Source organism: Granulicella sibirica, assembly GCF_004115155.1.
In the GTDB taxonomy this organism is placed as follows: Bacteria; Acidobacteriota; Terriglobia; order Terriglobales; family Acidobacteriaceae; genus Edaphobacter; species Edaphobacter sibiricus.
Window position 1 is genome coordinate 2,015,683 of record NZ_RDSM01000001.1, and the last position, 113,902, is coordinate 2,129,584.

Genomic DNA, 113,902 nt, shown 5'->3' on the forward strand with positions numbered 1-113,902 from the left:
CGATGAGCACGCACTTCGTGAGCAGGAAGGCGTTGTACCGCCAACCGAAGATGGCAAACGAGAGCGCTACGCCGATCACATACAACTCACCGAATACTGCCTGCGTCCAGCGGGGACGGACCCCTGCCGCAGGGACACGAGGCCTGAGGGACGGCACCAGGCGGGGAGCCGCAGAAACGTATGCTGTATAGGCCGGTCCAAGTGAGGTGAAGAGGAAGGCCTCCTCTCCCGCGATCAGGCGAAGCTGCAACAAGGCAATCACAGGGATGGTGAACAACGCGCCGCTCGGTGGCATCAGCAGCCCGAGCGCGAGAGCGTGAATCAACGTTCCGAGGTAAAGAGGATTGCGCACGTGGCGATAGGGGCCATCGGCGACGATTGCTCCACCGTGCATGGCACCATCCTTGACGATGGATGCTCCCAGGTATGCGCTGCCCCAAGTCCGGAGAAATGCGGCGAGCGCCGAAAAGACGATTCCGAGAAGCAGAACGCCGATCGTGGAGGCATCAAAGGAGGCCCACCCGTTGCGGGCCGGGAGGGATGCTAGGGCGAGCCACGTCGACTCGTGAGAACCCAACATACCGTTGAACGGGAGGAAGCGGCTCCAGGGTGCCCAGAAGCCCAGGGCGAAGACTATGGCGTGCAGGAAGTACCGGAGGCGAAATTCGAGGGCTGATGCGCGCATGATTCTTATCCTTTATTCCAGGCTGTTCGGTCGCCTAGCCGTTTGTCTAGCCAAGCGCAGCGAGAATGGCGTCGAAGTCTTCCACGCCGGAGTATTCGATAATTACACGGCCCTTGCCGCGGTTGTCCTCGATCCTTACCTTAAGGCCAAGCGTGCGCTGGAGGTTCTGCTGTGCCTCCCGGACGTTTGGATCGGCCTGGTCTTGTTTCTTATCTTCTTTCTTTTGTTTTACTTCTGGGTTTATCAGGCTATGAATATAGGTTTCTGTCTGGCGCACCGACATTGAAAGTGCCATGACCTTCTGAGCGGCAGCTGCGATTGCTTCGGGCGAGTCGAGCGCAAGCAGAGTACGGGCGTGGCCGAAGCTGAGTTCGCCAGCTTCAACCTTCTCCTGGACAGGCACTGGGAGGCGCAAGAGACGCAGGAAGTTCGCAACGCTCGCACGCTCTTTGCCGGTACGCGTGGCCATCTGCTCCTGGGTCATTTTGAAGTCATGCGCGAGACGCTGGTATGCCCGAGCCTGCTCCATGGGGTTCAGGTCGGCACGCTGGAGATTCTCGACGATCGTCATTTCCATGGCCTGCTCATCCGAGACGACTCGCAGGATCGCCGGAATATGGGTCTTGGAGGCCTTGCGCGAGGCGAGCAGGCGGCGCTCACCGGTGATTAGCTGGTAGCGCCCGCTCGGAAGCGTGCGAACGACGATCGGCTGGACGACACCGGTGGCGGCGATGGAGCTTGCCAACTCATTCAACTGCGCCTCGTCGAAGCGCGTGCGCGTCTGGAACGGGTTGCGGTCGATCTGGTCTACCGGAATCTCAAGAGGCTGGCCGTTCGCGGGTGCCGAGGCGGCGAGGTTGACTACAGCTGGTGCTGGTGCGGGGCGGCTGGGCAGGAGCGACTCTAGACCTTTGCCGAGGGCGCGGCGCTTCGGGTTCGGAACAGGCGTGGGAGGCATCGTTTTCATGCTGCTTTCTGTGGTCAGGATGTGGGCCAATGTACGGCAAACGTGGACAGATTACTTGTTATACGGCCAGAAGCGGACCTTCTTTTCCGGGATTCGCTTCTTCTCTTCTTCCTGCTCGGCACGCCGCTCGAGCTCGCGGGGGCTGACAATACCATTCCGTGTGAGAAGCTCCTGGGCGAGGGCCATGTAGGCCTCTGAGCCGCGGGAGCGGGGGTCGTAGAGGTGAACTGGTTTCCCGAAGCTGGGAGCCTCGGCGAGGCGTATGTTCCGTGGGATGGTTGTCTTGAAGAGCTTATCTCCAAAGAAACCGCGAAGGTTCTCAGTTACCTGCTGCGAGAGGTTCGTGCGGTCGTCGTACATGGTCAGCACGACACCTTCAAGAGCAAGACCATCATTGAAGGCGGCGGCGACCCGGTCGAGGGTACTCATCAACTCCGAAATCCCCTCGAGCGCGAAGTATTCGGCTTGCATGGGCACGAGGAGTCCGTCAGAGGCAACGAGCGAATTCAGGGTGAGGAGGTCTAGTGCGGGCGGGCAGTCAAGGATGATGAAGGGATATTCGGCTCGGATGGGAGCGAGCGCGTCGCGCAGGCGAAACTCCCGGCGATCTTGGGTGACTAGCTCGAGGTTTGCGCCGATGAGATTCTTCGACCCGGGCACGAGGAAGAGGGTGGGGATCTCGGTGGGAAGGATCGCCTCTTTCGCGGTTGCGTGCCCGAGTAGAAGGTCATACACGCTGATCCTTGGCTCGGCTTCGGGAAGGTCGCGGGGAAAGCCGAGTCCGCCCGTAGTGTTTGCCTGGGGGTCACAGTCGATGAGAAGGGTCTGGAGACCTTCGAGTGCAATGGCGGCGGCGAGATTAATGGCCGTCGTTGTCTTACCGACGCCACCCTTCTGGTTGACGATGGCGATGACCCTGCCCCGAGCGCGAACAATGGAAGCTACCGGGTCGGGCGCTGCAGCGGTTGTTGCTTCCGGCAGGGTCTGGGCGAGCTGTTTGGAATGCGGGTGAATGGTGATCATCGCGGTAGGTCGAGGTTACCGGGATGTGGGCGTGGTTACAAATGCTCGCCGGTATTCGGTGGGTTTCCGGCAGGAGGAGGCGTTGTTCCACGTGGAACAACTTGATGGGCGGTGTTTCACGCCGAAATGTTCCACGTGGAACATAGGCTAAGTCCTGGCAAATATCGTGACAATGCGATCGCTGGATTCAGGTACGTGGATCGTTTCCTCTTCTTGAAACCCGGAGATCTCGATTTGCTGTGCCGCGCCTTGACTCGTCAAGAGCACGATCTTAGAGCGGGATCGGAGCGAAGCACCCCTTAGAGCTGCCTCCATGTCATCCACCGCCCGAAGAGTGACGCAGTCGAAGCGAAGATCGGAAGGCATCTCCTCAACGCGCTTGGGCCAGACATCGATCGAAACGCCCAGACTTCTCACAGCTTCACGCAGGAAAGAGACTTTCTTGTTTTGCGACTCTGCGAGAGTGACCCGCACCTCCGGGTGCATCAAGGCGATCGGAAGCCCTGGAAATCCGGCTCCTGTCCCGTAATCGAGGAGCGTCGCGGACTCAGGCAGATGCAGGCCTGCGAAGAGGCTTTCGCCGAAGTGGCGCTTCACGATCTCTTCCGGAGTCCGAATCGCTGTCAGATTCGTCCGGGCATTCCACTTAAGCAAGAGGTCCAGGTACGCGGAGAGGCTCGCAAGCAGCGATTCAGGAAGATCGGGGAGAAACGGTTCCAGGAGGTACCCAATCACGGCAGTTGTCAGGGTCGGCATTCTGCTGATGATAGCGGGTCGGAAACCCCGCGTAGGACCTAGTTTGAGGCTCGCGGCCAAGCTGCAACTTCCTTCATGAACCTGGCGAAGAGTGCACGGGACGACGGGCTCTGCTCATAGCTGCGCTCCGGATGCCACTGCACTCCCAGGATGTAGTGACCTGGAGCATCGCCTTCGACCGCCTCAATGACCGCGTCCTGTGGGCAGCGAGCCGAGACACGCAGCCCTTCACCAGGGACGGCAACCGACTGATGATGACTGGAGTTGATGGGAAGCCGCATGAATCCGTCCTGCTCCGGCGCCTCGCTCGCGGCTGTGCCTTCCTCCTGGAGGATCGTTCCGAGCAGAGACTCGGGGGCAATAGCCGCTGTATGTGCGATGGCAACCGAGCGTCCCGCACGATGATTCACCGGGAGGATAGAGAGGTCTTGGACGAGAGCCCCTCCGCGCCACACGTTTAACATCTGAGTTCCAAAACATATCCCGAAGACCGGCTTGCGCAGCTGATGTGCGTCCTCGAGAAGGAAGGTATCCACCCGTTCCCGCGCGGGGTCCGCCGGGGCACACTCCTGGATACGATCCTGCCCGTACCGGTCCGGATCGACGTCTGCTCCACTGCCAGGCAGAAGCACTCCCTGGCAGGTGCTCGCGAGCGCAGCTAAGTCGCCATGCGCGAGGGTGAGCGGCACTTCTACCGGTTCTCCTCCCGACTGGCGGATAGCCTCGGCGTACACGATCCACGACCTCCTGTTGTATTCGAGGTCGTCGAAGGTGGGTACGGGGATGGCGATGCGGAGCGGGTGTGAAGTCGGAACGGTCGTCATGGCTGTTCTCTGGATGATATAGGCGATGGCACTGGCGGAAGCTACTCGAGGTCGCGAAATCAGTGCGTGGAGGCCTTCGAGACGAGCCTCCAGGACACTTTCCAAGGTGTAGGAGGATCAAAAAGTTCCTTCGATCGCTTGTAGGGAATCCTGGTGCGATTTCACCTCTTCTGACCGTGATTTTCGGTGTTCATAGGGACGGGAGAGCGTGCTGCGCGTACATCTTCGCGATCGAATCACGAAGCTTCTCGGTCAGCGCCTCGGCGTCGCGTGTGCTGAGACCGAGGGTCGACAGCGGCTCACCGATCACGACTTTGAGCGGGCGCGGAGTCAGGTGGTAGGTATGAATCGGCAGAAGCTCGTAGGTTCCAATCAGCGCGACCGGCACGAGCGGCACCTGCGCCTTGATCGCCATGAAAGCGCATCCAGGAAGCATCGTCTGGAGTGTACCCTCCTCCGACCGGCCGCCCTCCGGAAAGAGGACGAGAGGCAGTCCTGCCTTGAGGGTCGCGACGCCGCGTAGTAGTCCGGCGATGGCGGAGCGGCCCGACTTCTGATCGACCGGAACCTGTCCAGAGCGATTGAGGTACCAACCGACAAATGGGAGCTTCCAGAGCGATTGTTTGGCAAGGATGCGGAATTGGAAGGGAAGTCTCGCGAACAGAACAGGTGTGTCCATGTAGCTGAGGTGGTTGGAAGCGTAGACGGCCACCGGATGCGCACGCAGATGGTGCTGGTCGATGAGCGTAACCGGTGAGAAGCTGATCCAGAGCAAAGAGCGGGCCCAGATCCTTGCGATCGCATGCTGCTGCCGGCCCGACTTGTCCCAAAGGCCACACACGAGCGAGATGCAACCGAAGAAGGCCGTTGAAGCCGCGATCAGGGGCATCAGCACAAGGTACGTCAGGGTGCGCAGAGCAATTGGAGCCGTCTTGCGCTTTGGAAGAGGAGGAGCCGTGGTGCTCATGCCTGCGTCGCCAGGTGGCGCAGTTCGCCGACTAGATAGACCGATCCGGTCGCAACGATCAGGCCACCTGTTGGGGTGATCGCGCGGGCCTGCGTCAGAGCGGCCTCAAGATGCGGCGAAGCATGTGCCGGGATGTCGAGCCTCTGCGCTGCTGCGAGCAGATCCTCAACCTCGGCAGCACGCGGGTTCGGGATCGGGGCAAGAATGATGTGGTCATGCGCACGCGCCAGGTCGCCCGATGTGGAGTCGAACAGGGGAAAGAGGATCTTGGTCATCTCGTCGAGATCCTTATCGCGAAGGCAACTGAAGATGAGGGTGCGTGGCTGAGAGTCGGGAAGCTGGGTGATCGCGGCTCGCAGCGTCCAGGCGCCTGCGGGGTTGTGCGCTACGTCGAGCAGGAGGTTCGGGGGGAGAAACTCAAGCCTGCCGGGCCACTGTGTCCCGCGTATACCCGCTTCAACACTGGCGATCGTGGTTTTGTTACTTATTTTGTTGCCTATTCCCTCCCTTTGCAGAAATAAGCTACCTTCTCTGTTACTTATTTCGGCGGCAGCGGCCAAGGCAAGGGCGATGTTCCTCTGCTGGTGCTGGCCAGGTAATGGGGAGTTCACCTCAAGCGCTTGTCCTGCGAACGAGACGACATAGTGGTTCCGCGGAATCGGCTGCATGCTTGTGCTCGGCTCGCGCACGATTGCCTCCGGAGTCGGGATGTAATTGGCAGCGCTAATGGCATTTAGCCGGAGCCCGGCGGCGGCCTCTCCGATCGCCTGGTTCGCCTCCGGATGCTGCGGCAAGGTGATGAGCGTGCCCGACGGGCGCAGGATGCCAGCCTTCTCGCGCGTGATGTCGGCGATCGTGGGTCCTAGATAGTCCTGGTGATCGAGCGCGATGTCAGTCAGGATCGAGAGCACCGGTTCGACGATATTGGTCGCATCGAGCCTTCCGCCAAGACCGACTTCAAGGACAGCGATGTCGACACGCTGCTCGGCAAAGGAGAGGAAGGCGAGCGCGGTCAGCACCTCAAAGAAGCTCGGCATGTGCGGAAGCTTCCCTGTAGCGACAAGGTTCCGAGCGACATCGCCCACATGAGCGTAGTGCCGGGCAAAGTCCTCGTCGGAGATCGCGGCGCTATCCACCTGGATGCGCTCGTTCACGTGATACAGGTGCGGCGACGTGTAAAGGGCGGTCCGATAGCCCGAGGCGCTGAGAATGGACGAAAGCGTCGCGGCAGTTGAGCCCTTCCCATTCGTCCCGCCAATCAGGACAGACGGAAAGCGAAGCTGCGGATCACCGAGGGCACGAGCGAGGACGCGCATGTGCTCGAGATCGAACTTTCGGCGGGGAGCGCCATCAACCGGCGGAGCGAGTTCCTGGCCGAGTGCGTAGAGGTGGTCGACGGCTTCGGCGTAGGTGAGCATTGCGGTCATTTTACGATGTCCTCTCCACGGAAGCAGTTGCCGGGAAATTGGCCCGACGCCCGGCAGATGGAGGCGGGCATCGATCTTTATCAGGCTCCGGAGTTGCAGGGAAGAATTCTTTCAGTGCAAGATAAATGCAGAAACGGGAATCGGCGAGATTAACCCCTCCCCTGCGGTGCGGCCCCGCACTCAATTCAGGGTAATCCCCGCCGATAATTGTCCGAGGCCGTGGCAGGCCAGAGCTTGCCGGACTACGGGAGAGACGATATGGTCCTTGCGATTCTGATCACGTTGGGCGGTTTCGGTTTGTTGCTTCTGGTCGACTACTGGCGGGCGTGGGCCTGGGCGGAGCGGCAGGTCTCCTCGGCGCGCAAACGAGCTGATATCGAGGCACGACGAAGTGCATGGAACCTCCTGCAGACAACCGTGCGCGTCGGTTCCGGCTGGCGGCCCACCTGGAGCCACGACGGCGAGTTGAGCGTGCGCGTCTCGGCTCATTTGTAGACGCAGCAGCGATCTTCTAAAATCTGTCGCTTGGCGACCTTTCGATCCTGCACGTGCTCCAACCCGCAACTCGTCCGATCCAGACAGCGTGGAATCCTCGACCGCGTCCTCGCGATTTTCGGTGCCTATCCCTGGGCCTGCAAACGATGCGCATGGCGACAGTACCGCTGGAAGCGGAGTCGAGACGCCTGAGCGGGATAGGCTCAGGGCGGGGTGAGCACATCCCGCCAGGCGTCGGACTCTGCCAGCCGCTTGAGAAGCGCGAATCGTTGACGAAGAAGCTTGCGAATGTGTGGGATCAGGATAAGCCGGGCGACCAGGCGTCCGAGCGGACCAAAAGGCAGGGCAAAACGGACTTCATCCTCAAGCAGTGTGCCCGACGGCGTTTCTGTCAGGTGATGGTCGTGCTGGAACCGGGCAAAGCGGCCGCGCTCCTGGGTGTCCTGAAAAAAAGTGGGGTAGCAGTACCCCGTGATGAGCGTGTGATGCACCTGAGGGAGCAGGAACTTCCAACCGCGCCAGGTTACCCGATCGCCCATGGCAACATGCCCGCTTGTCCGTCCTGCAACCGGTGTGAGAGCGAGGGTCTGGCGAACGGTATCGATGTGCGTCGAGAGCAGGAAGCAGCGGTCGATGGGGGCCGCGATGGTGGTGGAGTGGCGGAGGATGTGGTCATGTCGCGGCATGGCTTTCTCCATCTGATGACGCCGCAGTGCCAACAGACCGGTTTCCTCTAAACGCCAGAGCCTCTCTGCTTCCAATGGGTTCTAAGTTTTTTGACGAGCTAGCGGAGCGCCCGCAAGCGCCATCTGGTCCGGATGCCTGGCTCGCCACCACTCGAGAACCAACCGGCGCCCCGGACGCTCAACGCCAAGGTGAAGACCGATCGAAATCCCGATCACGATCACGAGCTTCCATAGCGCGGAGGGGATCGTCTCACCGACTCCGAACGCGTTCTTCATCCAGTCGTTGAACAGGAAGTGGATGAGATAGAGGGAAAAGCTCGCCTCGCCCAGAAGCATCAGGAAGGGGACACTAAGCAAGCTGGTGAACCAATTCGGCTCGCAGAGCCCAAGGATGAGCAGGGCGAACAGGGGAATCAGAAGTCCGTTGTGAAGAAAGATCAGCGGAAGATGAGTGCCGAATAGGAGCACGGCCAGGGTTCCAATCGCGCCTGTAACCGCAAACAAGGCGGATTTGCTCTTGCCGACGCCGAAGCGAAGGTAGAACCATCCTAGCGACACGCCAGCAAAGAACTCGGGAATCGCCAGGAGCGGAAGCTTCCGCACCATATAGACATATCGCGCACCTGGTGCGATGGAACCCTCGAACTCCTGCCAGGATGCGTCCGGAAAGAGCACAATGCACACCAGAGGAGCTGCCAGACCCAGCAGCCAGAAACCTGCAACGGAAAGAATGGACTTCGTGGCCGTACTGGGACGAAGTCGAAGGATGAGGTAGGGAAAAGCCAGGTAAAAGAACGCCTCGCAGGAAAGGCTCCACGCGGGAACATTGAAGAAGGCAGCCGTGCGGATCGACCAGGACTGCACCATCAAAAGGTCGGTAACATAAGCAAGGATGTGTATCTTCATGTGAAACTGGCTTCGGTTAACATAGGCGGCAAACAACATGCTGATCAGGTAAACCGGGTAAACGCGCGCGAATCGGGCGACCCAGAACTTTACCGCGTTGCCCTTTCCGCTCTCATACTCGCGCGCGTGGCTATAGGTCAGGATGAACCCGGAGAGCATGAAGAAGAAACTCACGCCCACATAGCCCGAAGCCATGAAACCGGCGAAGATACCCCAGAGGCTGAATGGCCGAACTAAGTGGTAGAGCGCGACGTATAGCGCCGCGAAAAAGCGGATCGAGGTTAGAGCTTTAAGGTTTGGTAGCCGTGAAACGCCGGGCGTGTAAGCGGGGCTGCGGGCATCGGTAACCTGGCTCAGCTCCATCCAATCTCTCCCTTAGAAGCAACCGTGGGTCCCTCGTCCGTCCGAGGCCGGCTTTCCTTCGGGAGGGTCGGTGTGACCGAGCGAACCACTACGCCGGCCGTCTCAAAGTGAGAGACGCTGTGATTGTTGCTGTGTCCAAGAAAAATAGCTTTCTGCAACAGTAGCATAAGGGGGCGCGAGTTCTCTGGGAAGAAGCGGCCAGTCGCCTGCTCGAAATCGACGACGAGGTTATAGGTCGCATCGCATTTGGGACAGGTGATCTGGTCTTCGAGCGTGCGGTGAAACGACCCTTGCGGCAGGGGGCCGCACGGGTCTGTGCCGGAACGGATAGCGGCGATCGTTAGGTTCATGCTGCTCTCAGCCTAAACGATGCGTCCTGACGGCGCGCAGGGACGAAGGATTACTCAGCTTTGATCCGGCTGGAGATGCGGTCATATTCGGCCCGAGTGAGGATGTGCCGCGAGACCAATTCATCCGTGCTCTTGTAGGGCCGGCCCACGATCATCCTGCCGGCCGCGGCATCCGTCATTCCAGGCAGCGAGGCGAGGTCCTGCTCCGAAGCGGTATTCAGGTTCAGCGGGGCCAGGTTGCGGAGACCATCCTGCACACCTTGCACGGCGGCCTTGGCATCCTGTGTGGCAATGGCAGCCCCTCGAGCTGCCGACGCAGTCGCGTCGGCCGCATCCTGACGAATATTGTCCGGAGTTTTGGCGTTCGGGGTGCAGCCACAGAGGGAGAGTAGGCAGACGGTTGTGACAATAACGTGCTTCATGCCTCTGTCAGATGCGAAACAAACAAAGGGTTTGGCCCGCCCGGAAACAATCTTTTGCCCCGGGCGTGGCCTCTACTCGACGGTCAGCGTGGCGGCGTTCGTCGCGATCAGCGTCGTCGCGCGCCTGATGAAGTCCGCGACCGGCGCATTGCCTTCATCGCCCTTGCCGCGCGTCCGCACGCTCACTGAGTCGCTTGCCGACTCCTTATCGCCCATGATGAGGACGAACGGCGTCTTCTGCAGCGTGAACTCACGGATCTTGGCATTCATCTTCTCGTTCCGCGCGTCGAGTTCCACCCGAAGACCAGCCGCTTCGAGCCTTGCCTTCACCTGCTGCGCGTACTCGAGATGCTTCTCGCTGATCGGCACAAGCCCAACCTGAACGGGAGCGAGCCACATCGGGAACGCGCCCGCGTAGTGCTCGATCAGCACGCCGAAGAAGCGCTCCACAGAGCCGAACAACGCACGGTGGACCATGACGGGTCTGTGCTTCTCGCCATCCTCCGCCGTGTACTCCAATTCGAAGCGCTCCGGAAGATTGAAGTCGAACTGCACTGTCGAAAGCTGCCACATGCGGCCGAGCACGTCGACCAGCTTGATATCGATCTTCGGTCCATAGAAGGCGGCCTCGCCGGGAATTTCGCGGAAGGGAATGCCCTTGCGATTGAGCGCCGACTTCAGCGAGTTGATCGCAAGATGCCAATGCTCCTCGGAGCCCGTATAGCTCTTGCGATCGTTCGGGTCCCACGTCGAAAGCTCCACCTTGAACTCGTCGAAGCCGAAGGTCTTCAGCGTCAACTGCGCAAAATCGATGCAGGCGACCACCTCGTCTTCGATCTGTCCCGGCGTGCAAAAGATGTGGGCATCGTCCTGCGTGAAGCCCCGCACGCGCAGAAGTCCATGCATCGTTCCGGAGCGCTCATACCGGTACACGTTGCCCAGCTCCGCATACCGCTGGGGAAGATCGCGATAGCTGCGAGGCGAGTTCTTGTAGATGAGGACGTGACCCGGGCAGTTCATCGGCTTCAGCCTGTACTCAGCGTCATCAAGCTCCATTGGCGGATACATATTCGCCGAGTAGAACCCCTCATGACCACTGATCTTCCAGAGCTCGCGGCGCATGATGTGCGGAGTGAAGACAAGATCATAGCCACGCTTGATACATGCTTCGCGCATCCAGTCTTCCATCGCGCGGCGAATGATTCCGCCCTTCGGATGCCAGAAGATCAGACCTGACCCGGCGACCTCCTGGATGGAGAAAAGGTCGAGTTGCTTGCCAAGCACGCGGTGATCGCGCGCCTTGATCTCTTCGAGCCTCTTGAAGTGCGCTTCGAGGTCCTTGCCATTAAAGAAGGCCGTCCCGTAGATGCGCTGGAGCTGCTGATTCTTCTCATCTCCGAGCCAGTACGCCCCGGCGACCGACGTCACCTTGAACGCCTTCACCCGTCCTGTCGAAGGAACATGCGGGCCGCGGCAGAAGTCACTGAAGCTGCCGTTCCGGTAGAGCGAAATCTCGTCACCCGGTTTCGTGAACTTCTCGATGAAGTGGACCTTCATGAACTCGCCTTCGGCGGCGTAGTCGGTCAACCCCTTCTCACGAGCCTCTTCCTCACGCACGAACGGCTCGTTGCGAGCGACGACCTCAGCCATTCGTGCCTCGATCGCTGCGAGATCGGCATCGGAAAATGGCGTCGGGCGATAGACGTCGTAGAAGAATCCCTGGTCCGTCGCCGGTCCGTGCCCGAGTTTCGTCTCGGGGAAGAGCTCGAGGATCGCGGTCGCCATCACGTGCGCGGCAGAGTGCCGCACCACCTTGAGCGAGGCCTCATCCTGCTCCTTGAGCAGCCATAGTTCCACCGGCTCCGTCAGTGGAGCGGTCAGGTCGACGAGCCGCGTCCCATCAAGGTCCGTGGCATCAGCCGCATACATTGACTCCTCGGAAGCGGGAGAGTCAGGCGCTTCGGGATCGCGCCGGCTCGCGGCAGGCCTCAGGGGACGAATGCGTGCAACTACAACCGCCGCGGCAAGGCGCGGCGAGATGGCGTTCGCGATATCGAGCGGTGTGGTTCCGGAGGCGACTTCGCGGATAGAACCATCGGGAAGTTTTACTTCGATCACTGCGGCGCTGGAGACGACTTCATTTGCGGACATTTGGGCTTCACTCACAAATATAAGCATAGAGCTTCGCCCGGGACGCGTCGATGCGCCTGGACGGCGATCGCCTCCGAACTCAAGGCCAAGCCCCGAAAGTGTTACCGCTTCCTCCCGACAGTGCCATTGTTGCGCCCCCGTAAACGCCGATAGAGTCAGCATCACCGGCGACCAACAGCCGGGTAGCTCTACCACTGAAACACGGAGGAACGGCGATGCAGGTTCTTTGTGAGCGTTCAAACACTGGAAGCGACGTACGTTGTACCATCTGCGGTCAGGGATTTCTCGTTTACTGGCAGAGGACTTCTCCTTCCGAGCGCGCCCTCGCCCGTCAAAAGGTCATCCTGACCCTCAAGGAACATCACGAGAACGAGATGTCCGGCCATCACGCGCATCCGAGCGAGCGCTTCTCCATCCCAAGCTGGGATACCGATGTGCGCTTTGCGGCGATCGCGGAGCACGAAGAGCATCATCTGCAGCGAGCCTAACCATCAGCAAACCCCAAACCGGCCGGCGGGCGTCCCCTTGAGTGGCCCGCCGCATCTGACCGGGTGAGGTGTTTCGCATGAAAGCTGTGGTGCTTCACGAATATGGCGGCCCGTCCAAGCTCAAATATGAGGACTTTCCCGACCCCGTAGCGGGTCCCGGCGAGATTCTCGTACGCGTCGCGGCTGCGAGCATCAATCCCGTCGACTACAAGATGCGCTCCGGTGCGGCGAAGGAACGCTTTCCTGTAGAGTTCCCCGGCATCCTCGGGCGCGACGTCTCCGGCACCGTCCGAACACTGGGCGAGGGAGTCACCGGCTTTGAGCCCGGCGACAAGGTGATGGCGTTCAGCCCCGGAACCTACGCCGAACTCGTCGCCGTAAAAGCGACAGACCTGGCTAAGGTCCCCGAAGGTCTCGACCTGGTAGAAGCAGCGGCCCTCCCGCTGGTCACACTCACCGGCGCGCAGTTGATCCTCAGAGGCACCGAGACCCACAGCGGCCAGACCGTCCTCGTGACCGGCGCGGCTGGTGCGGTCGGCCGCTCCGCTGTGTGGACCGCGAAGAAGCAGGGAGCCACAGTCATCGCCGGAGTCCGTAAGAAGCAGATCGAAGAGGCTGGCACGCTCGGAGCCGATCAGGTTCTGGCGCTCGATGACGACGATGCGATGGCAAAGCTCGGCTTCATCGATGCCATCGCCGATACTGTAGGTGGAAAAACAGCCGAGGCTCTCCTGGCCAAGGTCAAGCAGGGAGGCATCTTCGCCTCGGTCGTCAGTCCGCCCGTAAACGGCGCTCTCCATCCGACGATCAAGGTCGTTTCCGTCCGCGCTCAGCCTGATGCCGAGATGCTCCGCGGCCTTGCGGAGGACGTGGTCGCAGGCCACTTGAAGATCCCTATTGACCGGATGGTGCCGCTCGAAGACGCGGGAGAAGCACAGGCTGCGGTCGAAAAAGGCGGCCTCGGCAAAGTCCTTCTACTCGTCGGAACCGCTGCACCGGCCAACTAGACCTACTGCCTTCTACCGTCGTTGCGGGCCGACAAAGGAACACTCGAATCGGATCCCGGCGGGTAAAGCACCACCGCCCGTTGCGAGCCTTCACCGGTCGACGCCGTCCTCAGCCCCATGGTCGTGAAGGCCAAGTGCAACAGACGCCGCTCGTGCGAGGACATCGGTGCGAAGGTGAAAGGCCGGCTCGTCTCCTTCACCTTCTCCGCTGCCTCGCGCGCAAGTTCGCGCAGCGCGCGGTCCCGCTTCAGCTTGAACTGGTTCGCGTCGAAGGATAGAAGATCGTGCTGATCGGGTTCCAAGCCGATCATCTTCGACACCAGGTGTTCGAACGCCCGGAGGAGCTCGCCATTGCGCGTGGTCAGCAGGGAACTATCCGGACCAAAGAACTCCACCGTCAACTCAGGTACGGATCCAGCGTGATGAACGACTTTGAACGCCACCTCGAGGTGCGTCGCCGCGACGATATTGTCAAGAATCTCTGCAATCTCCGGCTCATGAAACATGAGGTCGTTCGTTTCTTCGCCCACGCCGTACTCTCCCCATCAAGCTTTTGTAAAGAAACGCTCACTCACTCTGCGGTAACGAGAGCAAGTCCCTCACTATACCCATGGCCTGATGCCAATTCAAACTACGCTGCGTTTGAGAAAGTCTTTCGACTAGCCCTGAAACGCTTGGATTTCCCATGTTTGTTATCGGCGGAAGTGTCGCGACACGATAGAACGTTCTACTTATACGCTCACCAACGTAATCAAAGCGACCTATATTTCATGCTGCCGCCCTTCATCGCGTTCCTTTTTGGAATGGGACGAAGAGCGGCTGCACCAGGCGGTCCCCGCCTCGAACTTCGGGTCAACAGCTTCCTCGAATTTCAGCCGGACCTACCGGCGAACGGCCTTTCCCTGGAGCGTCGGTGGCTGGCCCGACTTGCGCCGAGCGCGCTTCGCGGCAAGTTCGCGAGCTTCGCGTCCGAGGGAAGTGCGATTCATGATCGCTTGCTGCGCAATTCCGATCAGATTTCCGACAGCCCAGTAGAGCGCCAGGCCCGACGCATAATTCCAGGTGATATACCCCGAGAACGCCGGCATCATGAAAGCCATCATCTTCTGTTGCTGCGGATCGACACCCGGAGAAGGCGTGTAGAACTGCACCAGGAACTGGCTTACGATCATCAGAATCGGCAGAATGTGGTAGGGATCGGCGGCGGAAAGATCCGGCAGCCAGCCCCAGTGCGCCTGCCGCAGCTCGACTACCTTCGGCAGCATGCCGAGGAACGCGAAGAGGAGCGGAAGCTGGATCAGCGTCGGGATGCACCCGCCGAACATGTTCACTCCGTTGTCCTTCTGGAGCTGCATGATCTCGGCATTCATCTCATTGCGCTTCGGATCGGTGACCTTGAGGCTCTTGTACTTCGCCTTGATCGCGTCCATCTGCGGCTGAATTCGCTGCATCTTCAGGCCGGATTGCATCGTCTTCACGCGCAACGGCAGGATGATCGCGTTGATGGCAATCGTCAGGATCACGATCGCCCAGCCCCAGTTCGACACCACGTGTGCATGCACCCACTGCAGGGCGAGGAACAGAAGCTTGCCAATGATCCCGAAGAATCCGAAGTCAAGGAGAGGCTCGAGCGTCACATCCGGGTTTGCCGCGTGGACATTCTTGAGGATGTTCACTGCCTTGGGCCCTGCATAGATCCGGGTCATCGCCGGGCCGTTCACGTCACCAATGGCTGCGCCAAGCAGGGGCACCTGCACCGTTCCCTTGTTGTCCCCCGACACCTGCGAGCCCTGGCCCACGCCGTTCTTACGCGCGACCTTGTCCACCGTGATCTCGTTATGCAGCGTTGCGACCGTCGCGGTGCGTGGAGAATCCGGCAGGAAGATCGCCGCGAAGTACTGGTCGGAGACGCCGGCCCAATCGAACGGGCCATCGAGCGTCCCACCGCCCGAGACCTTCTTGCCTGCCAGATGGTCTTCCTTGCCCGAGCGGCTGACGTCGATCGTGGTCAGCGCGTAATCCTTGGCGTTCTCAATGTCGCCAAACCCGCCTGGCCAGGCCAGCAGCGCACGAATCGGCGCTCCGTTGCGCGTCACCTCCACTCCGGCATGCAGGACGTAGGTCTCGTCGAACGAGAAGGTCTTCTTCACGGCATAGTCGCCGTTCGAGAAGTTGAAGGTCAGCGATGTCGGACTCGAGATCGTCCCGGTGGCCGAGGGAACAAACATCGCCTGGCGAAGGCTGGCGGTCAGCCCGGAATCGTACGTGTAGATGGAAAGCGGATACCCGAACTCCTTTGCGGCCTGCTCATGCACGAGGTCGAGCGGCTTGCCGTAGTTGTCCTTATAAGCCTTCAGGATCCAGCTCGTCACCTGCGCGCCACGGTTGGAAAAGGTGATCCTGTAAAGCTCGTTCTCAACGACGGTGCTCGCCTCGGCGCTTGCTTGCACGGCGGCAATCGCCCCGGCATTCGCGGCAGCAGCAGCGGGTGTTCCGGGCTGGGGCGCATTGTTCGGCTGCACAAAGCCTGACGGGGAAGGAACGTTCTGCGGTGTGCCCTGAGACGCAGCGTTCGGGCTCGCGGTCTGCGGATTGTGCTTTGCCTTGTAGTACTGGGCTGCGAAGAAGACGGTGACCAGGACGACCATCATGACGAGGAGGGACTGATTTCCCTGCGGCGCGCCGGGCTGGTTTGGGTTCTTGAACTCTGCCACTGTGGAACTTCCTATCTGTCGAGCTGATTGCGGGGTTTGGGATAGCGGTGCGGGCAAGGAATGCCCTTAGGCGCGACATGCCCTCAGACGATGATAAATGGTGGCCTTTGCTTTTGCGTTACCGACTTCCCGGCTGCCTTGCCTCCGGTACCGGATCCAGCCCGCCCTCGGCAAACGGATGGCAACGCGCAATCCGCCGCACGGCAAGGACCGTCCCACGTACCATCCCATGCCGCGCCATCGCTGTATACGCGTACTCCGAGCACGTAGGAAGGAACTTGCACTGCGTGGGGCTGATCGCATGCAGGACGGGGGAAACGACCAGCTTATAGCCCGAAAACGCCGCTCGAAGCGGCCACCCTGGCGTCCGTTCCGTGTCGGCACTCATATACTCGGGGCTATCGAATCGCTCGGCGCGGGCGGAATCTGCTTCTCAGCCATCTTCTGTACCTGACGGAAGACCTGTGCGACCTCCCGCTCGAGCAAGGAGAAGTCAAGCTCGATCACCGACCGTCGCGGGTGAAGAATCACGTCCACCGGGAGCCGAAGCATAGGAAGGTTGCGCCGGACAGCCTCGCGCATCCTTCGCTTGATCCGATTGCGGTCGACGGCCTTGCCCATCACCTTGCCCACTGTCAGGCCTACACGCGGAGCCGACGCATCCATCGCCCGCTCATTGCTCTCGGGTGTCCGCAGGGTGAAGAAGAAGCTCATCTGCTTGGCGAACTGCTTCCGGCTCGCCTTGTACACGCGCTGATAGTCCGCATGCTTGCGCAGGCGGAAGACGATCGCGGGCTTGTTCAAAGGCATCGACATAGCGGGCTACAGTCCTTATCAAGCTTACTCTTCAGCCTTTACCCCGAGGAGCAGCCTCGACCATCTGTCCGATGACCCGGCTCTCCGGCGTCCCAAGCGACGCGAGCCCTTGAAGCACTCCCGCCCGGTCCCGCTCCGTCCGGTTCTGGCTCATTTTCCACTTGCCCTCGAGCCGGCGGATCGGCATCTCCAACCCGACGATCCCGTTCATCATCGTCCGGATGAAAGCCTCCGGAGCATCCGACACCTTCCAAGGCACGGGCAACGCCGCCTCATGCCTATCGGTCAGCGATTCGAGATGAGCCCGCATCCAGACCGCATCCTCAACGACACGCAGAGGACCATACGCGTGTACGACTGCATAGTTCCATGTGGGAACCTCTTCGCCGTTCTCGAGCTTTCCCGGATACCACGTCGCGGAGATGTAGTGCTGCGGCCCGGCAAAGATCGCCAGCGCATCGACATCCGCAACCAGGTCCTTCGCCTGCCTATTCGCCCGCGAGATATGCCCCTTGAGCACACCGAACTCCGACCCATCCTGCTCGATGACGACAGGCAGATGCGTCGCGAACAGCCCCGAAGATCCAAGCGTCACCAGCGAGGCCAGCGGATGCTCGGCCATCAGCCTGTGAATCACCGGCACACGCTTCTCTTCATTCGCTCTGGGAATGTACATCGGCGACACCCCTCATGAAAAAACAGCCAAGGGAGGAAAGAATCCTCGACCCTGGCTGTCTGGTGAAACGCGAAGCTTACGGTGCGAGGTAAGCGGAACGAGGACTAGTCGCGGAAGCCGGCGCTGACGGCGATCTTGTGACGGCCCTTGGCGCGGCGGCGGCTGAGCACGGCGGCTCCGGCCTTGGTCTTCATGCGGGTGAGGAAGCCATGGGTCTTGGCACGGTGGCGGCGGTTCGGCTGAAAGGTACGCTTGGGCATGGAACGACTCCTGAACTCTCTAGTTGGCCGCGTTGTCTGAGGGATCCGAAAGGCGAGCGGGTCATCAACCCATGCCCGAACCTGTAAGCGGATTCTTAGCGGTGCGACAGCAATTTCTGAGTATACGCGAGAGGTGGAAAAACGGCAACGAAACTCCGCTATTTTCCCTCCGCAGCCTCCCGATCCAGCGTCCCGTCCGCGCTCGAATTCATCGTATCCAACATCTTGTGGATGGTTCGCAGAGCGACATTCCCAATCTTCACCACTTCTGGTGCAACTCACGGGACTGTCACATTTTCTCGCCAAACCACGAGAAAAAGCCCCGGTTTTCCTGCTAGTATCAAACCCGTTCCGCAAGACGGCTTCACGCCTGTCCTGCTCGTTTCGCGGTTGTTCAGATTCACTTCTCTTCGCCCCAAACAGGTTTCCTGTCGCGAAGATTCTGGCCAAGTTGAGACAAACCACACTCGCCTCTTCCGGGGAGTAGGGAACTCGTTTGCCTTTTTCCATTCCGCCTCGGCGGATGGCTGTCGCGAATCACCGGATAGACGTGCGGCTTGTTGCTTCCCATCGCCCTCACCGGCGCATGGGTCAGCTCGGCTCCGTAGCGTAAGACATCGTTGAAAGAGAGAACACGAAGTATGTCATTTGTCCCGACGGCCGCAGCCGTGCTGAATTCCTGGGTAAGAATTCTTGGAGCGCTCGAGAAGAAGATCAACCGGCAGTCGTTTGAGACCTGGTTGAAGCCGACGCGCTTCTCGCACATCGCGGGACGGACGCTCTTCGTGCGGATCCCCTCCGTCGAATTTGAAAAGGTCGGAGAGAAGTACGCCGACCTCATCCAGGAGGCCATTGACAACCTCCAACTCGACATCGACGATGTCACCTTCCAGACTCCCCAGCAGGACCCCAGCGCGCCCCGCGTTCGGGAGGACGGAGGCTTCGCACCCCTTCCCAGCCACAGCCTTAACGCCCCGCGCCCAAGCCGTCCCGGAGCCCCTGCGCAGGCCGGCATTGCCGCACCTGAGCAGGCCCGCTTCGACTGGAACGCCGCCTCCCAGCTCAACCCGCGCTACCAGTTCGACGCCTTCGTCATCGGATCCGGAAACCAGTTCGCCATGGCCGCCTCGCAAGCTGTCGCCGAGCGCCCATCGAAGGCCTATAACCCGCTGTTCCTCTACGGTGGCGTCGGCATGGGCAAGACCCACCTGATGCATGCCATCGGCCACGACGTGAAGCGCCGTCAGCCGCACGCCTCTATCTGCTACGTCTCGGGCGAAAAGTTCACCAACGAGATGATCAACTCTGTCCGGTACGACAAGATGACCTCGTTCCGCGACAAGTTCCGCAACGTCGACGTCCTCCTCATCGACGACATCCAGTTCCTCGCCGGCAAGGAGCGCACGCAGGAAGAGTTCTTTCATACCTTCAACACGCTCCACGAGAGCATGAAGCAGATCGTCATCGCCTCCGACCGTCCCCCAAAAGAGCTCGCCGACTTTGAAGACCGCCTTCGCTCCCGCTTCGAGTGGGGTCTCATCGCCGACATCCAGCCACCCGATCTCGAAACCAAGGTTGCGATCCTCCAGAAGAAGGCCGAGAGCGAGCAGACGCAGCTCCCCACCGACGTCGCCCTCTTCATCGCTTCGAACGTGCGGACCAACGTCCGTGAGCTCGAAGGTGCTCTCGTCCGCCTCATCGCCTGGTGCAGCATGCATGGCGTCGAGATCACGATGGCCGTCACCCAGCAGTGCCTCAAACAGTTCATCGACACGCAGGTCCGAAAGATTACGATCGAGGCGATTCAGCGTGCCGTTGCGGAACACTTCGGCATGCGCGTCGCGGAACTGAAGCAGAAGAACAACTCCCGCCAAATCGTGGTTCCCCGGCAGATCGCGATGTACCTGGCCAAGCAGATGACCGAGGCGTCGTTGCCCGAAATCGGACGCCAGTTCGGCGGCAAACACCACACCACGGTCATGCATTCCATCGGCAAGATCGACGAGCAGCGCCGCACCGACAAGGATCTCAATCGCACCATCAACAAGCTGATGGAGACGCTCAACTAGCGCCCTCGCCGCAGGCCGGGCGAGGCTCAGGGCAGCGCCGGCCCGGTGCTATACTCACCCAACGATGGCGCACCTGGACCTCTCTCAGACCCCGGCCGGGACCAGCGGGAGAGTTCCTTTCTGGCGGCAGCCGACGGTTCAGATCTGGCTCGCGATCGGGGCCGTCGCGAGCCTCTGCGTCTTCATCCTCCCATTCGCTTTCCCTCCGACAACTCCGTCGCAGTCTGCGTCCTATGCCGTTGGCTTCGGCAACCGGGTGGCGATGCTCTCGACCGTCTTCGTGAGCGCGGCGGTCGCCATCCTCCTGTGGTGGAGGCGCATAGGAGCCCGCATCACGGACCCACCCGAGCAGGGAACGATGCCTCTCAGCTGGCTGGCCTGGGCGTCGGCAGCCGCCATCATCTTCCACGCCTTCCTCGGCTGGCGCGTCGCCATCGCCGACGTCTACTACTGTGACGCCAGCTACTTCCTCACCCAGGTCGGCCGTCACCTGCACGACCATGCCGTCCTCTACAAGGACATTGAGTTCGCCTACGGCCCGCTGCTCTTTTACTGGCCCGAACTCTTCATCCGCGTCCTCGCCCCTCTTGGTCTCAAGGCTCCCGGCGCCTATATGGTCTCGCTGACCGTCATGCAGTTAGCTGGGCTGGGAATCATCTTTTACGCCATCCAGAGCCTGCCCCTCACCCGCCGCCTCAAGGGTGTCGCCATGCTCACGATGGCGTTCGGCACTCTCACCCCGCTGCTCGGCCTCAACTACACTCTCCTCCGCTTCGCCCTGCCCTATGCCGGCATCCTCTGGATCACCGCCCAGGCCGGAGTTTGGCGCCAGTCAATCCTCTTCGGCCTGGCCCAGATCCTCATGCTCTCCATCTCCCCCGAGCTCGGCGTCGCCTTCGCTGGAGGAGCCGGAGCCTACGGCCTCTATCGCGCCGCCATGGACCGGGATTCTCGCTGGCTCGCCGCCTGTGCCGCTCCGCTCGTCGGCCTGGCCGTCGCCGCTGTCCTGCTTGGCCGCAACTACTTCGAGATGATGCTCCGCTTCGCCGGAGGCAACTTCGCCGGGGTCATCGAGGCCAAGCCGCACCTCGAGATCCTCCTCCTCGCCGCGATCGCCCTCAGCCCCTTCGCCATCGCCGGATACGTCCGCCGCTATGGGCGTGAAGCCGGCCCCATGATCGGCCTCTACATCGCGGCCCTCGGCATGGTCCCCGCGGGCCTCGGCCGCTGTGACGAGCTTCACACCTTCTTCGCCGGCATCGGCGTCCTCCTGCTCTCGCTGGTCGCTGTCAGCGCCTATCAGAACGTCTGGTCGACTGTCTGGGTGGCGCTCTTCATCGTCTCCGCCGTCTACAGCACAGCCAGCCAGGCCATCCTGTATAAACCCCTCGAGAAGCAGGTCATTTCCGGCAATATCTGGCCCGATAACGTCGACGTCGCCCACCTTGAGGCCGTTACCGGCGGAGCTAAGATCGCCGCCCCCTTCAAGCTTCCCATCCGCGTCATGGAGGCTCTGACGCAGAACGGCCAGTTTGCTCCCGGCTACTTCTGCTTCATGATCAACTCGCAGGATATCCCTGGCCAGGAGCGCAAGATCGCAGAGATGCGGCAGGTCCCCTACGTCCTCTTCCCCACCCAGGACTACCGCATCTTCGAGATGGGCGACAACCGACGCCGCTTCGTTATCATGCGTTTCGGCATCACCTACACCAAGAAGCACGTCTTCAACTCCGGCGAGCTCCTCGAACAGGAAGTCGCAAAGAACTGGCAGCGCGTCGAGGATTTCGGCGGCTACACCCTCTACCGCCAGAAGTAGCCGCTGCAGTTGTCGTTTCCGTTCGGGGTGTCATTCCCGTAGGGAATCTGCGTTTGCCGTGATCTTGGCAGCGCGGTTTTTACCACCCGATATAAACGCCCTTCCGCACCCACCGCACCTCGCCAAGCTGCGCCATCATGAAGTCCGCCACATCCGCCCGGGCAATCCTGCTCGAGTTTCGTGGCAGCGCCTCCCCATCGACCCTGTAACTCCCCCGCTCAGCCCCGTTCGTGAGCATCGGCGGCATCACCATGGTCCAATCGAGCCCCGAGTGCGACAGCGTTTGCCATTGCGAGATCTGGCTCGCCACCGGCCACTTCAGAAACGTGTTGTAGACGATGTTCTGCACGATCCACCGCCGCCACGCAGGCTGCTTATCGAGCGAACTCGGCAGCGCCCCAGCCGACCCTAGAGCGATCAGCCTCTTCGGCCCTCGCACCTCCATCGCCCGCACGATCAGCGGGACCGCACGCTCCAGCACATCCTCCCGCTTCAGCGACTTCGCCCCCAGAGCCGAAAACACCGCATCCGCCCCCACCAACGTCTCCTCGATGGCCACCGAATCGAACGCATTCCCCTCCACCACGCGCACCCTATCCCGGAACGGAAACGTCTCCGGCGTCCGCAGGAGCACCGTTACCTGCCTCCCCTGTGCGAGACACCGCTCCGTCAGCAGTCTTCCCGTACCCCCATTCGCCCCAAAGATCGCAATCCTGATCTGCGTTCCGGCCATCGCACTCACCTCGGTCTCACAACGGTTTTACCGCGTTTATCCTCCACCCGCCGTTTGGACTGTGAACAAATTGCACCCCGTAAAGCTTTCATTCCACGTTTGTTGAGGCGCATTCCCACCCTTTGCCCGCACTCTTCTCCAATCCCGCTTCGGCTGTGTGTGGAGATCGTGGATCGCCCGGGAGGTATCGAGAAGTTTTTACCCTGTCTTACCATCCCTCCGTTTCCTCCCAGAGGATTTTCTAAACCGGGGGTAAACCCTAACTCCTGTTCTCACAAGGACCTGGCGCTTAAATCCACATTTCAAGCGCAAACGGTTAAGGCTTCTAGCACTTTCTATCCTTTTTCCCTTATCTAGTAGGAGCAGTAGCACCCCACTAAAACCTGCCTCGCACCGGAGCTCGTCCAGTCTCCTCGCAACCCACACACCAGACACGGTTTCCCACAAAGAAAGCAGTCGCGTCCCGCCGCTCCGCGCCGCTAGAATCGGACCATGCCGGAGACCCGTCCCGCGCGAAGAATGCACCTTCCCGTGTACAGTTTCCGCAGGACCGATTTCATCCGCGTCCGCCCCGCAGCGCCTTTTTCGCCGCACTGGAGACCCTGACCGTGAGCACATCCACTCCGAACCTCGAAAGCACCGCCTCCTCCGCACACGCCACCGTGCTGGCCGGCAACCTGGAACTCACCGTCTCCCGTGCCGAGTTGCTTCGTGAGCTCACCGCCGCCCAGTCCGTCGTCGAGCGCAAAACGACCATTCCGATCCTCTCGAACTTCCTCTTCGAGGCCACCACCGACGGCGAAGTTGGCCGTCTCACCATCACCGCCACTGACCTCGACCAAAGCCTCCGCACAAGCTGCGCCGCCAAGGTCAAAAAAGCCGGAGCCTGCACCATCCCCGCCCGCAAGCTCTACGACTACATCAAGCTCCTGCCCGAAGGCGAGATCTCCATCAAGCTCATGGACAACCACTGGGTCCAGATCCGCGCTGGCCGGTCGAATACCAAAATGGTCGGCATGGCCCGCGCGAACTTCCCCCAGGTCCCCGAGTTCCCGACCAGCGGCAGCTTCCGCATCTCCGTCCCGTCGCTCAAGGGCATGATCTCGAAGACCATCTTTGCCATCTCGAACGAAGAGAGCCGCTACACCCTCAACGGCGCCCTGCTCGTCCTCAAGGCCGAGTCCATGGCCATGGTTGCCACCGACGGCCACCGCCTCGCACACGTCGAAAAGCTCGGTGAGACGCTCGAAGGCATCTCCGGCGAAAAGAAGACTCTCATCCCCCGCAAGGCGCTCAGCGAACTATCGAGCCTGCTCTCCAGCACCGAAGCTGACACCCTTGACTTCGCCGACGACGACCAGACCCTCTTCTTCAAGGTCGGCGGCCGAGTCCTGACCAGCCGCAAGCTCACCGGCCAGTTCCCCAACTACGAGGCCGTCCTCCCGCGCGACAACAACAAGTTCGTCATCGTTCGCTCGGAAGACCTTATGGGCTGCATCCAGCGCGTAGCTCAGTTCGCCGATGAGCGCTCCGGAGCCATCAAGATCCGCCTTGAGCAGAACGAGCTGAAGCTCTCCTCCTCCTCCACCGACGCCGGCGAATCCGAAGACACCATCGAAACCCCCTACAACTACGACCCCCTCGTCGTAGGCTTCAACTCCCAGTACCTCATCGACTTCCTCAAGGCTATCGGCACCCAGGGCGAAGTGAGGCTGGAGTTCAAGGACGCCCAATCGGCCGGCCAGATGCGGCCCGAAGACGGCAACGAAGACGTGAAGTACCGCTACATCCTCATGCCCATGCGCATCTGAGTCCTTCGCGAACGGCGAAAGGCGGCTTCGCCACAAGTGCAAACGAGAGGCCCGGAGAAAACGCCGGGCCTATTCTGTCTCTCGTCCCAAGCTTATGCTGGTGAAGAGCAAGGCTCGAATCCAAAGCCACTATGCCCATCCTTTCCAACGAGAACCGCGAAAAGGCCATAGCCCTCCTCACCACCCTGCGCGCCGAAATCGAAACCATAGCTGCCGGCGACGAACCGACACGCTTCCAGCTCCGCCGCTACATCGCCAAGCGCCTTGAGTTCGACGAACGTGGAACCCCCACCCAGCGCCGCAAGCTCAAAGACCAGAAAGCCAAATACCAGAAGGGCCTCTGCGCTCAGTGCAGCCAGAAGCTTCCCGCCAAGGGCTCCGAGCTCCACCGCATCAAGGCCATCGAAGGCTACACCCCCGGCAACACCATCCTCCTCTGTCGCCCCTGCCACCAGAAGGTCCAGCACTCCGACACCACCGGCATCCCCCTCCCGTAGCCGCTACGGCACCCGCTCCGCCGCCTTCTTCAAAGCCTCGAGCCACGCGGTATCCGCCTCGATCAGCTTCGCCGAGGAGTACATCTGCGCCATCAGCAGCCCCTCCATCGACTCATCCTCCGAAACATCCGTCCCACCACTCGCATTCGCCTCGAGCCTCCATACATGGACAGCCTTCCCCGTCAGCGCTCCCCCCGTCCAGGCCAAAGCTTTCCCCGCTACAACCATCCGCACCTGCGAGTGGATCGTCATCCCGCCGCTCTTCCAGGTAAATCTCCGTCCACTCACCAGCGGCCCATCGACGGTAATGCTATCAATCTGGTCCGCCCACTTCGGCCACCCCGCGGCATCGACCAGAAACCCCCAAACCCTCTCTTGGGGCGCCGCAATCGAGATCCGTACGTGCGCCACGATCGGCGCACTTTCATGCACTCGCCCCGCTTCCGCCATCCCATTCAACGTCTGCAGCGAATCCCCGCATCCGGCAAGTCCGAGCAAGCCAAACAGCCAGCCTATATACACAACTCTGCGCATCGAAGTACCCCCTCACAGCCTCCGATCGGGAGGCTCCACTCGTTAGCCCTTCGCCCGATCGATCGCCCCTTGGATCAGCTCTCGCCCGCCCTCTGACACCTTCCCATGCCCGCAAGCCACGCGCTGGACGGGATACGCAAGCAGCTTCTTCGCCGTCTCCCTCGCCTGATCGCGATTCGAAAACGCCTTCAACGGAATCCACCACGGCGTAAAACCCGTGACGGTCACCTTCCCCAGATAGCCAAACTCATCCCCCGCATAGAGCGTCCCGTCCCGCTCATCGAGAAACGCCTGGTGCCCGTGAATATGACCCGGTGTATCGATCGCCAGCAACGAACCCACGCGATCCCCCTCGGCAACCGTCCGCGTCAGCTTGCTGACGATCCCCGGCGTACCTCCACGAATCGGCCCGACTTCACCCCGTCTCAGCGAAAGATCAGGCGGGGACTGCAGAATCGGAATCGACCTCTCCGACGCCAGTAGCTCCAATCCCGGCACCTTGGCCATCAGCGCATCGACACTTCCCACATGATCCACATGCGCATGCGTCAGCAAAATACGCCTGATCGGCACATCCCCGGTAGCCCTGAGAGTGTCCTCCTCCGATCCCTTCAGATTCGCGTCGATCAGCGTAAAGCCATCCTCCTCACGCACGAGAAAGCAGTTGAAGAACCCAAGCCGCGTGAGCATTCTCCCGTATTTCCCAACTGCCGTGATCTTCATTCGCGAGCCGTCTCCCTGTGAGCTTCCGAAGGCGAAGTCCCCTCGTAAACCTCTTGAATCGAGGGCCTTGCACGAAAGCCCGGTGAAGGGTGCAATCTACAAAGCCCCCTAACTTCTCCAGTGCAACGTCACCGGACCCGACAACGGATGCGCCCCGCTCCCCGTCAACCGTGCCTGCTTCAACGCGAAATACCACTTCGCCGGTTTGTCCGCATCGTCGATCAGCATCAGCCCCGGATTGAACCGCAGACCCTGCGCCTGCTCGATCATCGTCTCCTGGTCCTGCCTCACAAACCGCGCGCCAAAGAATGTAGCGATCGAAGTCACAAACGGCACATGGTAGAAGATGTCCCAAGCCGCATACACATCGATCCGGCAGGTCGCCGCCGTAACCGGAGTCACTGTCGTCAAACTCGAAAACCAGCTCTCCTTACCCTTTGCCGAGACCGCTCGAATCGTTTCATACCGCCGATTCGGCAGCACAAAGTCGATCGTTGTCACCGGCTTCCCCAGCAGCCGGTACGGCGCCGAGTTACTCGAGGGCGCATGCGGAGACATCCGGAACCCCTCGGAAATCGGCTCGAACTTCTTCTCCTTCGCATGAATGCTGTTCCGGCTCCGCCACCACCACGCCTGATGCACGAACGGTCCGTGCGCTGGGTCCATCAGCCCGATAATCCCGTGATCCACATTGCACGGCAAATCCGCCACCAGATGCGCCGACCGATACCGCGTCCCGAACTTCGGCAGCTCAGGCACGGCCGGCAGCCGCGAAGCATCCACGCGGCCTGCCCCCGCGGGAGGCACATACACCCACGCATACCCATCCCTCTCCACGCAGGGATAACTCGTCGCATAGATCTTCGTCGCGTCCAACGTATCGATCTGCGTCAGCGACGGAATCTCCTGGCACTGTCCCCCGCACGGCTCGAACCGCCATCCGTGGTACTTGCACATCACCGTCTCGCCATCGAACCACCCCGCCGACAACGGAATCCCCCGATGCGGACACAGGTCCCGCATTGCGAAGATCGCCCCATCCTTCTTGCGCCCAAGCACGAGCGGAATCCCCAGCAGGATCGAGGTCGTCATCTTGCCCGGCTTCAGAACCTCGGCGCGCAGCGCCGGATACCAGTCTCCGAAGATCATCTCCGCCGCAGGCGCCGCCCCGCTGAACCCCGCGTCCGTCTCCGCTCGACCCATCCCTAAGCCAGCCTCATCTTCCCGATAATAACCTTCGGACGTTAGTTGAGTTCCGCTACCCTCGAAGCAGCCATGGCTACAACCCAGACCGCCCGCAACCGCCTCATCCTCATCGCCCTCTGGGTCGCCTTCTACGCCAGCTTCACCCTTTTTCTCCCACCCCTCCTCGACGACGCGGACTCTGTCCACGCCGAGGTCGCCCGCGAGATGCTGCTCCGCCACGACTGGGTCACCCTCTACGCCAACGGCATCCGTTACCTCGAAAAGGCTCCCATCCTCTACTGGTCGATGGCCCTGAGCTTCAGGCTCTTCGGAGTCTCTACTGCCTCTGCTCGCTTCCCGATCTCCCTCACCGTCCTCGCCCTGGCGCTCTTCCTCGAACGCTTCGCCCGCCTAGCCTTTCAGAGCACCCGCGCCGGTCTCTACGCCGGCCTGATGCTTCTCTCAAGCTTCGGCATCTTCATCTTCACCCGCATCACCATCCCCGACGCCGACGTCTGCCTCTGGCTCACCCTCGCCCTCTTAGCCTTCTGGACCAACGAACAACCAGCTACGGAACCAGGTGCCCCAGTAAAGATGGGTGCCCCACCTTCGGCGGCCTCATCGCCTAAGGTGGGTTGGACCACCAAAAACGCCTTCGTAAGCCGCACTGCCTGCTATCTCTTCGCCACCGTCTGTGCCCTCAACGTCCTCACCAAGGGCCTCATCGGCATCGTCTTCCCCATCGGAATCGTAGCCGTCTACCTCCTCATCACCCGAGGCATAAGAGGCGCAACAAGACGCATCAACCAACTCCACCCCTGGACCAGCATCCTCGTCTTCCTCGCCATCGCCGCCCCCTGGCACATCCTGATAGGCCTCGCCAATCCCACCCAGGGTCACCCCGCCCCCATCGCCTACTCCGGCGGGCACTGGCAGGTCCCGCTCCCCACCAACGGCAACGTCCACGGCTGGTTCTGGTTCTACTTCATGAACGAGCACCTCCTTCGCTACCTCAACCTCCGTGTCCCCCGCGACTACGACACCGTCCCCCTCGCCCTCTTCTGGGGCCTCCTCTTTATCTGGCTCATGCCGTGGAGCGCCTACCTCTACCAGGCCCTCAAAAGCGCTGGTGGAAAGTTGTGGAAGGAGCCGGGCGGCTCTCCCCCGGCACTGGCAGAAATCGCCAGGTCGACCAACCTACTCCTGCTGCTCTGGGCCGCCATCCCTCTCCTCTTTTTCTCCCTCTCCACTCGTCAGGAGTACTACGTCCTACCCGCGATTCCAGCCCTTATCCTCCTCCTTGCCGGCTGGCTCGCCGAAGACTCCGAGTCAAAAACCAGCAAGGCCCCCACCCGCATAGCCCTCGTGATGTTTATCCTGGGGACAGCAGCCTCCGCCGCAATCGTATTCTTCCTCTTCCACACCGCCAAACCCTCGCCCGACACCGACCTTGCCACCCTCCTCAAGCAGAACCCCGGCGACTACGCCCTCTCCTTCGGCCATTTCCTCGATTTGAACGCCCAGGCCATGGGCATGTTTCGCCTCCCCCTCGCCCTCACTGCCCTATGCCTCTTTTTCGGTGGATTCGCCAGCTGGCACTTCCGCCGCAACAGCAAACCCCACGCCGCAAACGTGTCCCTCGCTGCCGCCACCTTCGTCTTCCTCTTAGCCGCCCATTCAGGCCTCCAGATCTTCTCTCCCGTCCTTAGTTCGCAGAAGCTCGCCCAAGTCCTCGTGCCTCAACTCCAAGCCGAAGACCTCATCATCCTGCACGGCGAGTACGAGTCCGGATCCACCCTCGGCTTTTATCTCCACCGCAACGACCTCCACATCCTCGAAGGCCGCTCCTCGAATCTCTGGTATGGAAGCTTCTTCCCCGACGCCCCAAAGATCTTCGAAACTCGCGAGTCCGTGACGCGGAGGTGGTCCGGTCCCCAACGTGTTTTCCTGTGGCAGGACCCCTCCGACCCCGACCGCCCGGTCCTTACTCTCCCCGGGTCGACGTACCTGATTGTGCGCTCTGGAGGCAAAGAGATCCTCTCCAACCAACCGAATCGGTAAATTCACACGCCAGACACACCCCTGATGCGATACACAGGAACAGAGGAATCGCATGCCCTGTAAAGCCGAAGAACTCCGTCACATCCCCCTCTTCGCCCTGCTCGACGACGAGGAGTTAGCCGTCCTCGCCACCCAGGTCGAAGTCCGTAATTTCGCCGCCCGCCAGCGCATCTACAAGGCTGGCGAGCCCGGCGCCCGCGCCTATATCCTCATGTCCGGCTCGGTCCATGTCACCGCCATTGACGAAGACCAGCAGGAGGTGATCATCGACAATCCCGGCCAGGGCGACTTCTTCGGGTTCGCCTCCATGCTCGATAACACCGCCCATCAGACCAGCGCCATGACCCTCTCCGATACCACCCTCCTCGAGGTCGACCGGCACGATATCGAGGTCCTCATCCTCAAGAAGCCTCTCGCCGGCATGGATATGCTCACCGTCCTGGCCCGACAGTTCCACGCTGCTCAGAAGCTCGTCATCGACCGCGCCCACCGCAACCCCAACGACGTCATCGACGACAGCTTCACCTTCGGTGAGAGAATCGCCGACGCCGTCGCCCGCTTCGGTGGCTCCTGGACCTTCATCATCACCTTCGGCATCGTCCTCGCCGTCTACACCGCGGTCAACGTCATCCTGCGCGGCAAAGCATGGGATCCCTATCCATTCATCCTGCTCAATCTCTTCCTCTCCATGCTTGCCAGCATCCAGGCACCGGTCATCATGATGAGTCAGAACCGCCAGGACCAGAAGGACCGCGTCCGTGGCGAGCTCGACTACGAGGTCAACCGCCGCGCCGAGTCGGAGATCCAGAATCTCTCCCGCAAGCTCAACCTGCTCGCCGACAAAGTCAGTGACGTCGACGAACTCCTCCGCGAGCACCCTCGACCCTAAACCTTCTCCAGCCTTCCATCCTGCAGCCGGAACACCTCGCCGCGCCAAACCACGGTGTCTCCGGCAAAGCTCCACGCCCAGAACATCAGCCCCGTTAAGTCGCGCAACGGTAGCAGCCAAAGATCCCGCAGCACCTGCCCATCCCGCAGAAGCCCAACCCCGACCGACAGAGCGACAGCAACCCGCGCGAGAAGCACAAGGCTCAGCAGCGTAAAACTCCACAGCGCAAACCCGCTCGCCACCATCGTCGCCAGCGCCCACGGCACAGCATACGTCACCCCAAGCCCCAGATACCCAAGCTTCCGCGAGTCCCGCGTCGAGCGTGCCCAGCGTATCTGGTGAACGCAATACCCACGCAGGTCGTACCCCGGCACACTCGTCTCCACCACCTCGGGACACAGCTCGACCCGATACCCCGCCGCCGCAATCCTTGCCCCCATCTCGTAGTCGTCCGCCAGGTACTCGACCAGCGCCTCCATCCCGCCAGCCTTCTCGAGTGCCGTGCGTGTCATAGCAAGTGTCGACCCCAGTCCAAACCGCAACCCCCCCTCAAGCGTTCTGGCCGTCAGCACTCCAGGGAGAAAATCCGTCGAGATTCCCAGAGCCTCAAGCTTCGCCCAGACCGTCAGCCCGCGCCCACGCTCGGCTGTCTTCCCGAGATAGGGAGCGGTCACCAGCCCGACCGTCTCTTCCTCGAAACAGCCCATCACCGTGGCGAGGTAGCGAGGAGTCACCGCAATATCGCTGTCGTTGATCAGCACATGCTCAAACGTCCCCGCCGCGAGCATCTGAACCAGATTGCTGACCTTCCCCGAAGTCCCCAGTCGCTCCGTACATACCACCAGCCGGATCGCGACCGCGGGAAACTCCACCTTGAGCCGCTCAATCTCGCCGACGGCAGGATCGTCCAGCGAGCTCACCCCGAACAGGATCTCGAATCGCCCCGCATACACCTGCCGGCAGTGGCTCACGAACCCCGCATACATCCGCGGATCGACCCCCTTCACCGGCTTCAGAATCGTCACATCTGGCGCAAACTCCGAACTCACTCGCCCACGCCAGAAGTGAGCAAACGCGCGCGCCCCCCAAAGCGCAAGCAGCAGGTAGACCAGCCCGCCCAGCGTCAGCAGCGCTGTTATTACTTCAATTGCTGTTGCCATCCCTCTAGTCTATCGAAGCCACATCTGCCGAGCGCCGACGGTATTTCCTTTATCTTTCGCAGAATGAAAGACTTCTGCGTCACATCTCAATGTGAGTCCGGAGCCTGGACCTCAACAGTTCGATCAGATCTGGATCCATGAAATCGTAGTCATCCCGTATGTTGAGCACGATCGCCCGCTTTTGGCGCATCTGGACAGGGAATCGCCAGTTGAGCCGCCGAAGGTGTGCGCCCTCCATCGGGAAGACAATATCGGCCCATTCAATCAGATCTGCTGACACGGGCGTCACGGCATCGCGATCCGTGCCAGCCGACGAAGCGACGTGCGTCGTATGCCCTGAAAAGAGCGCTTCAGCGGTCGGACTTCTTAGCCGGTTCTGGCTACAAATGAACAACAGCTTCATCCCCGCCCCATCACACCGCTAGGTGCCTCTACTCGTAACGCAGCGCCTCGATCGGGTTCAAACTCGCAGCCTTCCAAGCTGGATAGATCCCAAACACCAGCCCGATCACGCACGAACTCCCAAATCCCACCATGATCCACACCGGCGAAATCAACGACCCGAACGGCGTGTACTTCAGCCCGAACGCAATCAAGCTCCCCAGCGCGACGCCCACCACGCCGCCCACCGCGCACAGCGTAATCGCCTCCAGCGTGAACTGCGTCAGGATCGTCTTCTTCGTCGCCCCAATGGCCTTTCGAATCCCGATTTCGCGCGTCCTCTCCGTCACGCTCACCAGCATGATGTTCATCACGCCCACTCCACCCACCAGCAGCGCTACGCTGGAAAGCGCGAACAACAGAAGAAACAGCCCACCCGAAACGTTGTTCCAGAGCCGCGTCAGCGTATCCGTTCCAAAGATTGCAAAGTTATCGGGCGCATCGTTATGCACCTTCCGCCGGCGCCGCAACAACTCCTGCAACTCGTCTTCGACAAGCGGGCGATTCTTCGGGTCGTCGTACTTCAGGGTGATCCAGTAGTCCAGTACCTCGGGATGCAGTTTATGGAACGTCGTGATGGGGAAGTAGGCAACGTTGTCCTGCGGATTCTTCCCCCCGCCAAACGCCTGCTTCTGCTTGTCCATCACCCCGACTACGGTAAACAGCATCCCGCCGACTTCGACCTCCTTCCCGATCGGCGATTCCACACCGAAGAGCTCCTCCGCCGTGTCATACCCAAGCACCGACACATTCGCTGCCCGCTCCTGGTCGCCCTCATTGAAGAACCGCCCCGACAATAGGTTGAGATCATGAACATCCTTGGTCGCCGGCGTCTCGCCCTGCAGGGTCGTGTTTTGCATCTTGTGCCCATTGCCCTTGATCGCGGTCGTCCCCGCACCGCCTCCAACCGAATGGTCGGCATACTGCAACGAAGGAGACACAGCCACCACGTGCGGAAGATCCCGCATCGCAATCGCATCGTCGTAGGTCATCTGCTTGCGCGTCAGCATCTCCGTCGTGGGTCGTGAGCCGAATACCGGAAACCGAAAGACGAACAGCACGTTCGACCCAAGCGACTCGACCAGTCCCTCGACGCTTGCGTTCAGCCCATTGATCACCGACGAGATCACGATCACCGTCAGCACACCGATCACGATGCCCAGCACCGTCAGGCTGCTCCGCATTTTGTTTCCGCGCAGCGTGTCCATCGACATCGCCATCGTCTCTTTGAAGTCGGCAAGGCGCATCAGCGTATCTCCCGTTCGAGCGTCATCAGTCCGCCCTCAGCGCAACAATCGGATCGAGCAGCGCGGCCTTGCGCGCCGGGTACACCCCGAAGAAAATGCCCGTCGCTGTCGCCACGATCAGTCCCATCACAACGCTCCATAGCGCTACCGTCGACGGAAAGCCCACGGCGATCGTCACCAGTTGCGCCACCCCCACGCCACCGATGACCCCGACCGCACCACCGACGAGCGCCATGAGGGCTGACTCCAGCAGGAACTGCATCAGGATGTCCTTCGGCCGCGCTCCCAGCGCCTTTCGAATTCCGATCTCGCGCGTTCGCTCCGTCACGCTCACCAGCATGATATTCATGATCACGATGCCGCCGACCACGAGCGACACCGCCGCGATGCCGCCCGCAACCGCTCCAAACGACTTCGTGATCCCGCTCGCGAACCCAACGAGTGTATTGTTCGTGTCGAGCTCAAAGGAGTTCTCGGCTCCCGGGGCGTCATGCCGACGCGAGCGCATCAGTACCCGCACCTCGTCTGCCGCCTCTTCCAGCGGAGCTCCTGCCGATCCAGCCTTAACGTAGATCGTCACCGACTTCGAGGTGCCATAGCTCTTCTGGTATGCCGTCAGCGGCACCCCAACCCAGTTGTCCTGGCTCGCCCCAAATGTGCTTCCTTGCTTCTCGCTCACTCCGACGATCGTGTACGGCGCCCCATCCACCCGAAGCTCCTGCCCGATCGGATCCGTTCCGGGAAACAGGTTGTCCTGGATGTCGGACCCGATGATGCACACATGCGAGGCATGCTCCTCGTCGGTCGCCGTAAAATCACGCCCGCTCACGATGTTCAGGTTCTGCAGCGACGCCATCTGCCACGTATAGCCGCGGATCGTTGAGTCGGTAACCGAGAGCGTCCCATGCACCACCTTGGCGACGGTAGCCTGCTGCGCTCCAAGCCCCACGCAGTGCTTGCAGTTCTGTTCTACATAGCGATAGTCGTCGAGCAGAATGTTCTTTCGCCTCTGAAGCCTCTCGTACTCTTCCGCACTGGTAATGAACTGCGGCAAGCGCGATACGGTAAAAACGTCAGCTCCATAGCTCGAGAACTTCGTCTCGATATAGGTATTCGCGCCATTCACCAGAGTGACGACGGCGATAACGCTCGCCACGCCGATCACGACGCCAAGCAGCGTCAACACGCTCCGCAGCTTATTTGCCCAGAGCGACTGCAACGCGAGCTTCAGTCCTTCCTTGAAATCCATAGCCCCTTCGCCATCTCTGACCGGTCCAGCCGTTGCTCTTGTTCTTGCCTTCTTCAGCCATTGCCATTGCCATTGCCATTGTTGTTGCCGCTGCGGTTGCTTTTCTGGTTGTCATTCCCGAAGGGAATCTGCGTCTGCAATTGCCGTTGTTCCGTCTCTTGCCGTCATCTCCCAGCCACCCGGCTCCAAGCCGTCTCCCGAGCGAAGCGAAGAACACCCTGCATCTCGGTGACTCGAATAGGCCTTGAGACTATCAGTCCCCTGCATCGTTAGCGAGACTCTTCTTCGTCTTGCATACGCTTCTCGTCCGGCTGCGGTTCCCCCACTGCTACACTTGTACCTGCAGGCGGCCGGACGATCGCTGCCCTCCGCACCGCAAGGCGTCGGAGGGGGGAGGAAAGTCCGAACTCCGCAGGGCAGTGTGCCGGATAACGTCCGGGACGGATGCTTCAAAGCATCTGGACGGCCAGTGCAACAGAAAATAGACCGCCAGCGGTCGCGCAAGCGGCCGAAGGTAAGGGTGAAACGGTGCGGTAAGAGCGCACCGGGCTCTGCGTAAGCAGAGTCGCATGGTAAACCCCACACGGAGCAAGACCAAATAGGCAGGGAATCGCAGCGCTCCTCTCCAGGCGGCGATCACGCATCGGCCCGATGCGACCAGGCGGAGAGACCCGGAGCGGCGCAAGCCAAAACGGGAGCCGGAACCTGCGGGTAGGTTGCTGGAGCGCCGCAGTAATGCGTCGCCTAGAGGAATGATCGTCTAAAACAAAATTCGGCTTACGGGCCGCCTGCAACGATTCCGTTTCACAAATCCCGAACGCGCTTCCACAACGCGTTCGGGCTACTTGCCCGGCACGCGCTTATGCTCTGCCTCTTGTAGCGCCTTTTGCTGAAATGCCGCAGAGAGCGTCCGAACGTCCGAACAGATGCCACCGAGTTGACTTGAGGTCGAAACAGCATCGTAGTCCCGACCGGACGAGTATGCCGGCACCTGCGGGAGTACTGCATCTCGGAACGAAATAAGTTTGGGCCTGAGCGTCTGGCTGTACTTCTCTGCTTCATCGGCATTCACCGAGCTCGTGGGGTCCGCAGGGTTCGTCGAATGGGTCGGCAGACGATCTGCCTGCCGTCCGCTGGTCAGCGAGTCCATCTTCGCCTGATTCCAATCTCGACAAAACCGATTCGCATCCGCGAATGCGTTCGTTATCTGATTTACGAGTTGACTGTTATAGGGTCTCCCGCTCTGGGCTTGATTCTCCTGATATCGCTTCGAGAGCATTTGAATGTCGAACGCATAATTGGCCGCTTGCTGGGCAGAAGCAGGAATGGAAATGTCGGCAATCGGAGCCGCATCTGGAACGAATCGATGCAAGGTCGCGTTGAATGCCGCGAGGCGGGGCGAGTAAATACGGGCAAATTCTTTGGCCTTCTCCTCATCGAGCGTCGCCGAAGAAGAGGAACTGACGCGGCCTTCCAGCGCGGCTCGCCGCTCTGCGGTTCTGGCCTGCATGGCCGCGTGGCTCGCATCGATGCTCAGGCGAGCCCAGTCGGACATCATGTTTGTACACTGAGTCGCCAGTACGTCGCCTTGGTTCAGCAACGCCAAAACTGGCTGAGGCAGGTTCGCCATTGGGTGCAGCGCAGCGTTCAATCCTCCGATATCCTCATGGAGTTGATCGAGCTTGCCATTCACCTCGCTCAGGTCCAGCCGCTCGGCAAGGATACGGTTCATCAGCACCACAAGCTGGTTCGCCTTGGCTGTGGACAGACCGTTGCAGTTGATTGTGACCTGGCTGCTTGTTCCCGTCACAACCGGGCTGCATGTGCCGGTCGTACTCGCCCTGATGTCCTTCTGGGCCACGTCTTTCTGCGCCATGTCCCTCTGCGCCAGGAGAGGATAACAAAGCAGAAGCAGAAGAGGGCCAGGCAGGGGCAAAACTCTGCTCATTTCCTCTTCTTCGCTCTCTGCGCACCCTGATCGTCGCTGTTCCCGATGATGACCACGGCATTGTCTCCTGTCACGACAGGCGAGTTCGCTCCAGTAGCCGAGTTCTTATAAGTGTTGTGGGAACTATTCTCGGTCGTTTGAGATGGGGCCACCGCCGGCGGCGGAGGAACCTGGGTTACCGGAGCCTTGGGAGCGGGATGTTCGTACGTGTACCACAAGAGCGCCGGAGACCCGAGCCCAGCGGCCACTACACCCATCAGCAAGCCAAGCTTGAAGTACCTCCCGCCGAGATGCATGCTGCGCAGAAGGGCAATCAGCGCCCACAGCACGAGGGAAGTTCCGGCCAGGAGATAACCCACCAGGCGGTTCTCGCTCATGAAGAACGTCACACCTCCCGACGTCATCGTCGCAAGCGCACCCACTGCTGTCACGTGATGCTCAAAAGGGAAGGACTTTGTATCTCCAGGCTGAATATCTGATCCCACCATCTGGCCCCTGTATCCGAGGATCGTGCTCCGAAGTTTCGGCTCTCTTCGTGCACTTTATTCCACAGGGATGGTATAACCGCGATCGGGGTTCGCTGGCAAGAAAATCTCCTCCGGCCACGCGGCGCCTCCGGCAGTCGACGGGCCTACGCTAGGTTGTCGCGATCATCCTTAGCGACAGAAGCGCAAATAAAATAGCGATCGCATCCTCGCCGAGCGCCACTGGAAGGTCATTCCCGTGATGATGCGCAAAGAACCGCCGAAACATGAATCCAACGAACGTCCCCGCGGCAGCGCCGATCAGGCTGAGCAGGATCCCCTCGAACTGCGATCCCGCCGCTCCCACGGCGGCAAGCCCTCCCACCAGGGCTCCGAAGAAGAGCCGAGCCAGCAAGGGAACCACGTCCGTCCGGTCCGGAGTCCGCGGAAGCTTATCCCCGATAAGCTCCCCTACGGCCAGCACAGTAAAGATGATCGCCGAGATCAGGTTCGCAGCCCAGAAACCCCAGGTTCCATCGAGCGGGAGTGCTTTGAAGTAGGCGAACCAGCACAGAATTGCCATCGGCGTCATCGTCCTTAGCCCAGTCGCAAAGCCGAGCACAGGAAACGCCAGAAGCCATGTCGTCAGGTTCATCGCCATCCGGGTAAAACTCCTCCGTGAGCCTGCCCCCAACGTTACACCGGGCATTCATCCAAACGCAGAATTTTCGAAAAGGTTGTTGCCGCACAAAACATGTGCGGCTGACCACGTCAGCCGCACATTCCACCACATCCTGCACCACGTTTTAGCGCAGAAATTCGTACAACGGGAAGCTCTCCGCCAGCTCCAGAACCTTCCCGCGCACCTCTTTCAGCTTCGCGGGGTCGTTCCGATGCTCGAGCGCTTCGACGATCCACCCAGCAATGACGCGCATTTCCGCTTCCTTCATCCCACGCGTCGTCAACGCCGGGGTCCCCAGCCGAATGCCGCTCGGCTTCATCGGAGGGTTCGTGTCATACGGAATCGCATTCTTATTCACAGTGATCCCCGCCTCCCCCAGCGCCACCTCCGCCTCGGAGCCCAGGATGCCCTTCGCAAATACGTCCATCAAAAGGAGATGCGTGTCCGTACCACCGGAGATGATGCGATAACCCTCGGCTCCAATCGCCTCCGCCAGCACCTTCGCATTCGCGACAACCTGATGCGCATACACCGAAAACTCAGGCTCCAACGCTTCACGAAAAGCAACGGCCTTCGCTGCGATCACGTGCATCAGGGGCCCCCCCTGCTGTCCGGGAAACACGCTGCGATCGATGCTTGCTGCAAATTCCTGCTTCGTCAGAATCATGCCGCTGCGTGGGCCGCGAAGAGTCTTATGCGTTGTGGTGGTCACAACGTGCGCATGCGGAATAGGCGAGGGGTGCGCTCCTCCAGCTACGAGTCCTGCAAAATGAGCCATGTCCACCATGAGGTAGGCTCCGACCTTCTCGGCAATCTCGCGCATGCGTGGAAAATCGAATTGCCGCGGATAAGCGCTTCCGCCACCGATGATCATCTTCGGCTTCTCGCGCAGCGCCGCCGCCTCAAGTTCATCGTAGTCAACGACTTCCGTGTCTCGACGCACCTGATAGCCCACTACGCGATAAAGCTTGCCAGAGAAGTTCAGCTTGTGGCCGTGGGTAAGGTGTCCGCCATGCGCCAGATCAAGCCCAAGGATCGTGTCGCCAGGTGTCAGGAAACTCATGCAGGCTGCGGCGTTTGCCTGAGATCCCGAGTGCGGCTGCACATTGACGTGCTCCGCTCCGAAGAGGCGCTTCGCACGGTCGCGGGCAAGGTTTTCGACGACATCGGCGAACTCACATCCACCGTAATACCGCTTCCCCGGATACCCCTCGGCGTACTTGTTGGTGAAGACAGTTCCAGCTGCTTCTAGGACGGCGCGGGAGACGAAGTTCTCCGACGCGATCATCTCGAGACCCTCATGCTGGCGGTCAACTTCGTTCGTAATCTGGGCAGCGATCTCCGGATCGGAGGCAGCAAGGGTCGCAGTGAGGTCAATCGGCATAGGGTCCATTTTATGCCGACGTACACGACCTTCCAGCCGTCGCTAAGCGGTTTGTAATGCCAACTTCTTAAAGCTTTGATAGACGAACGATCCGAGGTACCAGCCATCGATGTACTTGTATGGCGTCTCACCGGTTGTGTAGTGTCCGCAGGGAAGAACCTTGGAAATGTAATCAATGTGATATTTCTCGAAGTTTTTCAGGACATCCAGAGAGAATTCCTGAAGAAAAGTGAGATCGTATGTCGCATGCACGACAAGGACGCGCTTCGAAGTTGCGGCAAACTTCTCCATGAACGCCATGGGACTAACTCCTAGAAAGAGCTGCCGAACCTGCTGCTGCGTCAGTCCCGCCTGCTCAAAAGCCGCTCGAATGTGGCGTGTGCTCTGTCCCGTCCAGACAACATCCCCAAACCAGGTGGAAGCATGGTTGAACGCGCAGACTTCAATCCGAGGGTCATGGGCGGCAGCGATAAAGGCGTAGCAGGATCCCAGGCTCGTGCCCAGAACGCCGAACTGTTCGTAGCCCTGCTGCTCGAGCCAGTCGATGCAACTGCGAATGTCCACCACCGCTTGTCGACATGCTGAAAGAGTGCGGCCAATATTGGCCGAAACAGCGTAGTCGGAGCGCTCAAGCTCGGCCGGCCGGCGAATGTCATGATATGGCTTCGAAAGCCGCAAGCAGCTGATCCCAAACTTATTGAAGAGAGTGCAGAGTGCATTGTGAGAGAACGCGTCCGCATTCCACTGGGGCATGACAATCATGGCCTGCTTTGGTTTTCCTGCCTGCTTTTCAGCGGGGGCGGGATACCATCGGGCGTTGACTACGTCATTCTCCGGGTACGGCGTAGTAACGGGTGAGGTGAAGCGAAGGAAGGTGACGGGATCGAGTTCTCCTGCCTCTGCCCGGCGCTTGAAGTCAGCGTCCTGCGCGAGGGTTTCAGGACGAATGTTCGTCGGAAATAACTGGGGATGGCGGTCCTCGAGGCGGAAGTCGATAGGAGTTTCATAGCCGAAGAACTGGTCAGAGCGTGCGACAATCTCCTGATTCGCCACGATCATGCGATCGAGGTCAGCCTTCGTATCTGGAGCAGTGAATCCACTTAGCCAGTCAAATCCCCATTCGAGCGGGCGTACAATACGGTTTGTGTCGCGTGTGGTCAGGGCAGTCTCCCAGGAGACCATCCACTTTGCGTAAAGCTGGGAGAGCATTGGTTCAGTCTACCAAGGGTGAATACCGGGACCGGGTCCGCAGGCGGGTAGGCGAACATAAAGCGAATAATTGCAGCCTCCCTATGAATGACGCACTCGCTTGTAAACATAACCGAATAGGAAACTTAGCTCCTAGTCCCAAGACGGGAAAGAATCGCGCTGATACTGATTTTTCGCGGAGCTATAACCGACGGGCGTTTCCGGGTTCCCCGGGCGGCTTTCGTTTGAGTGTGCTTCCGGAGATCCGCCTGTTGGAAGAGCATGAACGCTGGGTGGATTTGGTGATCCCGAAGAACGTCTGAGCATTGAGAAAAACGAGTTCGGAGCGACATCGACAAGCCAGAAGAGCTTCGCGATGAAGGCGACGAATTCCATAGCAACCCGAGCGAGCCACTCCGACCGCAGAACACTACCGAGGCCCGCCGGGGGAGAACTTTGCCTGGAGAATGAAATGAACTACTTGCGAATCGATCTAAAAGTATGTGAAGGGTGTGGGGCTCTCTGGCTTCGCACGGGTGGAACGGACGGGATCTACTGCCGAGGATGTACGAAAAACATAGCCGAATTTCCTGAGCCAAGGAAGAAACACGCGGGAGGACGCAAGCGAGGGACGGGATGTGCCGGGCGACGTGGAGTTTCCGGACGTTTTGGGGCGAAGGGTGCCGGGTTCGGTGTGTTTGGAGGTGTTCGATGAGCGCGGCGATGGTGGTTCTGCCGCGGGTCTGGGCGTTGGCTAACCCGCTCCATGTCGTTGATAGGAAGGGACCTATCCGGCTCATTCCGGTTGGCGCTCCGGACCAAGAAACGGCAACGGACGATGTCGAGGTTCCGAAGCAGATGGCCTTTTACCGGAAGTACACGGAAGGCATGCTGCGGCGGTATGTGCGGCTCTCGATGGAGGCGGGCAGAGCCCCGTCTTTATTGGGCCGCGAGATGTTTCGCGGACGGGTGACGAACTACGAAGTGCATAGCTTCGAAGATGTCGTAATCTTCGTGCACGACGTGGGGCGTTGTCTGGCAATGATGGACAGCGGTCAGCAATATCTCGTGCGGCGAATCGCTTTGCAGGAGTACACGTTGCTTGAGACGGCTACGATGACAGGCCTCATCCTCAAGACGGTGGCGCGCCGATACACGCGCGCGATCGATCGCTTGACGGAGCTCTTTCTGGAGCGAGATCTTCTCGAGCCCCAAATAGCTTGTCAAGAGGCAGAAAGCGATAATTTCCTGTAAGTGATTCATTTCATGGCGAATATAAATGTTGTCGAGGTGTCCTTTTAGTTTCGGTCAGCTTGATATTCTGTAAAGGCAATAGAGAACTGACCGGAGCGCTGCCTTAGGCGGCTGCTCCCGTTTTTCTTTGCGCGGAGGTTGGATGGAGAAGAAACGGGTTGCGGGGCGGTTCGTGAAGGATGCGGTTGAGGAGAGGTCCGGGCCGGAAAAAAAGTCGGCGGCGGTGGGGGCTCCTCGGCCGCGGTACTGCAGGTCGTGTACGCGGAAGCGGATGGCGGAGGCGCTGCCGCAGATCGTGGAAGCTCTTGTCGACAAGGCGAAGGAGGGGAGCGTTCCGCATACCCAGGCGCTGGCGGAGTTGAGTGGGTTGACTCGGGCGGAGGCTGTGCCGCCGGTGAGGAAGCGGCGGGAGAAAAGCCTGGCTTCGGCATTGCTGGAACAGTTTGGGGAGTAGGCAACAGCAGACGGCTTTTGAGCGGTTTACGTTCCCACTCTCACCGACGGTGAGGCTGTCGGTGAGGATGGGGCACCCGGGCTTGATTCGTCGCGACAACCGCAGAGTGGTGGGTGGGTTGGTCTGCCGGAGGGATTGAGGGAAGGGCCGTTGCGGCTGAGCCGGTCGAACGTGGGCCAGATGGTGTTTGCGGAGCTGGATAGCGAGTTTCGGGTGGTGAGTGCGGCGGATGAGAATGCCGGGCGGGGGTTGACGATTCAGAACCTTCACTGCAGCGAGGTTAGCCGGTGGCCGGGCGACGCGGGGGCTACGCTGGCGGGGTTGCGGGCGGCTCTGGCTCCAGGCGGCGAGATGGTGATCGAGTCGACGCCGAACGGGGCGTATGGGTGCTTCTATGAGGAGTGGAGCCGGGCGGAAGAGTCGGGAATGGTGCGGCATTTTCTACCGTGGTGGTGGGAGAAGGCTTATGTTGCCGAGGAGGCCGGCGCAGGAGTTTGCCGAGGATGCGGAGAGCTGCTTCCGGGCTACGGGCGAGTGCTGCTTCGAGGTGGAGGCGATTGAAGAGAGGCTGGGGCGGATTGGCGATCCCGTCGCGATCAGGCGGGGTGGAGCGCTGCTCGTCTGGCTGCCTCCGGTTGCGGGGAAGGAATATCTGGTCGCGGTCGATACGGCGGGAGGCGGTGCGGGTGGGGACTTTGCGGCAGTGCAGGTGATCGAGATGCAGAGCGGGCTGCAGTGCGCGGAGCTGCGGGAGAGGATTGGAGCATTGGAGCTGGCGCGGGTTTCGGCGGCCCTGGCGCGGGAGTATGGCGGGGCGGTGGTCGCGGTCGAACGGAATAATCATGGGGCCGGGGTGTTGGCTTATCTTGATGCGACCGAGCGGTATGCGAGGGTCTGGGCTGGGCGGGATGGGGTGGCGGGATGGTTGACGACGGCTGGATCGAAGCCGGGAATGGTGAGCCGGATGGGGGCTCTGCTGGTCGAATCGCCGTGGCTGTTCTTCAGCAGGAGACTGCTTGGGGAGTGCAGGACGTTTGTGGCGTTTGAAGGCGGGAGGACGGGGGCGGCGGCGGGAGCGCATGACGACTGCCTGATGGCGATGGCGGTGGGGCAGGCAGCGAGGGCGGAGATGCTGGTTGGGCGCAAGCGATAGGGTTGTATATTTTGAGGCGAGGTGCGCGGCTTGGCGGTGCTTGCGGTGCAGGCGATCGGAAGGATGCGGGGCGGGGCGCAGAGCCAGTTGATGCTGGGGGCGGATGGGCAGTTGTGGGTGGTGAAGTTTCAGAATAATCCGCAGCATCTGCGGGTTCTGGCGAATGAGCTGATCGCGACTCGGATTGGGGCGGCGGCGGGGCTGACGGTGCCGGCGACGGATGTGGTCGAGGTCACGGAGTGGCTGGTGCGGAACTCGGTCGAGATGTATATCGAGTTGGGGAAGGGATTCCAAGAGAGATGCTCGGCGGGACTGCAGTTCGGGAGCCGATTTGTGGGCGGCCTGATGCCGGGGCAGGTGGTGGATTACCTTCCGGAGCCGCAGATGGAAGAGGTGCGGAACCTCGGGGAGTTTGCCGGGATCCTGTGTCTCGACAAGTGGGCTGGGAACTGCAATGGGCGGCAGGCGGTGTTTGAGCGGAAGGCGCGGGAGAAGAGGTATCGGGCTACCTTTGTTGATCAGGGCTTCTGTTTCAACGCGGGGGAGTGGACGTTTCCGGATTCGCCTCTGCGTGGAGTGTTCGCACGGAACACGGTGTACCGGAGCGTGACTGGTTGGGAGAGCTTCGAGCCGTGGCTGAGCCGGATCGAGGAGATGGGGCCGGAGGTGCTGTGGGAGATTGCGGAGGCCGTTCCGCCCGAGTGGTACGGAGGGAATCTCTCGACGATCGAGCGACTGATGGAGACGATGCTTGTTCGGCGTGGACGGGTGCGGGAGTTGATTGGGTCGTTTCGGGATTCAAATCGGGAGCCGTTCCCGCACTGGGCGAAGAACGGGCGGGTTCTGGTGCCGCGACAGTTCGAGGATGTGCCTGGATTGGGCAAGCTTGTGATGTAGGGCGATGGTGCGCGGATTGCAGTCGATTGGTTGAGAGGTGGATGTGGCGGAGAGGGTGCCGTGTGAGTTCTTCCTGATCCGGTATGTGCCGGATGTGGTGAAGGGCGAATTCGCGAATATCGGCGTGGTGCTGCGCGAGGCCGCGGGCGATGGCGGTGCCGTCGTGCGGTTTACGCGGGACTGGTCGCGGGTTCGGTGCATGGACGCGGACGCGGACATTGCGCTTCTGGAGGCTTTAGAGGGCGAGATTGGGGCGAGGCTGCGGATGGGTGTGAGTGCGCGGGACCCGAAGGCGGTGATGGATGTGCTTGAGGATTCGCTCTCGAACTCGGTGCAGATGAGTGCGGTGGGGGCTTGCCTGGCGGAGAACTTTGCGACTGAGATCGAGCTTCTGATGAAGATGTACGTCGAGCCGCTGAAGGCTCCGGCGCGGGTGAGGACGAAGACGGGGCGGGCGGCGATCGCCGGGGCTATGCGGACGGAGTTCGAGCGGGCAGGAGTCTGGGGGCTTATGCGGAAGCGGATCGCGGCGAGCATGTATACGGGGGCCGGGGATCCGATGAAGATCGATTGCGGGTATCGGCCGAACGGGGTTATCCGCATGTTTCAGGCGGTGTCGCTCGACGGAGATGTCGAAGGGGCGAAGGGGTTGGCTTATTCGGCGGCAGGACTGCGGGATGGGGTTACGCGGGTGGAAGGGGCAACGCTCGAGTTGACGGCTGTAGTCGAGCCTCTGCGGGAGGTCTCCGATCTGGAGGACGAGGCGATGGAGCGGTATCGGTTCGGCGTCGATGCGATGGAGCGCGAGGCGATTCGAGTGGTTACCTTGAACGACCTGGTGCGGGTGGCGCAGACGGCGCGGGTTGAGTTGAAGGTGTAAGGCGTTAGGCGGGTGGGTTTGGATGCGGGCGGAGCCACTGGCTCTGCCCTTTCTTTTTGTGGCGAGCGACGGCTTTAAGGGGGTGCGGTTTGGGTTTGAGGGATGCGGTTCAGGGTGTCTGGCAGAGGCTGGCCGGAGGGCGGACGGTGGAGACGATTCAAGGGGAGAGCGGGGCGAGGAAGACGGCGATGCTGCCCTCGATCCTCTCGCCCTACGGCGGGCGAACGGGACAGACGGTGATGAAGCCGACCCCGGCCAACCTCCGGCGGTTCGCGGAGACGCCGGTAGCGCGTCGGGCGATCAATGTGGTGAAGGACAAGATCGCGTGCATGGACTGGCAGGTGAGGGTTCGGCGCGGATACAACGGGACCAAGGTTCCGTATGCGGCGGCGAAGCTTGCGGCTCTGCGGCTTGCGCTCGAGGAACCGAACCAGGCAGACAGCTTCCGCACGCTCTTCGAGCAGGTGCTCGAGGATACGCTCGTGGGAGGCTTCGGCGCCGTCGAGATGGAGCTGACCGGGGACCGTTCCCGACCGTTCCGGCTTTGGGCAGTCGACGGAGCGACAATCCGGATCGATGAGACGTGGGACGGTGATCCGGCGAAGCCTCGGTATGGGCAGGCCACCGGCAAGCCGGGGAAAGACGCGCTTGTTCCCCTGCTCGACGACGAGTTGATGTATGTGCGTTTAAATCCTCGGTCGCATACGGCGTTTGGGTTGGGTCGTCTGGAGGTCGCGTTCGAGACGGTGAACCAGTTCCTGAGTGCGGGGCGCTACGCGGGGAGGCTGGCCTCGAACTCGGTGGTGCAGTATGCGCTTTGGCTGAACGAGACCACGCCGGAGCAGCACGAGAGGCTGATCCACTGGTGGCAGGACGAGATCGAAGGCACGGGCAAGGTGCCGATCCTGAGCTGCGAGCAGAAGCCCGAAGTGCTGCGGTTCGCGGGAGGTACGGATGCGGACCTGCATCTGCAGTGGCAGGAGTTTCTGCTGCGGATGATCGCCAACGCGTTCGAGCTTCCGCCGATGTTCCTCGGCTTGGAACTGGATGTGAACAAGGCGTCCGCCGGCGAGCTTGCGGATGAGGCATTTCAGAGTGCAGTGGTGCCGGTTGCGAAGCTTCTCGCCGAGCACATCACGCGGGATCTGTTTGCCAAGCGGCTTGGCTGGCGCGAGTTTGAGTTCGTCTTCAACGATCTCGAGGCGAGAGATCCGATGGAAGAACTTTCGGTGCAGACGCAGCTTCTGCAGGCCGGCGTGCTGACGGTGGCGGAAGTCCGAGCGATGCGTGGTTTGCCGCCCATGACCGAGGCGATGCATGGGGCAGGCGAGGGCACCGGAAGCGAGGTGACGCCTTGAAGGTCACGATCGACAACCTCGACGGGCGGGGACCGGTGGATTACAGCGGGGCGCTGTGGCCAGGAGCACCGTTGCGCGTGGACAGGACACTGAACGCGCCTTCCCGGTGTGTGGGGACGTTTATCCTTCCCGAGGGTCTGGCTGTTCCGATCCGGCGCGGTCGCGTGGTGGTTTCGAATGAAGCCGGCATGGTGCTGTTTACCGGCTACCTGGCGACCGAGCCGGTCGCGGTCTACGGAGGGATGGGAACGCAGGGAGCGGTCTATCGCTATATGGTCGACGCGGTCAGCGACGAGTGGCTTCTGGACAAGCTGACGGTTCCGGCGAGCGGGAGCGGCTTCGGGGTGGCCGGAGGCCTGGTATTGCGCGGGCTGACTCAGGGTGTCGGTGGGGGTGCCATCTCGACTGCGGGCGTCGCGGATGGGAGGAGCATCGGCGTGTTCCAACCGGTGTCCACGGCTGCCTGGTCGATCAACGCCGGGGCGCTGGCGGGAGCGGCTTATGGGGCGTACAGCGTTCTGGGCGGGGCACTCGCGTTCGCTCCGGTGGGCTCCGTCGTCCATGCGCTGGGCGACGGGGATGGCATGACTTCGCCGTCCGGTCTCTCGGCGGGTGCGGTGAAGGATCTAGCGAACGACGTAACGGTTTCGGGCGCGATGGAACCCACGACGTATGTGACGGAGATGTTTGCGGGTGATGGAACGACTGCCGTGTTTGTCCTTAGCGACGCCCCGCTTGGAGTCTCTTCGGCGCGAGCGAAACTGGTGACGGACAACTTCGAGGAGAGCGTCTTCGATCCGGCGGTTTGGCAGGTAAACGACCCGGGGTCGCACCTTAGCTTCGGCGCAGGCGGATTGACCATGACCGGCGGCAACGGGTTTGACGGGCAGACAACGCTGACCGCGGTCCAGGAGATCGAGATGGGTGGGTCGCTTCTGCTTGAGGCGGGAGCGGTTGTGCTGGCGACGGCGAGCGACGGCATTCTGTGCGGGCTGTACTCGGGAACCGTGGTTCAAGCGAACTGCTTTGTGGGATACAACGTGCGACAGAGCAGCGGGACGACGCTGGTGACTCCGCTGTTGAATGGGGTTGAGGCAGGCACGAGTTACACCGCATTGGATGGGCATCGTTACACGCTTCGCATTCGATTGCACTGCGCGGAGATGCAGCGGGTGAAGCAGACCTACTATGCGCGGGTCGAGGGCGTGGTGGAGGGCTTCGGCGGGGGTTACGTGGCCGCTCCCATGTCGGTGTGCTTCGAGGTCATTGATCTCGGGGCCAGCTCGAACACACCGGCGACGGTGCTATACGACACAGCTGTGGCGGGTGTCATTGCAAGTTCGCCGGTGCGCTGCATCTTCTGCGCGGTGGACTCTGTACAGATATTCGGGTCGATGGGGTACTGCCGGGTGACACAGACGGGGTCGGCGTGGGTGACGAGCACGCTGTCTTCCGGCGTGGCGTTCACGCGGCTGATCGGCGTAGCTGGCGAGGGTGTGGACTGCGAGGTGCAGAACGCGAACGGCACGGCCAAGGTGACGTTCTATGCAGGACGGATTCCGGTGGCCGGCGAGACGGTTGCGGTCAACTACAGGCGCAGCAACCGGGCGATCGCGAGGCTGGAAGATGCGGCCAGCGTTGCGGTCGAAGCGGCCGGAGGCGCGAACGGAACGGCACGGTGGCTTGGGCGTGTGGTGACGCCGGAGGCACGAAGTTCGGAGGACTGCGAGAGCGCGGCGATGGCGGTGCTGAGCTTTTCGACGGCGCGGTCCGCCGCACTGAGCGGGAGCTACGCGGCGGAGGTGTGCTCCGCATTTGGGGTAGAACCGTTCGCGAACAGCGATGTGTGGCCCGGAGACGTGCTTGCTCTTACGGCGAATGGAGCGGAGATGCAGGTGATCGTGCGTCAGGTCGGGATCGAGGATGGGGGCGCGGCTCCGGAGGTGCTGCGATACAAGATTGGCTTCGCGAACGACTGGGCAGAAGGGATGGGCATCAAGCTTTCCGAGGCGATCGCCGATGATGTCGCGCTGCCGGAGACGGCGGCGACAGGGCCGTCGCAGGTGCTGGGGAATCTATTGCAGATGACGGTGGTCTCGGCAACCGGGAGTGCGCTGCAAATCGACTCCGGAACGGTTGCGCCTGCCGGGGGCGGCTTCGAGGTGAGGCGGCGGGATGGTGGGTTCGGGCCCGGGCCGGGGCCGGACCTTGTGCTGCGAAGAACGGTGCGGAGCTTCTCGATCCCGCGCGTGTCCTCGGGCGAGCGGTACTTCGTACGAATGTACGACGCGAGTACACCGCCTCTTTACTCGCGGTGGTCGAGCGCGGTGTTCTGCAACCTGCCGGTGGATTAGGGAGAGATCATGACTGAATTTGAGGCAACGGTCTTAAGGGACCTGGGCGTCTTGAAGAGCCAGATGGAACAGGTGATGGGGATCGGCCAGCCGGGGAGGCTGAATCATCTCGAGGACCGCGTGGGGCAGCATGAGCAGAGTGTGCAGAGGCTGAAGGGTGTCGTTGGGGGATTCGGGGGCCTGTTGACAGCGGTACATGTGCTGATTGCCTACCTAGGGGAACGGCATAAGTAGGCGCCCTGCTGGCGGCCGGTTCTCGGGCTGAGCGCTCGTATAATCGGGGGATGAGCGCCGAGCCGTTAGTGGGTGTCGTGATGGGGAGTAAGAGTGATTACTCGGTAATGCGGGGTGCGGTGGAGATGCTGCGGGAGTTCGGCGTGCCCCACGAGGTGCGCGTGGTGAGCGCGCATCGGACGCCGGATCTTCTCTTCGAGTACGCCGAAGCCGCTGCCGGGCGTGGTTTGAGGGTGATCGTCGCAGGGGCGGGCGGCGCGGCGCATCTGCCGGGCATGATGGCGGCGAAGACAGTGGTTCCGGTGCTTGGCGTCCCGATCGCGGCAACGGCGCTGCAGGGATTTGATGCCATGCTCTCGATCGCGCAGATGCCCAAGGGCGTGCCGGTCGGGACGATGGCGATTGGCGCGGCGGGCGCAGCGAATGCCGGTCTGCTTGCGATTGCCATGCTTGGCACCACCGATGCCGCGTTGCAGGAGAAGCTCGTGGCCTGGCGGGCAGCGCGGCGGGACGAGGTGTTGGCGCAGGTTGTTGGCGATGAGGTTTCAGCGTGAGCACACGGTCTATAGAGGCTAGGCCGATCCTGCCGGGAGCAACGATCGGGATTCTTGGGGGCGGGCAGCTTGGGCGCATGATCGCCATGGCGGCACGGGGAATGGGATACAGGATTCTTGTGCTCGATCCGGATCCGGGGTGCCCGGCCCGGTTTGTGGTGGATGGATGCATTGAGGCGGGTTGGGATGACAGCCGAGGTGCGGCAAATCTTGCGCGTGGATGCGATGTCGTGACACTCGAGATCGAGCAAATTTCCGAACGCAGCATGGAAGCCGCGGCGAGCTTTTGCCCGGTGCGTCCGGGTGGGGCGATGCTTGCCGTGATCCAGGACCGCATCGAGCAGAAGGACTGGCTGCGAAAGCATGGTTTTCCGGTTGGACCGTACCGGGCGGTGCGGGCACTGGATGACGTGCGCTCAGCGATCAACGAGCTTGGTGGGAGATGCTTCTGCAAGAGCGCGCAAGGTGGATATGACGGGCGCGGGCAAGGGCGCGTCGGGTTTGGGCCGGAGGCTGGGACGGAAGCCGAAGTAAGAGGCGCGTGGGAGGCGCTTGGCGAAGGCGCAGGTGTGGTCGAGCAGGCGGTGGACCTTGAGCGTGAGATCAGCGTGATGGTGGCACGGAGTCCCAGAGGCGAAGTGAAGGTATACCCGGCGGCGTGGAATCATCATGAGCATCAGATTCTGAGCTGGAGCGTGATCCCGGCGGCTATTCCGGAATCGTTGGAATCGGAAGCGCGCAGGATCGCTGAGGAGATTGCCGATACGTTTCAACTCGAGGGTCTGCTCGCCGTCGAGATGTTCGTAACGACCGGGGGCAAGCTCCTGGTGAACGAGTTGGCGCCGCGTCCGCATAACAGCTACCACCAAAGCGAACGTGCGTGCGTGACGAGTCAGTTCGAGCAGGCGGTGAGGGCGGTCTGCGATCTTCCGCTTGGGGATGTCGATCTGGTGCAGCCGGCAGCGATCGCGAACCTGCTTGGGGACCACTGGATTGGCGAGGATGGCTCGGCGGTGGAACCGCGGTTCGACCGCGCGTTGGCAGTGCCCGGAGTGAGGCTGCATCTGTATGAGAAACTCAAGCCGCGCAAAGCTCGTAAGATGGGGCACCTAAGCGCCGTGGGGACGACGGTGAAGCAGGCGGTGGAGCGTGTCCTCGCGGCCAAGGCGGCCCTGTAGTTGGCGGCGGCGCATCCAACCTGCATGAATCAGACGGTGGCGCTCGACGCGCCGGTGAGATTGAAGTCCTACGAGGGTCCATGGAAGGGCCAGTTGCTGCTCGCCTGCGGGAAGTGTCAGCGGAAGCTGAAGAAGGACGAGTTCGGGGACGAGCATGGGCTCGGGAAGCTGAAGAAGGCGCTCAGGCAGAGATCGAGGCGGGATGAGGCCGGATTGCAGTTGCTGGTGATCAGGACCCAGTGTCTAAGTGTGTGTCCGAAGCGTGGGGTCGCGGTTTGCACCCAGGCGCAGGTCGGGACTGGGCGTTGTACGATCGTGCGAACTGGCGAGGATGTGGATGCGCTCTATGCGGAGTGCAAGGCGGATGAGAGGTCCGAGGCTCTCGCTCTCGCTGCCTTTGGCTCGCCCGGGCTTGGAGATCGCAAAAAGAAACGGCAGACTCGTTAGAGCCTGCCGCTGTTTTGTGCGATCAAAGGTTGGTTAGCCGATGTCTTCGGACCAGTTCTCGAGATAAGCCTTGAAATCCGACATAAATTTGCCGGCGTCCGCGCCATCGACGATGCGGTGATCGAAGCCGAGGGTGAAGCGCTGGACCGAGCGGATGGCGATGGTGTCCTGGCCATCCTTGTCGGTGAGGACGAGGGCTTCCTTGTTGAGTCCGCCTACGCCGAGAATTGCGGCCTGGGGCTGGTTGATGATCGGAGTGCCGAACTGCTCGCCGAAGATGCCGGCGTTGGTGATGGTGAAGGTTCCGCCGGAGACTTCGTCGGGCGCGAGCTTCTTCGAGCGGGCGCGGTCGGCGAGGTCGATGATCGAGCGCGTGATGCCAAGGAAGTTCTTCTCCTCGCAGCCCTTGATGACCGGGACGATGAGCCCCCAGTCAAGCGCTACGGCGATTCCGATGTTGATGTTCCGGTTGTAGAGGATGGCGTCGCCCTGGATTGCGGCGTTGACCACCGGGTGCTTGCGGAGTGCCTGCACGGCGGCGCGCGTGATGAACGGCATGTAGGTCAGCTTGGCACCGTTGCGCTGCTCGTACTTGTTCTTTTCGCGCTCCCGGAGCTTCACGATGCGGGTCATGTCCACCTTGAAGATGGTGTGGACGTGAGGGCTGGTCTGTTTGGACTCGACCATGCGCTTGGCGATGATGGAGCGCATCTTGGTCATCGGAACGAGTTCGCCGGGTTGCGGGGCTGGTGCGGCGGCCTTGACTGGGGCAGTGGTCGCCGGAGCGGACTGGACCGCCGAAACGCTTGGCTGGGCGTTCGGAGCAGGCTTCGCTCCGCCTTCGAGATGGCCGACGATGTCCGCCTTGGTGATGCGGCCGGAGGCTCCGGTTCCAGACAGTTGCGCGAGATTGACATTGTTGTCGCTGGCGATCTTGCGGACGAGCGGCGAGGATACGATGCGTCCCCCCTCGGAAGCCTGTGCGTTGGTCGGCGCAGCGGCGGGGGCAGCAGCCGGGGTTGCGGGCTTCGCGGGAGCAACGGCAGGCTTTGCGGCCCCTCCGCCGATCACAGCGACGACGGTGTTGATCTGGACCGTGGTGCCTTCGGCGACCTTGATCTCGGTGAGCTTGCCGGCAACGGGAGACGGGATCTCGGCGTCGACCTTATCGGTTGAGATCTCGAAGATGGGCTCGTCGCGCTGGACGGAGTCGCCGACCTTCTTCAGCCACTTGGTGATGGTGCCCTCGGTGATGGACTCGCCCATCTGGGGCATCAGGACCTCGGTTCCCGGAGCCTCGGTTGCCGAGGGCTGTACGGCGGAGTTCTCTGGCGGGTTCTCATTCGCCGAAGGGAGATCCACGGCGGCCGGGGTGGAAGAGTCGATCGCGGGGGTGGCGGCTGTCTCGGCGGATGCGGGCGGAGCGGACGCGGAACCGGCCTCGTCGATGCTGCAGACGACGGTGTTGATCGTGACGGTGGTGCCTTCGGTGATCTTGATCTCTTTCAGAACACCGGCGGCAGGAGACGGAATCTCGGCGTCAACCTTATCGGTCGAAATCTCGAACAGAGGTTCATCGCGCTGGACGGCTTCGCCGACCTTCTTCAGCCACTTGGTGATGGTGCCTTCGGTGATGGATTCGCCCATCTGGGGCATGACTACGTCGGTCGGCATCGGGATCCTTTGAGGTGCGTTTGGCGTCCGGGCGGTCATGCGACCGCTTGCGGCGCGACATGGAGATTATAGTGCTGGGGCGTAAGCGGTGTCGTGAGAACGGCCCTTGCGCGTTCTATTAGCGGACAGCTTGGATTAGCCCGTGGAGACGGGCGAGGCCAGGAGTTCTTCGAGAGAGTTGCACCAGAGGATCTGCCGTTCGAAGACGCGGCCGAAGTTTCTGGCAGCAGCATTGAGGGCGTTCTCCATCGTGACGGCGAGGCGCGTCGGATCGGCTTCCAGTTCGAGGCTGGTTACGGTGCGGTCGGTGATGCCGCAGGGGACGATCCATTCGAAGTCGCGCAGGTCGGTGGTGACGTTTAGCGCGAAGCCGTGCGAGGTGACGCCCTGGGAAACGTGAACGCCGATGGCAGCGATTTTCTTCTCGGGGATGCTACCACCGGCCAGCGTCCAGACACCGGTAAGCGTGCAAATGCGTCGAGCCATGACGCCAAACTCGCCGCAGGTACGGATGAGTGACTCTTCGAGCATACGGACGAAATCGACCGGACCGAGATGAGGACCTATTTTGCCCGGAAGGTCACCGCGCAGGTCGACGATAGGGTAGCCGATGAGCTGCCCGGGTCCGTGATAAGTAACGTCGCCGCCGCGGTTGACCTCATGGATCTCGACGCCTTTGCGGGCGAGGAGTTCGTCGCTAGCGAGGATGTTTCCGCGATGCGCTTTGCGGCCGAGAGTGAGGACCGGCGGGTGCTCGAGCATCAGGAGCGTATCGCCGATGGTGCCTGCCTTGCGGGCGGCGATGACCTTCTGCTGGATGGCGAGGGCCTCCGCGTAGGGGACGCGACCGAGATGAAGGAGGTGGATGAACATTACTTCTTGTCTAGCTTTGAGGTCCGGGCTTCGCAGATAGCCTCAAGCGATCGTGACCAACTCCCGGAGTGCTGTATCCGGCATCCGACGCAGGGCGTCTTGGCGGCGGTCATCGAGGACCAGCGCGATGGCGTCAGAGAGGCTTGCGCGGCATTCCTCGACATTGCTCCCCTGCCCCTTGGCTTCGGGGATCTCGGGGCACCAGCCCACAAACCAGGGACCGTCCTGCTCGATGATTGCGGTGAACTCATTACGCATGGTGCCCTCCCTTGATCCAGTTATACGTTGACCGCCATACCTTCCACGCTCGAGAAGCCGTCGAGAAGACTCTCGGCAAGCGTTGGATGCGCGTGGATGGTAAACATCATAGCCTCGACTGTTGCCTCGAGTTCAATGGCCGTTACGCACTCCGAGATGATCTCTGTCGCCTGCGGTCCAATGATGTGTACACCGAGAATCTCGCCATATTTGGCATCCGACACGACCTTGACGAAGCCGTCGTGCGAGTCGACGATTGTCGCCTTGGAGTTGCCGACGAAAGGGAACTTGCCGACCTTGACCTGGTAGCCCTGGGCCTTGGCCTGCGCCTCGGTCAAGCCAACCGACCCGATCTGCGGATCGCAGTAGGTGCAGCCAGGAATCCGGTTGCGGTGAACGGGACGTGCGTACTTGCCGGCGAGCTTGGCCGCGACGACCAGACCGGACATTCCGCCGACATGGGCAAGCTGCGGCAGGCCGGCGACAATATCGCCGATGGCGTAGACGCCGGGCTCTGTCGTCTCCATCCACTCGTTGGTGGGGATGAAGCCGCGATCGAGCGTGATGCCTACCTTGTCGATACCAGCGTCGTAGGTGCGCGGCGCACGGCCAACAGCAACCAGCACCTTTTGGGCGTTCTTTGTCTGCTGTTTGCCGTTCGAATCGGTAAACGTGACAACAGCCCCGTCGGCCGTCCTGTCGATCTTGTCCACCTTGGCCGAGACGAACATCTCGATGCCGCGCTTCTTGTAGGCGCGGGTGAGTTCCTTCGAGATGTCCTCGTCCTCGACGTTCACGATGCGCGGGAGGGCCTCGATGATCGTGACATCCGCGCCGAAGCTCTTGAACACCGAGGCAAACTCAACGCCAACCGCTCCGGCGCCAATGACAACGAGCGACTTCGGCATCGCCGGAAGCGCGAGGATCTCGATGTTCGTCAGGATCGTCTGGTCAGCCTTGTAACCCGGAAGCATGCGGGCATCGGAGCCGGTGGCGATGACGACCTTCTTTGCCTTGACCTGGGTGGTGGTCTGGAGGGACGAACCCTCACCAGCCTTCCCCTTGTCCTCAGCGGTGACGTCGACGGTATGAACGCCTTCCTTCGCCGACCCGGTCAGGCGACCGTGTCCGCGCACGACCGTGATCTTGTTCTTCTTCATCAGGAAGTCGAGACCCTTGGTGTGCTTGGTGATGATCTCGTTCTTGCGTCCGAGCAGATTCTGCCAGTTCAGCTTCGGTTGGTCGACCCCGTCGATGCCGTACTTTCCTGCGTGCTTCAGGTGGTCCCAGATCTCGGCCGAGAACAGCATCGCCTTGGTCGGAATGCAGCCCCAGTGGAGACAGGTGCCGCCGAGCAGATCCGTCTTTTCGATAAGAGCAACCTTCAAACCGTACTGCGCCGCGCGAATCGCGCACGTGTAGCCCGCGGGCCCGCCGCCCACGACTGCCAAATCGTAAATCGTCTCTGCCAAGGGAATACTCCGTTTCCAGACACACAAAGTGTCAACCAGCTAATTTTACGCTTCACGTCAAGTGACGATCAGGCGAGCGCGCGCGCGGCCTTTTGGGCAAAGTAGGTGACGATAAAGTCGGCCCCCGCGCGGCGGATGCCGAGCAGCGACTCCATCATCGTGCGCTCCGGCTCCAGCCAACCGCGCTCGAAGGCGGCGTGGAGCATCGAGTACTCCCCAGAGACCTGGTAGGCACCCATCGGCACGTCATACCGGTTGCGAGCCTCCCGGATCACGTCGAGGTACGGCATGGCGGGCTTCATGATGACCATGTCCGCGCCCTCGGCGATGTCCTGATCGATCTCGCGCATGGCCTCGCGGAGGTTCGCGCCATCCATCTGATAGCTGCGGCGGTCGCCGAACTGCGGCGCTGAATCCACCGCCTCCCGGAACGGTCCGTAAAAAGCCGAAGCGAACTTTGAGGCGTAGCTCAGAATCGGCGTGTCCTGATGACCAACTTGGTCGAGCGCCTCCCGGATGGCTCCGATTCGACCATCCATCATGTCCGAGGGAGCGATGACGTCGGCTCCTGCCTTCGCGAGAGAAGCCGCCGTCTTCGCCAGGAGAGTCACGGACGAGTCGTTCTCGATGCTGTAGTGATCGCCGTCCCGCGCCACAATGCCGCAGTGCCCGTGCGAGGTGTACTCGCAGAGACAGACATCGACCATTGTGACGAGAGAGTCGAGCTTGCGGTTCTGCTTGATTGCGCGAACGGCCTTCTGCACAATGCCGTCCTCCGCCCACGCGCCGCTTCCTTGCTCGTCCTTCGACTCCGGGAGACCGAAGAGCAGGAGGCCGCCGATCCCAAGGGCCGCGCACTGCTCCGCCTCCTTGAGCGCCTCGTCGACCGAAAGATTGAAGACACCGGGCATGGAGTTAATCGGCTTGCGTACACCCTCGCCGGGACAGATGAAGAGCGGGTAGATCAGTGCTTCGGGACGGAGGTGCGTTTCTCGCACGAGCGAACGCATCGCCTCGGTCCGGCGCAGGCGACGCATACGCGTTTGAGGAAAGTTCATTTCTCCAGTTTAGTCCGGCGCCCCTAAAAGCCGGGTCGTGAACGGTCCGCGATGGATTCATACTCCAGCGCGGAAGAGGCGGGTGCGAGCACCCAGAGGGTAAAGATTCCGAGCGCGGTGCCGATCGGGAAATGAATCATCGAGAGGATGCTCATCACGATCGCCGTCGTACGTCCCCAGGGACGCCGCTCAAACAAGCCGTAGCCGACAAGAACGGCCAAGCCGACGAACCCAAGCGTCGTCACGATGTTGAATGGCATCATGGCGGCCACCCAAGGTGCTCCGTCTGACCCGAACGGGAAATGATGGCCAAACATGCCGCGATGCGTAAACATGTGCAGGAAGAAAATGCTCACGATACCCGTCACCAGCCGGTACACGGCAAAGCAACCCCAGAGGATTGCGAGGAGTTGCAGGTTGCGTTGAACGCGCATTGTCTGGGGGATCGCATAAGCCGGAGGAGGGTAGCCCTGGACCGGGACGCCGTAACCGTAGCCCGGATACGGGGGCGGAGGGCTGGCGGGACCAGCCTGCTGTGTGACACGCGAGCCACAGTGAGGGCAGAAGTTGCCAACTCCATCGAACGAAGCACCACAGGTCGGGCAGACCATCGCAACACCTCCAGAAGCAGGGCGGGAGCGAATCCCGTCTGTTCAAGGTACGCGAAAGTTAGCGATCAAGTTCAACTTCGTTGCGGGGTCTATGCCGGAGCAGACGCATACGATAGGGGATGTGACTTCGTCGAACCTGCTTCCTCGCATTCCGTCTCCGCTGGCTCATTCGAGCTCCTCCGCGCTGCAGTGGCCTGCCCTGCGCGAGCACATCGCTGGACACACCTTTTCGCCGCTCGGACGTGCCTGGCTCCTCGCGCTCGAACCCTCGGCCGACCTTGGCTGGATCGAGGATCAGCAGAAGCGGACCGACGAGATGCGGCTGTTTCTGACACGCGGTGGGAGCTTCGACTTCCATGGACTCATGGATCCGACCGCGCTGCTGGAGAAGGCGCGCATCGATGGTTCGGCGCTCGAGGCGCTCGAGATTCGGGATCTACTGGAGGTCGTCGAGCGCGTCGCGGCCTGGCGCAACCTGCTTCACGACAGCCCGAGTGAGTCGCAGCGAAGCTGGCCGGGGATCGCCGCGCTGTCCGCGCCTTTGCTTCAGTACGATCTTTCGGGTCTGCTGCGCCTGCTGCGGGGCAAGATCGAGGCCGATGGAAGCCTCTCGGATGACGCCAGCCCGGAGCTTCGTCGCCTCCGGCGGGCCATGGAGCGGCAGCATCGCGCCATTGAGGAGAGCCTGCGTAAGGCCCTGCGCTCTTTCTCGGAGGGCGGAAGTACGCAGGATGAACTGATTACCGTGCGCGGCGAGCGTTTCGTCATTCCGGTCAAGGCCGAGTTCAAGCGGCGGGTTCCGGGCGTGATTCATGGGTCCTCTTCATCCGGGCAGACCGTCTTCGTCGAACCGCTCGAGACCATCGAGCAGAACAACGAGCTCGTCCGGTTGCTGGACGAGGAGCAATCGGAGATTCACCGCATCCTCGTCGCAATGACCCGCGCGCTTGCGGCGGAAGCGACGCCAATCCACCTCGGGACATGCATTCTCGCCGAGGTGGAAGCGCATTGGGCGCGGGCGCGCTTTGCACTCGACCTCGACTGCGTTCGTCCATCGTTCGACACTCCCGACGCGCGGAGCATTCCGTCGGGAATCGCCGGTGTGCTGGATGAGCCGGCAAAACAGGGGCTGAGCCTCAAGGGAGCGCGTCATCCCCTGCTCGAACTGCGGATGAGGCGCGATCATCGGGCGCGGCAGACCGAGGCAGGTGACGATCTGACTCCGGCTTCCGGGCCGACTCCGCTGACGCTTGCGCTGGAACCTGAGGCACGGCAACTTATCATCTCGGGGCCGAATACGGGCGGAAAGACCGTGGCGCTCAAGACGACTGGGCTGCTCGCGCTGATGGCTCAGGCTGGCGTTCCGGTTCCTGCGAGTGAGGCTGTGTTTCCCCTGTTTACCGGTATCTATGCCGACATCGGCGATGCGCAATCGATCGAATCCAACCTCTCGAGCTTCTCGGCGCACATCGTCAACGTAAACAGGATCGCTGCTGAAGCTACAGGCGATTCGCTTGTGCTGCTGGATGAGCTTGGATCGGCGACCGATCCGGAGGAGGGTGCGGCTCTTGCCGTCGCTATCGCGGGGCACTTCCTGCGGGTGCATGCGTGGTGCTGCATTACGACTCACCTCACGTCGCTGAAGGTCTATGCGGCCAATCATGCGGGTGTGTTGAACGCCGCGGTCGGCTTCAACCAGGAGACGCTGACACCGACGTACGAGCTTCGGCTTGGTGTTCCTGGCGCTTCGGCTGGACTCAACATCGCCTCGCGGCTTGGGCTCGCGCCGGAGATCCTGGCGGAGGCGCGGGCGCAGATGACGACGCAGACCGCGGACATCGGGGCGTTTCTCGACCAGCTTCACGAGCAGCTTGCAGCGGCTGGAACCGAACGTGAGGCGCTTCGGCGGAAGGAGCAGGAGGTTGCGCGGGAGAGGTCGCGGCTCGAGACGGAAGGACGCGCGGAGCAGAAGCAGAGGACGCGAGAGCTCGAGAAGAAGCTCAATACGCTCATCGATGACTTCACCTATCAGCTCAAAGAGACCGTGAAGGCGATCGACGATAAGAAGGTGGCGCAGAAGATTGCGCGCGATTCCGACCTGCGCATGTCGCGGTTGCGGCGCGAGTTCTCCGAGCAGTTCAACTCAACCGTTGTGGCTCACACGACTGGAGCAGATCGTAACGACCCGGCGGCTATGCCTCATCAGCCGAAGGGAATCAAGGTTGGGGATCTGGTCAAACTGAAGTCTCTTGGGAGACAGGCGCGTGTCGATCGGCTGGTTGATGGGAAGGTGTTCGAGGTATCCATCGGGCCGATGAAGATGAGGGCTTCGATCGAGGATATTGGTGAGGTCGAACACATCAAGGTTGTTACTCCGCTCGAGGCGGCCAGAAGGCGGGGTGGCGTGACTGTTTCGACTGTGAGCGGTGACGCGGACTATATGCCTTCGGAGATCAATGTCATTGGTCGTACGGCGGATGAAGCACAGCAGGAGGTTGAGCGCTTTGTCGATCGGGCGTTTCTGGCTGGTCTGCCGCGCATACGGATTGTGCACGGAACGGGAATGGGGATTCTGCGGCGTACTTTGCGAGAATTTCTGAAGGGACATCCGCATGTGACGACCGTGACGGAACCTCCGCAGAATCAAGGAGGTCAGGGCGCGACCGAGGTTGAGTTGCGGCAGTGATGTCGACAGCGTAACGCTCTGCGGTTAGAGTGATTCGCATGAATCGCCGCGACTTTTCCAGGTTTTCAGCCCTTGCCCTTGCGGGCTCGACTCTGCCTTCGTTTGCCCAGGGTGCCTCCTCCGATAAGCCGATTGGCTATGCGGCCATCGGGCTGGGGACGATTTCGGGGATGTTCATGCGAGCTTGCCAGGAGAGCCAGAAGGCGAAGATCACGGCCCTTGTGACGGGACACCCGGACACGAAAGGTAAGAAGTTCGCGGCGATGTACGGCATTCCCGAGACCTCGATCTACACCTATGAGCAGTTCGACCGGATCAAGGACAACAAGGCTGTCGATGCCGTTTACGTTGGGCTGCCGAATAGCATGCACTGCGAGTACACGGTAAGGGCGGCGAAGGCGGGCAAGAACGTGCTGTGCGAGAAGCCGATGGCGACCTCGAGCGTGGAATGCAGGCAGATGATCGATGCGTGCAAATCGGCGAATGTGAAGCTGATGATCGCTTACCGCTGCCAGTACGATCCGACTTATATCGAGGCGGAGCGGCTGGTGCAGTCCGGAGCGCTTGGAAATATCCAGGCGGTCGAAGGTGCATTTGGCTTCAACTTCGCGAGTCCCGATTTCTGGCGGCTGAAGAAGAAGCTCGCGGGAGGCGGATCTCTGATGGATGTTGGGATCTATCCGCTGAATACAGCGCGCTTTCTGCTGAAGGAAGATCCGACCGAGTTCACCGCGATGGTGTCGACGCGGGATAAGACCTCCGGGCGTTTTGCCGAGATGGAGCAGACGGTGACCTGGACGATGAAATTCCCGTCTGGAATCACGGGCACCGGGGCTTCCACTTATGGTGGGACGATGCCGGGGTTTCTGCGGATCAACGGCGATAAGGGGTCGATCGAGCTTTCGAATGCGTTTGGGTATACCGGGTCGCATCTGGTCAGCCTGTCGAAGGCAGTGACGGTGGATGTGACGAGCTCTACCGACGATGTGTCCGTCTTCCGGCTCGAGGCGGATCACATGGCGGAGTGCATCCGGACGAATACGCAGCCGAAGAGTGCAGGCGAAGAGGGGTTGAAAGACCTGATCGCGATAGAGTCGATTTACAAGGCTGCGGGAACGCCTATGGCGTAGGGGACCGTGGAGTACCCCCTTCCCTTAGGTAGCATTGCAGATCTTTTTCTCAATAAGATACAGGTTTTATTTCTCGCAAAGAGACGACTGCGGTGAAAGCGCAGACAGGAAGGTACAAATACGGGTCCTTCGCTTCGCTCAGGATGACGGCTTAAAGCGAGAGGCATCCCTCACGTGAGGCAGTTCCCGATTCCTTTAGCCTCTGTTGTCAACGAAGAATGGGTTATACCGTGGGGCTCCGCATGTGCCTTCTTCAGCTGTCTCAAGTGAAGAGCCAGCCTTTTTCTGGCTGGCTCTTATCGTGTTCATTGCATTGCATTTATTTCTTCTTTGATTTCTTAGATTTCTTTACGGGAGTCTCTGTTGTGGGCGAATCGAGGCTGGGGGCAGCTTCGGCTTCGTCCTTCTCACTCTTCGTCTTGGACACGGCTTCCTTAGTGTCCTTGGGCTTGTCGTCCTCTTCTTCCTGGCCGGCACCGGCTTCCGCGGAAGCGCCTTTGAGAGCGGGTTTCGATTCCATGAGGAGATTCTTTCCGGCGTTCTGCTCTTCCTTCAACGTTTCGTTGAGAAGAGCGGCGATTTCCTTCTCGCCGAGGGCCTTCGCGATCGCAATGGCGGCGGTGTATCCGGCGATCTCGTAATGCTCGGTCCGGAGGCCCGCGCCGATGAGCTCGACATCCTTGGTTGGGCCCTCTTCGTCGGACTCGATCGCTTCCTTGCCCTCTTTGATGACGCCTTCCATGCCGTTGCAGTGCTGGCCGGTCGGCTTTTTGCCAATGATCTGGAATGCCTGCTTTAGGCGTTTGACCTGAGCCTTGGTCTCTTCGAGGTGGGCGGTGAAGAGACTCTTCAGGGCGGGGGTTTTGGTTGCCTTGGCCATCTTGGGCAGGGCCTTCACGAGTTGGTTTTCGGCGCTATAGAGATCGCGCAGCTCTTCGATAAATACGTCCTTCAAACTCATGGGTTTCTCCCGACGGCAAAAGACGTCGCATGTGGTGAGAGGGGGAAAGAGGAGTTGCAGTTGGCCGGGAGGGAGTTATCTCGAATGGCCTGACGTGGGCCTCGACAAGGATGCCCTGAAGCAGGCCTCTCTTCGGTCACGCAGAAACAGACTCGTATGTTCCACGAACAGCTCTGGGTATTGGAAGAGCGAACCGTGAGCGGCGTCCGGATAGAGCATGAGTTGCGCGTTGGGCAAGTTCTGCTCGAGGTAGAAGGAGTTGATGGTGTAGAAGATGATGTCGGACTTCCCGCCGACGATCAGCACGGGCATCCTGATGTCCTTCAGGTAGGCGAAGCGTTCTCCGACCGGGTTGCCCCACTCCTGCAAGGCGGCAAACTGCGCGGGCTGCACCTTCTCATTGATCGGGGTGTCGCGATTGTCTACGCGGGCGTCACGGCGCTTGAGGAACGCCCGGCCGGCTGCCTGGCTTTCCGGCGACGCGGTGAAGAAGCCGTCGATCCAGAAGTCATCGAGGTTTCCGTACTTGTTGGTGAAGATTTTTTGCGATTCGGTGGTCAGCGGAATGCCGTCTCCGTTGCGCGGGCCGCTGCCGACGATGACGAGCTTGCGCACGAGGTCAGCCCGCTGCATGGCGACGTTCTGCGCGATCATGGAGCCGATGGAGAAGCCAAGAACGTCGACGGTGGTGAGGCCCGAGCGCGTCGATGAAGACGCCTGCGTTTGTGGCCATCTCAGCGAAGGTGGTGGGAACTTCGCCGGTAGAGCTGGCGATGCCGGCGTTGTTGAAGAGGATGACTTCGCGGTGCTGTGCAAGGCCGTCGGTTACGGACGGGTCCCAGCTATCCATATTGCCGAGGATGTGCGGGATGAAGACGAGAGGTGTGCCTTCCCGCTTGCCGAAGCGGCGATAGGCGAAGCGAATGCCGTTGGCTTCGACGAACTGGGTGGGTGCGGTGTGGTGGGTGTGATTGCTCATATCGTTCGTCCTGGGCGCTTCATGGCTCGGCAATCCGTGGAGGGAGCGTCTGGGACAACGTCCTCTTCGACTTGATTGACTGCGGGTTATAAGATACGAAACCCTGCGTATCGTTTGTAAACGCTGGTGATTGGATACGCTCCGTATCGTTTCGGACGCATAATAATAAGCAGAGGTATTTCAAAGCTTGTTGCAGAGGATGATATGAGGACAGTCGCCGCGCGTGCCCCAAAAGGGGGCAGACCCCGCAATGAACAACTCCATCAGGCCATGCTGAAGGCGGCACTGGACCTTGTGCTGGAGGTTGGATTTCGCGGTGTCAGTATCGAGGGGATTGCCGCGCGGACGGGGGTTGGCAAGACGACGCTCTATCGCAGATGGCCGAATAAAGCAGCTGTCGTGATGGAGGCGTTCCTCAGTCTGCTCGAACCTATATCCCTCTTCCCGGAGCATGAACGGGCGACGGAACGGCTGAGACTTCAGATGCAGACGACGGGAAAGGCGTTTCGGGGCAGGGTGGGTGCGCTGGTGAGGGCGCTGTGGGCGGAAGCCCAGTTCGACGCTGAACTGGCGAGGGCGTTCCGCGATAGCTGGACGCTTCCGAGGCGGAGGCTTGTCCACGCGGTGTTGGAGGAGGCGATCCGGCAGGGTGGGGTGCGGGTCGATATCGACCTCGAGGCGGCGATCGATGCGTTCTATGCCCCCCTCTACTACCGATTGCAGATGGGTACCGGGGTGATTTCGGAGGCGTATATCGATACGGTCTTCGAACAGGCCATGGAGGGGCAGAAAGGCTCGAAAGCAAGACGGCCATCTTCGCGAGGAGCGGCGTCACTCTAGACTTGCATTCCCGGTGACGCGGAAATGGAGAGCGGTTTTTCAGTCGGCCCGCGGGCCGGCGAAGAGGATGAGGTTCTCATCCGGATCCGAGACGATGAAGGTTGTGGCTCCCCATGGTTCCGTCTTTAGTCGCTGATGGAAGCAGACTTCGGCAACCTGATAACTCCGGAACAGATGTTGGAGTTCGCTTGCGGTGGCAACCGTGATGGAGGCGGAGAGCAGATGTTCGCGTCTGCGTACGCCGCCGGCGAAGACGGGTTCGCAGACCAATCTCAGGTTGATGCGGGCGTTGTCGCGGACGACCTGGCCGTAGTGCGGCGGATCGCCGTAGAGAAATGCGACCGAGAAACCGAGCTTGTGGGTGTAAAAGTCGCAGGAACGCTGGATGTTGGCGACGAAGAGCTGCGGTTCGATGGAGTGGAGGATTGGGACTGGTGTTGTCTGGGTGGTTTGGTCGCGCAGAGCTTTTGCTGTTGATTCCGAAGCTGACTGGCTGGGTTCAGCCGCTGCCTGGCCTGATTCAGTCGCTGCCTGGCCTACGGGTGCATCGTCATTGTGGAAGTAGAAGCGGTTTCCGTCCAGATCCTCGATGGTGAACTGGCGCAGGCCCCAGGGCTTTCGTTCGAGGGGATCGACGATGTTCGCGCCGGAGGAGATCAGCTCCTGGTAGGTTGCGTCGATGTGTTCGGCGTAGACCCAGTGGAGGGCGGGTTCGAATGGCGGCGTTCTCCTGCGAAAGAAGATTGCTACGGGTGGGCAGGAGACGGCCCCGATCTCTTGGCCTGGCTCGAGCCACGCGATGTCGAAGCCGAGGGTGTCGCGGTAGTGCTGCTGGGCGCGCTCGACGTCGGCGACGGGCAGCTCGGGGACTGGCTGGCCCGCGAAGGTTATCTTCCTGCTTACGCTCCTGCTGGTTGCGCTCATGGGGGACTCCGTTACGAGCGAAATCGACGGCGCTTCGATGGTACCCGGTCGTTGTGGCTTATGTCCTGTTTTCTGGATTAGGCTAGGGGCGGAGGCGCGTGATGCTTCTCGAACTCGGCAAGGCGGGGTCGTTCGTGGTGTGCATCCTGTCGCTGTACTCGGTGCTGATGAGCGGGTTCTTCGAGCCGAATACGACGTGGGAGCAGAGACTGATGCTTGGGCTTTCACGGCTGTTCGTGGCGGGGTGCGTCAGCTTCGCAAGCGGGCTGGTGTTCTCCTACCCAGTGAAGACGAATCCGGATGCGGGCGTCTCGGTCTGGAGAGCGCTTCCGGTGCAGATGTTTCTTTGGGCGGGTGGCCTGATGGGCACACTGTTCTTGATCGCGTGGTACCTGCGGTGTGGGGGCGTGAATAGCTTTGGGTTCAAGGTTGATTGTTTCTAGACGCTATTGCTTGCCTGGTTTGGTGGCAGCGTCCTGATATTGGAAGACCTGTTCGAGGGGCAGGCCGAAGACGGCGGCGATGCGGAAAGCCGTCTCGAGGGAGGGCGAGTACTTGTCGCCCTCGATGGCGATGACGGTCTGGCGGGTGAGCTCGATGCGGTCGGCGAGTTGCTGCTGAGTCATGTCGCGGGCGGCGCGGAGGTCGCGGATGCGGTTGCGGATGTTGCCCATCAGATCGTCCTCCGGTAGGCGATGAGCTGGGAGACGATCTTGATGAGCTCGGAGAGGACGACCATGCCCAGGAAGACGCTGAGGAAGTGAAGGCCCATGTGGTTGGGGTTGATGAGGCCGTGGACGGCGTGGAGCCAGAGCAGGCCCATGCCGAAGAGGATCATGCCGACCAGGGCGAAGTAGGCGTTGCGATATCCGAGGCCGGCGATGTGGCGGTCACGTTCGTCGGTGATGCGGTTGCGCGAGGCGATGGCGATGATCGATTGCAGAAGTATCTGCGCGACGATAAGCAGGAGGATGGTGCCGACGATATGCGTGAGGGTCGTGGGGTGGTGCAGCACGTAGACACAGTAGGGGATGTAGACGATGAGGTCCGCGGCGAGAGTGCCGTAGAGAGATTTTTCCTGGTAGGAGAGGGTGGACATCGGCGGGCTCCATGTAAGAAATCTTTGACACGAAGACGGTAGAATGTTTGGGCCAACATGTCAAATATTCTTTACATCGAAGACTGAGTTTTGGTGCAGGCGCGGGTTGGACGTGGTTAGATGTTTGGGATGGAGGTGCTGGAGATGTGCCGGAACATCAAGATGCTCTTCAACTTCGATCCGCCGGTGACGCCGGAGGAAGTGCGGGCCGCGTCGCTGCAGTTCGTGCGGAAGATCAGTGGCTTCAGTAAGCCGTCGAAGGCAAATGAGACGGCGTTCGCGGCAGCCGTGGATGGGATTGCGGCGGTTTCGATGCAGTTGATGGCGGCGCTTGAGACGAGTGCTCCGGCTAAGAACCGGGAGGAAGAGGCGGCGAAGCTGAAGGCTCTAAGCGCGAAGCGGTTCGCGAACTGAGCCTGAAGTACCGCGCGACCTAGAAGCGGGCCAACACCTGCTCAATGCGGTCGGCGGCCCACTCAAGGTCGGTCTGGTCGATGGTGAGGGGTGGGGCCAGGCGGATCACCGTTGTATGCGTCTCCTTGCAGAGGAGGCCGGCTTCCATGAGAGCTTCGCAGATGGGGCGGGCGGGCATGTTGAGCTCCATCGCGATCCACAGGCCGCGACCGCGGACGGAGGCGACCTGTGGGCTGCGGATCTGGCGGAGGCGCTCGATGAACCAGCCCCCGAGGATGGCGGAGCGCTCGGAGAGGTTTTCGTCGATGATGACGCGAAGGGCCGCGCGGGCGATGGCGCAGGCGAGGGGGTTGCCGCCGAAGGTGCTGCCGTGGTCGCCGGGGTGGAGGACGCCGAGGATCTCGCGGGAGGCGAGGACGGCTGATACGGGGTAGAAGCCGCCGGAGAGGGCCTTCCCGATAATGGCGACGTCAGGGCGGATGCCTTCGTGCTGGAAGGCGAAGAGCTTGCCGGTGCGACCGAGGCCGGACTGGATCTCGTCGGCGATGAAGAGGACGTTGTGGGCGCGGCAGATCTCGGAGGCGGCTTTGAGGAAGCCGTCAGGGGGGATCTGGACTCCTGCTTCGCCCTGGATGGGCTCGACGAGGAAGGCGCAGGTGTTGGGGGTGATGGCCTGCTCGAGGGCGGCGGCGTCGCCGAAGGCGATGACCTTGAAGCCGTCGAGGTAGGGGCCGAAGCCGTCTTTGTACTGGTCTTCGGAGGAGAAGCTGACGATCGAGATGGTGCGACCGTGGAAGTTGTTGGTGCAGACGATGATCTCGGCGCGGTTGGCGTGGATGCCTTTGACCTGGTAGCCCCACTTGCGGGCGACCTTGATGGCGGACTCGACGGCTTCGGTGCCGGAGTTCATGGGGAGGACCATCTCAAAGCCGGTGAGGGTGGTGAGCTCTTCGTAGAAGAGGGGGAGCTGATCGTTACGGAAGGCGCGGGAGGTGAGGGTGACCTTTTGGGCCTGCTCGACCATGGCCTGGAGGATGCGGGGGTGGCAGTGGCCCTGATTCACCGCCGAATACGCGGCTAGACAGTCGAGGTAACGCTTGCCTTCGACGTCGTAGACCCAGCTTCCGCTTGCCCGCTCGATGACGACGTTGAGGGGATGGTAGTTGTGGGCTCCGTACTGCTCCTCGAGTTCGATGAAGTCTTTCGTCAGGGCGGCCATACCTGATTTTGCCCTAGAAACCGGGTGGGCGGCTACCGTTGTCGCGTTACTGGCCCTGCGAGGAGCGGACGAGGCGGGCTGGAGAGGCGGCGCGCGTTGCCTCGAAGTAGGTTCCGCAGGCGCTGACGACGATGGTGTTGCGGTCTACGAGGAGGACAGAGTCGCCGGGGATTTCGGTGGTCGAGCCGGTGACGTCGGCGTCGTCGTGCTGCATGTCGACCTCGAGGACGCGGGGGGAGGTGATGTTGAGCTCACTGAGGCTTAGGGGTGTGCCCAGTGCGTGTCCGGTCTCCTGGGTGAAGGTGTCGGCGGTGACGGTGCGGGTAACGATGCCGGTGAGGGGCAACTCCCCCTCCCTGCCAGCGCATTTCGCGTTGGCGATAGGTGAGGGTGGTACCGACGAGATTCTTGGCGGCATCCCAGCAGCCGGTGTTCTTCGTCGGGAGCTGGCGGACGATCTTCCAGGTGCCGGCTATCTGAGGGGGGAGAGCTTCCTGGGACGGCGCCATGGTGCTTGTGGCGGCGGCGAGTATGGCAAGTGCGGCGAGGCTCCTCGCGAGATTCTTCGTCAGGTTAATTGTCGTCATCGTCTTGACCCGGATACGTTGGAATTCAGGTTTGCTTATCTCCTTAGAGCTCGGGGGCCGTCTTTGCGATGCCTGCGAGGCGGCTTTCGGGCTTCAGCGCCAGCCGAGCGCGGGGGCGACGGTCGTGAGGATCGCCTCGATCACATGCACGTTGTAGGCGACGCCGAGTTGATTGGGGACGGTGAGGAGGAGCGTGTCGGCCTCGGCGATTGCTTCGTCTTTTCGGAGTTGCTCGATGAGTACCTCGGGTTCGGCAGCGTAGCCACGGCCGAAGACCGCACGGGTCGATGCGTCTATAAAGCCGATCTGGTCCGTCTCCTGCTTGCTGTGTCCGAAGTAGGCACGATCCATGTCATTCATGAGAGCGAAGATGCTTCGGCTGACGGAGACGCGGGGAACCCGAGTGTGTCCAGCCTCGGCCCATGCGGCGCGGAATGCCCGAATCTGGGCTGCCTGCTGGATGTGCAGGGGCTCTCCAGTTTCATCGAATTTGAGGGTCGAGCTTTGCAGGTTCATGCCTTGGTTCGCAGCCCAAACCGCAGTGGCATTGGAGGCCGAGCCCCACCAGATCCGCTCGCGCAGGCCATCGGAAAAAGGCTCCAGGCGTAGAAGGCCCGGTGGGTTCGGGAACATCGGCCGCGGGGCGGGCTTCGCAAACCCTTGACCGTTCAAGAGGTCCAGATACTCCTCGGTATGGCGCCGGCCCATAGCGGCATCATCTTCGCCTGGAGCTGGGTTGTAGCCAAAATGACGCCAGCCTTCGATGACCTGCTCCGGCGATCCCCGGCTGATGCCAAGTTGCAGGCGTCCGCCGGAGATCAGATCGGCCGCAGAAGAATCCTCCGCCATGTAATGCGGGTTCTCATAGCGCATATCGATGACGCCTGTACCGATCTCGATGGTTCGGGTGCGTGCGCCAACGGCGGCGAGCAGAGGGAAGGGCGACGATAACTGACGCGCAAAGTGATGGACGCGGAAGTAAGCGCCGTCGGCTCCGAGGCGCTCCGCTTCGACAGCAAGATCAATCGACTGCAGGAGTACGTCGGCCGCCGAGCGTGTCTGCGATTGTGGGGAAGGCGTCCAGTGGCCGAAAGACAAAAAGCCAATCTTCTTCATAGAGATTAAGATTCTCGACATCCCCGAAAGATGCGGTAGCGATGTTTGAGACGTGTAACGCTGGATGATTCGAGAATGCCGCCATGAGAGAGCTTTGGCTACTGGCACGACAGATGTTCCGGGGGCGCTTTCTCGGGCTCCACGATCGGGTGTCGCCTGTACTCTGATCCACAGAGTCCTTTTAAAAGGTGGGAACGCCTTCTTCCACTACGAGCTGGTCTACGTCGATGTTGAGGGCGTAGCCGAGTTTGCGGAAGTCGTCTTTCCATTCTTTCGACCAGTATGTTGGGTCTGAGCGGCGGAGGAGGTCGTTCCAGATGTTCTGGGATTGCCAGAGGTTGATCTCCAGCGGCATCGCGCGGATGGAGTCGGCGATGAATAGGGTCTTCTGGAGGGCGATGCGGGCGGAGTGTTCGCCGGAGAGGGCGGCTTCGAGGTGGACCATGGCGCGCTTCATGCGCTGGCTGGCAGCGAAGTTGAGGGTGGGAAGGTCGAGGGTGACCTGGTCGGTGTGGGCGCGGGCGAAGAGGCTGTCGAACTCGACGGTGTCGAATTCGGGGGCTTCGAAGGCGCGGCGCATGCTGGCGTTGATGGCGAAGCTGGCCGCGAGGGCGAGAGCGGGCGGGGCGGTCATGCCGGATTCGGTGAGGAAGTGGAGGAGTGAGGCGTGGTCCTCGTAGATGGTGCGAAGGGAGTTCTCCATCTCCTCGAGGGTTTGGTCAAGGATGGTGCGGAGGATGCGGTTCTGCTCGTCGGCGAAGAGGCTGGTGAGCGAATAGGCTAGGTCGCCGAACTGACGGTCGATGAGGCGGATGATCTCGGGGAGGTTGGCGCGGCGGATGGCGGCGCGGACATCGTTGCAGAAGGCATCGAAGGCGGCAATGTCAGCGGGTTCTTCGGCGTTGTAGCGCTTGACGGCGGCGGAGAGGTTCTGGTCGCCGAGGTGAAGGACGGCGAAGCACATCTCTTCGGTCTCCTCGGTGACGCGGGAGCGGATGCGGGCGCGGCCGAGGGAGACTTTGCCGCGGCCTGAGGTGAAGTTCTCCTGGGCGTCGCGGTGGACGTCAAAACAGAAGAGCTCGCCGTCCTCAGGGTAGGCGCGGAAGACGGAGCTGATGGCGTAGTGGGCTCCGACCTGCTCGAGACCGATGCGCATGGGGGTGACGTGCTTGCGGTAGATCTGGGCTCCGTCGCCCTCCTCGGGGAGGTTGCTCTTGGCCAGTGCGAGCTTCTCGAGGAAGACGGCTTCGAGCGCGGCGCCGGGTTCGCCGAAGAGCTTGGCGGCGAGCTGAAGGACGCGGCCGGCGTAGGCGATGATCTGGACGGTTTCGATGCCGGAGATCTCGTCGAAGAACCATCCGCACGAGGTGTACATGAGCTGGGTGTGGCGTTCGAGTTCGAGGAGCTCGAAGACGACGACGCGCTCGTCGGGGTTGAGCTCGCGGATGGCGTGTTCTTTGAGGAAGGCATCGGTCGCGGCTGGAGAGCGGTCGAGAACGACATCGATGTAGGCGTCGCGGGCGGTCCAGAGATCCTTGAGGCAGGTTTCGGCGAACTTTTCGGCAAGGGGGGCGGAGGCATCGCGGAGGTAGTCGAGGGCGTCGCGGAGGGGGCCGCGCCAGAGCTGGTTCATGCCGGGCTTACCGCCATTGCATCCGCAGTTGGAGCGCCAGCGCTCGACGCCGTGGAAGCAGGACCAGCTTGTGTCTTCGGCGACCTCGGCCTCCCAGTGGGGCGGGAAGAGGTCGAGGAACTCGCCGTAGTTGGTGAGCTTGGCGTGGCCTTCGGACTCGATCCAGTGCATGGCGTAGGAGAGCGCCATCTCGCCGTGCTTGTGGTGGTGACCGTAGGATTCGCCGTCGGTGGCGACGTGGGAGAGCTGGGCCTTATCGGGATCGTTAGGATTGTCGGGATGGAAGCCGCCGAGAAGACGGCGGGCGAAGGTCTCGCCGGAGTTGAGCAAGCCCTCAAAGGCTATGGCGCGGGAACCGGGGCCGTCGTAGAAGAAGACGTTGATGCTGCGGCCCTCGTCGAGCTTGACGAGGTAGGCGTGGGTAGGGTCGACGGTGGCGTCTGGGGTGCCGATCCAGTCGTTTGGTTTCTTGATTGGGGTGGGCGCAGGTTTGCCGGGAACGAGGGAGATGGGAAGGTCCGGGGACTCTTCCTGGATCAGGGGGCGAATGCGGGCACACTGGTTGGGAGCGAGGATAGTGAACTTGATGCCTTCGCGGGCCATGAGGTCGAGCACGGCGCGGTTGACGGCGGTTTCGGCGAGCCACATGCCCTCGGGACGGCGATGGAAGCGATGGACGAAGTCGGCGATGCCCCAGCGGATCTGGGTGATGGCGTCACGCTCGCTGGCGAGGGGCATGATGATGTGGTTGTAGACCTGGGCCATGGCGGAGCCGTGTCCGCCGTAGCGGAGGATGCTGGCCTTATCGGCGTCGAGGATGGTGCGATAGGCGCGAGGGGCCTTGTCGTGGAGCCAGCTCAGGAGGGTGGGGCCAAAGTTGAAGCTCATCCGCGAATAGTTGTTGACGATACGGATGATCTGGTTTTCGAGGTTGGTGATGCGCGAGGCTCCGTTGGGGGCGTAACACTCGGCGGTGATGCGGTCGTTCCAGTCGTGGTAGGGGGCGGCGGAGTCCTGGACCTCGACGGTCTCGAGCCAGGGGTTTTCGCGCGGCGGCTGGTAGAAGTGTCCGTGGATGCAGACGTAGCGTGGGTGGGTCGCCTGGTCGTGGGGAGGAATGGGAGGTTGAGCCGCGGCCTTCTTCTGCTTCTGGCGTGCGTCGAAACTATAGAGGGTCAGTCGGTTTCTTCTCATGGTCGTTCTGATGCCTTTGGACGCTCCCGATTGTACGCGGGCGCTATGGGATTTCGGCTATGGCCCCAAGGTGGGATGCTATGGATCAGGGCTGGGCGGGGGCTTTCGGGTTGGCGAGATCGCAGGCGCGCCACATGTACCAGCTCGCGACCGACCGCCAGGGCTGCCACCGTTTGGCACGCTTTTCCATGTCGGCGGGGGTGGGGAGGTCCGCTGGCGTCACCTTCTTTGTCGGCTTGAGGCCCTGGAAAGTGAGAGCGAAGCCTTTGCGGACGCCGTAGTCGGTGACGGGGAGGACGTCCGGTCGCCCAAGGCGGAAGATGAGCATCATTTCGACGGTCCATTTACCGATGCCGCGCACCTGGGTGAGGTGCTCGATGATGTCGTCGTCGGACATGCGGCGGATGCGGGCGAGGGTGGGGACAGTCCCATCCAGTGTCTTGGCGGCGAGGTCGCGGAGGGCGAGGGCCTTGTTGTGGGAGAGGCCGGCGAGTCGGAGTTGCTCGTTGGGTGCGTCCAGGATGTGTTGAGGGTCCGGGTGGATGCCGATGCCGACGAGGTCTTCGAAGGAAGCGATAAGGCGAGCGTGGATGGCTGCGGCTGCCTTGCCATGGAGCTGCTGGTAGATGATGGATTGGACGAGGGATTCAAACGGGGAGAGGGTGCTGCCGATCTTGAGGGTGAAGGGTCCGGCGCGCTCGATCAGGCCGCCGAGTTTGGGGTCGGCCTTGGTGAGTTCGGCGAGGGCGCTCGCGATGTCGTAGCGTGGCGAGCGAGGGGCGGCGACGAGGCGGGGCATGGTCTTTCAAAGTATCAGCTACCTTGCGTTCAGGGAGGTCTGAGGGGTGACAGAGCCTCAGCCAGGCGGAGATTTACTCAGTCGCGAGCGGGAAGAGAAACTGGCCGAATTATGCGATGACTGAAGAGTCATCCCAGTTCAAGGCGTTCGAACATCGGCCGTCCAAAACTCGGCCCAAAGTGGTCGCATTTCCAATTCCGGACGATTCTTTTCGTGACTATATATAGTGGTTTTTTGGCGTGCCGCTGCCAGAACAGCACGAGATACTGGGGGTGGGTTTTCGCATCGATCCGATAATCGATGCCTCTTTTCGCCAAAAGTTAGAGTGCGTGTTCTGAAGCACTTGGCAAAGAAAATCTGACTGCTATACTCGGAACTTCTTAGGCTAGTTTTCCACGGTTGGTCTCGAACGTAACCATCCGAAGGTTCCGGAAGCCCGGAACAAAACGTCCGGGAACGGACAAAAACTTAAACTGCTGGCGCTTGTGGACGCGTTGAGCGACCGGCGTATGCGGCCCCGGACGAGCTTCAGGAACACAAGGATCACGCTCCATCGGCACCTTTGGATGGCCGCGAAACGGTAGAACGCAGAACTTCCAGATCTTCTTAGAAGACGCAGAGGAAGCAGGAAAGCACTCATGGCGCAAGTTTTTGACCGTAGTTCGAACGCGCTGGCCCGGATGAGCCTGGTCTTGACGGGCTTGATCGTCATCGCGCTCGGCGTTGCCCTGGACCAGTTGCAACGGTCGCCGTGGGTGACCAAGCAGGGGCAGAGGCCGGACCAGCCCATCCCGTTCAGCCACAAGCATCACGTCGAGGGTCTCGGCCTGCAGTGCCAGTACTGCCACACCTCGGTGGAGAAGTCGAGCTACGCGGGTATTCCACCAACCAAGACCTGTATCAACTGCCACTCGCAGATCTGGACGAACGCGGCGCTGCTTGAGCCGGTCCGGCAGAGCTGGGCGACGGGGGCATCGGTGCAGTGGATCAAGGTTCACGACCTTCCCGACTACGTCTATTTCAACCACTCGATCCACGTGAACAAGGGCATCGGATGCGCGAGCTGCCATGGCCGTGTCGACGAGATGCCGCTGATGTATCAGCAGAACACGCTACAGATGGAGTGGTGCCTGAACTGTCATCGCAACCCGGCTGTTAACCTCCGGCCGACGAGCGAGATCTACAACATGGCGTGGGCTGGTCCCTCAACCGACAAGCCGGTCTGGTGCGGTTCGACCGGCAAGGGCGGACCGACGGCGCAGAGCGTAGCCTGCACCACGGTGGATCCGAGTAAGGGTGGACCTGAGGTAGCCATGCTACAGGCGGGCACGAAGATTCAGCCGCACCCGATTTCGGGTGAAGGCCAGACGGTGACGGACGGACCTCCGGCGGGCACGATCGCGATGCCGATCAGCTACCAGAAGTTCACCAGCCAGATCGACCTCGGCCACTACCTGGTGGGTCAGTACCATATCCGCACGCCGAACGAGCTCGCGAGCTGCGAGGTGTGCCACCGATGAACACGAATCAGACGAATGTGACGGAAAGCAACCAGATGGCGTCAGCGATGGACAATTCGGGACGGGTAGAAGTGGTGGAGGCGATCGAAGCGGTCGCTCAGCCGGTTCAGAGCCCAACGGTCGTGACGGCGATTGCGCCGGCGAAGCTGACGCTTGCCCAGGTGCAGGCTAAGCTCGACGGCAAGACGGGCAAGCGATTCTGGAAGAATCTCGACGAACTGGCAGAGACACCGGCATTTCACGAGTTGATGGCCGAAGAGTTTCCGCGGCAGTCGATGGGTGGGACGAGCGAGTGGGTCGACGCTGTCAGCCGCCGCGGCTTCCTGAAGGTCATGGGCGCGTCGATGGCGTTGGCCGGGATCGCCGGTTGCACCAAGCAGCCTGACGAACCGATCTTTCCGTACGTGAAGCAGCCCGAGGATCTCGTTCTCGGCAAGCCGATGTACTTCTCGACCGCGTACCCCTTTCCGACCGGCGCGATTCCGGTGCTGGTGAAGACGGATGCGTTCCGCCCGATCAAGATCGAAGGCAACCCGGACCACCCGGCGTCGAAAGGTAAGAGCGATGCGTTTACGCAGGCGACACTTCTGGATCTGTACGATCCGGATCGGTCGCAGCATGCGCTCTATCGTGGCGCGGCCGATAGCTTTGGCCGGTTCCAACAAGTGTTTGCAACCGCTGCCAAGAAGAGTTCCGGTGGGCAGGGAATCTACTTCCTGAGTGAGACGATTACGTCCCCGACGCTGGCGGCGCAGTGGAAGCAGGTGCAGACGGCCTATCCGCAGGCGAAGCTGATCCAGTGGGAGCCGATCAATCGGGATGCGAGCCGCTCGGCCTCGAAGGCTGCTTTCGGAAGCTACACGGATGCTCAGTACAAGCTCGAAGATGCCGATGTCATTCTTTCGCTCGACGCGGATTTCCTCGGCGGAATTGCTCATCCCGGATTCCTGACGCTGGCGGCCACCTACGGCGAACGTCATCGTTACGAAGAAGACAAGCCGATGAACCGCCTGTACGTCGTCGAGAGCCTTCCGACGGTGACTGGCTTTAAGGCGGAACACAGGCTGGCGCTCAAGCCAAGCCAGATCGCGGGCTTTGCGACAGCGCTCGCGGGCGGTTCGACTCCGGCAGGGCTGACGCCGGAACAGCAAAAGTTCTTCAGTGCGCTGCAGGCTGACCTGAAGCAGAACGGCGGCAAGGCTGTTGTGATTCCCGGTGAGCAGGCTTCACCGGCCGTTCATGCCGCCGCTTACGCGCTGAACAATGCGATTGGCGCGGTAGGGAAGACTGTGGTTTACACCGAGACCGTAAACCCGATCCCGACGGAGCAGACGGCAGACCTGATGTCTCTGGTTGCGGATATGAGCGCGGGCCGCGTGCAGTGGCTGGTGATGCTTGGCGTCAACCCGATCTACTCGGCTCCGGCTGACCTTGGCTTCGCGGATGCCTTCAACAAGGTTCCGATGACGGTTCACCTCGGAAGCCATGTCGACGAGACAGGTACGATCTCGAACTGGCACATCAACAAGGCACACTACCTCGAGAGCTGGTCGGATGCGCGGGCATACGACGGCACGATCACGGTCATCCAGCCCATGATCGATCCACTCTATGGGGGCAAGTCGGCGCACGATATCTTTCAGGTGCTGCTCGATCCGAGCAAGTCCGGTTACGACGTGGTGCAGGCGAACGCGAAGACTTACATCCAGGGCGACTTTTCCGCGGGATGGCGGAAGGCGTTGCACGATGGCTGGGTCCAGGGGACGGCGTTCACTCCGAAGACCGCTACTCCCGGCGCGGCTCCGGGTGGTTCGATGCCGGCAGCTCCGACTGGTTCCGGCGCGATTGAGGTTTCGTTCAAAGCGGATCCTTCTCTCTATGACGGGCGCTTCGCAAACGTCGGCTGGCTGCAGGAACTTCCGAAGCAGATCACGAACCTGAGCTGGGATAACGCTGCGCTGATCAGCATGAAGACGATGCTGGAGATGAAGATCGAAGAGGGCGACCTCATCGAGATCACGCGTGGCGGGCGGACTGTCACCGCGCCGGTGCTGGCTTCGCCTGGACATCCGGATGGGGCGATCACGGTTCATCTTGGGCTGGGACGTGGTGCCGCTGCAGGCCGCGTGGCTACGGATGTGGGCTTCAATGCCTATCCTCTGCGCACGACCGACGCGCTTTCCTACGCGCTTGATGCGACGGTGAAGAAGGGCTCGGGGACGTACGACCTGTGCGTGACCAAGGTCCACAACATCGAGCATCGCGGCAGCTTCGCGCAGCATGATCTGAACCAGAAGCTGTCGGACAAGGAAGGCACCTACTCGCTCGCCGGACACGAGGCGGAGGAGCGCGGGATTATTCGCTATGCCACCTTGGAAGAGGCGAAGAAAGAGCCCAATTTTGCCCATGAGGGTGCAAGCGGGACGCAAGTTGACAAGGTCGGCTATATGCCAATCGGCGAGAAGCCCGGCCATGAAGACAGTTTCTTCCCGGATGCGTGGAACTACAAGAAGACGGATGCATCGTCTGGCAAGATCCAGAATGCCTGGGGCATGTCGATCGATCTGAATAGCTGCGTCGGCTGCAATGCCTGCATCGTCGCCTGCTACGCGGAGAACAACATCGCTGTGGTTGGACGGGAGCAGGTCAAGGTCGGCCGCAATATGCAGTGGCTCCGGATCGATACCTACTTTGAGGGGGATCTGAGTTCACCGCGTGCGCACTTTCAGCCGATGGCTTGCCAGCACTGCGAGAACGCGGGCTGCGAACAGGTTTGCCCGGTCGGCGCAACGGTTCATACCCCCGAAGGCATCAACACGATGGTCTATAACCGGTGCGTAGGAACCCGCTACTGCTCGAACAACTGCGCCTACAAGGTTCGCCGGTTCAACTTCCTGCTGTACTCGGACTACGACACGGAGAGCCTCAAGTTCATGAGGAACCCGGATGTCACGGTTCGTTCGCGCGGTGTGATGGAAAAGTGCAGTTACTGCATCCAGCGCATTGAGGCGGCGAAGATCGATGCCGACAAGGAAAACCGCGAGGTTCGCGACGGGGATATCGTCACGGCATGCCAGCAGTCCTGCCCGACATCGGCGATCGTCTTCGGGAATATCAACGATCCCGAAAGCAAGGTCGCCAAGCTGAAGGCGAAGGAACGCGACTACCAGGTGCTGGCCGACCTGAACTACCGCCCGCGTACGACGTACACGGCCGGCGTCATCAACCCGAATCCGGAGCTGGCATAAATGGCGACCAAAGGACCAATCGTTGACCCTATGATTGACCCGCGTACCGGAGAGTACGCGGTCATCGCGCCGGGCCACAACTTCAAGTCGGTGACGCAGAAGATCGGCGGAATCGTGCTGACGGGGAACACTCCGCTGGCGTGGTTCTTCGGGCTGATCGTCGCGGCGGGCGTGGCACAGGGTGTGATCGTCGGCATCACCTGGCTGTTCCTGAAGGGCATCGGAATCTGGGGTGTGACGATCCCAGGCGCCTGGGGATTCGCCATCATCAACTTTGTGTGGTGGATTGGTATCGGTCACGCCGGTACGCTGATCTCGGCCATCCTGCTCCTGTTCAAGCAGACGTGGCGGAACTCGATCAACCGGTTTGCGGAAGCCATGACGATCTTTGCGGTCGTCTGCGCCGGAACCTTTCCGCTGATCCACGTTGGCCGTCCATGGCTTGCGTACTGGCTCTTCCCGTATCCGAACACGATGAACGTGTGGCCGCAGTTCCGGTCGCCGCTATGCTGGGACGTCTTCGCTGTTTCAACATACGCGACTATTTCGATCGTTTTCTGGTACGTCGGCATGATTCCCGACTTCGGCACACTACGCGACCGCGCGACGATGCCGCTGGCAAAAGCTGCTTACGGGGTACTTTCGCTGGGCTGGCGCGGATCGACGCGGCACTGGATCCGCTATGAGACGGCTTCGCTTCTCCTGGCAGGACTATCAACGCCTCTCGTGCTCTCGGTACACACGGTCATCAGCTTCGACTTCGCGGTCGCAGCGCTGGCTGGATGGCATACGACAATCTTCCCGCCTTACTTTGTGGCCGGCGCTATCTACTCCGGATTCGCGATGGTGCTGACACTGGCAATTCCGATCCGGAAGTTTTACCACTTGGAAGACCTGGTGACGCTGCGCCATCTCGACAACATGGCGAAGGTCATGCTCGGGACCGGGCTGATCGTGGCCTACGGGTACGGCATGGAGGTTTTCATGGCCTGGTACTCGGCGAGCCATTGGGAGTTCTTCATGATGTGGAACCGGATGTTCGGCCCGCTGGGCTGGGGCTACTGGATCCTTATCCTGACGAACATCGCAATCCCGCTGACGACGCTTTGGTCGCGCAAGTTGCGGGTGAATGTCGGGTTCCTGTTCGTGTTGTCGTTCATCGTGAACATCGGTATGTGGTTTGAGCGCTTCGTCATCGTCGTGACCAGCCTCTACCGCGACTACCTGCCGTCAAGCTGGGGAACATACAAGGCGACGCGGTGGGATTACATGATCTTTATTGGAACGTGGGGCCTCTTCACCTTCCTGTTCCTCCTGTTCGCTCGCTTCCTCCCGATGATCCCGATGTCGGAGATCCGGATGATGCTTCCGCAGACGAAGGTGACGCGACAGGGACCGGAAGCAGAGACCACCGTTGAGGAGACCGCCTGATGCCGCCGCGCGAAGGAATTTACGGATTGATCGCGGAGTTCAATACGCCCTCCGAACTGGTCTACGCGACTGAACAGGCACGCGCCGCAGGCTACCGCCGGATGGAATGTTACACTCCGTACCCGGTAGAAGAAGCCGCGGAGGCGCTGCACTTCCACAAGACTCGTGTGCCGCTGGTTTGCTTGCTGGGTGGTTTGATGGGCGTGACGACGGCGTTCTTGATGGAGACGTGGATCTCGGTCTATGGGTATCCGCTGAACATCGCGGGACGTCCATTGTTCTCATGGCCGGCATTCATCATTCCGGCGTATGAGTGGACGATTCTTTTCGCCGGTCTTTCGGCCGCCTTCGGCATGCTCGCCCTGAATGGCCTTCCCCAGCTCTACCATCCGGTCTTCAACGCAGCAAACTTCCGCAATGGCGCGACGACGGACAAGTTTTTCCTTTGCCTGGAAGCGACCGACCCGAAGTTTTCCTTGACCGAGACGCGTGCGTTTCTCGAGAAGTTTCCCGCAGTCTCCGTCGTGGAGGTGGATCATTAATACGCAGCTCACAGCAACTCCGGTCCAACTCCAGACCCCTGCGAAGGGACGCATCGCCGCCAGGGTGATGGCTGCCTGTGCGACAGTGACGCTACTCTTCAGCATCGGCTGTCGGCAGGACATGCATGATCAGCCGAAGTTCGTTCCCCAGCGCGGTACTGACTTCTTTGCCGATGGCCGTTCGGCGCGTCCGCAGGTCGAGAACACCGTGGCTCGCGGTCAGCTTCGGGAAGACAGCTACTTCTACACCGGCATGATCAACGGCAAGGAGGGTGATGTGATGCCCTTCCCGGTGACCGCCGCCGTGATGCAGCGGGGACAGGAGCGGTACAACATCTACTGCACACCCTGTCACTCTCGCGTTGGAAACGGTGCTGGCATGATCGTCGAGCGCGGATACCGTCCGGCGGGTAACTTCCACACGGCGCGCATGCAGGCTTCGAATCTCGGACACTTCTTCGACGTGATGACCAACGGCTATGGATCGATGCCGGACTACGCGGCGCAGCTTACGCCCGAAGACCGCTGGGCTGTTGTGGCCTACATCAAGGCGCTGCAATTGAGCCAGAACGCGAGACAGTCGGATGTAGCCTCGGGCGCGACGGTTCAGCCGCTTGGCGCGATTGCGGAGCGCGAGGGTTTCCCGAAAGAATTTGCCTCCGAGTGGGCCCTTCCGTCGACTGCCATCTACGGCACGCCGAACAACCAGGATAACGGGATTCCCGGCCAAATGATGAGTCCTGCTCCGGGAGCAGCCTCAAAGTCTACTTCGCCGACACCTCCAGCCGCGTCGAAGCCAAATGCACTGGCCGCCCCGTCGGGCGATTCGCCCAAACAGTAACGATCTTTCCGATCTCCGAATGAAGGCCTGAACTCATGTCATCTGGACACGAACAACACGGGGAAGCCGGCAGCCACGCAATGGCGGCCCATCATGGCCCACGTATCCTGCCCGCGGTTTTGAGCGCTCCGACGCTCGTTGCAGCCTGGCGTAGGCGCGCGCTGCTGATCGCGGCCATCTCGGGCGTGGTTTCCTTGCTCTTCTTTTTTGTCGCCGGCGGGCCAATCCACATTCTCCGCGCCTACCTCCTCGGCTTCATGACATGCTTCGGGTTTGCGGGCGGCGGACTTGTGCTGCTGATGCTGCAGTATGTCTCTGGCGGTAAGTGGGGTCTTCTTCTCCGCCGGCCGCTCGAAGCGATGAGCCGGACGCTGGTGCTCGTGTTCGTAATGTGGATCCCGATCGCGGTCTGCATGAAGCAGCTTTACCAGTGGGCAGCGTTTCCGACGGATGCCGATACAGCGCGCGGCCTAGCACAGCACCTGATGACCAAGGAGCAGGCCCTGACCATGATTGCCAAGCGCGTCATGCTCAATCCGGTCGCGTTTGTGGTGCAATCCTTGCTCGTGTTCGGAATTCTCGGACTCTTTGCGTTTCTGCTCAATAAATGGTCGCTCGACCGGGATAACGATCCGGCGCGAGGAACCGAACCCAGTTACGACCGGTGGCGGACACGATTTGAGAATCTGAGCGGGCCTGGAATCTTCCTCTACGTCGTGCTCCTGACGGATGGGGCAATCATCTGGATCATGTCGCTCGATGTGACTTGGTACTCCTCGATCTGGGGCCTGCAGTTCCTCGTTGGCCAAGGGTTCGCGGTGTTCGCACTGAGTATCCTGACGGTCATCAAGCTCTCGAAGGTTGAGCCGATGGCGACCCTGCTGCGCAAGACCGAGCAGCACGACCTCGGAAAGCTGGCCTTCGCCTTCGTGATGCTGAACATCTATCTTTCGTTTGCCGAGTTCCTGATCATCTGGTCGGGGAACGTACCGGACGAGATTCCCTGGTACCTGAACCGGATTCATGGTGGCTGGTGGTATATCTGCTCACTGGACTTCGTCTGCCATTGGCTGATCCCATTCTGTCTCTTGCTTTCGCGGGACCTCAAGCGCGACAAGCGCCGGTTGTCCCTGCTGGCGTGCTTCATGATCTTCGCGCGTTGCGTGGACATGTTCTGGCTCATCGAGCCGAACTTTCCGGATGCGGCTGGAAACCTTCACCTAAGCGGCAATATCGGGATCCTGGCTTACATCACGGTTCCACTGTGCGTGCTGTCTCTCTGGGCTGCCTACTACTTGACAGAACTCAATAAGCGGCCGCTGATCGCTACGAATGATCCTCACCTCGAGGAGATGCTGGAGGCCGAACATGCCCACTGATAACCACGATCTCGGCAAGAACGTCGCTGGCGGCACGCCGCCAGCCTCCGATCAAAAGTCCGGCAGCCCTGGCTACGAGCTAACCGACGTCAACGTCAACGGCGTGGTGGTCTTCCTTGGCGGGCTGATCGGCTTCGTGTTCGTGTTCTTCTTCTTCTGCTTCCTCATGGGCCGGGTTATCAACACCCAGTTCCTCAAGCAGGACGGCGAAGCGACGAAGTGGCGTCGCGAAGCGGGGGGCGTCGACACCGATCGCAAGCGGCAGAATCTCGCCAGCAATCCGGAGATGGACCAGAAGGAGCTGCAGAAGATGACGGCGATCTTCCCGACTCCGCGGCTGGATGTGGATGACGGGAATCAGTCCATCGCCGATATGCATGCTCGCGAAGACCTTCTGCTCGACCACTACAGCACTGTGAACGGAATGCCGGGCTCTGTTCGGATCCCTATCGATCGGGCGATGCAGCTAATCGTTGAACGCGGTCTTCCGGTCGCTGTGGCAAGCGGACCCAAGACGATACTTGCAGGTGATGAGCAGCCGAGTGTGCAGGCTCCGCTGACAACAGGATTCGCGCGTACCGGTTACGAACTCGACACGATCGAAGCCCGGGCTCAGAAGATGAGCTACACGAAGGCCGCTGGCGAAAGCCATGCGGAGCTGGTTCCCCAGAAGTAGCGCAATGGATGTAACGCACTAGGATTAAAAGAGACAATATGAAGCTGGCGGAGACAAACCGGATGAAGCAACGCGGGTGGCGGATGCCGCTGTTGGCGGGTCTTGCGTTTTCGGTCTGTCTACACTCTGGCCTGCTGGGTGCCCAAGTATCGTCCTACGGCGACAAAGAGACAGGCCAGAATACCGGCGATCAGCTCCCGACAGTTCTTCAGAAAGTTGGGGTGGAGCAGCACCTCAACCAGCAGCTCCCAATGAATGCGGCCTTCATCGACGACACCGGCAAGCAGGTTACGCTGGGTAACTACTTCGGAAAGCATCCGGCAATCGTTTCGATGGTGTACTACAACTGCCCGATGCTTTGCTCGGAAGAACTGGATGGCCTAACGGGCGCGCTCGAGATGGTGAAGCTCATTCCGGGTAAGGACTTCGAGGTCGTGATCATCAGCATTGATCCAACCGAAACCCCGGCGCTTGCGGCGAAGAAGAAAGAATTTTATCTCAAGCGTTATGGACATCCCGAGACGGCGGCCGGATGGCATTTCCTGACTGGACAGACCCCGGCGATCGACGCGGTTTCGTCCGCAATCGGTTTTGGATACGTCAAGGTTCCTGGGCTGGATGGAAGGCTTTCGCAATTCGCCCATGCGAGTTCTATTGAATTGGTCACGACGAGCGGTAAGGTCGCCCAATACTACCTGGGCGTGGAGTACTCGCCGAAAGACGTGCTGCTTGGGCTAATCGACGCTTCGGGAAACAAGATTGGTTCGCCCGTCGCAAATATTCTGACGTACTGCTACCACTATGATCCGACGACCAACAAGCACTCCCTGATCGTGGCGCGCGTGGTGCAGTTCGGCGGCATGGTGACGATGGCTGGACTCGGTGGATTTATCTTCCTGATGTTTCGGCGGGATTTGAAGCTCGGGCGTGACCACGACCTGACAAGAGATACAACGGATAAAGGGTAACGATGCATATCAGTCCAGTCTTGTGGCAATTTCTGGTGAAGTGGCTCACCGCCTCCGCGTTGTTCCCGCGAGAGGCGTCCACGATAGCGCCTTACATGGACGCGCTTTACTTCTTCCTTCTGGCGATGACGATTCTCGGTCTCGTCTTGGTAGGCGCATTGCTGACGTTCTTCTCGATCCGCTATCGCAAAGAGCGGAATCCGGTGGCGACGCACATTGAAGGATCGACCCTCCTCGAGGCGACGTGGACGATCATTCCTCTCGCGATCTTCCTGGTCTGTTTCGTTTGGGGAGCGCTCCTTTATTTCCGCATCTACTCCCCGCCGGTCAACGCGATGAACATTTATGTTGTCGGCAAGCAGTGGATGTGGAAGGCCGAGCATCCAGGGGGGCAGCACGAGATCAACGCGCTGCACGTTCCTATCGGGAAACCGGTTCAGCTCACGATGATTTCACAGGACGTGTTCCACAGCTTCTCGATCCCGGATTTCCGCGTCAAGCGCGAGGTGATTCCCGGACGCTATTCGACGGTGTGGTTCGAGGCTACGACCCCGGGTACGTATCACATCTTTTGCACCCAATACTGCGGAACGCAACACTCCGGGATGATCGGTGAAGTAACCGCGCTCACGCCAGACGACTACCAAAAGTGGACTCAAGAGTCGACGAGCGGAATGTCTCTTGCGCAGAACGGGGAACGGTTGTTTGCCAGCATGGGCTGCAATGCGTGCCATTCAGGATCCGCCGCCGCACGCGGGCCGAATCTCGCTGGTGTCTACGGATCGAAGCTGCAACTGGCGAATGGCTCGCAGGTTCTGGTGAACGATGCCTACCTCCGGGATGCTATCCTCAACCCGTCACAGCACGTTACGGCCGGCTTCGCTCCGATCATGCCGACTTATCAGGGACAGATCAGCGAGGACGGTCTGATCGATCTCGTCGAATTTGTGAAGAATATGCCAACTAACTACCGTGTCCAGCAGACGCTGGTCACCTCGCAGTCCGATCAGACGGCGCCGACAGCGTCGGGGATGGTGAAGCCATGAGTACCTCAACGACTACGATCTTGAATCTTCCGGATCAGGCCACCGCGACGCTTCCGAAGAGGAACTATCTCAATGCCGAGCATGGGCTGTTGAGCTGGCTCTTCACGGGCGATCATAAGCGGATTGCGATGCTGTACCTGTTTTCGATCACGTTCTTCTTCTTCATCGGCGGCGCGTTCGCCGGCCTGATCCGGCTGGAGTTGCTGACGCCGCAGCCGGACCTGGTGGCCTCGGACACGTATAACAAGTTCTTCACGATGCATGGCATCATCATGATCTTCCTGTTTCTGGTGCCATCGGTTCCGGCGACGCTTGGAAACTTCCTCATCCCGATCATGCTGGGCGCGAAAGATCTGGCGTTTCCGAAGATCAACTTGCTGAGCTGGTATCTGTACATGGCTGGCGGAACGTTTACGCTAGCTGCACTCGTGCTCGGTGGCGTGGATACGGGCTGGACATTTACTACTCCCCTGTCGACGCACTACCTGAATACGCATGTGATTACGGCGGCGACCGCGATATTCATCGCTGGCTTCAGTTCCATCTTTACCGGGCTGAACTTCATCGTGACAATCCACCGCATGCGCGCTCCGGGTATGACGTGGTTTCGGATGCCTCTGTTCGTCTGGTCCAACTACGCGGCCTCCATCCTGATGGTACTTGGAACCCCGGTACTCGCGATTGCGATCGTGCTTGTGGCCCTTGAACGGACGATCGGGATTGGTGTTTTCGACCCGACCAAGGGTGGTGACCCGCTCCTCTTCCAGCATCTCTTCTGGTTCTACTCGCACCCGGCGGTGTACATCATGATCCTTCCGGGTATGGGCGTGATCTCGGAAGTGATCAGTACCTTTAGCCGGAAGCGGGTGTTCGGATACACAGCCGTCGCGTTCTCCTCAGTGGCCATTGCTCTGTTCGGGTTCTTCGTATGGGCGCACCATATGTTCATCATGGGTGTGTCGAATTACTCGGCCCTGGTCTTCTCGCTGCTCACGATGCTCGTCGCGGTCCCTTCGGCAATCAAGATTTTCAACTGGGCATTCACGCTGCAGAAGGGCTCGCTTACGTTCGAGACTCCCATGCTTTACGCGTTCGGATTTATGGGGCTCTTCACGATCGGCGGTCTGACGGGCGTGTTCCTCGGGTCGCTTGGAATGGACATTCACCTGACCGAGACCTACTTCATCGTGGCTCACTTCCACTTCGTCATGGTGGGAGGGATGCTGATGGCGTTCCTGGCCGGCGTGCACTTTTGGTGGCCGAAGATGACCGGCCGGATGTATCCAGAGTCGCTCTCGAAGCTTGCGGCTGTAACGACGTTCATCGGCTTCAACCTTACATTCCTTCCGCAGTTCATCCTGGGCTATCTGGGTATGCCGCGCCGCTATCACTCATACCCACAAGAGTTCCAGGTGCTGAATGTTCTCTCGACGGCTGGCGCGACTGTCTTGGGCGTGGGCTATTTGCTGCCGATGATTTACCTCGGATGGTCGCTGAAATATGGCGCGATCGCTGGGAACAATCCGTGGCAGGCGACCGGACTTGAGTGGCAGATTCAGTCTCCTCCGCTTACCGAGAATTTCCTTGTGACCCCAATTATGGATCACGAAGCATACGATTACGAGTGGCTGGCTCACAAGACAGAACAAGAGGTAACGACCGTTGGCTAACACGATCGCAACCACACATGATTCGCTGCACCCGACGCTTGAGCATCCCCATGTTCATGATGAGCACGTTGTGCTGCCGCAGCATCGCCACCATTTCGAGACCGAGAATCAGCAGCGCGAAGCCGGAAGCTTCGGTATGTGGCTCTTTCTGCTGACCGAAATCATGTTCTTCGGCGGGTTGTTCTTCGCTTACCTGCTTTACAGGAACTGGTACTATCCGGCGTTCGCCTCGGCGTCCAATCAATTGTCGGTGCCGCTGGGTGCGTTCAACACCGTTATTCTAATTTCTTCGGGTTTCTGCATGGCTCTCGGCGTCTATTACGCTGAAGTGCGGCAGAAGACGATGCTCGTTGCGATGTTGATACTCACCACATTCTTCGGCGTCGTCTTTCTTGGCGTAAAGGGCGTGGAGTACCACGAGAAGTGGGAAAAGCACCATATTCCGGGGTCGAGTTTTGACATCTCGGAGTTTGTTAACCCCCCAATCGACGCGAAGACGGGTAAGGCGACGGAAGAACCACTCGCTCCCGATATGGCCCAGAAGACTCAGGTCTTCTTTTTCCTTTACTTTGCAATGACGGGTATGCACGCGCTGCATATGATCATTGGAATTGCGGTCCTTGGCTGGCTCACATGGAGAGCGCACAGGTTTGAGTTCTCGAATGGTTATGTCGCTCCTATCGAGAATTTTGGCTTGTATTGGCATTTCGTCGATATCGTGTGGCTCTTCCTCTTTCCTTTGCTGTATCTCATCAACCGGCATCCATTGAAATAGAAACCGTGTCGCGCTGCGCGCGCGGAAAGGCCACAAATAATGTCCGAAGTTCATGATGAATCCAATGTGACCGATCCGGAACACGCAGATCATCACATCGTCTCGCCGCTCCAGTATTCGTACGTCTTCGGCACACTGCTCGTGTTCACCGCGATTACAGTGGGTGCTGCATATGTCGATTTGAAGTGGCTCAACCCCGTGATCGCGCTTGGGATCGCGAGCTTCAAGGCCGTCGTCGTCATTCTCTTCTTCATGCACGTGAAGTATCAGTCGCGTCTGATCAAGATGACCGTTGGGGCAGGCTTCTTTACCTTCTTCGTCCTGATCATGATGACAATGAGCGACTACATCAGCCGCGCCTGGGGCAACTGGTAAGGTAGGCGTATTCCTGAGGAAAGGGCGCCCCCCCGGGCGCCTTTTCTGCGCCTGGATGGCTGTCGCACCGACTCCTCAGGGTCGGGCTGCCTATCTTTGCCGGTTGAAGTACTTCGATTCGGATGGTGCGGGCGAAACTTCGTTCCAATAATCGCGTCTCAAGAAGGCGTGCCTTTCTAAAATGGGGGTGCTCAAAGCATTCGTGTCCGCGTTTAGAAGTCACCAAGGTCGCGTTACCGTAGAATGCGCGCAGGGATCCTTCGGAGCTTTTTCATGATGACGTATTGGAGTGTGTTGAGGGCGGCTAGACGTGCGGGCTTGGCCGCAACCTTGGTTATCTTGGCCCCGTCCTTGACAGCCGTCGCGCAGAAGCCGCAGGCGCGTATCACCGCAGAGGTCGTGAACTCGAACCGGGCCCTGATCCAGGGGTCGGCCCTACCCAGAGCTCGCGCCGATAACGATGCGGGCAAGGTGGCCTCAGATATGAAGCTACAGGGTATGAGCTTTGTCTTCTCTCGGTCCGACGCCCAGTCCGCCGCGCTCGAGACGCTTATTGCGGCCCAGCAGAATCCGTCGTCGCCTTTGTACCATCAGTGGTTGACCCCAGACCAGTTCGCGAGTCGGTTCGGGGCCGCGGACGCGGATATCGCGAAGGTCGAGGGGTGGTTGCAGCAGGAAGGGTTCACGGTCGATCACGTGTCACGCAGCCGTGACCGGATCACCTTCTCCGGAACGGCGGCGCAGGTTGAAGTGGCGTTCGGCGCGCCTATTCACTACTTCACCACGAACGGCGACACGCACTTTGCCCCGCTGGGAAGCCTGAGCGTTCCAGCGGCGTTTTCGGCAAGCATTCTTACAATAGGGAACGTTTCAGACTTTCGCCCCAAAGCGCATGTGAAGTTCATGACCCCGGAGACGGTCAAGGCGAACTTTACCTCAAGTCAGTCAGGTTCACACTTCGTTACTCCGAAGGATGTTGCAACCATCTATGACATCAACGCGGCCTACAACGCGGGGTACACGGGGACAAACCAGTCCATCGCAATCGTTGGGCAGTCCTCGGTTGTTCTGACGGACATCAGCAACTTCCAAACGGCTGCAGGCCTCACCGTTAAGGCCCCTACCCCTATCCTCGTCCCGGGCTCTGGAACTACGGCATCTCCCGTGACTGGAGACGAGGGCGAGTCGGATCTTGATCTGGAGTACTCGGGCGGGATCGCCAAAGGTGCGACGATCTACTTCGTCTACACGGGAAATAACCAAAACTACGGGGTCTTCGACTCCCTGCAATACGCTGTCGACGAGCGCCTCTCCCCAATCATCAGTTCCAGCTACGGAGAGTGTGAGACGGCCCTTGGTGCCGCGGATTACGCTTCCCTGAACGCGATTCTCCAGCAAGCGTCAACGCAGGGACAGACTGTCATCGCGGCCGCAGGAGATGACGGCTCGACCGACTGTTATGAACAGACGGGGCTCACCTCGGCCCAACAACTCGCACTTGCTGTCGACTTTCCCGCCAGCAGTCAGTATGTGACCGGAATGGGTGGAACGGAGTATCTCGCGGCGGATGTGGCCACGGGGAACACAACGTACTGGACCGCGGCGAGCGGAAGCGATGTGATCAGTTCCGCGCTTTCCTACATTCCGGAGATGGTCTGGAACGACGACTCCTCCACGGACGGCATTTCGTCTGGTGGCGGGGGAACTAGTCAATTCACCGCGCGACCGAGTTGGCAGACCGGCGTGACAGGCATCCCATCGGGCAGTTTTCGATTGGTTCCCGACATCTCGCTTGCGTCATCCCCGAACAATGCCGGGTATCTCTACTGCTCGAGCGATACGCAATCTACCGGAATTACCGGAAGTTGCTCCAATGGTTTCCGCGATAGTTCGGATGCCAGCCTTACAGTCGCTGGCGGAACGAGCTTTGCCGCCCCGATCTTCGCCGGCATGCTGGCGATCATCAACCAGAGCCGTAACTCGACGGGGCAGGGCGTAATCAACCCCACACTCTACACGCTCGCCTCGAACTCTGCGACGTACTCAACGGCCTTCCATGATACGGTGACCGGCGGCAACCAGTGTACGGCGGGCTCGTCGTCAACCACGGTGTATTGCAACTCAACAGGTGCTTCTGCCTACGCCGCCGGTACTGGATATGATGAGGCATCTGGCCTTGGTTCTGTCGACCTGAACATTCTGCTTACCGCGTGGCCGACGACCTCTGCCACAACTTTGCAGGCATCTTCTACTACACTCTCCGCGGCGACGCTTTCACCGACGTCCGGGGCGGCGGATGTGATTACGTTCACGGTTGCGCCCTCGTCGACTACGTTCACCACAACTCCGACGGGCAGTCTGATGCTGGTGGTCGACGGGACGACTGCGGCCTCGACACTCGCGCTGACGAATGGAGTCGCAACTTACACCTTTACCTCGACGACAGCTGGTGCCCATGTCATTGAGGCGACTTATTCCGGTGACTCCATCTATGCCTCATCAACTGGCTCTCTCGCTCTTTCCATTGGCGCCACGACTTCATCCACGGGAACCTTTATAGTGTCCGCGCCTTCACTGACGGTAGCTGACGGGTCTTCCGGGAGTTCGACCGTGACAGTCACTCCAGCGGGCGGGTATACAGGTACTCTCAGCTGGACACTTTCGACAAATGCGTCGCTCACGAATGCCTGCTACACCATCAACAACTTGACTGTTCCCGGGACGGCTGCGGTCACCACTTCATTGACCATCGCAACGAGTTCTTCGCTCTGCGCGAGTTCCTCCGTGGTTGGAGGCGCTGGCTTGCGGAAGCTCGGCAATGGGCAAATCACCGATAACCGTGCGCCGTCCCCGGCTCCTTCACGGTCAGGGTCCATGCCAACTGCGGTCGCATTTGCCGGGTTGCTTGCACTCCTGGCCCAACGTCGGCGGCCAGTATTGCGTCTCTTACTTGCCGTCGTATCCATTGGGGTGCTGGGCTTCGGTCTGTCTGGATGCGGCGGGAGCGGCAGCAATACGACCACGACGACCACCACGACTACCACCACGTCGACCAATGCAACCAAGGGTACATACACCCTAACGCTGGTCGGGACCGACACCGCGAACACGGCCATTACCGCCTCCAGTACGTTCACGTTGACGATCGATTAGCGGCGGCTCCATGAAGACTCCGGGCATGCGGGACGACCGCGCGATGCCCGGAGCCATTGGCATAAGGCGCTCTAGTCAGGGTTGAAAGTTTGCGCATGCTTAGCGGTGCGGGTTCCTAGTGCAATGTCGTCAAAACGAGAAGGCGTTCTTCGCCTTGCTCGTCGCGCCCGAGCGTAGCGTAGAAGGATGAGCGCTGTAAACGCGGGATGGGCCTCGAAAGAACTTCAGGAAGTACTGTCCGGGGCTCGGGTGACCGAGAGACGCGGGGGCGAACCAGACCGCAAGGGCAAGTGTGTCGTGTACTGGATGCAGCGGGCGCAGCGCGGGATCGACAACCATGCCGTCAACCTCGCCGTGGCCGTAGCGAATGAGATGTCGCTCCCTCTAGTCGTCTATTTCGCCGGAATCTCGAACTTTCCCCATGCGAATCTGCGGCACTACGTCTTTCTCAACCAGGGCCTGCCAGATATCGAAGGCGACCTGGCCAAGCGAAATATCACCTTCCTTATGCGGAAGGCTCCAAGCGAATCTCTGCGACAGCTCCTGGTGGATGTGAAGGCGGCGATCCTGATTGGGGATGAGAACCCCATGCGCGAGCCGGAGCGTTGGCGGCGCGACATTGCGGCGAGTGTTCCAATTCCTTTCTATACGGTCGATACGGATGTCATCGTACCGTCGAAGCTGATCGGCAAGGCGCAATACGGGGCTTACACGATTCGGCCGAGACTCTACCGGGCCCTGCCTGAGTTTCTCAGGCCCTATGAGAATCCTTGCGCAATAGCCAGTTGGAAGAGACCGCGTGGCTTCAAGTCTGATTCCGTACACGAGGACATAACGGCAGGCTGGAAGGATTTCGATCGGAGTGTTCGGCCGGTTGCAGCTTGGAAAGGTGGCACGCACGCGGCGTTGGCGCGGCTGAAGCTCTTTACGGAGACGATGCTGCATGATTGTGAAACGCAGCGGAATCGTCCGGAGACGGATGGGACCTCCGCAATGTCTCCGTACCTGCACTTTGGACACATTGGGCCACAGACGATCGCGCTGGCCATCGATGCGGCGGCGGCGGCGAATCCGAAGCTTCAGTCCGCGCGAGACAGCTACTTTAACGAGTTGATCGCGTGGCGGGAACTGGCTGTGAACTTCGTGAAGTATTCTCCGGACACCTACGACACCGCCGATTGCGCGGAGGAGTGGTCACGGAAGACGATCGCAGAGCATGCGCGGGATGAACGAGAGCACTTGTATTCGCTCAAGGAACTTGAGCTTGGACAGACGTACGACGAACTTTGGAATGCGGCGCAGATTCAGATGGTGCGACACGGCTGGATGCACAACTATCTGCGAATGTATTGGGCCAAGAAGATTCTCGAGTGGACTCCGGATGTGCAAACGGCGATGAAGCATGCCATCTATCTGAACGACAAATATTTCATCGATGGCCGAGATCCAAACGGATATGCAGGGGTGGCCTGGGCCATCGTGGGAAAGTTCGATCGTGCGTGGGGAAGCCGGCCTGTGTTCGGTAAGCGCCGTTACATGTCGGGCGCGTCAACAGGAAAGAAGTTCGATTCGAAGGCGTATATCCGTCAGATGAACGCGTTGCGGGAGTAAGAGTCGAATCTCGGCAAAAAGGGCAAATCGGGCCGTTTTTGACGTGGTCGGCCGCATCGCCAGACGCTGGTTTGCCATCCAAAGAATCATGGATTACGGAAAGCTTGGCTCAACTGGCGTAACAGTTTCGCGCATCTGTCTGGGAATGATGACCTACGGCTCGAAGAGCTGGAGACAGTGGGTGCTGGAGGAAGACGACGCGCGCCCTTTCGTAAAGGCGGCTATCGAGGCAGGGATCAACTTTTTCGATACGGCGGATGTGTACTCGCTCGGGGTAAGCGAGGAGATCACGGGAAAGCTCCTTAAGGAGTACGGGCCGGCGCGCGATGAACTAGTGATTGCGACGAAAGTCTTCAACCCTATGAGCAAGGATCCGAACGACAAAGGGCTGTCTCGGAAACACATCATGCAGTCGGTGGACCGGTCGTTGAAGCGCCTGGGGACGGACTATATCGATCTTTACCAGATTCATCGTTTCGATCCGTACACGCCGATTGAGGAGACGCTTACGGCGCTGGATGATGTGGTGCGGGCGGGAAAGGTTCTCTATCTCGGTGGATCGTCCATGTATGCGTGGCAGTTTCTAAAGATGCTGGAGTTCCAGAAGCAGAATGGCCTGGCGCACTTCGTGACGATGCAGAACCACTATAACCTCGTCTATCGCGAGGAAGAACGCGAGATGATTCCTCTGTGCGAGTCGGAAGGGATCGGCCTCGTTCCATGGAGCCCGCTCGCCAGGGGATTTCTTGCGGGTAACCGAAAGCCTGGCGACGAGAACGGCAGCACGCTGCGGGCACAGACGGATGACTTCGGTCGCTCGCTCTACAACGATGCAGACTATACGGTCGTGGAGCGCGTCAACGAGGTCGCAAACGAGCGCGGCGTGAAGCCGGCCCAGATTGCGCTGGCATGGGTTCTGTCGAAGAAGGCAGTTTCGTCGCCGATCATCGGGGCGAGCAAACAGTATCAGCTTGACGATGCGATTGGCTCTCTGCCGATCAAGCTCTCCGAAGAAGAGATCAAGAGGCTCGAAGAGCCATACACACCGCACCCCGTGCTTGGCCATAACTAGTTGTAGCTGCGTCTATCGTTTGAGGGTTCACCTTGGCTGTCATGCTTGTCACCGGTATCGCCGGCTTTATCGGATCGCATCTCGCCGACGCTTTAGTTCAACAGGGCCACGAGGTGCGCGGACTGGATAACTTCGCAACCGGAAGCCGGCGGAATTTGGCCGGCGTGGCGGATCGCATCGACGTTCGCGTCGTTGATTTGCGGGATGAGGAACGGGTTGCGGAAGCTTGTGAGGGGGTCGACACGATCTTTCACGAGGGTGCGCTTCCTAGCGTTCCGCGCTCGGTCAAGGAGCCGCGGCCAAGTCACGAAACCAATATCGATGGGACGTTCAACCTGCTCGAAGGGGCGAGGTTGGCGGGGGTAAAGCGCATCGTGTACGCAGCTTCATCGTCGGCCTATGGGGACCAGCCGGGCTTTCCCCGCGTGGAGACGATGGCACCAAAGCCTCTATCGCCCTACGCTGTCCAGAAACTTACCTGCGAGCTTTACCTGCAGTCGTACTGGCAAGTCTATGGCATCGAGACGGTTTGCCTGCGCTACTTCAACATCTTCGGTCCGAGGCAAGTTCCGGATTCGCCGTACTCCGGTGTGATGGCGCGCTTCATTTTGCAGATGATGCGGGGAGAACAGCCGGTCATCTTTGGAGATGGAGAGCAGGGTCGCGACTTCACTTACATCGCGAACGTAGTCCAGGCTAACCTGCTGGCGGCTTCGGCCCTGGCCGAGAAGGTGGCTGGCCGCGTCTTCAATGTCGCATGTGGTGAACGTCACACGCTGAACGAAACCTTTGGTCTACTTGCGGGTTTGCTCAACTATGCTCGCGGTCCAAAGTACGGACCGGAACGCGCCGGTGACGTGCGAGACTCGCTTGCCGATATCTCGGCCGCACGTGAGGCATTTGGGTATGCCCCCGAACTCGGCTTTGAAGAAGGGCTTAGGCGCACCGTGGCCTGGTACAAGACACAAACCGAAATGGAGTTGACGCATTGAGTACACTTCCCCTTGTTGTTACGGGAGCATCCCGCACCTACTGTCATACCTTTTCCGAATGGCTCGCAGGGATTGAAGATCGTACGGCCCGCATTGGGATCATCGGACTCGGTTATGTTGGTTTGCCGCTGACCCTTCTCTTCAGCGAGGAGCGCTTTCGTGTTACCGGCTTCGATATCGACTTTGAGAAAGTGCAGAAACTGAACGACGGCAGATCGTATATCCATCGAATTGAATCGGCGCATATAGCGAAGGCGCAGGAGAGCGGGTTTGAGGCGACGTCGGATTTTTCGCGGATTGCGCAGATGGACGCCGTCTTGATCTGTGTGCCGACGCCTCTGCATGAAGATCACACGCCGGACATGAGCTACGTCGTTTCCACGATGGAGGCTCTCGCGCCGCATGTTTATCCCGGACAACTGGTCGTTCTTGAGAGCACGACTTATCCCGGAACAACAGAAGAGATAGTTGTGGAGACGATTGAACGCCATGGACGCAGACTCGGTATCTCAGTGATGCGCAGCGATCAGGAAGAACTCGACGGCGTCCTGGTCGCCTTCTCACCCGAGCGCGAGGATCCTGGAAATATGGTCACTCCGCGTCGCGATATTCCCAAGGTCGTTGGCGGCGTAAATGGAGTCGCCACCAAAGCCGCATCAGCACTCTACGGAACAGTCTTCAACCGGACGGTACCGGTGTCGAGTCCGGCTGCGGCGGAGATGACCAAGTTGCTTGAGAATATTTACCGCTGCGTCAACATCGCGCTGGTGAACGAACTGAAACAGATGAGCGAGCCCATGGGTATCGACATCTGGGAGGTGATCGCGGCAGCCGGCACGAAGCCGTTCGGGTTTCAGGCCTTCCAGCCCGGTCCTGGAGTCGGGGGGCATTGCATCCCGGTGGACCCGTTCTATCTGACCTGGAAGGCGAAGGAGTTTGGCTTTCAAACGCGATTCATCGAACTCGCGGGCGAGGTTAATGAATCGATGCCACTCTATGTCGTTCAGGCGGCTGAGCGTGCGCTCGGACGAGTTGAAATGTCTTTGGCGGATGCGAAAATTCTGGTACTCGGCGTTGCCTATAAACGCGACGTGGACGATCTGCGCGAATCGCCTGCGCTGACGATTATCGAGTTGTTGCAGCGTGCGGGGGCTGATGTTCGCTACAACGATCCATTCTTCCCAACCGTTGGCAAGGGAAGGAAATATGAGCTTCATCTCAAGTCGACTCCTTTGGAGAATCTCGAGCGGTACGACTGTGTTTTGATCGCGACCGACCATAGCACCTACGACTATCGCTCGATCGTTCGAGACGCGAGACTAGTCATCGACTCGCGCAACGCAACCCGGGGCATCGTGTCCACGAAGATCGTGCGCTGCTAGTGGGACGATCTACACGGACGGGTATTCCTTCCGGCCTCCTGTAAATTTCGGCATTCTTGTTCCCTGGCGTTGACAGGGCGGCAGTGGTAACGCACGATAGGTTTGCGCTGCGTTTCCGCTGAGCTCTTCTACGACCATGCGCCCGTTCGACCACGTCCGATCATCCGTCCTCCGGTGCGCGTTGTCGTGGGCGACATTCCTGCTGCTATCCGCGTTAGGGGCGTATGTCGGAGCGCAGAATCCGCCGCTTTCAACCCAAAATCTTCCATCAAGAGCGGGCCAGATCAGGAGTTCACCCGTCCTGGATTACCGTCAGCGTGCTCAACGCTTTCTCAATGGCCGCTCAACCGCAGAAAAAATCGTCTCGGAGAATTCACGGACGAGAAGCTACACGACGTTCGCAGCGGGCCAACAGTCGGCTGCGTTCATGCCAGGCGCTGTGCTCGCACCCAGGATTACTGGGCTTGGTGCTGCGTGGACATCAGCCGGACCGAATCAAGTCGCGACAACGGCCTTCGGCAACGTCACCGGTAGGGTGACCGCCATTGCAGTAGATCCTGCGGACGTGACAGGGAATACGGTGTACCTCGGTAGCTCTGGCGGAGGTGTCTGGAAATCCATAAACGCCGCAGGACCTGTGGGCAACGTAAAGTTCCTCCCGCTGACGGACGTCCTTCCGGTATTTGCCGCGAACCTGAGGTCGTTTGTTACTCCTTCACTTTCCATCGGAGCCCTCACCGTTCAACCTGGGGTGGGCCTTGGTGCGGCAATCCTCGCTGGAACGGGAGATCCGAATGACGCGACAGACTCCTATTACGGGTCGGGTATCCTCCGCTCCGTCGATGGGGGAAGCACGTGGACGATTGCCGTCGGGGGCTCTGACGGCTTTGCAGGCAGCCACTCCTTTACGGGGCTTGGAGCAGCAGGTTTCGCCTGGAGTACGGCGACGAGCGGTCTCGTGGTCGCGGCGATGAGCCAGTCACGCGAAGGCTTGCTCGAGAACGATCCAGCCAGTAACAGCGTCCTCGGACTTTACTACTCAACCGACGCGGGCGCGACTTGGGAGCTGTCAACGGTCATGGACGGATCACAGATCGTGCAGAGCCCGCTTGTACTCGGTGACGACGGGAACGGGAGTGCCGCAACCTCTGTCGTCTGGAATCCAATACGCCAGGAATTCCTGGCAGCGATCCGCTACCACGGTTACTACTCCTCGCCGGATGGTGCAACCTGGACGCGTCTCGATAGGCAGCCGGGTTCGGGACTGACTTCCGTCGCATGTCCGGCGCAACACCTTGGACCAGGATCCTCCGACTGCCCAATCTTTCGAGGATCGCTCGCGGTGCAGCCAGTGACAGGCGATACGTTCGCCCTCACGGTCGACAGCAATAACCTTGACCAGGGGCTCTGGCAGGATGTCTGTGGAGCTTCCGGCCCTGGATGCGCCAGCCAGCAGATCACCTTCGGTACGCAGATCGCCTCGACTCCCCTCGAACGCGGATCAGGAAGCACGGAGATTCCCCAGGCAGACTACGACCTCGCCCTGACCGCTGTGCCCGTGGCGTCCGGCGATACAGTGAACACGTTGCTGTTTGTGGGCACGGAAGACCTTTACCGATGCACGCTTACCAATGGGCAGGGTGCAACATGCCTTCTCCGGAATACTACGAACGCTATGAACGGATGTCTTGCGCCGGCAAAGGTCGCATCAGCGCAACATGCGATTGCTATCGCAGAACTGGCAGAGCCTCTGGTGTATCTCGGAAATGATGGTGGTCTCTGGCGTTCGGTGGATGGAGTCGCGCAGACCGGTTTGGCTTGTTCAGCGGACGATGCTACCCACTTCGACAATCTCAACGGCTCGCTTGGATCGCTTGCCGAGTCGGTCAGTCTGGCTTCGAGTCCGACCGACGGGAATACTCTCCTGCTCGGGGTAGGCGCGAACGGAACGGCGTTGACGTCGAACGCGTCCGCCTTGGAGCCGTGGGTCCAGCTTGCAACTGGTGAGGGTGGAACGGTCGCGATTGATCAGACGAATCCTCTCAACCTGTTCATCTCGACTGGATCTGGGGTGAGCATCTCGTCTTGCGACAAAGGACCGGGCTGCGGGCCCAACGACTTTGCAGGCCTTCCGACGATCGGGTCGGCGCAGGTCTCGGGTGACGCTGCACTCGTTGACGCACCGTTTTTGCTCGATCCTGTCTTAGCGTCGAACATCATCACCGGCACATGCCGCGTCTGGCGAGGGCCGTCCTCCGGTGGGAGTGCTTGGTCAGGAAGCAATGCGCTGTCGGCATTTTTTTCGGGATCTCCGAGCGCAGCATGCGTGTCAGGCACCAACCCTCTCGTGCGTTCACTCGGGGCAGGCGGACCACCGAGCAGTACGGCAGCTTCACAGAATGCTGGAGCGACGGTCCTTTATGCCGGCCTTGCCGGAACGCTGGACGGCGGAGGAAGCATCGGCGGCCATCTGTTGACGGTGTCGAGCGCTGACACTGCCGGTCCAGCTACGGTTTGGCATGATGCAGCAGGAACGAACGTCAGCAACGACATTGCGGACGGAGGAAAGTTCAACCCTGGAGGTTTCGACCTTTCGTCGATTGCCGTGGATGCTCACGACGCGACCGGACGAACGGTTTACGTGACTTTGATGGGCTTCGCTGGAAGGGGAGTGAATGCTCCCCATCTCTACCGGTCTCTCGATGGTGGAGGGAGCTGGGCCAACCTTTCGAGCAATCTGCCGAATGCTCCAGCGAACTCAGTGGTCATTGATCCGAACGACGCGAACACGGTGTATGTTGCCATGGATACGGGAGTATATGTCACCACGCAGGTGGCCATGTGCTCTTCTGCGAACTGCTGGAGCCTTTATGGGACGGCCCTGCCGAACGCGCCAGTGGTTCAGCTTGTCGCTTCGGCCGGAGTCGCAACCAGCGATGGAAGAACGGGGGAGTTGCTTGCGGCGACCTACGGAAGAGGTGTGTGGCGCATTCCGCTGCTAACCGCTGTGAGTCCTGCCGTTCCAGCGATCACTTTGAGTCCGACCACTCTGAGCTTTGGTGATACGGCGGTCGCGACCGAGAGCGCTTCGCAGACTGTGACTGTCACAAACAGCGGAAACGCTTCCCTGACCGTTACGGGGGTCACGGCATCGGGCGATTTCGTTGAGACGGACAACTGTATTGGCCCGGGCGTGACCATAGCTGTGGGTGCGACATGCACCGTTTCCGTCAGTTTTTTGCCTGCTTCGTCTGGTGTTCGTTCCGGTCTTTTGACCGTCTATGGCAATGTCCCGCTCGGGCAAGCGATCGTGTCTCTGGCCGGGACGGGCACATCTGCGGCGGCAATCGTACTGAATCCCATCGCGGTGACTTTTCCGACGACAAACGTCGGCTCCACAAGCGCACCGATCAACATCACGATCTCGAATACGGGGGAATCGTCAGTTACGCTCCAGACACCAGCTGTAAGCGGGGATTTTGCGCCCTCAGCGAATACCTGCGGTGAATCGCTCGCTTCGCAGACCGGATGCACCGTTTCCGTCGTCTTTCATCCGACCCTGTCCGGGGTGCGAACTGGAAGATTTTCGATCACGGACAGTGTGGGCACGCAGGTCGCTTCGCTGAGCGGGTCGGCGCAAACCCTAGCTACCGACGACCTTTCGCCGCTTATGCTCAGCTTTGGAGCGCAGGTGCTGAATACGACCAGCGTGAGCCAGACAGTGACCCTGACAAACTCGGGAGACACGCCACTCACCTTGATCGCGGCCAACAGGACGACCGGCGACTTTACCGTAGTGAATGGATGTGGAAACTCGTTGAACGGTCATAGCGCCTGCGCGATCTCCCTTGCATACGTGCCGAAGACGGTCGGGCCGGAGACTGGATCGCTCACCGTGTCGGATCAGCTTCGCAGCCAGATGGTCATGCTGACCGGGACCGGGCTCGCTCCCGCCGGCGTTTCTCTGTCACCGTTTGCAGGGATTGCATTTGGAGCCACGGCGGTAGGCGTCACGTCGTCTGCGCAGACCGTCACCCTCACCAACAACGGTGGTGTGGCGCTTAATTTACAGAGCGCCTCGATCTCGGGAGACTTCGTGATCCTGGGTGGGAGCAATGGCTGCGGGAACACGCTTGCAGTTGCGACCTCATGCACTCTCCAAGTCGCATTTGTCCCCACAGTAGGCGGAACGCGCACAGGATCGCTTGCGTTCACCGATAGCGCGGCGAATTCCCCACAGACGTTGACGCTCAGCGGTACTGCGATTGATTTCACGCTTACGCCGGACGGACCGACGAGTGTGAGCGTGTCGAACGGGGTGGCGGGGAAATTTCCTCTTCTTCTCACCTCGGCTACCGGCACGCCTGGAACCGCGAGTTTCGCTTGTGCCGGCGCACCAGCGAATGCGACCTGCAATGTGACTCCGCAGGATCCTGCGCTTGGCGGGACGACCGTGATCTCGGTGACGCTCGCCACGGGCGTCTCGGCATCTGGTGCCGCAGCCAGGCGGAACCGGTTTGCAACGACGATTTGGCTGGAGGCAGTGCTTCCGTTGTGGATATTCGCCTTCCGCCGTAACAATCGCCCTGGACGATCCTGGAGAGGATTTATCCTCTGCCTGCTCTGCGCGGGGCTGATCGGTTTTGCGGGGTGCGGCGCCGATCGTCTGATTCCGGAGACGGGAGCGGGAACGTCGTCTCCGGGCGGAGTAGTAACACCAAGCGGTTCATACAGCGTTGCTGTCTCCGCGATGAGCGCCGGGCTGACACGGACGGTGAATCTGACCTTGATCGTGCAGTAGCTCATGCGGATTGGCCTGCGCTGACGCCCGAGGCCCAGGCCCATTGGAAGTTGTAACCACCGAGCCAGCCAGTGACGTCGATGACTTCGCCTATGAAGTAGAGGTTCGGGACGAGACGGCTTTCTAGGGTCCGGGCGTCGAGTTGATCGGTGTCCACTCCTCCTACGGTGACCTCGGCTTTGGTGTAACCTTCGGTGCCTGCGGGAGTGATTCTCCAGGAATGGATCTTCTGTTCCAGGGCGGCCAGGCTCGGATTGGTCCAGTCGTCGGGTTGATTGATCTGGGTCCAGCGATCAGCGAGGCGGGCGGGGAAGATTGTGCGGAGCGCCTGGGCGAGGGCGGCGGGATCGCGCCGTGCGTTCTGTTCGCGGAGTGGATCGAGAACCTTGGTTCCGGGTGCGAGATCGAGTTCGAGAGGTTCGCCTGGGGTCCAGTAGGAGGAGATCTGGAGGGTCGCGGGACCGCTGATTCCGCGATGGGTGATGAGGAGCTTCTCACGGAAGGCCGGTTTGGTGCGGGACTTAGCGGTTGTGGTGGCGACGACCTCAGTGGAGAGACCGGATAAGTCGCACCATAGATCGCGGTCTTCGGGGGTGAAGGTGAGGGGGACGAGGCCGGGGCGACAAGGGACGATGCGGTGGCCGAAGCGTTCGGCGAGACGGTAGCCGAAGGAGGTTGCTCCCATTTTTGGGATCGATAGGCCGCCGGTGGCGACGATGATGGATTCGGCGAGGAGATCGGGGGAGTTCTTCAGCTTTAGGCGGAAGATTCCAGTTGGTTCGTGATCGACTGAGAGGATCTGGGCGTTGGTGCGCAAGGCGACATTGGCTTCGGTGCATTCGCGCTCGAGCATCGTGACGATGTCGTGGGAGGAGCGGTCGCAGAAGAGTTGACCGAGTGTTTTCTCGTGATAAGAAATTTTGTGGCGCTCGACCATCGCGATCATGTCGGTGGGGGTGAAGCGGGCGAGGGCTGACTTGGCGAAGTGCGGGTTTGCGGAGAGGAAGTTTTCAGGGCGGCAGTTTAGATTGGTGAAGTTGCAGCGGCCTCCTCCGGAGATGAGGATCTTTTTCCCTGCTTTTTCTGCATGGTCGAGGACGACGGTGCGGCGACCCCGGCGCCCGGACTCGATGGCCGCCATCAGGCCAGCCGCCCCGGCTCCGAGGATGGCTACGTCGGTCGACTGCATGCTAGCCGACTCTCAGGATCACGCACTTGAGGTAGTTGCTCTCGGGCAGGGTGAGGATGGAGGGGTGATCGGGCGCGGCACCGCGGGTTTCGAGGACCTGGACGCGGCGGGTTGCGTCGGAGGCGGCGGTGCGGAGGACCTCCATGAAGTCGACGAGGGGGACGTGGTGGGAGCAGGAGCAGGTAATGAGCGATCCACCTGGCCGGAGCATCTTCATGGCGCGGAGGTTGAGCTCCTTGTAGCCACGGAGGGCACCTTCGGCAGCTCGGCGGGACTTGGCGAAGGCGGGCGGATCGAGGACGATGGTGTCGTAGTGGCGACCGGAGGACTCGAGCTCGTGGAGTAGCTCGAAGGCGTCGGCTTCGATCCAGTCGATTTCGGCGGCGAGATCGGGATTCAGGGCAAGGTTGCGGTCGGCGACCTCGAGGGCGGAGCGGCTGGCGTCGACGCCGGTGACGGTGCGGCAGGTCTGGGCCATGTGGAGGGCGAAACCGCCCTGGTAGGTGCAGACGTCGAGGGCTTCGCCCCGGGCGTAACGAGCAGCGGCGGCATAGTTGAGGCGCTGGTCGAGGAAGGCGCCGGTCTTCTGGCCGGAGGTAGCGTCGAAGTGGAAGCGCAGGCCGTTGAGGGTGAAGACAGTTGCGAGCGGTGCGGGCTGGTTTTCCCCGGTTTCCGCAGGATGGGAGGAGAAGAGCGGCTCGGGTGATGGGGCGGGGAGACGTTCGAGCTCGCGGACGCGTGGGTCGGGGCGCTCGACGATGGTGAGCTTGTCCATGGGCCCGAGGCCTTCGCGGAGGGATTCGACGACGGTGGCGCGGAGGTCGTCCTGGGCGGTTCCCTGGGTGAGGAGCTGAAGGATGGCGAGGTCGTTGTATCGATCGATGACGATGCCGGGCAGGGCATCGGCCTCGCTGAAGACGAGGCGGAGGGCGTGGGTTTCGGGGGTGAGCTCGGCGCGGAGGGCGAGGGCGGCGGCCATACGGCCACGGACGGTCGCGAGATAGGCTTCGCGGGTGACGGCTGGCTCGGCTGAGACCATGCGGAGGGTGATCTCGGAAGCGTCGCTGTAGAGGGCGGAGCCGAGGGGAATGGCGCGGCTGTCGACGACGGTGACGAGGGCTCCACCGGCAAAGGACTCTGAGCCGAGCGCGGGGGTGAGTTCGACGACGTCGGAGCGGTAGACCCAGAGATGACCTTCGCGGAGGCGGTCCGCAGCGCGGCGGCTGACGACGACTGCGGGACCATAAGGCTTCGGGGCTCCCTGGCGGATTGCGCCAGCGGCGACGCGATGTACGTCTGGCCGATTGGCGCTGGCTGGTCCGGTTATTTTGTCGGTCGGCTTTGTCATCCCTGATGGTCGCATGCGCTTCTTTCTCGTTCGCTTGTTCATGAAGCTGTGGGCAGGGCACCCCCCCTCCTCATAGCCTGGGTCTAACTTGTTTCTTGACAATGGTTTACGGTAGACCTTCCGCTGCAAATTACTCAAAGCAAAAAGGTTACGGCTAAAAATTAGTAAAGAAAGGACTTAGGAGGCGAAACAGACTTCGGCGGCGACAAATCCTCGCAAAAGCGGCGTTCTGCACAGAGTTCTCTTCTTTTGAATTATGTGACTGACTTATCCTCAGAACTTCGATCTGTCTTAAATTGTAGCGGGTCGACCATAACTAAAAGGACATTGATAAGTGATTTTTTTTGAGTGAGATGTGCGATTTGCCTCTTGACAACTTTTTCCACAGGCCGTCGGCGGCGTTTCCGCGGTGGCTCGAGGGTTTCGGGGGAGCTTTACTCTTCGAAGAGGGGATGAGTTGTCGATGACGGAGAACGAACGCAGGCTTGCGCTTGATGAACTGACATCCAGTGAGGAACGCGTGGTGAACCTCGTGGCTGGACTGACTCCGGAGCAGTGGAGCTTTCGAGAGTCGCCGGATCGGTGGTCGATCGCGGAAAACGTCGAACACCTGGTTGTGTTCGAGGGGTTCCTTATGGGGATCATCGCGAAGATGGTCGAAGCCGACGGTTTGGCAGGGGAGCGACCGAACGAGGTTCAAGGTGTGGCCGAGAGGGATGAAAAGGAGCGGCTTGTGCTCGGGCTTTCGGGGTCCCGCTCGGTTCCTCTTCGGTCCCGCGAGGTGGTACGGCCGAGCGGCCGGTGGCCGGATACCGCAGTGATGGTGGACGAGCTACGGCAGGCGAGAGCGCGCACGGTCGCGTTCGCCGGGGCGACGAACGCCTCGCTCCGGAGCCACTTTTTCACGCATGTGGCGTTTGGGGATCTTGACGGGTACCAGTGGCTGCTCCTGATCGGGCAGCACACGGCGAGGCATGTGCTGCAGATCGAGCAGGTGATGGCCGATCCGGGATTTCCTCGTTCCGCGTAGGCGCTCCGGAGTTTGCTGTGGAATTCACGCAGCCAGCGGAAAGGGTGGAGCATCCTAAGAGGCATGGAATATCGTCAGCTTGGCAGATCAGGATTGAAGGTTCCGGAGCTTTGCTTCGGTGCAGGAACATTTGGCGGTTCGAACGAGTTCTTCAAGGCATGGGGTGAGTCGGATGTCGCCGAGGCGACACGGCTTGTGGATGTCTGCATGGAGGCGGGGGTCAACCTGTTCGATACCGCCGATGTGTACTCGGATGGAACGAGCGAGGAGATCCTTGGGGCGGCGGTGAAGCATCTGAACCGCGACGATGTGTTGATCTCGACTAAGTGCACGTTCCGGCTGGGCAAGGGGCCGAATGATGTTGGGTCTTCGCGTTACCACATGATTCAGTCGGTCGAGCGGTCGTTGAAGCGGCTGGGAACGGACTACATCGACATCTATCACCTGCACGGGTATGACGCGATGACGCCTCCCGAAGAGGTGCTGAAGACGCTGGATGGGCTCATTCAGGATGGGAAGATCCGGTACATCGCGTGCTCGAACTTCTCCGGATGGCACCTGATGAAGGCGCTTTCGGTGAGCGAGCGTTATGGCTGGAGCCGGTATGTCGGGCACCAGGCGTACTACTCGCTGGTTGGGCGGGAGTACGAGTGGGAGTTAATGCCGCTTGCACAGGATCAGGGAGTTGGGGCGATTGTGTGGTCTCCGCTTGGCTGGGGACGGCTGACGGGCAAGATTCGTCGTGGGTCGCCGATTCCGGCGGAGAGCAGGCTGCATGTGACGGCGGCTTATGGGCCCCAGGTTCCGGACGAGTACCTGTACAAGGTTGTCGATGCGATCGATGAGATTGCGAAGGAGACGGGGAAGACGGTTCCGCAGATCTCGCTGAACTGGCTTCTGCGGCGGCCTACGGTGTCGACCGTGATTATGGGTGCCCGGAACGAGGAGCAGTTGAAGCAGAATCTTGGGTCGGTTGGATGGGAGCTTACGCCGGAGCAGGTGAAGAAGCTGGATGAGGCGAGTGAACTGCCGAAGACGTATCCGTATTGGCATCAGGCGCAGTTCGCGGAGCGGAATCCGTTCCCGGTGTAGGTTGTGAGGGGGTCTCGTCCTTCGGATGGAGGGACGAGACCTTCCGGTCAGTGTGCTCCGGAAGGATGGTTCAGCGGGATCGCTGGGCGAGATAGCGCCTGTCGAGAGCTTCACGCAGCATGGTCTTGATGACGGCTTGACGGCTGATGTTCAGTGCTTCCGCAGCACGGTCCAATTCGTTGAGCATGGGCGCGGTGAAATCTACATTGACGCGCTGCACGGCTGGCCTGATCACCGCGAACTGACCCGTAAAGTGTCCCGCGATGTTCTCTCCGCGGTCTGCCATCTCGGCGATCTGCTCGGCGTCGATCGGTTTAGAAGATGTTTTCGGCATAGGCTCTCCTTTCTTCCTTTGTTGCTTTCCATAGCGTCACAAGGTGGTAGAACTCTCCCTGTTGATCCTGCCGCACTTCGTAGATGACGCTATATAGCGTGCCGTCTACCCACCCTATGGCACGGAATTGCTCGGGGTCGTCCGACCGGCGATCCGTGATGTATTCCGTGTTGAAGAGCGTCTGCGCTTCTTCAAAGCCGATGCCCCGATCCGGATTCGCTCTGAGCCGAGCGCTCTTACGGAGATCGAATTGGAAGCGCATTGAGTAACAGTTATACCATCCCGAGTGACTGAGATCTCCTGGGCTGTGAATCCCCACATCTCTTAGGGACGGAAGACATCAAAACCAGCAAAGCGTCCCGGCGTAAAGAAAAAGGCTCCCGGAGCGCACATTCGCGCTCCGGGAGATCAGGAGTACAACTTCAATGGCTGAGCTTCAGACCGGCGAAGTGGGCGATAGTTCCCGGTCCGATCCAGATAGCGATCGCGCCTGCGTTGGCCGGCTGTTTGAGATCGTGAACGACGAGTGTGGGTTGGTCAGAGCCGTTTACGAAAAGGCGTGCGGTGGTGCCGGCAAAAGTAATTTTCATGTGAGTCCAGGCTCCTGGGACGAGATCGACATAGGACTCGTACTTTCCGGGTGTTTCGCTTCGGAGGCCCTGCCAGGGGAAGCCGGGAACGGAGATGTACTGGGCGGAGTGGTTGCGCTGGAGCTGATCCTCGGATCGTCCGTTCTTGGGACGCAGATAGAAGCACTCGAAGTGGGATCCGCCAGCGCCGACACGGAACGCGATACCGACAAAGCCGCGTAGATTCTCTGGAGCGTTCGGCGAGGTATCGCCGGTCAGATTGAGTTCTATCGATCCATCCTGAATGGACGAACCTTTTATGATGGCGATCCGGCTGACGTCGTCGCCCGCGTCACCGGCAGCGTCCGTGAGACGCACCGCGTGTTGGCCACGATAGGACACGGACTCCGCGTTGACCTGATGGAGGTCCAGAGCGGAGAGATCGTCGAGGAGCGGTTTTGGGGGCGCAGTAGCGGAACCCTGCGCGTAGCACGCGGGAGCAAGGAGCATGGCGAGACCTAACGAGAGTAGGGCCAGGCGCAGGATTCTCATGTCCTGAATGGGTTGCAGGTAGGAAGCCATCTTGATTGCTGCTATCTCTATGACGGATAAGGGTTCGGGCTGGCGGTCCTCCGGGCTGGTTGTCCGATGCTGGCGATGGGCGTTCATGAATGAACAGGACGGTGCCCACATCCCCGGGAAGCGAGATGCCGGGCACCGTTTACGCGCAGGTCAGTGCTTGATGGGATTTCCGGCTGCCGCGAGAGGATCAACGGTGGTGTTGTGGGCCTCGGTGATGAGCCAGCGACCGTCGCGATGGACGAAGACGAAGGTCAGGGCGCTGGTGGAGGGTGGGAAGACGCGTCCGCCGTTGCCGGTGAAGCCTTCAGCGTCGCCGAAGGCGGTGACGACCGCGACGTCGGGGGTGATGGGGCGGATGGCGACCTGCTTCCAGGGGGAGAGGTTGCGGGTCTTGAAGATGGTCTGATGATATTTTTCGTGGGCCTGATAGACCTCGTCGCGTCCGCGCCACCACATGCCGACGACGTTGACCCATTCGACGTCGGGGGTCATGTCGGCGACGTAGGCCTTCATGTCGTGATGGTTCCAGGATTCGATCTGGCGGTCGAGGACGGCGCGGATAGCGGTCTCGTCGGCGGGGGCGAGGGTGAGGGTCTGGCCGTAAGCGCCGCATAACGACAGCGCCAGGATTGGGAGTGCGAGGGCTGTACGGAGATTCATGCTCCGACAGTAAGGCATTTTGGGGCGTTCGTCGCCTGAGAATTTAGGCGGCAGGCAAGATGCGGGGTCCTTGGTTTTGCTCAGCCTGACTGCAACGACAACGGCGAGACGCAGATTCCCTTCGGGAATGACAACCAGAAGGGCAAAGGCAACTGCGTTGAGGGTGACGGTGTCCTAGGCGCGCTGGAGTTTGCGGCGTTCGGTCTCGTTGTAGGTGTAGCGGATGCGGTGGATGACGGTGATCGTCGAGAAGAGGGCCAGCGTCCAGAGGGCGGGAGCCATGACGCCCCAGTGGTTGAACAGGGCACCGAGGATGACGAGGACGATGCGCTCGGGACGCTCCATGAAACCGACTTTGCAGGAGCCGATGAGGGCTTCGGCGCGAGCGCGGGTGTAGCTGACCATGAGGCTTGCGGTCATGCAGAAGGCGACCAGGACGACGTAGAAGAAGCGATTGCCGCGAGCGTAGTAGACGAGCAGGCCGAAGAAGAGGGCGACGTCGGAGTAGCGGTCGAGGACGGAGTCGAAGAACGCTCCGAAGACCGAGACCTGGTTGGTCTGGCGGGCAACGCGTCCGTCGACCATATCGAAGAGGCCGGCACCGATGATGGTGAGGCCGGCGTAGAGGAACATGCGGTCTTTGTTCTGGGCGCGGGCGTAGCCGAAGAAGATGGCCGCGACGATGTTGATCAGAAGGCCGATGAAAGTGAGGGTGTTGGGCGAGATGCGCGAGAGCGCCAGCGCGTTCACGATCTTCTGCAGCAGCCAGCCGCTGCCTTTTCCGAATGCGCTTGTCCAGGTCATTGAAGGCAGGGAATAGGGGGTAGGGACGAGGGAGTAGAAGACATGGCTATTTGGCTTCGGGGGTTTCCGCGACCTCGTCTGGGTCGAGGTCGTGGATGGTGTAGAGCTTGAGGATCTCGAGTTCGCGCTTGCCGTTGGGAGTGATGACGGTGACGGTGTCGCCGACCTCCTTGTTGAGGAGGGCGCGACCGATGGGCGAGGTGGTGGAGATGAGTCCCTTGGAGACGTCGGACTCTTCGCTGGTGACGAGCTTGTAGCGGATCTCTTCGTTCTTGCTTGAGTCGAAGACGGTGATGCTTGAGCCGAAGCCGCTCTTGTCGTGCGGGATGTTGGCGAGGTTGACCATGGCGAGCTCGCCCATGCGCTTCTTGAGCTGGCCGAGGCGGGCGTTGACGAAGACCTGGCGCTGTTTGGCCATGTGGTATTCGGCGTTCTCGCTGAGGTCACCGAGGGCGACGGCTTTTTTGATTTCGGCGGGGAGTTCGGTGGTGAGCTCGTACTCGAGCTGCTTGATCTCTTCCGCGAGCCTGGCTTTGATTTTTTCGGGCATGCTGCCTTCCGGTGTAGCGGCGCGCTTGGGCTCTGACGTGCGGCGGCGCGCGTAGTAGAAAAGTTGATTATACGTTGTGAGGGACGCGGTGAGGGCAGGTGGGGTGCCTACGGTGGGGAGCGTTGGCGATTGGCTTCGCTAGAATGCTGTGACGAGGTGTGAGTGAGGATCTTCCGGTTTCTTGTGCTTCTGGTGGTGATCGGCGCGGCGGTGCTGGCATTCTGGGTGCTGGCACCGGTGGGGCCTTCGACCGAAACCTTTGTCGATATCCCGAGCGGGACGGGAAGCGACGGGATGGCGAAGCAACTGCAACAGGCAGGGGTGATCCGTAGCCAGTTTGCGTTTCTGCTGATGCGGGTGGTGAAGGGTGGGCGGCTGAAGGCGGGGGAGTACCGGTTCGATCATCCGGCGCCGATGGCCGAGGTCTACGGGCGGCTGGTGAAGGGCGATGTGTATACGCGGACCGTGGTAATTCCTGAAGGGTTCAATCTGTGGGATATCGGCGCGGCGATGGCGGCGGCGGGGCTTGGAACGCAGGAGCAGTTCCTGGAGGCGGCGCGGAAGCATGTGGAGCTGATTGCGGCGTGGAGTCCGCAGGCGGTCTCGCTTGAAGGATATTTGTTTCCGGATACCTACCGGTTCTCGCGGCACGCGAGCGAGGAGCAGATGCTGACGGTGATGGTGAAGCGGTTTCGTCAGGAGGCGGCGCTGATTGGGTTGTCGAACGGGACTCTCGATGTGGGGAAGACGGTGACGATGGCTTCGCTGGTGGAGAAGGAAGTCAGTGTCGATAGCGAACGGGCGATGGTGGCCGGGGTGTTCGTGAACCGGATGGACAAGGGAATGCCGCTGCAGACGGATCCTTCGGTCGTGTACGGGGCGATGCTGGATGGGCGGTGGCGGGGCACGATCTACCGGTCGGATCTACAGTCGGATTCGGCGTACAACACGTACAAGCACGTTGGGCTGACACCGGGGCCGATCTGCAGCCCGGGGATCGCGGCGTTGAAGGCGGCAATTTCGCCCGCACAGACGGAGAACTTGTATTTCGTGGCGGATGCGGCGGGGCACAGCCGGTTCTCGGCGACGCTCGCGGAGCACGAGGCGAATGTGAAGAGCTATCGACAGGCGGCGGGAGGGAAGTAGGTTTTGTGATTGAGGCGAAAGAGGCGGCGTGAAAAGTTCTGGTTCCTCGGCGCGGTCGCCGTCGTCTAATAAAGACTAGAGAACAAAGGTGATGCTGGTCCGCGTTCCATTTGAGCGGCTGGACGCAGACGGGTCGATATACTTGCGTATTGTGCAGCAAATGAAGAAGAGCCTGGCGGTTGGGTTGTTGGGGGTCGCCCCGTGGTTGACGGGGTGTATCAGTACGACCCGGTACGTCAAGGTGGCACCGGCCCCGTCGATCGTGCGTTCGGCCAGTGTCGATTACCTTGTGAGGCAGCTAGACAAGCAGTTCGACGCGATCCAATCGTTGAATGCTTCGGTGCTGATCGCGGTGAGCACGGGTGGCGCGCGAACAGGCGGCGAGGTGAAGGATTACACCTCGCTTCGGGGATACATCCTGGTTCGGAAGCCTGAGGATCTTCGGGTGATCCTTCTGGCTCCGGTAGTCGGAACCCGGGTCATCGACATGGTGAGCGATGGGACCAAGTTCTCGCTGCTTCTACCGACGCGGAACAAGGTGATGCAGGGGACGGATGTGGTGACGACGCCCTCGAAGAATCCACTGGAGAACCTGCGGCCGGGGATTTTCTTTGACGCGCTCCTGGTGCGGAGTATTGGGCCGGAGGAGTTCGTGACCCTGACGGAAAGCTCCCGGATGATTGCGCCGGAGACCAAGCATCGGGACGCGATTCTCGAACCGGACTACGACGTGACGGTGCTCAAGACAAAGAGCGGGAAGACGCTTCAGAGGCTGCGCGTGGTGCATATCAACCGGGTCGACCTGGAGCCGTATCAGCAGGATGTCTACGACGAGAACGGGCGGCTGGTGACGACGGTGCAGTACTCGAACTATCAGAAGTTCGGGGATCTGCAGTTTCCGACGGAGATCGTGATCAACAGGCCGATCGACGAGTACACGCTCAAGGTGACCGTGCAGAAGCTGACGCCGAACCAGAAGATGGATGACGACCAGTTCGAGCTACAGATTCCGACGGGTGTGACGATCGAGACGCTGAAGTAGGCGCTAGAGTGGCAGGCCGGTGCGGCGGGCGTGGGCGGCGATGGCCTCGTTAATTTCGAGGGCGAGCGCCAGGGCGGCGCGTCCGGCTTCCCCGGTGACCTCGGGCTGGGTGCGGGTGCGGACGGCGTTCAGGAAGGACTCGATTTCGAGGCGGAGTGGTTCACCGGCCTCTACGGGGAGTTTCTTGAGCGACAAACCCGCGGTGGGGTGACCGCCTTTGGCTGCGGCTGCTGCCGCGAGGGCGGCAAACTGAGCGGGGTCGAGGGTTGCGGCTGCAGCGGCTGCAGCGGCTGCCGCGGAGACGTCGATCAGGAGAAGATCTTTCCGGGCGAAATCCAGAGACAGATACTGGCGGGGCTGGAAGAAGCGCAGCTTGCGGACCTGCTCGGTCGAGACGCGGCTTGCGGTGAAGTTGGCGATGCAGCCGTTTTCGAACTCCAGGCGTACGTTGGCGATATCGACCTTGCGAGAAAGCACGGGGAGGCCGACGGCGCGGACCTCGCGGACTGGGCTCGGGACGAACGAGAGGACAACGTCGAGATCGTGGATCATGAGGTCGAGGACGACGTCGACATCGAGCGAGCGCGGGGTGAAGATGCTCAGGCGATGGCTCTCGAAGAACATCGGCCGGTTGAGGTGGGGGCGGGCGGCGGCGACGGCTGGGTTGAAGCGTTCGAGGTGTCCGGGCTGGACGATGCGGTCGTGCTGCGCGGCGAGCGAGAGGATGGCGTCTGCGTCGGCGAGAGACGGCGCGAGCGGCTTCTCGATCAGCAGATCGATGCCGGCGGGGAGGAGCTCGGCCGCAGTGGCCGCGTGGTGGATCGTCGGGACGGCGACACAGGCTGCGTGGATGTCGAGATTTGCGGCCAGAAGCTCCGCGACGGAGGCGAAGCCGGGGATGTTGTATTTCCCGGCGGCAGCCTGTGCGGTCGCGGGGTCACGGTCGACCACGGCGACGAGAGCGACGGGCTGGCCGGTGGATTCGAGTTCGCGGAGGACGCGCAGGTGGTTACGGCCGAAGGCTCCCGCGCCGACGACCGCTACACGTAGGGTAGGGGAGGACACTGCTCGGCTACTTCGCGCTGGATGTGGTGGAAAATTCGGAGGGAGACTCGACGGCTTCGCGGCAGCGGGAGTAAAGCTCGAGGAGCGCACTCACCTGCTCCTCAGGTTTGGCGCTCGAGGGAACTCCGAAGCCAGCGGTAGATCCGGTGGCCTTGCTGCCGACGTTGGTATGGGCGGCGACAAACTTGAGCAGGTCGAGGGCGATGTCTTCGGTGCGGCGTGCTGCCTGGTTCTGTTCCATGAGTCGGATTCCTCTTCTCTGTGTCTACAGATGATGCTACCGGGGGGCGGGGGGTAGGAGCAAGGCGCGGGGAGTGCCGCGCAGGCCGCAGAGGATCTCGTAGGGAATGGTGTGGGCGAGACGGGCGTGGTCTTCGGCGGAGATTCCTTCGCCGATGAGGGTTACGAAGTCGCCACGCCGGACTTCGGGGATGCCCGTCACGTCGACGGTGGTGAGGTTCATGGAGATGCGCCCGACGATTGGGGCTCGCCGGCCTTGGATCATGACCCATCCGCCCATTCGAGCTTCGGTGCTGGAGAGATCGCGGCGGAGTCCGTCCGCGTAGCCGATGGGCAGCAATGCGAGCCGCATCGGGCGTGATGCGGTGAAGGTGGCGCTGTAGCCGACGCGGGCACCCGGTGGAATTTCATGCACGGAGGTGACTGTCGTCTTCCAGGTGAGGACAGGCTGTAGATCCTGATGGATGCGGGTTGCGCCTGGCTGGTCGGGTTCAAGTGGAAGAGAGAGACCGTAGAGGCCGAGTCCGGAGCGAGCCATCGGGCGAGCACCAATCGAAGCGGCCAACCGGCGCAGGCGGTCGAGGATGGGAGTGGCGGCTTCGGTGGCGTTGTCGATCGTGGAGGTATTGCCGATGTGCAGCCACCTGGGGGAGTGTCCGGCGGCGGCGATCGACTCAATGGCCTTTTCGAAGACGCTCATCTGCGCGAGCGTCTGGCGCGCATCGGCACATTCGGCAGAGGCGAAGTGGGTGAAGACGCCGTCCAGGCGAATTGACTGGTGATGGTGGTTCAGTTCCTGAAGAAAGGTTTCGAGGGCCTGACCGGGAGAGCCACCCTGGCGTGACATGCCGGTGTCGATCTCAAGGTGTATTTGGTGGGCGACGCCGGAGAGTTTGGCGGCTTCCGCGATTGGGATGAGCTGTTCGGGTGTCCAGAGGACTGGAGTGAGTCTATTGCTCAGAGCCAGATCGGCTGCATTTCTAGCTGAAAGATCGTCGCCTGGAGGGCCAGACATGATCAGGATTTCGGGGGCGGATCCGGCCGGAAGGGCGGCGCGGACGGATGCTCCTTCGCAGGCGTCGGTGACCCCGAGCCATGGGACCCCGGCGCGGGCAAGCATGGGGGCGCAGATTTCGGCTCCGTGGCCGTAGGCGTTGGCCTTGATGACGGCGAGGAGAGCGATGGGCGAGTCCGCGTGGTGGAGGGCTCGTTCGAGCGCCTGTACGTTCGCGCGGAGGCGCTGCTCGGAGACTTCGATGATGCTTTTCATCGTTACGGATCTGCTTCCGCTGCTCCCGGTAACGTTTGAGCGCAGCTCTTTCATGGTAGCGCCCGGGGCAGTGGATACTCCTGCGCTGTCCCGTCACGTCCTGGTTGTTCCCCATGGCGGTGCGAGTGTGATACAAAGCTGCGTCCGAGGGAAGCCGGTTCTGCGCGTGATGTGGGCGTGCGTCGCGGATATGTCGTGTCGAGGGCCTGTGCGCCATGAAAATGAATCACCGTTCACTTATTGGCTTCGCTGAGATAGCTCCGCTGGGCCGCATCGTCGCCGCTGGGCTGGCGCTGAGCCTGGTGCTGGCGGGATGCTCGGGTTCGAGCAACTCCGGCAGTTCGGGCAGCACGACTCCGGCGATCAACCCGGCGGCTGCGGCGAACGCGGGGAACTTCTCGCGCACGGTGTTTCTTGGGGACTCGCTGACGGCGGGTTATCAGAGCTCATCGCTGCTCGATACGCAGCAGGTGCATGGGTACGCGCCGCTTGTGGCGACGCAGGCGGGATTTGGTATTGCGCTTCCGCTGATTGCGTATCCGGGAGCGCCGAACGTGCTGCAATTGATGAGCGTGGGGCCGCCGCCGGTTATTGTGACGGCTCCGGGGACGACGACCGGACGGGATGACTTCGGTTTGCAGCCTACGGACCTTGCGGTTCCGGGTGCGCTGGTCAACGACGTGGCCAATACCGTGCCGCTGCTGACGCCGAAGACGGGTCAGGAGCAGATCAACCAGCTTGTGCTGGGGTATCCGGGGTTTGGGTACGGGGCGGCGCTTAGCCAGGCACAGCAGGCGATCGCGGCCGATCCGACCACGATCTTTCTGTGGATCGGGAACAATGACGCGCTGGTGGCGGACCTGACGGGTATGCCGAGCAGCATGACCTCGCTCACGAACTTTACGAGCCAGTACCAGGCGCTGATCCAGCTACTGACGACGAAGACGAATGCGCACCTGGTGATCGCGAACATTCCGGACGTGACGCTTGTGCCGTATCTGCAGCCGGCGGCGCTGATCCTTGGGGAGTACTCGGCGGCGACTTCGCTGCCCGTGGCGACGTTGAGCGCATTGCTTGGGATTGTGCCGGGAGATTTTGTCACGCCTGCGGGGCTGGCGCAGATTCCGCTGATTCTCGGAGGAACG

The 113,902-nt window shown here is 60.7% G+C and carries 108 protein-coding genes and 1 other RNA gene (2 of these 109 running past the window's edge); 50 read left to right on the forward strand and 59 right to left on the reverse strand.

All coding sequences use genetic code 11. From position 1 onward, the window contains the following. From GRAN_RS08320 to GRAN_RS08350, 7 genes are all read right to left on the reverse strand, one after another. On the reverse strand, positions 1-685 hold the 5' portion of the coding sequence (locus GRAN_RS08320) for a methyltransferase family protein (protein ID WP_128912445.1). It extends 92 nt beyond the left edge of the window; 685 of the gene's 777 nt are visible here — the first part of the coding sequence; its start codon is at positions 683-685; the stop codon falls past the left edge of the window. Between the two features lie 46 nt (positions 686-731). Continuing rightward, positions 732-1,643, reverse strand: a complete 912-nt coding sequence (locus GRAN_RS08325; RefSeq protein ID WP_128913038.1) for a ParB/RepB/Spo0J family partition protein — start codon at positions 1,641-1,643, stop codon at positions 732-734. Positions 1,644-1,703: 60 nt separating this feature from the next. Next, the gene (locus tag GRAN_RS08330) at positions 1,704-2,675 is read right to left on the reverse strand and encodes a ParA family protein (RefSeq protein ID WP_128912446.1); all 972 of its coding nucleotides are present in this window, start codon (positions 2,673-2,675) and stop codon (positions 1,704-1,706) included. Positions 2,676-2,822: 147 nt separating this feature from the next. Further along, a complete protein-coding gene (gene rsmG / locus GRAN_RS08335) occupies positions 2,823-3,431 on the reverse strand; it encodes a 16S rRNA (guanine(527)-N(7))-methyltransferase RsmG (RefSeq protein ID WP_128912447.1) in 609 nt (202 codons plus the stop codon). 38 nt (positions 3,432-3,469) lie between these two features. Beyond that, positions 3,470-4,255 carry a gamma-glutamyl-gamma-aminobutyrate hydrolase family protein gene (locus GRAN_RS08340; protein ID WP_128912448.1) on the reverse strand — a complete coding sequence of 262 codons (786 nt, stop codon included), beginning with the start codon at positions 4,253-4,255 and terminating at the stop codon, positions 3,470-3,472. Between the two features lie 190 nt (positions 4,256-4,445). Next, the gene (locus tag GRAN_RS08345; protein ID WP_128912449.1) at positions 4,446-5,222 is read right to left on the reverse strand and encodes a lysophospholipid acyltransferase family protein; all 777 of its coding nucleotides are present in this window, start codon (positions 5,220-5,222) and stop codon (positions 4,446-4,448) included. Then, positions 5,219-6,649: a bifunctional folylpolyglutamate synthase/dihydrofolate synthase gene (locus tag GRAN_RS08350; RefSeq protein WP_241654410.1), complete on the reverse strand. Its 1,431-nt coding sequence runs from the start codon at positions 6,647-6,649 to the stop codon at positions 5,219-5,221. Before GRAN_RS08350 ends, GRAN_RS08345 begins: the two co-directional genes overlap by 4 nt. Before the next feature lie 258 nt (positions 6,650-6,907). On the opposite strand from GRAN_RS08350, the gene GRAN_RS08355 reads away from it, so the two are divergent. Next, entirely contained in the window at positions 6,908-7,144 is a 237-nt protein-coding gene (locus tag GRAN_RS08355) for a hypothetical protein (protein WP_128912450.1), read from the forward strand. Positions 7,145-7,347: 203 nt separating this feature from the next. Here the strand turns inward: GRAN_RS08355 and GRAN_RS08360 are convergent, their stop codons facing one another. From GRAN_RS08360 to thrS, 5 genes are all read right to left on the reverse strand, one after another. Continuing rightward, positions 7,348-7,830, reverse strand: a complete 483-nt coding sequence (locus tag GRAN_RS08360; protein WP_241654411.1) for an SRPBCC family protein — start codon at positions 7,828-7,830, stop codon at positions 7,348-7,350. 81 nt (positions 7,831-7,911) lie between these two features. Continuing rightward, complete coding sequence (locus GRAN_RS08365) at positions 7,912-9,099, reverse strand: acyltransferase family protein (protein ID WP_128912451.1); 1,188 nt, start codon at positions 9,097-9,099, stop codon at positions 7,912-7,914. After that, positions 9,090-9,449 carry a hypothetical protein gene (locus tag GRAN_RS08370; protein WP_192897980.1) on the reverse strand — a complete coding sequence of 120 codons (360 nt, stop codon included), beginning with the start codon at positions 9,447-9,449 and terminating at the stop codon, positions 9,090-9,092. The genes GRAN_RS08365 and GRAN_RS08370 overlap by 10 nt, the downstream gene beginning before the upstream one ends. Positions 9,450-9,499: 50 nt before the next feature. After that, on the reverse strand, positions 9,500-9,871 hold the full coding sequence (locus GRAN_RS08375; RefSeq protein WP_128912452.1) for a ComEA family DNA-binding protein: 372 nt from the start codon (positions 9,869-9,871) through the stop codon (positions 9,500-9,502). 72 nt (positions 9,872-9,943) lie between these two features. Further along, positions 9,944-12,022 carry a threonine--tRNA ligase gene (gene thrS, locus GRAN_RS08380; RefSeq protein WP_128912453.1) on the reverse strand — a complete coding sequence of 693 codons (2,079 nt, stop codon included), beginning with the start codon at positions 12,020-12,022 and terminating at the stop codon, positions 9,944-9,946. Positions 12,023-12,237: 215 nt separating this feature from the next. On the opposite strand from thrS, the gene GRAN_RS08385 reads away from it, so the two are divergent. Further along, positions 12,238-12,510 carry a hypothetical protein gene (locus tag GRAN_RS08385; protein ID WP_128912454.1) on the forward strand — a complete coding sequence of 91 codons (273 nt, stop codon included), beginning with the start codon at positions 12,238-12,240 and terminating at the stop codon, positions 12,508-12,510. A 77-nt stretch (positions 12,511-12,587) separates the two neighbouring features. Further along, positions 12,588-13,517 (forward strand): NADP-dependent oxidoreductase, encoded by a 930-nt coding sequence (locus GRAN_RS08390; RefSeq protein WP_128912455.1) that lies wholly within the window; start codon positions 12,588-12,590, stop codon positions 13,515-13,517. Between the two features lie 2 nt (positions 13,518-13,519). On the opposite strand, the gene GRAN_RS08395 is transcribed toward GRAN_RS08390, so the two are convergent. The 6 genes from GRAN_RS08395 to rpmH form a co-directional block, all read right to left on the reverse strand. After that, entirely contained in the window at positions 13,520-14,047 is a 528-nt protein-coding gene (locus tag GRAN_RS08395) for a Jag family protein (protein WP_128912456.1), read from the reverse strand. 351 nt (positions 14,048-14,398) lie between these two features. Continuing rightward, complete coding sequence (yidC, locus tag GRAN_RS08400) at positions 14,399-16,231, reverse strand: membrane protein insertase YidC (protein ID WP_128912457.1); 1,833 nt, start codon at positions 16,229-16,231, stop codon at positions 14,399-14,401. Between the two features lie 118 nt (positions 16,232-16,349). Then, positions 16,350-16,619: a membrane protein insertion efficiency factor YidD gene (gene yidD, locus GRAN_RS08405; RefSeq protein ID WP_128912458.1), complete on the reverse strand. Its 270-nt coding sequence runs from the start codon at positions 16,617-16,619 to the stop codon at positions 16,350-16,352. Continuing rightward, the gene (gene rnpA, locus GRAN_RS08410) at positions 16,616-17,047 is read right to left on the reverse strand and encodes a ribonuclease P protein component (protein WP_241654412.1); all 432 of its coding nucleotides are present in this window, start codon (positions 17,045-17,047) and stop codon (positions 16,616-16,618) included. Before rnpA ends, yidD begins: the two co-directional genes overlap by 4 nt. A 31-nt stretch (positions 17,048-17,078) precedes the next feature. Continuing rightward, positions 17,079-17,723: an FMN-binding negative transcriptional regulator gene (locus GRAN_RS08415; protein ID WP_128912459.1), complete on the reverse strand. Its 645-nt coding sequence runs from the start codon at positions 17,721-17,723 to the stop codon at positions 17,079-17,081. 104 nt (positions 17,724-17,827) lie between these two features. Then, positions 17,828-17,983, reverse strand: a complete 156-nt coding sequence (gene rpmH / locus GRAN_RS08420) for a 50S ribosomal protein L34 (RefSeq protein WP_089836647.1) — start codon at positions 17,981-17,983, stop codon at positions 17,828-17,830. Between the two features lie 641 nt (positions 17,984-18,624). On the opposite strand from rpmH, the gene dnaA reads away from it, so the two are divergent. Next, positions 18,625-20,052, forward strand: a complete 1,428-nt coding sequence (gene dnaA, locus GRAN_RS08425; RefSeq protein ID WP_128912460.1) for a chromosomal replication initiator protein DnaA — start codon at positions 18,625-18,627, stop codon at positions 20,050-20,052. A gap of 64 nt (positions 20,053-20,116) precedes the next feature. Continuing rightward, a complete protein-coding gene (locus GRAN_RS08430) occupies positions 20,117-21,868 on the forward strand; it encodes a hypothetical protein (protein WP_128912461.1) in 1,752 nt (583 codons plus the stop codon). Between the two features lie 79 nt (positions 21,869-21,947). On the opposite strand, the gene GRAN_RS08435 is transcribed toward GRAN_RS08430, so the two are convergent. After that, positions 21,948-22,601, reverse strand: coding sequence for an NAD(P)-dependent oxidoreductase (locus GRAN_RS08435; protein ID WP_128912462.1), 654 nt, complete (start codon positions 22,599-22,601; stop codon positions 21,948-21,950). A gap of 677 nt (positions 22,602-23,278) precedes the next feature. Here GRAN_RS08435 and dnaN point away from each other — a divergent pair. Both dnaN and GRAN_RS08445 read left to right on the forward strand, forming a co-directional pair. Next, a complete protein-coding gene (gene dnaN, locus GRAN_RS08440) occupies positions 23,279-24,412 on the forward strand; it encodes a DNA polymerase III subunit beta (protein ID WP_128913042.1) in 1,134 nt (377 codons plus the stop codon). 131 nt (positions 24,413-24,543) lie between these two features. Beyond that, entirely contained in the window at positions 24,544-24,909 is a 366-nt protein-coding gene (locus tag GRAN_RS08445; protein ID WP_128912463.1) for an HNH endonuclease, read from the forward strand. A 3-nt stretch (positions 24,910-24,912) separates the two neighbouring features. Here GRAN_RS08445 and GRAN_RS08450 read toward each other — a convergent pair whose 3' ends face one another. The 3 genes from GRAN_RS08450 to GRAN_RS08460 form a co-directional block, all read right to left on the reverse strand. Next, positions 24,913-25,443 carry an SRPBCC family protein gene (locus GRAN_RS08450; protein ID WP_128912464.1) on the reverse strand — a complete coding sequence of 177 codons (531 nt, stop codon included), beginning with the start codon at positions 25,441-25,443 and terminating at the stop codon, positions 24,913-24,915. 42 nt (positions 25,444-25,485) lie between these two features. Next, positions 25,486-26,166 carry an MBL fold metallo-hydrolase gene (locus tag GRAN_RS08455; RefSeq protein ID WP_128912465.1) on the reverse strand — a complete coding sequence of 227 codons (681 nt, stop codon included), beginning with the start codon at positions 26,164-26,166 and terminating at the stop codon, positions 25,486-25,488. Between the two features lie 108 nt (positions 26,167-26,274). Next, a complete protein-coding gene (locus GRAN_RS08460) occupies positions 26,275-27,369 on the reverse strand; it encodes an aromatic ring-hydroxylating dioxygenase subunit alpha (RefSeq protein WP_128912466.1) in 1,095 nt (364 codons plus the stop codon). A gap of 72 nt (positions 27,370-27,441) precedes the next feature. Here GRAN_RS08460 and GRAN_RS08465 point away from each other — a divergent pair, with 72 nt between their 5' ends. Then, on the forward strand, positions 27,442-29,412 hold the full coding sequence (locus tag GRAN_RS08465; RefSeq protein WP_128913043.1) for an ArnT family glycosyltransferase: 1,971 nt from the start codon (positions 27,442-27,444) through the stop codon (positions 29,410-29,412). 52 nt (positions 29,413-29,464) lie between these two features. Further along, positions 29,465-30,301, forward strand: coding sequence for a DUF1003 domain-containing protein (locus tag GRAN_RS08470; protein ID WP_128912467.1), 837 nt, complete (start codon positions 29,465-29,467; stop codon positions 30,299-30,301). On the opposite strand, the gene hpnI is transcribed toward GRAN_RS08470, so the two are convergent. The 4 genes from hpnI to GRAN_RS08490 all read right to left on the reverse strand — a co-directional run bounded on the left by hpnI (position 30,298) and on the right by GRAN_RS08490 (position 34,398). After that, on the reverse strand, positions 30,298-31,461 hold the full coding sequence (gene hpnI / locus GRAN_RS08475; protein WP_128912468.1) for a bacteriohopanetetrol glucosamine biosynthesis glycosyltransferase HpnI: 1,164 nt from the start codon (positions 31,459-31,461) through the stop codon (positions 30,298-30,300). The genes GRAN_RS08470 and hpnI overlap by 4 nt on opposite strands. A 79-nt stretch (positions 31,462-31,540) precedes the next feature. Continuing rightward, a complete protein-coding gene (locus tag GRAN_RS08480) occupies positions 31,541-31,864 on the reverse strand; it encodes a low molecular weight protein tyrosine phosphatase family protein (protein WP_128912469.1) in 324 nt (107 codons plus the stop codon). 28 nt (positions 31,865-31,892) lie between these two features. Beyond that, positions 31,893-33,149 carry an ABC transporter permease gene (locus GRAN_RS08485; RefSeq protein WP_128912470.1) on the reverse strand — a complete coding sequence of 419 codons (1,257 nt, stop codon included), beginning with the start codon at positions 33,147-33,149 and terminating at the stop codon, positions 31,893-31,895. A gap of 25 nt (positions 33,150-33,174) precedes the next feature. Continuing rightward, positions 33,175-34,398, reverse strand: a complete 1,224-nt coding sequence (locus GRAN_RS08490) for an ABC transporter permease (RefSeq protein ID WP_128912471.1) — start codon at positions 34,396-34,398, stop codon at positions 33,175-33,177. A gap of 342 nt (positions 34,399-34,740) precedes the next feature. Between GRAN_RS08490 and rnpB the strand changes: the two genes are divergently transcribed. Further along, an RNA gene (rnpB, locus tag GRAN_RS08495) (RNase P RNA component class A) lies at positions 34,741-35,194 on the forward strand. A 45-nt stretch (positions 35,195-35,239) separates the two neighbouring features. On the opposite strand, the gene GRAN_RS08500 is transcribed toward rnpB, so the two are convergent. The 5 genes from GRAN_RS08500 to GRAN_RS08520 all read right to left on the reverse strand — a co-directional run bounded on the left by GRAN_RS08500 (position 35,240) and on the right by GRAN_RS08520 (position 40,085). After that, positions 35,240-36,139, reverse strand: coding sequence for a hypothetical protein (locus tag GRAN_RS08500; protein WP_128912472.1), 900 nt, complete (start codon positions 36,137-36,139; stop codon positions 35,240-35,242). A 203-nt stretch (positions 36,140-36,342) separates the two neighbouring features. Further along, entirely contained in the window at positions 36,343-36,777 is a 435-nt protein-coding gene (locus tag GRAN_RS08505; protein ID WP_128912473.1) for a hypothetical protein, read from the reverse strand. Positions 36,778-36,982: 205 nt separating this feature from the next. After that, positions 36,983-37,471: a DUF4126 family protein gene (locus tag GRAN_RS08510; RefSeq protein ID WP_161570898.1), complete on the reverse strand. Its 489-nt coding sequence runs from the start codon at positions 37,469-37,471 to the stop codon at positions 36,983-36,985. 145 nt (positions 37,472-37,616) lie between these two features. Continuing rightward, on the reverse strand, positions 37,617-38,876 hold the full coding sequence (gene glyA, locus GRAN_RS08515; protein ID WP_128912475.1) for a serine hydroxymethyltransferase: 1,260 nt from the start codon (positions 38,874-38,876) through the stop codon (positions 37,617-37,619). A gap of 42 nt (positions 38,877-38,918) precedes the next feature. Continuing rightward, entirely contained in the window at positions 38,919-40,085 is a 1,167-nt protein-coding gene (locus GRAN_RS08520; protein WP_128912476.1) for an alpha/beta hydrolase family protein, read from the reverse strand. A 690-nt stretch (positions 40,086-40,775) separates the two neighbouring features. Between GRAN_RS08520 and GRAN_RS08525 the strand changes: the two genes are divergently transcribed. The 12 genes from GRAN_RS08525 to GRAN_RS08575 all read left to right on the forward strand — a co-directional run bounded on the left by GRAN_RS08525 (position 40,776) and on the right by GRAN_RS08575 (position 50,827). Further along, on the forward strand, positions 40,776-41,318 hold the full coding sequence (locus tag GRAN_RS08525; RefSeq protein WP_128912477.1) for a hypothetical protein: 543 nt from the start codon (positions 40,776-40,778) through the stop codon (positions 41,316-41,318). Positions 41,319-41,460: 142 nt separating this feature from the next. After that, the gene (locus GRAN_RS08530) at positions 41,461-41,772 is read left to right on the forward strand and encodes a hypothetical protein (protein ID WP_128912478.1); all 312 of its coding nucleotides are present in this window, start codon (positions 41,461-41,463) and stop codon (positions 41,770-41,772) included. A 135-nt stretch (positions 41,773-41,907) separates the two neighbouring features. Beyond that, positions 41,908-42,333: a hypothetical protein gene (locus GRAN_RS25775; protein ID WP_192897981.1), complete on the forward strand. Its 426-nt coding sequence runs from the start codon at positions 41,908-41,910 to the stop codon at positions 42,331-42,333. Next, positions 42,239-42,925: a hypothetical protein gene (locus GRAN_RS08535; RefSeq protein WP_192897982.1), complete on the forward strand. Its 687-nt coding sequence runs from the start codon at positions 42,239-42,241 to the stop codon at positions 42,923-42,925. The genes GRAN_RS25775 and GRAN_RS08535 overlap by 95 nt, the downstream gene beginning before the upstream one ends. A gap of 21 nt (positions 42,926-42,946) precedes the next feature. Further along, positions 42,947-43,822, forward strand: coding sequence for a HipA family kinase (locus tag GRAN_RS08540; protein ID WP_338323420.1), 876 nt, complete (start codon positions 42,947-42,949; stop codon positions 43,820-43,822). Positions 43,823-43,865: 43 nt separating this feature from the next. Then, entirely contained in the window at positions 43,866-44,702 is an 837-nt protein-coding gene (locus GRAN_RS08545; RefSeq protein WP_128912479.1) for a DUF3037 domain-containing protein, read from the forward strand. An 89-nt stretch (positions 44,703-44,791) separates the two neighbouring features. Then, complete coding sequence (locus tag GRAN_RS08550; protein ID WP_128912480.1) at positions 44,792-46,060, forward strand: phage portal protein; 1,269 nt, start codon at positions 44,792-44,794, stop codon at positions 46,058-46,060. Then, the gene (locus tag GRAN_RS08555) at positions 46,057-48,414 is read left to right on the forward strand and encodes a hypothetical protein (RefSeq protein WP_128912481.1); all 2,358 of its coding nucleotides are present in this window, start codon (positions 46,057-46,059) and stop codon (positions 48,412-48,414) included. Before GRAN_RS08550 ends, GRAN_RS08555 begins: the two co-directional genes overlap by 4 nt. Before the next feature lie 9 nt (positions 48,415-48,423). After that, on the forward strand, positions 48,424-48,648 hold the full coding sequence (locus tag GRAN_RS08560; RefSeq protein ID WP_128912482.1) for a hypothetical protein: 225 nt from the start codon (positions 48,424-48,426) through the stop codon (positions 48,646-48,648). Positions 48,649-48,698: 50 nt separating this feature from the next. Further along, positions 48,699-49,202 (forward strand): 5-(carboxyamino)imidazole ribonucleotide mutase, encoded by a 504-nt coding sequence (gene purE, locus GRAN_RS08565; RefSeq protein WP_128912483.1) that lies wholly within the window; start codon positions 48,699-48,701, stop codon positions 49,200-49,202. Then, the gene (gene purK, locus GRAN_RS08570; protein WP_206662722.1) at positions 49,199-50,380 is read left to right on the forward strand and encodes a 5-(carboxyamino)imidazole ribonucleotide synthase; all 1,182 of its coding nucleotides are present in this window, start codon (positions 49,199-49,201) and stop codon (positions 50,378-50,380) included. Before purE ends, purK begins: the two co-directional genes overlap by 4 nt. Positions 50,381-50,404: 24 nt before the next feature. Next, positions 50,405-50,827, forward strand: coding sequence for a hypothetical protein (locus tag GRAN_RS08575; RefSeq protein ID WP_128912484.1), 423 nt, complete (start codon positions 50,405-50,407; stop codon positions 50,825-50,827). 33 nt (positions 50,828-50,860) lie between these two features. Here GRAN_RS08575 and GRAN_RS08580 read toward each other — a convergent pair whose 3' ends face one another. The 6 genes from GRAN_RS08580 to GRAN_RS08605 form a co-directional block, all read right to left on the reverse strand. After that, positions 50,861-52,501, reverse strand: a complete 1,641-nt coding sequence (locus tag GRAN_RS08580; RefSeq protein ID WP_128912485.1) for a 2-oxo acid dehydrogenase subunit E2 — start codon at positions 52,499-52,501, stop codon at positions 50,861-50,863. 135 nt (positions 52,502-52,636) lie between these two features. Beyond that, positions 52,637-53,410: a lipoyl(octanoyl) transferase LipB gene (lipB, locus tag GRAN_RS08585; protein ID WP_277751207.1), complete on the reverse strand. Its 774-nt coding sequence runs from the start codon at positions 53,408-53,410 to the stop codon at positions 52,637-52,639. 6 nt (positions 53,411-53,416) lie between these two features. Then, the gene (locus tag GRAN_RS08590) at positions 53,417-53,632 is read right to left on the reverse strand and encodes a type II toxin-antitoxin system HicB family antitoxin (RefSeq protein ID WP_128912487.1); all 216 of its coding nucleotides are present in this window, start codon (positions 53,630-53,632) and stop codon (positions 53,417-53,419) included. A gap of 20 nt (positions 53,633-53,652) precedes the next feature. Beyond that, on the reverse strand, positions 53,653-55,104 hold the full coding sequence (lpdA, locus tag GRAN_RS08595; protein WP_128912488.1) for a dihydrolipoyl dehydrogenase: 1,452 nt from the start codon (positions 55,102-55,104) through the stop codon (positions 53,653-53,655). Between the two features lie 68 nt (positions 55,105-55,172). Continuing rightward, complete coding sequence (hemB, locus tag GRAN_RS08600) at positions 55,173-56,162, reverse strand: porphobilinogen synthase (RefSeq protein WP_128912489.1); 990 nt, start codon at positions 56,160-56,162, stop codon at positions 55,173-55,175. A gap of 23 nt (positions 56,163-56,185) precedes the next feature. Next, positions 56,186-56,773, reverse strand: coding sequence for a TFIIB-type zinc ribbon-containing protein (locus GRAN_RS08605; RefSeq protein ID WP_128912490.1), 588 nt, complete (start codon positions 56,771-56,773; stop codon positions 56,186-56,188). A gap of 91 nt (positions 56,774-56,864) precedes the next feature. Here GRAN_RS08605 and GRAN_RS08610 point away from each other — a divergent pair, with 91 nt between their 5' ends. Together GRAN_RS08610 and GRAN_RS08615 are read left to right on the forward strand one after the other, a co-directional pair. Then, a complete protein-coding gene (locus GRAN_RS08610) occupies positions 56,865-59,459 on the forward strand; it encodes an endonuclease MutS2 (protein WP_128912491.1) in 2,595 nt (864 codons plus the stop codon). Between the two features lie 38 nt (positions 59,460-59,497). Then, positions 59,498-60,589 (forward strand): Gfo/Idh/MocA family protein, encoded by a 1,092-nt coding sequence (locus GRAN_RS08615; RefSeq protein ID WP_128912492.1) that lies wholly within the window; start codon positions 59,498-59,500, stop codon positions 60,587-60,589. 319 nt (positions 60,590-60,908) lie between these two features. Here the strand turns inward: GRAN_RS08615 and GRAN_RS08620 are convergent, their stop codons facing one another. The 3 genes from GRAN_RS08620 to GRAN_RS25870 all read right to left on the reverse strand — a co-directional run bounded on the left by GRAN_RS08620 (position 60,909) and on the right by GRAN_RS25870 (position 62,529). Further along, complete coding sequence (locus tag GRAN_RS08620; protein ID WP_128912493.1) at positions 60,909-61,550, reverse strand: ferritin-like domain-containing protein; 642 nt, start codon at positions 61,548-61,550, stop codon at positions 60,909-60,911. A gap of 75 nt (positions 61,551-61,625) precedes the next feature. Then, positions 61,626-62,204: an alpha/beta fold hydrolase gene (locus tag GRAN_RS25865; RefSeq protein WP_206662723.1), complete on the reverse strand. Its 579-nt coding sequence runs from the start codon at positions 62,202-62,204 to the stop codon at positions 61,626-61,628. Beyond that, positions 62,170-62,529 carry an alpha/beta fold hydrolase gene (locus GRAN_RS25870; protein ID WP_206662724.1) on the reverse strand — a complete coding sequence of 120 codons (360 nt, stop codon included), beginning with the start codon at positions 62,527-62,529 and terminating at the stop codon, positions 62,170-62,172. The genes GRAN_RS25865 and GRAN_RS25870 overlap by 35 nt, the downstream gene beginning before the upstream one ends. 204 nt (positions 62,530-62,733) lie before the next feature. On the opposite strand from GRAN_RS25870, the gene GRAN_RS08630 reads away from it, so the two are divergent. Next, positions 62,734-63,369 carry a TetR/AcrR family transcriptional regulator gene (locus GRAN_RS08630; protein ID WP_128912494.1) on the forward strand — a complete coding sequence of 212 codons (636 nt, stop codon included), beginning with the start codon at positions 62,734-62,736 and terminating at the stop codon, positions 63,367-63,369. A gap of 39 nt (positions 63,370-63,408) precedes the next feature. Here GRAN_RS08630 and GRAN_RS08635 read toward each other — a convergent pair whose 3' ends face one another. Then, entirely contained in the window at positions 63,409-64,293 is an 885-nt protein-coding gene (locus tag GRAN_RS08635; protein WP_128912495.1) for a VOC family protein, read from the reverse strand. A gap of 101 nt (positions 64,294-64,394) precedes the next feature. On the opposite strand from GRAN_RS08635, the gene GRAN_RS08640 reads away from it, so the two are divergent. Then, positions 64,395-64,736, forward strand: coding sequence for a hypothetical protein (locus GRAN_RS08640; protein WP_128912496.1), 342 nt, complete (start codon positions 64,395-64,397; stop codon positions 64,734-64,736). 3 nt (positions 64,737-64,739) lie between these two features. Here GRAN_RS08640 and GRAN_RS08645 read toward each other — a convergent pair whose 3' ends face one another. Both GRAN_RS08645 and GRAN_RS08650 read right to left on the reverse strand, forming a co-directional pair. Continuing rightward, entirely contained in the window at positions 64,740-64,967 is a 228-nt protein-coding gene (locus tag GRAN_RS08645; RefSeq protein WP_128912497.1) for a helix-turn-helix transcriptional regulator, read from the reverse strand. After that, positions 64,967-65,392, reverse strand: coding sequence for a hypothetical protein (locus GRAN_RS08650; RefSeq protein ID WP_128912498.1), 426 nt, complete (start codon positions 65,390-65,392; stop codon positions 64,967-64,969). Before GRAN_RS08650 ends, GRAN_RS08645 begins: the two co-directional genes overlap by 1 nt. 120 nt (positions 65,393-65,512) lie before the next feature. Between GRAN_RS08650 and GRAN_RS08655 the strand changes: the two genes are divergently transcribed. Then, on the forward strand, positions 65,513-65,806 hold the full coding sequence (locus tag GRAN_RS08655) for a DUF2277 domain-containing protein (RefSeq protein WP_241654413.1): 294 nt from the start codon (positions 65,513-65,515) through the stop codon (positions 65,804-65,806). A 19-nt stretch (positions 65,807-65,825) separates the two neighbouring features. On the opposite strand, the gene rocD is transcribed toward GRAN_RS08655, so the two are convergent. The 5 genes from rocD to GRAN_RS08680 form a co-directional block, all read right to left on the reverse strand. Beyond that, positions 65,826-67,025, reverse strand: a complete 1,200-nt coding sequence (gene rocD / locus GRAN_RS08660; protein ID WP_128912499.1) for an ornithine--oxo-acid transaminase — start codon at positions 67,023-67,025, stop codon at positions 65,826-65,828. A gap of 46 nt (positions 67,026-67,071) precedes the next feature. Beyond that, complete coding sequence (locus GRAN_RS26120; protein ID WP_241654414.1) at positions 67,072-67,371, reverse strand: hypothetical protein; 300 nt, start codon at positions 67,369-67,371, stop codon at positions 67,072-67,074. A gap of 334 nt (positions 67,372-67,705) precedes the next feature. Continuing rightward, the gene (locus tag GRAN_RS08670; RefSeq protein WP_128912500.1) at positions 67,706-68,728 is read right to left on the reverse strand and encodes an LLM class flavin-dependent oxidoreductase; all 1,023 of its coding nucleotides are present in this window, start codon (positions 68,726-68,728) and stop codon (positions 67,706-67,708) included. A 181-nt stretch (positions 68,729-68,909) separates the two neighbouring features. Further along, positions 68,910-71,555 carry a DUF3536 domain-containing protein gene (locus tag GRAN_RS08675; protein ID WP_128912501.1) on the reverse strand — a complete coding sequence of 882 codons (2,646 nt, stop codon included), beginning with the start codon at positions 71,553-71,555 and terminating at the stop codon, positions 68,910-68,912. Positions 71,556-71,640: 85 nt separating this feature from the next. Next, complete coding sequence (locus tag GRAN_RS08680; RefSeq protein ID WP_128912502.1) at positions 71,641-72,354, reverse strand: DNA-3-methyladenine glycosylase family protein; 714 nt, start codon at positions 72,352-72,354, stop codon at positions 71,641-71,643. Between the two features lie 638 nt (positions 72,355-72,992). On the opposite strand from GRAN_RS08680, the gene GRAN_RS08685 reads away from it, so the two are divergent. The 18 genes from GRAN_RS08685 to GRAN_RS08770 all read left to right on the forward strand — a co-directional run bounded on the left by GRAN_RS08685 (position 72,993) and on the right by GRAN_RS08770 (position 99,836). Next, positions 72,993-73,874, forward strand: a complete 882-nt coding sequence (locus GRAN_RS08685; RefSeq protein ID WP_128912503.1) for a cytochrome c3 family protein — start codon at positions 72,993-72,995, stop codon at positions 73,872-73,874. Then, positions 73,871-77,122, forward strand: a complete 3,252-nt coding sequence (locus GRAN_RS08690; protein WP_241654415.1) for a TAT-variant-translocated molybdopterin oxidoreductase — start codon at positions 73,871-73,873, stop codon at positions 77,120-77,122. Before GRAN_RS08685 ends, GRAN_RS08690 begins: the two co-directional genes overlap by 4 nt. Beyond that, positions 77,123-78,553: an NrfD/PsrC family molybdoenzyme membrane anchor subunit gene (nrfD, locus tag GRAN_RS08695; RefSeq protein ID WP_128912504.1), complete on the forward strand. Its 1,431-nt coding sequence runs from the start codon at positions 77,123-77,125 to the stop codon at positions 78,551-78,553. Beyond that, positions 78,553-79,095, forward strand: a complete 543-nt coding sequence (locus GRAN_RS08700; RefSeq protein WP_128912505.1) for a DUF3341 domain-containing protein — start codon at positions 78,553-78,555, stop codon at positions 79,093-79,095. The genes nrfD and GRAN_RS08700 overlap by 1 nt, the downstream gene beginning before the upstream one ends. Continuing rightward, the gene (locus tag GRAN_RS08705; RefSeq protein ID WP_241654416.1) at positions 79,043-79,936 is read left to right on the forward strand and encodes a c-type cytochrome; all 894 of its coding nucleotides are present in this window, start codon (positions 79,043-79,045) and stop codon (positions 79,934-79,936) included. The genes GRAN_RS08700 and GRAN_RS08705 overlap by 53 nt, the downstream gene beginning before the upstream one ends. A gap of 35 nt (positions 79,937-79,971) precedes the next feature. Continuing rightward, entirely contained in the window at positions 79,972-81,315 is a 1,344-nt protein-coding gene (locus GRAN_RS08710; protein ID WP_128912506.1) for a hypothetical protein, read from the forward strand. Then, complete coding sequence (locus GRAN_RS08715) at positions 81,305-81,991, forward strand: hypothetical protein (protein ID WP_128912507.1); 687 nt, start codon at positions 81,305-81,307, stop codon at positions 81,989-81,991. Before GRAN_RS08710 ends, GRAN_RS08715 begins: the two co-directional genes overlap by 11 nt. Before the next feature lie 38 nt (positions 81,992-82,029). Continuing rightward, entirely contained in the window at positions 82,030-82,959 is a 930-nt protein-coding gene (locus GRAN_RS08720) for an SCO family protein (protein WP_128912508.1), read from the forward strand. A 2-nt stretch (positions 82,960-82,961) separates the two neighbouring features. Further along, positions 82,962-84,005 carry a cytochrome c oxidase subunit II gene (gene coxB / locus GRAN_RS08725; protein WP_128912509.1) on the forward strand — a complete coding sequence of 348 codons (1,044 nt, stop codon included), beginning with the start codon at positions 82,962-82,964 and terminating at the stop codon, positions 84,003-84,005. After that, positions 84,002-85,675: a cytochrome c oxidase subunit I gene (locus GRAN_RS08730; protein ID WP_128912510.1), complete on the forward strand. Its 1,674-nt coding sequence runs from the start codon at positions 84,002-84,004 to the stop codon at positions 85,673-85,675. The genes coxB and GRAN_RS08730 overlap by 4 nt, the downstream gene beginning before the upstream one ends. Then, entirely contained in the window at positions 85,668-86,450 is a 783-nt protein-coding gene (locus GRAN_RS08735) for a cytochrome c oxidase subunit 3 family protein (RefSeq protein ID WP_421800783.1), read from the forward strand. Before GRAN_RS08730 ends, GRAN_RS08735 begins: the two co-directional genes overlap by 8 nt. Before the next feature lie 39 nt (positions 86,451-86,489). Next, on the forward strand, positions 86,490-86,825 hold the full coding sequence (locus tag GRAN_RS08740) for a cytochrome C oxidase subunit IV family protein (RefSeq protein ID WP_128912511.1): 336 nt from the start codon (positions 86,490-86,492) through the stop codon (positions 86,823-86,825). A gap of 351 nt (positions 86,826-87,176) precedes the next feature. Further along, complete coding sequence (locus GRAN_RS08745) at positions 87,177-89,978, forward strand: protease pro-enzyme activation domain-containing protein (protein WP_241654417.1); 2,802 nt, start codon at positions 87,177-87,179, stop codon at positions 89,976-89,978. A 186-nt stretch (positions 89,979-90,164) separates the two neighbouring features. Next, positions 90,165-91,589, forward strand: a complete 1,425-nt coding sequence (locus GRAN_RS08750) for a deoxyribodipyrimidine photo-lyase (protein WP_128912513.1) — start codon at positions 90,165-90,167, stop codon at positions 91,587-91,589. 88 nt (positions 91,590-91,677) lie between these two features. Next, a complete protein-coding gene (locus tag GRAN_RS08755; protein WP_128912514.1) occupies positions 91,678-92,661 on the forward strand; it encodes an aldo/keto reductase in 984 nt (327 codons plus the stop codon). Between the two features lie 32 nt (positions 92,662-92,693). Beyond that, positions 92,694-93,653: an SDR family oxidoreductase gene (locus GRAN_RS08760; protein WP_128912515.1), complete on the forward strand. Its 960-nt coding sequence runs from the start codon at positions 92,694-92,696 to the stop codon at positions 93,651-93,653. 71 nt (positions 93,654-93,724) lie between these two features. After that, positions 93,725-95,035: a nucleotide sugar dehydrogenase gene (locus tag GRAN_RS08765; RefSeq protein ID WP_128913050.1), complete on the forward strand. Its 1,311-nt coding sequence runs from the start codon at positions 93,725-93,727 to the stop codon at positions 95,033-95,035. Between the two features lie 427 nt (positions 95,036-95,462). Further along, positions 95,463-99,836, forward strand: a complete 4,374-nt coding sequence (locus GRAN_RS08770) for a beta strand repeat-containing protein (protein ID WP_128912516.1) — start codon at positions 95,463-95,465, stop codon at positions 99,834-99,836. 1 nt (position 99,837) lies between these two features. On the opposite strand, the gene GRAN_RS08775 is transcribed toward GRAN_RS08770, so the two are convergent. Together GRAN_RS08775 and GRAN_RS08780 are read right to left on the reverse strand one after the other, a co-directional pair. Beyond that, complete coding sequence (locus tag GRAN_RS08775) at positions 99,838-101,025, reverse strand: BaiN/RdsA family NAD(P)/FAD-dependent oxidoreductase (protein ID WP_128912517.1); 1,188 nt, start codon at positions 101,023-101,025, stop codon at positions 99,838-99,840. A gap of 1 nt (position 101,026) precedes the next feature. Next, entirely contained in the window at positions 101,027-102,373 is a 1,347-nt protein-coding gene (locus GRAN_RS08780) for a class I SAM-dependent rRNA methyltransferase (protein WP_128912518.1), read from the reverse strand. Between the two features lie 463 nt (positions 102,374-102,836). Here GRAN_RS08780 and GRAN_RS08785 point away from each other — a divergent pair, with 463 nt between their 5' ends. Both GRAN_RS08785 and GRAN_RS08790 read left to right on the forward strand, forming a co-directional pair. Continuing rightward, positions 102,837-103,403 carry a DinB family protein gene (locus GRAN_RS08785; protein ID WP_128912519.1) on the forward strand — a complete coding sequence of 189 codons (567 nt, stop codon included), beginning with the start codon at positions 102,837-102,839 and terminating at the stop codon, positions 103,401-103,403. 63 nt (positions 103,404-103,466) lie between these two features. After that, entirely contained in the window at positions 103,467-104,495 is a 1,029-nt protein-coding gene (locus tag GRAN_RS08790) for an aldo/keto reductase (protein ID WP_128912520.1), read from the forward strand. A gap of 70 nt (positions 104,496-104,565) precedes the next feature. Here GRAN_RS08790 and GRAN_RS08795 read toward each other — a convergent pair whose 3' ends face one another. From GRAN_RS08795 to GRAN_RS08820, 6 genes are all read right to left on the reverse strand, one after another. After that, positions 104,566-104,829, reverse strand: coding sequence for a hypothetical protein (locus GRAN_RS08795; RefSeq protein ID WP_128912521.1), 264 nt, complete (start codon positions 104,827-104,829; stop codon positions 104,566-104,568). Continuing rightward, complete coding sequence (locus tag GRAN_RS08800) at positions 104,810-105,091, reverse strand: BrnT family toxin (protein WP_128912522.1); 282 nt, start codon at positions 105,089-105,091, stop codon at positions 104,810-104,812. The genes GRAN_RS08795 and GRAN_RS08800 overlap by 20 nt, the downstream gene beginning before the upstream one ends. A 160-nt stretch (positions 105,092-105,251) precedes the next feature. Beyond that, entirely contained in the window at positions 105,252-105,980 is a 729-nt protein-coding gene (locus GRAN_RS08805; RefSeq protein WP_161570899.1) for a LamG domain-containing protein, read from the reverse strand. A 150-nt stretch (positions 105,981-106,130) separates the two neighbouring features. After that, positions 106,131-106,640, reverse strand: coding sequence for an SgcJ/EcaC family oxidoreductase (locus GRAN_RS08810; RefSeq protein WP_161570900.1), 510 nt, complete (start codon positions 106,638-106,640; stop codon positions 106,131-106,133). A gap of 174 nt (positions 106,641-106,814) precedes the next feature. Further along, entirely contained in the window at positions 106,815-107,444 is a 630-nt protein-coding gene (locus GRAN_RS08815) for a CDP-alcohol phosphatidyltransferase family protein (protein ID WP_128912525.1), read from the reverse strand. Positions 107,445-107,490: 46 nt separating this feature from the next. Further along, entirely contained in the window at positions 107,491-107,994 is a 504-nt protein-coding gene (locus GRAN_RS08820) for a GreA/GreB family elongation factor (protein ID WP_128912526.1), read from the reverse strand. A 162-nt stretch (positions 107,995-108,156) separates the two neighbouring features. Here GRAN_RS08820 and mltG point away from each other — a divergent pair, with 162 nt between their 5' ends. Continuing rightward, positions 108,157-109,140 carry an endolytic transglycosylase MltG gene (mltG, locus tag GRAN_RS08825; protein ID WP_128912527.1) on the forward strand — a complete coding sequence of 328 codons (984 nt, stop codon included), beginning with the start codon at positions 108,157-108,159 and terminating at the stop codon, positions 109,138-109,140. Positions 109,141-109,300: 160 nt separating this feature from the next. Continuing rightward, complete coding sequence (locus GRAN_RS08830; RefSeq protein ID WP_161570901.1) at positions 109,301-110,182, forward strand: DUF4292 domain-containing protein; 882 nt, start codon at positions 109,301-109,303, stop codon at positions 110,180-110,182. Between the two features lie 3 nt (positions 110,183-110,185). On the opposite strand, the gene GRAN_RS08835 is transcribed toward GRAN_RS08830, so the two are convergent. From GRAN_RS08835 to alr, 3 genes are read right to left on the reverse strand one after another with little or no spacing between them, the layout of a single operon-like run. Beyond that, on the reverse strand, positions 110,186-111,247 hold the full coding sequence (locus GRAN_RS08835; protein WP_128912529.1) for a Gfo/Idh/MocA family protein: 1,062 nt from the start codon (positions 111,245-111,247) through the stop codon (positions 110,186-110,188). 7 nt (positions 111,248-111,254) lie between these two features. Further along, positions 111,255-111,488: a hypothetical protein gene (locus tag GRAN_RS08840; RefSeq protein WP_128912530.1), complete on the reverse strand. Its 234-nt coding sequence runs from the start codon at positions 111,486-111,488 to the stop codon at positions 111,255-111,257. A gap of 36 nt (positions 111,489-111,524) precedes the next feature. Next, positions 111,525-112,757, reverse strand: a complete 1,233-nt coding sequence (gene alr, locus GRAN_RS08845) for an alanine racemase (protein WP_128912531.1) — start codon at positions 112,755-112,757, stop codon at positions 111,525-111,527. Positions 112,758-112,972: 215 nt separating this feature from the next. Between alr and GRAN_RS08850 the strand changes: the two genes are divergently transcribed. Beyond that, positions 112,973-113,902: the 5' portion of an SGNH/GDSL hydrolase family protein gene (locus GRAN_RS08850; protein ID WP_128912532.1), read on the forward strand. Its footprint extends 378 nt past the window's final position; only the first 930 of its 1,308 coding nucleotides appear in the window; it begins with the start codon at positions 112,973-112,975; its stop codon lies beyond the right edge, outside the window.

Bases quoted from the DNA above. Each gene is read 5' to 3' on its own strand.
- GRAN_RS08740 (WP_128912511.1), top strand. From the start codon at position 86,490: ATGTCCGAAGTTCATGATGAATCCAATGTGACCGATCCGGAACACGCA.
- GRAN_RS08325 (WP_128913038.1), bottom strand. From the start codon at position 1,643: ATGCCTCCCACGCCTGTTCCGAACCCGAAGCGCCGCGCCCTCGGCAAA.
- GRAN_RS08780 (WP_128912518.1), bottom strand. From the start codon at position 102,373: ATGACAAAGCCGACCGACAAAATAACCGGACCAGCCAGCGCCAATCGG.
- GRAN_RS08720 (WP_128912508.1), top strand. From the start codon at position 82,030: ATGAAGCTGGCGGAGACAAACCGGATGAAGCAACGCGGGTGGCGGATG.
- hpnI (WP_128912468.1), bottom strand. From the start codon at position 31,461: ATGGCAACAGCAATTGAAGTAATAACAGCGCTGCTGACGCTGGGCGGG.
- GRAN_RS08445 (WP_128912463.1), top strand. From the start codon at position 24,544: ATGCCCATCCTTTCCAACGAGAACCGCGAAAAGGCCATAGCCCTCCTC.
- GRAN_RS08675 (WP_128912501.1), bottom strand. From the start codon at position 71,555: ATGAGAAGAAACCGACTGACCCTCTATAGTTTCGACGCACGCCAGAAG.
- alr (WP_128912531.1), bottom strand. From the start codon at position 112,757: ATGAAAAGCATCATCGAAGTCTCCGAGCAGCGCCTCCGCGCGAACGTA.
- GRAN_RS08610 (WP_128912491.1), top strand. From the start codon at position 56,865: ATGCCGGAGCAGACGCATACGATAGGGGATGTGACTTCGTCGAACCTG.
- GRAN_RS08605 (WP_128912490.1), bottom strand. From the start codon at position 56,773: ATGGTCTGCCCGACCTGTGGTGCTTCGTTCGATGGAGTTGGCAACTTC.
- GRAN_RS08770 (WP_128912516.1), top strand. From the start codon at position 95,463: ATGCCAGGCGCTGTGCTCGCACCCAGGATTACTGGGCTTGGTGCTGCG.
- GRAN_RS08370 (WP_192897980.1), bottom strand. From the start codon at position 9,449: ATGAACCTAACGATCGCCGCTATCCGTTCCGGCACAGACCCGTGCGGC.
- GRAN_RS08575 (WP_128912484.1), top strand. From the start codon at position 50,405: ATGAATCAGACGGTGGCGCTCGACGCGCCGGTGAGATTGAAGTCCTAC.
- GRAN_RS08645 (WP_128912497.1), bottom strand. From the start codon at position 64,967: ATGGGCAACATCCGCAACCGCATCCGCGACCTCCGCGCCGCCCGCGAC.
- coxB (WP_128912509.1), top strand. From the start codon at position 82,962: ATGCATATCAGTCCAGTCTTGTGGCAATTTCTGGTGAAGTGGCTCACC.
- GRAN_RS08655 (WP_241654413.1), top strand. From the start codon at position 65,513: ATGTTTGGGATGGAGGTGCTGGAGATGTGCCGGAACATCAAGATGCTC.
- GRAN_RS08365 (WP_128912451.1), bottom strand. From the start codon at position 9,099: ATGGAGCTGAGCCAGGTTACCGATGCCCGCAGCCCCGCTTACACGCCC.
- GRAN_RS08460 (WP_128912466.1), bottom strand. From the start codon at position 27,369: ATGGGTCGAGCGGAGACGGACGCGGGGTTCAGCGGGGCGGCGCCTGCG.
- GRAN_RS08710 (WP_128912506.1), top strand. From the start codon at position 79,972: ATGTCATCTGGACACGAACAACACGGGGAAGCCGGCAGCCACGCAATG.
- GRAN_RS08435 (WP_128912462.1), bottom strand. From the start codon at position 22,601: ATGGCCGGAACGCAGATCAGGATTGCGATCTTTGGGGCGAATGGGGGT.
- dnaA (WP_128912460.1), top strand. From the start codon at position 18,625: ATGTCATTTGTCCCGACGGCCGCAGCCGTGCTGAATTCCTGGGTAAGA.
- GRAN_RS08330 (WP_128912446.1), bottom strand. From the start codon at position 2,675: ATGATCACCATTCACCCGCATTCCAAACAGCTCGCCCAGACCCTGCCG.
- GRAN_RS08690 (WP_241654415.1), top strand. From the start codon at position 73,871: ATGAACACGAATCAGACGAATGTGACGGAAAGCAACCAGATGGCGTCA.
- rnpA (WP_241654412.1), bottom strand. From the start codon at position 17,047: ATGTCGATGCCTTTGAACAAGCCCGCGATCGTCTTCCGCCTGCGCAAG.
- GRAN_RS08350 (WP_241654410.1), bottom strand. From the start codon at position 6,649: ATGACCGCAATGCTCACCTACGCCGAAGCCGTCGACCACCTCTACGCA.
- GRAN_RS08810 (WP_161570900.1), bottom strand. From the start codon at position 106,640: ATGAATCTCCGTACAGCCCTCGCACTCCCAATCCTGGCGCTGTCGTTA.
- GRAN_RS08535 (WP_192897982.1), top strand. From the start codon at position 42,239: ATGTTGCCGAGGAGGCCGGCGCAGGAGTTTGCCGAGGATGCGGAGAGC.
- glyA (WP_128912475.1), bottom strand. From the start codon at position 38,876: ATGCCGATTGACCTCACTGCGACCCTTGCTGCCTCCGATCCGGAGATC.
- yidD (WP_128912458.1), bottom strand. From the start codon at position 16,619: ATGAGTGCCGACACGGAACGGACGCCAGGGTGGCCGCTTCGAGCGGCG.
- GRAN_RS08345 (WP_128912449.1), bottom strand. From the start codon at position 5,222: ATGAGCACCACGGCTCCTCCTCTTCCAAAGCGCAAGACGGCTCCAATT.
- GRAN_RS08755 (WP_128912514.1), top strand. From the start codon at position 91,678: ATGGATTACGGAAAGCTTGGCTCAACTGGCGTAACAGTTTCGCGCATC.
- purE (WP_128912483.1), top strand. From the start codon at position 48,699: ATGAGCGCCGAGCCGTTAGTGGGTGTCGTGATGGGGAGTAAGAGTGAT.
- GRAN_RS08560 (WP_128912482.1), top strand. From the start codon at position 48,424: ATGACTGAATTTGAGGCAACGGTCTTAAGGGACCTGGGCGTCTTGAAG.
- GRAN_RS08840 (WP_128912530.1), bottom strand. From the start codon at position 111,488: ATGGAACAGAACCAGGCAGCACGCCGCACCGAAGACATCGCCCTCGAC.
- GRAN_RS08815 (WP_128912525.1), bottom strand. From the start codon at position 107,444: ATGACCTGGACAAGCGCATTCGGAAAAGGCAGCGGCTGGCTGCTGCAG.
- rpmH (WP_089836647.1), bottom strand. From the start codon at position 17,983: ATGCCCAAGCGTACCTTTCAGCCGAACCGCCGCCACCGTGCCAAGACC.
- GRAN_RS08580 (WP_128912485.1), bottom strand. From the start codon at position 52,501: ATGCCGACCGACGTAGTCATGCCCCAGATGGGCGAATCCATCACCGAA.
- GRAN_RS08415 (WP_128912459.1), bottom strand. From the start codon at position 17,723: ATGTACATTCCCAGAGCGAATGAAGAGAAGCGTGTGCCGGTGATTCAC.
- GRAN_RS08800 (WP_128912522.1), bottom strand. From the start codon at position 105,091: ATGCGCTTCCAATTCGATCTCCGTAAGAGCGCTCGGCTCAGAGCGAAT.
- nrfD (WP_128912504.1), top strand. From the start codon at position 77,123: ATGGCGACCAAAGGACCAATCGTTGACCCTATGATTGACCCGCGTACC.
- thrS (WP_128912453.1), bottom strand. From the start codon at position 12,022: ATGTCCGCAAATGAAGTCGTCTCCAGCGCCGCAGTGATCGAAGTAAAA.
- GRAN_RS08635 (WP_128912495.1), bottom strand. From the start codon at position 64,293: ATGAGCGCAACCAGCAGGAGCGTAAGCAGGAAGATAACCTTCGCGGGC.
- GRAN_RS08455 (WP_128912465.1), bottom strand. From the start codon at position 26,166: ATGAAGATCACGGCAGTTGGGAAATACGGGAGAATGCTCACGCGGCTT.
- GRAN_RS08485 (WP_128912470.1), bottom strand. From the start codon at position 33,149: ATGCGCCTTGCCGACTTCAAAGAGACGATGGCGATGTCGATGGACACG.
- GRAN_RS08790 (WP_128912520.1), top strand. From the start codon at position 103,467: ATGGAATATCGTCAGCTTGGCAGATCAGGATTGAAGGTTCCGGAGCTT.
- GRAN_RS08785 (WP_128912519.1), top strand. From the start codon at position 102,837: ATGACGGAGAACGAACGCAGGCTTGCGCTTGATGAACTGACATCCAGT.
- GRAN_RS08775 (WP_128912517.1), bottom strand. From the start codon at position 101,025: ATGCAGTCGACCGACGTAGCCATCCTCGGAGCCGGGGCGGCTGGCCTG.
- GRAN_RS08700 (WP_128912505.1), top strand. From the start codon at position 78,553: ATGCCGCCGCGCGAAGGAATTTACGGATTGATCGCGGAGTTCAATACG.
- GRAN_RS08615 (WP_128912492.1), top strand. From the start codon at position 59,498: ATGAATCGCCGCGACTTTTCCAGGTTTTCAGCCCTTGCCCTTGCGGGC.
- GRAN_RS08640 (WP_128912496.1), top strand. From the start codon at position 64,395: ATGCTTCTCGAACTCGGCAAGGCGGGGTCGTTCGTGGTGTGCATCCTG.
- GRAN_RS08715 (WP_128912507.1), top strand. From the start codon at position 81,305: ATGCCCACTGATAACCACGATCTCGGCAAGAACGTCGCTGGCGGCACG.
- GRAN_RS08340 (WP_128912448.1), bottom strand. From the start codon at position 4,255: ATGACGACCGTTCCGACTTCACACCCGCTCCGCATCGCCATCCCCGTA.
- GRAN_RS08520 (WP_128912476.1), bottom strand. From the start codon at position 40,085: ATGCTCTCCCAGCTTTACGCAAAGTGGATGGTCTCCTGGGAGACTGCC.
- GRAN_RS08750 (WP_128912513.1), top strand. From the start codon at position 90,165: ATGAGCGCTGTAAACGCGGGATGGGCCTCGAAAGAACTTCAGGAAGTA.
- GRAN_RS08490 (WP_128912471.1), bottom strand. From the start codon at position 34,398: ATGGATTTCAAGGAAGGACTGAAGCTCGCGTTGCAGTCGCTCTGGGCA.
- GRAN_RS08510 (WP_161570898.1), bottom strand. From the start codon at position 37,471: ATGGCGATGAACCTGACGACATGGCTTCTGGCGTTTCCTGTGCTCGGC.
- GRAN_RS08450 (WP_128912464.1), bottom strand. From the start codon at position 25,443: ATGCGCAGAGTTGTGTATATAGGCTGGCTGTTTGGCTTGCTCGGACTT.
- GRAN_RS08465 (WP_128913043.1), top strand. From the start codon at position 27,442: ATGGCTACAACCCAGACCGCCCGCAACCGCCTCATCCTCATCGCCCTC.
- GRAN_RS08530 (WP_128912478.1), top strand. From the start codon at position 41,461: ATGGAGAAGAAACGGGTTGCGGGGCGGTTCGTGAAGGATGCGGTTGAG.
- GRAN_RS08385 (WP_128912454.1), top strand. From the start codon at position 12,238: ATGCAGGTTCTTTGTGAGCGTTCAAACACTGGAAGCGACGTACGTTGT.
- GRAN_RS08650 (WP_128912498.1), bottom strand. From the start codon at position 65,392: ATGTCCACCCTCTCCTACCAGGAAAAATCTCTCTACGGCACTCTCGCC.
- GRAN_RS08390 (WP_128912455.1), top strand. From the start codon at position 12,588: ATGAAAGCTGTGGTGCTTCACGAATATGGCGGCCCGTCCAAGCTCAAA.
- GRAN_RS08680 (WP_128912502.1), bottom strand. From the start codon at position 72,354: ATGCCCCGCCTCGTCGCCGCCCCTCGCTCGCCACGCTACGACATCGCG.
- GRAN_RS08670 (WP_128912500.1), bottom strand. From the start codon at position 68,728: ATGAAGAAGATTGGCTTTTTGTCTTTCGGCCACTGGACGCCTTCCCCA.
- GRAN_RS08795 (WP_128912521.1), bottom strand. From the start codon at position 104,829: ATGCCGAAAACATCTTCTAAACCGATCGACGCCGAGCAGATCGCCGAG.
- GRAN_RS08820 (WP_128912526.1), bottom strand. From the start codon at position 107,994: ATGCCCGAAAAAATCAAAGCCAGGCTCGCGGAAGAGATCAAGCAGCTC.
- GRAN_RS08360 (WP_241654411.1), bottom strand. From the start codon at position 7,830: ATGCCGCGACATGACCACATCCTCCGCCACTCCACCACCATCGCGGCC.
- GRAN_RS25870 (WP_206662724.1), bottom strand. From the start codon at position 62,529: ATGAGCAATCACACCCACCACACCGCACCCACCCAGTTCGTCGAAGCC.
- GRAN_RS08630 (WP_128912494.1), top strand. From the start codon at position 62,734: ATGAGGACAGTCGCCGCGCGTGCCCCAAAAGGGGGCAGACCCCGCAAT.
- GRAN_RS08525 (WP_128912477.1), top strand. From the start codon at position 40,776: ATGAGCGCGGCGATGGTGGTTCTGCCGCGGGTCTGGGCGTTGGCTAAC.
- GRAN_RS08730 (WP_128912510.1), top strand. From the start codon at position 84,002: ATGAGTACCTCAACGACTACGATCTTGAATCTTCCGGATCAGGCCACC.
- GRAN_RS08620 (WP_128912493.1), bottom strand. From the start codon at position 61,550: ATGAGTTTGAAGGACGTATTTATCGAAGAGCTGCGCGATCTCTATAGC.
- GRAN_RS08685 (WP_128912503.1), top strand. From the start codon at position 72,993: ATGGCGCAAGTTTTTGACCGTAGTTCGAACGCGCTGGCCCGGATGAGC.
- GRAN_RS25865 (WP_206662723.1), bottom strand. From the start codon at position 62,204: ATGATCGCGCAGAACGTCGCCATGCAGCGGGCTGACCTCGTGCGCAAG.
- GRAN_RS08590 (WP_128912487.1), bottom strand. From the start codon at position 53,632: ATGCGTAATGAGTTCACCGCAATCATCGAGCAGGACGGTCCCTGGTTT.
- GRAN_RS08375 (WP_128912452.1), bottom strand. From the start codon at position 9,871: ATGAAGCACGTTATTGTCACAACCGTCTGCCTACTCTCCCTCTGTGGC.
- GRAN_RS08355 (WP_128912450.1), top strand. From the start codon at position 6,908: ATGGTCCTTGCGATTCTGATCACGTTGGGCGGTTTCGGTTTGTTGCTT.
- rsmG (WP_128912447.1), bottom strand. From the start codon at position 3,431: ATGCCGACCCTGACAACTGCCGTGATTGGGTACCTCCTGGAACCGTTT.
- GRAN_RS08430 (WP_128912461.1), top strand. From the start codon at position 20,117: ATGGCGCACCTGGACCTCTCTCAGACCCCGGCCGGGACCAGCGGGAGA.
- rocD (WP_128912499.1), bottom strand. From the start codon at position 67,025: ATGGCCGCCCTGACGAAAGACTTCATCGAACTCGAGGAGCAGTACGGA.
- GRAN_RS08805 (WP_161570899.1), bottom strand. From the start codon at position 105,980: ATGGCTTCCTACCTGCAACCCATTCAGGACATGAGAATCCTGCGCCTG.
- GRAN_RS08470 (WP_128912467.1), top strand. From the start codon at position 29,465: ATGCCCTGTAAAGCCGAAGAACTCCGTCACATCCCCCTCTTCGCCCTG.
- hemB (WP_128912489.1), bottom strand. From the start codon at position 56,162: ATGAACTTTCCTCAAACGCGTATGCGTCGCCTGCGCCGGACCGAGGCG.
- GRAN_RS08480 (WP_128912469.1), bottom strand. From the start codon at position 31,864: ATGAAGCTGTTGTTCATTTGTAGCCAGAACCGGCTAAGAAGTCCGACC.
- GRAN_RS08830 (WP_161570901.1), top strand. From the start codon at position 109,301: ATGAAGAAGAGCCTGGCGGTTGGGTTGTTGGGGGTCGCCCCGTGGTTG.